Source organism: Pseudomonas sp. GW823-FHT05G12 (assembly GCF_058795575.1).
In genome coordinates this window covers 1,250,772-1,364,891 of sequence record NZ_CM179501.1, presented here as the reverse complement: position 1 = coordinate 1,364,891, position 114,120 = coordinate 1,250,772, and the positions used below count along the sequence as shown (strand labels likewise).

The window sequence follows — 114,120 nt, the reverse complement described above, 5'->3', positions numbered from 1 at the left end:
CGCAACTGGCTGGCATGCTCGCCGCCATCCTGCTGCTCGGCCCTGGCTTGCAATTGACCGCCACGCCCCTGCAGGTCTATGCGTGCCTGCCAATGCTGGCGCTGTACCCGCTGGCCTTGGGCTGGGTGTGCTACCAGCTTGCGATCAAGCTGGGCGACCACAAGCGCCGGCTGAGCGCCCTGAGCCTGACCGACAGCCTGACCGGGCTGTTCAACCACGGCGCCTGGAAGGACCTGCTGCAGCTCAAGTTCCAGGCGTGCAAGCAGCAACAGGGGCACGCGGTGATTGCCCTGATCGACATTGATCACTTCAAGACCATCAACGACACCTTTGGCCATGTGGTCGGCGACTGTGTACTGCGCCAGCTCAGTGCTGAGCTGCGGCGCAGTTTGCGCGAGGGCGACCAGGCCGGGCGTTACGGCGGCGACGAGTTCTGCGTGATCATGCCCGAAACCAGCGAAGCCCAGGCCTGCCAAGCCATGGAGCGTCTGCGCGAGCGGGTTTCCAGCTACCGCAACCCACAGTTACCGCACCTGCGCATCAGCCTGAGTATCGGCCTGTCGCCCTTCCAGGCCAGCCTGGAGTCCCCCGAGCACTGGCTCGAACAGGCGGACAAGGCGCTGTACATCGCCAAGCACGCTGGCCGCGATCAGGTCAATTTTGCCCGCGGTGAAGCTGCCGCGCTCAGGCTGGCCTATCCTGATTGAACCTCCTTCCTGACTGCCTGGCGGGAGGTTGCCTGAAGGAGTCGCTCGCGCATGGCCAGGACCGCCAAGCTTTCACCCGCTAGCCCCACACCGCGCTTTCAGGTACGCCACCTCATTGCCGGTTTCAGCGCAGTGTTCGGCCTGGCTTGCCTGGTCATTCTCGGCGCTCTGTTCAATATCGCCCGCACGCTCGACCAACAGGAGCGCGAGCGTAGCGCCTTCCATGCGACCCAGGCGCTGGAACAACGGCTGCTCGCCTCGCGCCAGTTTCTGTCCAGCTATGCCGTATGGGATGCAGCCTTCGAGCACCTGTCGGGCCAAGCCGACTGGCAATGGGCCTACGAGGAAAAGAACGTAGGCGAGTCGCTGTACAGCGCCAGCGGCTACGAAGGGGTGTTCGTAGTGGAAAACGACCGCACCACCTATGCCTTGTTCAAAGGCCAGCCCAGCCAGGCAGGCGCTGACAGCTATATAGACACACCACTGCAGCCGATCATCGAACAGGCCCGCGCGGCGGCGATTTCACGCGAGCAGGTCACCCGTTTCGTGCTGTTCAATGGCTGGCCGGCCGCACTCAGTGCAGCAGCCGTGCGCCCGGACCGGGAGGTTACCGACAGCGAGGTGAGCCAGGCGCCGGTCATGCTGTTCATTGACCAGCTCACCGAAAGCAAACTGGCGCAGTTGGGTAAAGGCGCCGGCCTGACCGGCATGCACGTGGAAAAGGAGGATATGCAGGATCACAACCACCTGCGCATCGACCTGGGCGACACCGGCTACCATCTGACCTGGAACAGCCCGCTGCCGGGGCAGCAGATGCTGTGGGCAGTGTTGCCCGCACTGTTGTGTGCACTACTGATACTTGGGCTGGTGATGCTGTACCTGTTCCGCCATGCCTTGCGCAGCTCCCGGGCAATCGGCCTCACGCTCGTGCATCTGCAACAAAGCAACCAGGCCCTGGAGGCCAGCGAGCAGCGCTTCCGGGCGGTGGCCGAGTCGGCATCCGACTGGATCTGGGAAACCGACCGGCAACAACGCCTGACCTACCTGTCGCAGCGCTTCGCCAACGTCACCGGCTACCCGGTAGACGGCTGGCTGGGCCACCCGCTCAACCAGTTGCTGGCCTGCGATACCACGCCGCTGTCACCCTGGCTGGACGCCCTGACTACGGCCGAGCCACAGCAATTGGCCAACCTGCGCTGCACTTACCGCGACCAGAATGGCCAGAACCGCTACTGCCGGATATCCGCCCGCGCTATCTGGCGCGATGGCAAGGCCATCGGTTTTCGGGGTACCGCCAGCGATATCACCGACGAAGTCGACGCCCATGCGCGCATCCAGCACCTTTCGCTGCACGACCCACTGACCGGGCTGGCCAACCGCAACAAGCTCGCCCGGCACCTGGAGCAGGCCTTGTTGCGCGGCAGTGACTCGCCGCCGCTGACCTTGTTGCTGCTGGACCTGGACAACTTCAAGCCGATCAACGACTCGCTCGGTCATGCTGCCGGAGATGCCGTGCTGCAAGAAGTGGCAACGCGCCTGCGCGACACCACCCGCGATGGCGACCTGGTCGCGCGCCTGGGCGGCGACGAGTTCATCCTGGTACTCAGCGGCATGGACAATAGCAGCGAGATCGACCGCTTCTGTGCGCGCCTGATCGGCCTGCTGCAGCAACCCATCGTCTTCGAAAACCAGCCGCTGCACATTGGTGCCAGTATTGGCGTTGCCCAGACGCGCAACCAGGGCTTCGATGCAGGTGAGCTGATCCGCTGCGCCGACATCGCCCTGTACCAGGCCAAGCCGATGGAAAGAACACATGGCGCTACTTCGTTGCCGAAATGAACCAGCAGATCCAGTACCGCCGCCAGCTGGAGAACGACCTGCGCCGGGCCCTGCGCAATGAGGAGTTCGAGCTGCATTACCAGCCGCGCTACCGCCTCGACGACCTGCGTATCGTCGCGGTCGAGGCCTTGGTGCGCTGGCGGCATCCTCAGGAAGGGTTGCTGGGGCCGGACACCTTCATCCCGTTGGCCGAGCAGAGCGACATCATTGTTGCGCTGGGCCGCTGGGTGCTTCGCGAAGCTTGCCGCACTGCCCATGACTGGCCGGCCGACGTGCTGGTTTCGGTCAACCTGTCGCCTGCCCAGTTCTTGCGCAGCGATGTGGTAGCGGACGTGCGCGAAACTTTGCTCGACACGGCCTTCCCCGCCCAACGCCTGGAACTGGAAATTACCGAGAACGTGATGCTCAACGATATCGAAGGCGCATTAGGCACCATGCTGTCGCTCAAGGAGCTAGGGGTGCGCCTGAACATGGATGATTTCGGCACCGGCTATTCGTCGTTGGGCTACCTGCGTACCTACCCGTTCGACAGCATCAAGATCGACAAGCGCTTCATCAGCGGCCTGAACAACAACGGCGGCAGCGACCGCGCTGTGGTCCAGGCCATCATCAACCTGGGCGAAGCGATGGGGCTGACAGTGACAGCCGAAGGCGTGGAAAGCGAACATCAACTCAAGGCGCTGGAAAAGGACCGCTGCCATGAAGTGCAAGGCTATTACCTGAGCAAGCCCCTGGACAGCGCCGGGTTGGCGGCGTTGTTGCACCAACCCTCCCAAAACACTGCACAGCCTTTGTAGACCCGGCCTTGCTCCTAAACAGACTGGGTGCGCTGCTGCAGGCTGCGCTGCGCCACGATTTCGGGCAGATCACAGCGGCGAAGGTAGGCGCGCAGCGGTTCACCAATGTTCAAGCGGTCATCCACATGCTGATCCAGCAAAAGCGACAGCCGTTCGCGGCACAACGCCATGCGCTGCCCTTGCTCGGGCCGCCAGACAAACTCGCTGCAGGGGGTGATACTGGCGTCGGCCACGTCCATGCCGAACGCGTCCTCGGAGAAACGCACGATATGAACACCGCGCTTGCCGTGAAAGCCGACAAAGCCCTTTAGCTGATCGGCGGCGTTGCAGATATCCTGGGAAGTGATGGCCATGACGTAACCTCGCAATGAAATCGGAAGATACGCACGCCAGGCGGGAAAAGGGTTGCCTCTGTCGGGCAACTCACAACGGCAGCCTAACGCAACTGGCGGGCCGCTCGCCAAGTTATTTCGTGTTTGCCCGACGTCGTCGGCGTACTGGAGCTGGACTGCCTTCACCACCCGACCCGGCTGTACCGCTTCGAACATTACATATCTGTCTATTGAGGCAGCACCATCACTGCGGGTCGCGGTCCTCGTGCACTTGCACACTCGCCGTCATCCCCGCACTCAAGGTCAGCCCTTCCGGCACCTGATCCAGGCGAATCCTCACCGGTATGCGCTGGGCCAGTCGCACCCAGTTGAAAGTCGGCTCTACCTCCGGCAGCAACTGGCTGTCCGGGTTGCTGTTGCGATCGGTGATGCCGCGGCTGATGCTCTCCACGTGCCCCTGCATCGGTTCACCCGTGCCCATCAGCCACACTTTCACAGTGTCCCCAACGCGAATGCGCGGCAACTTGGTTTCCTCGAAATAGGCCTGGATGTAGAACGTCGAATCATCCACCAGCGCCATCACCGACTCCCCGGTGTTCACATAATTGCCCTCGGCCAGACGCAGATTGGTGATATGCCCGCTGCGCGGGGCCCGCACTTCACTGCGCGCCAGGTTGATCCTGGCCACCTGCAACTGCGCCTCGGCTTCATGCAGCTCGCCACGCGCGATGGCGGCATTGATCTGGGCGTTTTCACGCAACTCGGCACTGATCGCCTCTGGCCCCAAAGCAGTACGCCGGGCTGCTTCACGCTCGCGCAAGCGCAGTTGCTGGGCGCGGGTCTCGGTCACCGCGCTGGCCTGATCGAACGCGGCCTGGAAGCGCTCGCGGTCAATGCTCATCAACAGGTCGCCAGCCTTGACCTGCTGGTTGTCATGGACCTTGAGTTCACGAACCCAGCCAGACACATCAGGTGCGATCACCACCACATCGGCGCGCACACGGGCATCGCGCGTCCATGGGGTGAGCATGTAGTACTGCCACAGCTGGTAGCCGGCCAACACGGCCAGGGCCACCACACACAGGGTCACCAGAATACGTACGGCCGCACGCATCGAAACACTCCTTTATAAAGTCCCAGACAGGCGTACCACCAGGAACAACACACAGACGAACAGCGCTGCGTCGAACAGCGCTTCATGCCAGATCCAGCGCCCCAACGGTGTGGCATGCACCACCAGGCGCAGCAGGCCGGTGAGCAGCAGCGCCAACAACACATAAAGCAAAAACGGGCTGAGCAGCACACCGCCCACTTCCCACTCACGCAAACCCATGGGTGTCCTCCTGCCAGCGGCACCATTTGCCCCAGCTTTTCTGCAATTGCAGTACTGCCCCCTCGGCCAGGCGAAGCGGGTCGCTGGCTGGCAGCCGACGCAAGGCTGCAATGAACTGCTCACTGGCAGCATCCAGCAGCTGCCCACGCCCGGCAGCAGGCCCTTTGGCCAGCACTGCCTCCACGTGTTGCAGGTACTCGCGCTCGGCCCGCCCCAAAGGGGCCTGGGCGACCGCCAGGCACATGCGCAGGTGCACCAGTTCGTCGCCGATATCCAGCCCGTGCAGGCCGTCATCCCAGCGTTTGCGTTCGCCTTCCGGTAATTCACTGGCATGCCGCGCCAGTTGCATCAGCCGGTCGGCCATGCGCCCGCCAAACCAGCTGTCAGCCCCGCGCAGGTCGCGCCGAGTCAGGCGCACCAGGTCGCTCTGCGTGGCAGCTCGCAAGCGCCGGCCCAGCCAGGCCGGATGGCGGAACACCAGTAAGCGAAAGGCCATGACCGCTGCCGACACCCCCACCAGCATGGCCAGGGCACTGTTCAGCATGGTCGCCACGCCGAACTGCATGGCGTTGAGCGGCGACACCAGCACAATGAAGTGCAGGCAATAGGAAGTGGCCGTAGCCCCGGTACGCGGATGGGCCATGCCCAGTGCACCAAGAAACAGTGGCACGCCCATGCCCAGGCAGAGCATGGCGAAGCTGCTCCATTGCGGCAGCATGATCTGCCCGACCACAAACGCCGCCGGTATCGCCAGGAATATCCCGCGCAGGAAACTCAGGCCGATCTGTGCGCCGTTCTCGCGACTGGCGAACAGGCTGCAGACCACGCAGGTCAGCACCAGGCCACCGGGGGCCGAAGGCCAGGCCGTGGCCAGCCAGAAACCACTCATTACCAGGAAGGCCAGCGCGCTGCGCGAGCCGAACAGCAAGGCCAGCGACCAGTCTCGGTGCGCGGCCAGCCCCTGGGACACGTCCTTGGGCGCCCTGCCCGCCTCCACATCCTCAAGTGCCTGGCTGGCGGCCATGGCATAGTCCAATAGCAGGGCCATGCGCGCCAGGCAGAAGTGCTCCGCTGAACTGATTTGCTCATCGTGGGCGGCATCCCAGATTCGCTGACGCAACAACAGCAGGCTGGGCTGATCGGGTTGAGCCAGCAGCGTGCGCACTTCCTGCAACCAGGGCGTCAGATGCTCGACCTCACCCTCATCCAGTTGCCGCCACTGGCGGCGCACCGAACGGGAAATACGCAACAGCACCATCAGTTTCTGGCTAAGGCCACGAATGGCACGGGCACGTTGGCGCCCGCGATTGCCCTCGAACCAGGCATGTTCACGTTGGCTGTCGATGGCAACGATGCGCCCCAGGCTTTCCAGCAGGCCTTTGCGCGCCTCGTCCTCTCCGCCCAGCATGGCGCTGGCGGCCTGCAGGCCGTTCTGCCAGGCCTGCCGCGCCTGCCCGCCCAGTTGCTGCTCGACCCGCATGGGCCAGAGCAAGGCACTGCTGGCTGTTGCACAGAAAATACCCAGGCAGATCTCGGTACAGCGAGCCACGGCCTGGTCGAATACTTGCAGGGGGTGGTCAATGGCCGGCAAGGCAATGATCGCTGCGGTGTAGCCGGCCAGCACGAAGGCATAGGCCCAGGCGCTGCGCAACTGGGTGGACGCTGCGGTACACAGCGCCAGCCAAAGCGCCAAGGTAAGCAGAAACAGGCCGGGGGTCTGGGCGAACAGGCCGATGAACAGCACCGACATGACTGTGCCGACCAACGTGCCGGCCAACCGCGCCAAGCCTTTCTGCACCACCATGCCCGATAGCGGCTGGGCGACGATGAAAGCAGTCATCAATGCCCAGGAGGGTTGCTCCAGCCCCCAGCGCATCGCCAGCCACAACGCCAGGCCGCCCCCGAGCAGGGTCTTGATGGCAAACTTGAGGGCGAGGCTGCTGGGCGCGAACAGGGCCTGAAAGGTGATGGGCACGAGGCGGACCTTGCGGGGAAAAGTCTTGCTGAAAAGATAGACAATGATGAGCAGGATAAAGCGGAAACGATTAATTAGCTAGCTAATCATGTATATTCGATTGGCCTGCATTGAAAGGGACAGCTCAGACAATAAAAAATGCAGGCAAAAAAAATGGGCGACCGAAGTCGCCCTAAATGCCTTGCGTGCTCGTGTACCCGGAAGGTCAGCGCGGCTTGCGCTTGTTCGAGTCCTTCCAGATGAAAATGCCCAGACCGGCAAAGAAGGCGACCATCAGCCCGACCGTTACCACACCGGCGATAACCACGTTGTCGAAGAACATGCTGGCCTCCCCATTCGTTTGCCGTTGTCCGATGGGTACACGTTAACCAATGTGGCGGCGGGGAAAATTGATCAGTGTCAATGGTGCCCGAGGCCGGGCACGCGAGGGGGGCGCAGGGTTGACCTGCGTCAAGTTTCAACGCTTCTTAGGCTTGCCCTTGGGCTTCTTTTTCTTGCTGGTACTCAATGGCAGGGCCTGCTCGAAAGCATTGCGCATTTCGTTCAGCCGCTTTTCCTTGAGGTCGTGGACGCGCTTGGCACGTTCGGCATCGAAATCGATGAGGTTGTCTTGGCTCATGGGGTGGGCTCGACGATCAACAGAGAATTGCATGATGAAGCCAGGCGCAGGCGCTGACCAGCCCCGTATCAGACTTCGATGTCCACCAGCAGTCCTTGGCGTACATGCTCGCCCATCAATGGCGCTACCGGCACGGTGTTGTCGGCATTGACCTCGTCACCCGGCACGGCCTCGTAGCGTTCCTGCTCGCCCTTGTTCCGGCGTTGCTGCTGGCGGCGCTGTTCATCGCGCAGCAACAATACCTGCTCCTGCGGGTCGCGCTGGCGCTTGAGGTCAATAGCACTTTCGCCGGACGCAGGCTGCGTCGGCACCACCGGCTTGACGTCGGGGGTTGGCTTGACCGGGTCCTGTTGCGAGGTGACCGGGGCGGCACTGAGCGGAATGATCGGCGGCAGCATGGACGTTCTCCTATGCCCCCTGTATCGGCAGGCGCAGCTTTACCTTGATGTCATGGACAACATTTACTCGGCTTCGTCACCCGGCTCGTCGTCGACTGGCGGGCTGGCCTCGCTCCAGGGCCGCTTGTACACCTGCTGCCAAACCGCATCCATATGATCGCGCAATACCTGCGGCGCGGCTTTCAGCGAAGCGCTGTCCTCGCGCTCACCGCCGATCGGTTCCTCGCCCGCCGGGGTGATCAGCGACTGGCCGGTAATGGTGTAACTGGCCTGCCCTTCACGCATCTCGATGGCGATGTCATGCGGGTCGATACCGCCGCCGCAGAATGCATGGCTGGCCACCGTTATCTCGGCCACCCCATTCTTGTTCAGGTCGCTGACGTCACTGACGTCATTATAGAAGTCCACGTCCAGGTCCAGCCCCGGGCAGGTCGTTTCCTGCTCGACCTGCCAACGCGCCTTGAAGGCGTCGCTCTCGGCCGTGCGCCCGTACAAGGTGGCCTTGAGCACCACCTTGTCCACTTCCTGTTCGCTTTCCAGGTCGCTGGCCTGGCCATCGCTGCGGCTCAGGACCAACAGCCCTTCGCCGTCACCGTCACGAAAGTGCACGCTCTTTATCGGCGTCTGCACGCCCAGTACCTCAAGCTGCTCCATCGGAATGGGGGGCAATGTCTCAAAGTTTTTCTGCTCGCAGGCGCTCAGCAGCACCAGGCTGCCCACGGCCATCGAAGCGCTGATCCAGCGGTGCTTGGCAGACATGTTGATCCGGGGCCCTCGTCGGCGGCGCTGTGCAGGGCGATGAAACGACTAGACTGTGCCTTTCGATACCTTTCGGTGCTATCGGCACTTTGGTCTGACCGGCCGATCCGTTAACATAATCGGCTTTTTCATCGCGGGAGTTCAGGCAGTATGGCGCAGCAGTATCAACCGGGGCAACGCTGGATCAGCGACAGCGAAGCAGAGCTCGGCCTGGGTACCATCCTGGCGCAGGATGGCCGCCTGTTGACCGTGCTCTACCCGGCCACTGGCGACACCCGCCAGTATTCCCTGCGCAATGCGCCGCTGACCCGCGTGCGCTTCTCGCCAGGTGACCAGATCACCCACTTCGAGGGCTGGAAGCTGACCGTCCGCGAGGTCGAGGACATCGACGGGCTGATGGTCTACCACGGCCTGGACGGGCAGAACCAGCCTCGCACCCTGCCTGAAACCCAGTTGTCGAACTTCATTCAGTTCCGCCTGGCCAGCGACCGCCTGTTCGCCGGGCAGATAGACCCACTGTCGTGGTTCAGCCTGCGCTACAACACCCTGCAGCACACCAGCAAGCAGATGCAGTCGGCACTGTGGGGGTTGGGCGGCTGCCGCGCACAGCCCATCGCCCACCAACTGCACATTGCCCGCGAAGTCGCCGACCGCAGCGCCCCGCGCGTTCTGCTGGCCGACGAAGTGGGCCTGGGCAAAACCATCGAAGCCGGCCTGGTCATCCACCGCCAGCTGCTGTCGGGTCGCGCCAGCCGCGTACTGATCCTGGTGCCGGAAAACCTCCAGCACCAGTGGCTGGTGGAAATGCGCCGGCGCTTCAATCTGCAAGTGGCGCTGTTCGACGCCGAGCGCTTCATCGAAAGCGACGCCAGCAACCCGTTCGAGGATGCCCAACTGGCGTTGGTTGCCCTGGAGTGGCTGGTCGATGACGAAAAGGCCCAGGACGCGCTGTTTGCCGCTGGCTGGGACCTGATGGTCGTCGACGAAGCCCACCACCTGGTCTGGCACGAAGACCAGGTCAGCGCCGAATACGGCCTGGTCGAGCAACTGGCCCAAGTGATCCCGGGCGTACTGTTGCTGACCGCCACCCCCGAGCAGCTTGGCCAGGACAGCCACTTCGCCCGCCTGCGCCTGCTCGACCCCAACCGTTTTCATGACCTGGCCGCTTTCCGCGCCGAGAGCGAGCACTACCGCCCGGTGGCCGAGGCGGTGCAGGAACTGCTCGACGAAGGCCGCCTCTCGCCCAAGGCCCACGCCACCATCCTGGGCTTCCTGGGTGCCGAAGGCGAAGCCCTGCTGGCGGCAGTCAGCGACGGCGATACCCAGGCCAGCGCGCGGCTGATTCGCGAGCTGCTGGATCGCCACGGCACCGGCCGCGTGCTGTTCCGTAACACCCGTGCGGCGATCCAGGGCTTCCCCGAGCGCCAGTTGCACCCCTACCCGCTGCCCACGCCCGAGCAATACCGCGACCTGCCAGCCGGCGAGCACGCCGAGCTGTACCCGGAAGTTGCCTTCCAGGCCCAGGGTGAAGTGGCCGATGACGAGCGCTGGTGGCGTTTCGACCCACGCGTCGACTGGCTGATCGACACCCTGAAGATGCTCAAGCGCACCAAAGTGCTGGTGATCTGCGCCCACGCCGAAACCGCCATGGACCTGGAAGACGCCCTGCGCGTGCGCTCCGGCATCCCGGCCTCGGTGTTCCATGAAGGCATGAGCATCCTCGAGCGCGACCGTGCCGCTGCCTACTTTGCCGATGAAGAGTTTGGCGCCCAGGTGCTGATCTGCTCGGAAATCGGCAGCGAAGGCCGCAACTTCCAGTTCGCTCATCACCTGGTGATGTTCGACCTGCCGGCGCACCCCGACCTGCTCGAACAGCGCATCGGCCGCCTTGACCGGATCGGCCAGAAGCACACTATCCAGCTGCACATCCCGTACCTGCAGGAAAGCCCGCAAGAGCGCCTGTTCCAGTGGTACCACGAAGGCCTCAACGCCTTCCTCAACACCTGCCCCACCGGCAATGCCCTGCAGCACCAGTTCGGCCCACGCCTGCTGCCGCTGCTCGAAGGCGGCGAAAACAAGGCCTGGGATACCCTGGTGGCCGACGCCCGCAGCGAACGCGAACGCCTGGAAGCCGAACTGCACACTGGCCGTGACCGCCTGCTGGAACTCAATTCCGGCGGCGCCGGCGAAGGTCAGGCGCTGGTCGAGGCCATTCTGGAACAGGACGACCAGTTCGCCCTGCCGATCTACATGGAAACCCTGTTCGACGCCTTCGGCATCGACAGCGAAGACCATTCCGAGAACGCACTGATCCTCAAGCCGAGCGAGAAGATGCTCGATGCCAGCTTCCCGCTGGGCGACGATGAAGGCGTGACCATCACCTACGACCGTGGCCAGGCGCTGTCACGCGAGGACATGCAGTTCCTCACCTGGGAGCACCCGATGGTTCAGGGCGGCATGGATCTGGTGCTGTCAGGCTCGATGGGCAACACCGCCGTGGCGTTGATCAAGAACAAAGCGCTCAAACCAGGCACTGTCCTGCTTGAACTGCTGTTCGTCAGCGAGGTGGTGGCACCCCGTAGCCTGCAACTGGGCCGCTACCTGCCGCCGGCGGCACTGCGCTGCCTGCTCGACGCCAATGGCAACGACCTGGCGTCACGCGTTGCTTTCGAAACCCTCAACGACCAGCTCGAGAGTGTACCGCGCGCCAGCGCCAACAAGTTCGTCCAGGCCCAGCGCGATGTGCTGGCCAAGCGTATCAGTGGCGGCGAGGAGAAGATCCTGCCGGCCCACAACGAGCGCGTGGCCGAAGCCCAGCGCCGCCTGACAGCCGAGGCCGACGAAGAGCTGGCGCGCCTGGTGGCATTGCAAGCGGTCAACCCAAGTGTGCGTGACAGCGAAATCGACGCCCTGCGCAAGCGGCGCGAAGATGGCCTGGCAATGCTGGAGAAGGCCGCCCTGCGCCTGGAAGCCATTCGCGTGCTGGTGGCTGGCTAACGCAGGCCCCGCGCCCCTTGTGGGAGCGGGCACGCCCGCGAACACCGGCGAAGCCGGTGGCATCCACCGCTGTGGATGCTTCGCGGGCTCGCCCGCTCCCACAGGAAGGCATTAGGTCCCCCAAATTTATTCCTCACTGCGATTGGAGTTATAACCAAATCGTAGAAATCATTGTGCCATTAGTCAGGAAGGCTTAAGTACTCCTTCCTATACTGCCTATGGACAGTCTGCACAGGGTTGTAGCGCAGACGAGTGAAAACTCGATCAAGAGGCATTCCATGGAATGGCTGGGGCTGCAACTGTTCGCCGATCTTCCCGCAACCGGGCGCATCGTCATCGACTGCCGTCATGAACCGCTCTTGGTTCTGCTCGCCTATTTCGTTGCTTGCGCAGCCTGTTTCGCCACGCTCGACATGGCCGAGCGTCAGTCCCACAGCGACGACCCCACCGCCCACCGGCAATGGAACATGCTTGGAGCCTGCTGCCTGGCCGGCGGCATATGGGCCATGCACTTCATCAGCATGCTGGCCTTTCGGGCCCCGGTGGACGTGCACTACGACGTATCCCTGACCATTCTTTCACTGCTCATCGCACTGGGCGTGGCCTGGTTGGCCATGCACAGCCTCGAACGCAGCAACATGCGCGCGCACCATTTCGTGCCGAGCGCAGGGCTGATCGGCCTGGGCATCATCCTCATGCATTTTGTCGGCATGGCCGCGATGGAAACGGGTGCCCGCCAGTACTACCAAACCGGCTTGCTACTTGCCTCTGCCGCCATTGCCCTGCTCACCGCCCTGACCGCGCTGTACCTGGCCCGCTACTTGCGCAATGGCAGCGGCACCCTGTACCAGGCCATGAAGTACGGCGCCAGCCTGCTGATGGCCGGCGGCATCGTCGCCACTCATTTCACCGCGATGTCGGCCATGACCTTGGTCATCCCTGCCGATACCGCACTGCGCCTGCCCTCGGGCGACAACAGCCTGCAACTGGGACTGGGCATCGGCTTCATCACCCTGCTGATCAGTGGCGCCAGCATCAGCGCCGCACTGGCCGACAAGAAGCTGCAAAGCAAGGAGCACGACCTGCGCCGGGTCAGCGTACTGCTCAGCCAACTGGACCAGGCCCGCGCTTCGCTGCAGCAGGCGGCGCACTATGATGCCCTGACCAACCTGCTCAACCGCCGTGGATTCAACCAGGTATTCGCCGAGCGCCTGGTCGAACATCAGGCCAGCGAAAACCGCCTGGCCGTCATGTTCCTCGACATCGACCATTTCAAGCGTATCAACGACAGCCTTGGCCACGATGCCGGTGACGAGCTGCTCAAGGTGATCGCCAACCACATCAAGGCCGCTACCCGCAACCACGACCTGGTTGCGCGCTTTGGTGGCGACGAGTTCTGTGTGGTCACCAGCCTGAACAGCCGCGACGAAGCCCGCCACCTGGCCCAGCGCATCATGCAACGGATGAAAGAACCCATCGACCTGGGCGGGCGGCGCATGGTCATGACCACCAGCATTGGTATAAGTATCTTCCCGGACGATGGCAGCACAGCCGAAGAGCTGCTCAAGCATGCCGACCTGGCCCTCTACCAATCCAAGGACAACGGGCGCAACAGCCTGAATTTCTTCAATGACAGCCTGAAGGCTCGCGCGTCGATCGCCTTGCAACTGGAAGAAGAGCTGCGCCTGGCGCTGCTCGAAGAGCGCGGGCTGTGTGTGCACTACCAGCCGATCTTCGACCTGCGCAGCGGGCAAATGGCCAAACTGGAAGCGCTGGTACGCTGGCAGCATCCTCAACACGGCCTGCTCGGGCCCGACCGTTTTGTCGGCATTGCCGAAGCCAACGGCCTGATCATCGACCTTGACCTGTGGGTGCTGCGCCATGCCTGTGCCGACCTGGCCCACTTGCAGCGCCACGGCTACGGCGAGGTCCAGGTCACGGTCAATTGCTCGGCAGTCACCCTCAGCCACGACGAACTGCCTAAGGAAGTAGAAAAGGCGCTGTTCCACGCCGCCCTTGCGCCGCGCCACCTGGAGCTGGAGGTGACCGAGAACGCCCTGGTGGGCGATATCCAGCGCACGGTCAGCCTGCTCAAACGCGTCAGGGCATTGGGGGTGGCACTTTCGATCGATGATTTTGGTACCGGCTACTCGTCACTGGCTTACCTCAAGCGCCTGCCGCTGGATGTGCTGAAGATCGACCGCACCTTCCTGCAGGATGTACCGGGCAGCCAGAAAGACCGGGAAATTGTCCAGGCGATCATCGCCATGGCGCATACCCTGCACCTGCGGGTAGTCAGCGAGGGCGTGGAAACCGCCGAACAGCAGGCGTTCCTCGAAAGCCATGGCTGCGACTACCTGCAGGGCTACCTGTTGGGGCGCCCCGTACCGCTGGCCGAGTTGCGCCCACTGCTGGAGCGGTTGCAGCGCCAGAACGGCCGGATCACACCTTGTTGCGGTACAGCTCTACCAGGGTCGCCGGATCTTTTTGCAGGTAACCCTGGCTACCGTGCAAGCGCATCAGTTGCGCGGCAAGGCCACTGAGCGGCGTCGCAGAGCCTTGCTCGCGGGAAAACTTGACCGCGCCATCGAGGTCCTTGAGCAGCGTGCGTACGTGCCACTTGATTGGCTCGAAGCGGCTCTCGGCCATTTGCGGTGCAAGAATCTGCAATGGCTTGGAATCGGCAAAGCCCCCCGCCAGCGCTTCAGCGATCAGCGTCGCGTCCACGCCCGACTGTTCGGCCAGTGCCACCACTTCTGCAATTACCAGGGCATTGCACGCTACGATCATCTGGTTGCAAGCCTTGGTCACCTGGCCCGCGCCTACCGCGCCCATATGCGTCACGCGCTGACCAAGCACCTGCAGCACCGGGCGTGCACGCTGCAGATCGGCCGCTTCACCACCAACCATGATCGCCAGCGTGCCCGCCTCGGCACCGGGCGTACCGCCAGATACCGGTGCATCCAGCCAGGCCATGCCGCACAGTGCTGCCAGTTCGGCAGCCATTTCACGGGTGGCGGTGGGTTCCAGGCTGGAGAAATCGATCAGCAACTGGCCGCTGCGCCCGCCCTGGGCAATGCCCTGCTCGCCGAACACCACTTCACGCACCACCGCCGTGTCGGCCAGGCACAGTAGCAACATGTCGCTGTCACGGCACAATTCGGCCGGGCTGCTGGCCAGGCGCGCGCCAGCAGCGACAAGTGCAACGCACTTGTCCGGGCTGCGGTTCCATACCGTCAGCGGATAACCCGCTGCCAGCAGGCGGCGGCACATGGGCAGGCCCATCAGGCCGATGCCGGCGAATCCAAGCGAAGGTAGTGCAGTGCTCATCGATAAACTCCTGACTGATTCGAACATTTCCCAGGCTGGCGGCGGTCCCGGTGGCGCCTGGCAGAACGATGGCCACATTACGCATCCCGTAAACTGTTACCGCCACGCCGAATTGTTACTTCCCTCTACCCGTCTTGATTGCTTTCAAGCACCAAAACGGCGCTGATGCGTATTTTTGCGCACTAAAAAAGATCACGCCTCTTCCTGGCCCTTCACCTGAATCACGATGAACGGTGAAACCACCACCGCCCAGATCTCTGGGTCGCGGCTTTGCAGGTCCAATGCCTGCTCGGCCGACACCGGCCCAACAGTGCCATCACTACGCCACTTGGCGAAGATCTCGCTGCGATTCTCGGCCATCGCCTCGGCAACGGCGATCAGGTCAAGGCTGGGGTCGACCCAAATCAGGTCACCCTTGGCCCAAAAACGCTCCAGCGCTTTCCACTCGATGATTGCCGTCTCGCCAAGCAATTTGGCATAGAGGGTGCTTGTTTGATCAGTCATGGGTGGTATCCGCAAAAAATCGGTCAATAAAAAGGCCGGCATTTTTGCAGAAAAACCCGGTTTCAAATATGTAATTTGGTCGATTGGCCCCGAAGTTGTGGGACGGGGTCGCAGATGCAGGCAGTTTGATGGCGCCTTTCTGTATCTTTCTGTCGATCAAGCGACAACGCAGGAAAGACGCACTTTTCGACCGCTTTTCAAGCGCTCGAACAGCGCTCTACACTGTACCGGTACAGTTCCGGGACATGTTCCGGGGGAAGGTGGGCTAGCGCGTTGGCATGGCCACGCCGCAAATCCCGCCCGGTCTGTAGCCCTGGCCGCCAGGACTATAAGAATTACAACAGAATGAGTGGAGCACTATGATCAAGATTTCCAAGCTGTTCGCCGCAATGGTACTGGCCGGGGTAGCCAGCCATTCGTTTGCCGCCGATACCATCAAGATCGGCATCGCCGGTCCCAAGACGGGTCCCGTGACCCAGTACGGCGACATGCAGTTCATCGGCGCCAAGCAAGCCATCAAGGATATCAACGCCGCGGGCGGCGTGGATGGCAAGATGCTCGAAGCCAAGGAATACGACGACGCCTGCGACCCTAAACAGGCCGTGGCAGTCGCCAACAAAGTGGTCAACGACGGCGTCAAGTTCGTGGTCGGCCACCTGTGCTCCAGCTCCACCCAGCCAGCGTCCGACATCTACGAGGACGAAGGCGTGATCATGATCACCCCGGCCGCCACCTCGCCGGAAATCACCGCCCGTGGCTACAAGCTGATCTTCCGCACCATCGGCCTGGACAGCGCCCAGGGCCCGGCTGCCGGCAACTACATCGCCGACCACGTCAAGCCGAAGGTCGTTGCCGTCCTGCACGACAAGCAGCAGTACGGTGAAGGCATCGCCACCGCCGTCAAGCAAACCCTGGAAAGCAAAGGCACCAAGGTTGCCGTGTTCGAAGGCCTGAACGCGGGTGACAAGGACTTCTCCTCGATCATCCAGAAGCTCAAGCAGAACAACGTCGACTTCGTCTACTACGGCGGCTACCACCCAGAGCTGGGCCTGATCCTGCGCCAGGCTCAGGAAAAAGGCCTGAAAGCCAAGTTCATGGGTCCGGAAGGCGTGGGTAACGACTCCATTTCGCAGATCGCCCAGAACGCCTCCGAAGGCCTGCTGGTTACCCTGCCGAAGTCGTTCGACGCAGACCCGGCGAACAAGAAGATCGTCGACGCCATCAAGGCTGACGGCAAGGACCCAAGTGGCCCGTTCGTATTCCCTGCCTACTCGGCTGTCGAGCTGATCGCTCAGGGCATCAAGAAAGCCGGTTCCGATGATACCGACAAGGTGGCCAAGGCCATCCACGAAGGCACCTTCAAGACCCCGACCGGCGACCTGTCGTTCGACGACAAAGGCGACCTGAAAGACTTCAAGTTCGTGGTCTACGAATGGCACTTCGGCAAGCCGAAGACCGAAGTCTCCCCTCAGTAACTGCGTGACTAATAGCTGACCTACGAGCCCACTGTGCGAGCAGTGGGCTTCGTTTTATGAGGTTCATGGGCCCGATCCCCGCGATCCGGGGGCCGGCTCACCTGAAAATCTTAAAACCGTCACCCGCGGTTTCCTGGCCGTACCCCTGCCAGTGAAATGCAAATCAGGTTTTTAGGAGCGCTGTAATGCCTGAGATCTACCATTTCTTCCAACAACTGGTTAATGGATTGACCATCGGCAGCACCTATGCCTTGATCGCCATCGGCTACACGATGGTGTACGGCATCATTGGCATGATCAACTTCGCCCACGGCGAGGTGTACATGATCGGTTCCTACGTGGCCTTCATCGCCCTCGCGGGCCTGGCTATGATGGGTATCCATTCGCTGCCGATCCTGATGACCGTCGCCTTCGTCGCGACGATCTTCGTCACCAGTGCCTATGGCTACAGCATCGAACGGGTTGCCTACCGCCCCCTGCGCAACAGCAACCGTCTGATCCCGCTGATTTCTGCCATCGGCATGTCGATCTTCCTGCAGAACACGGTCTTGCTTTCGCAGGACTCCAAGGACAAGTCCATCCCCAACCTGATCCCCGGGAGTTTCTCCTTCGGGCCAGGCGGTGCTGAAGAAGTACTGATCAGCTACATGCAAATCCTGGTGTTCGTCGTCACCCTGGTGGCCATGACCCTGCTCACCCTGTTCATCTCTCGTTCCCGCCTGGGCCGCGCCTGCCGTGCCTGCGCCGAGGACATCAAGATGGCCAACCTGCTGGGCATCAACACCAACAACATCATCGCCCTCACCTTCGTCATCGGTGCCGCCCTGGCTGCCGTGGCGGCCGTGCTGCTGAGCATGCAGTACGGGGTGATCAACCCCAACGCCGGTTTCCTGGTGGGCCTGAAGGCTTTCACCGCGGCGGTACTGGGTGGCATCGGCAGCATCCCGGGCGCCATGCTCGGTGGGCTGGTGCTGGGCGTGGCCGAAGCGTTCGGTGCCGATATCTTCGGCGACCAGTACAAGGACGTGGTGGCATTCGGCTTGTTGGTTCTTGTCCTGCTATTCCGGCCGACCGGCATCCTGGGCCGCCCGGAGGTTGAAAAAGTATGAACAGAAATCTCAAACAGGCGTTCTTCAGCGCCTTGCTGGTCTGGGCCGTGGCCTTCCCGGTACTGGGCCTGAAACTGAGCATCGACGGCATCAGCCTGGTCGTGCACAGTCAGGGCTCGTTCACCATCAGCATCATCGCCGTCTGTTCGGTGCTGATGTTCCTGCGCGTGCTGTTCGACAAGCAGTGGAGTTCGGTGATGGGCCGCCGATCGGATCGCAAGCTGATCCCCCCGGCAGTCAGCAACTACCTCACCCTGCCCAAGACCCAGCGCTATGTCATCATCGGGTTGATCGTGGTGGCACTGGTATGGCCGTTCTTTGGCTCTCGCGGTGCGGTCGACATCGCCACGCTGATCCTGATCTACGTGTTGCTGGGCCTGGGCCTGAACATCGTGGTCGGCCTGGCGGGCCTGCTCGACCTCGGCTACGTGGGCTTCTATGCCGTCGGTGCCTACAGCTACGCCATGCTCTCGCATTACCTGGGCTGGAGCTTCTGGGTGTGCCTGCCGATTGCCGGCCTGATGGCTGCCACGTTCGGCTTCCTGCTCGGCTTCCCGGTGCTGCGCCTGCGTGGTGACTACCTGGCGATCGTGACCCTCGGTTTCGGTGAGATCATCCGCCTGTTCCTGCGTAACCTCACCGATTGGACCGGCGGCCCCAACGGCATCAGCAACATCCCCAAGCCGGAGTTCTTCGGCCTGACCTTCGAACGCCGTGCGGCCGAGGGCATGCAGACCTTCCACGAGTTCTTCGGGCTGCAATACAACTCGATCAACAAGGTCATCTTCCTGTACCTGGTGGCCCTGCTGCTGGCCCTGCTGGCGTTGTTCGTGATCAACCGCCTGCTGCGCATGCCGATCGGCCGTGCCTGGGAAGCCCTGCGTGAAGACGAGATCGCCTGCCGTGCTCTGGGCCTGAACCCGACCGTGATCAAGCTCTCGGCATTCACCCTGGGTGCCTGCTTCGCCGGTTTCGCCGGCAGCTTCTTCGCCGCGCGCCAAGGTCTGGTGACGCCGGAGTCGTTCACCTTCATCGAGTCGGCGATCATCCTCGCCATCGTCGTGCTGGGTGGCATGGGCTCACAACTGGGCGTGATTCTCGCGGCCATCGTGATGATCCTGCTGCCTGAGCTGATGCGTGAGTTCAGCGAATACCGCATGCTGATGTTCGGTGCGCTGATGGTGTTGATGATGATCTGGCGTCCGCAAGGCCTGCTGCCTATGCAACGTCCACAGATGGAGCTGCCCCGATGAGCCGCGAAATTCTGCAAGTCAGCGGCCTGAGCATGCGCTTTGGCGGCTTGTTGGCGGTCAACGGCGTGGGCCTGACCGTCAAGGAGAAACAGGTAGTGGCGCTGATCGGCCCGAACGGCGCCGGCAAGACCACCGTGTTCAACTGCCTGACCGGCTTCTACAAGCCCAGCGACGGCACCATCCTGCTCGATGGCCAGCCGATCCAGGGCCTGGCCGGACACCAGATCGCCCGCAAGGGCGTGGTGCGGACCTTCCAGAACGTGCGCCTGTTCAAGGAAATGACCGCGCTGGAAAACCTGCTGATTGCCCAGCACCGCCACCTCAACACCAACTTCTTCGCCGGCCTGTTCAAGACCCCGAGTTTCCGCCGCAGCGAGAAGGAAGCCTTGGAGCGTGCGCAGTACTGGCTGGAGAAGGTCAACCTGACCGAGTTCGCCAACCGTACCGCCGGCACCCTCGCCTACGGGCAGCAACGCCGCCTGGAAATCGCCCGCTGCATGATGACCCAGCCACGCATCATCATGCTCGATGAACCGGCAGCCGGCCTGAACCCGAAGGAAACCGAAGACCTCAAGGCTCTGATCGCCTACCTGCGTGAGTCGCACAACGTCACCGTGCTGCTGATCGAGCACGACATGAAGCTGGTGATGAGCATTTCCGACCATATCGTGGTGATCAACCAGGGTACCCCCCTGGCCCATGGCACGCCGGAGGAGATCCGCGACAACCCTGACGTGATCAAAGCCTACCTGGGGGAAGCGTAAATGCTGAAGTTTGAAAACGTTTCCACTTTCTACGGCAAGATCCAGGCGCTGCACAGCGTCAACGTGGAGATCAACCAGGGCGAGATCGTCACCCTGATCGGCGCCAACGGTGCCGGCAAGTCGACCTTGCTGATGACCCTGTGCGGTTCGCCGCAGGCGCACAGCGGCAGCATCAAGTACATGGGTGAAGAGCTGGTCGGCCAGCCGTCCTCGCACATCATGCGCAAAAGCATCGCGGTAGTGCCGGAAGGCCGTCGCGTGTTCGCTCGCCTGACCGTCGAGGAAAACCTGGCCATGGGCGGTTTCTTCACCGACAAGGGCGACTATCAGGAACAACTGGACAAGGTCCTGCAACTGTTCCCGCGCCTGAAAGAGCGTTACATCCAGCGCGGCGGCACCATGTCCGGTGGCGAGCAGCAGATGCTGGCCATCGGCCGGGCGCTGATGAGCAAGCCCAAGCTGCTGCTGCTCGACGAGCCTTCGCTGGGCCTGGCGCCGATCATCATCCAGCAGATCTTCGACATCATCGAACAGCTGCGCCGCGATGGCGTGACGGTGTTCCTGGTGGAGCAGAACGCCAACCAGGCGTTGAAGATCGCTGACCGGGCGTACGTGCTGGAGAACGGTCGGGTGGTGATGCAGGGCACCGGTGAGGCACTGCTGACCGACCCGAAGGTACGCGATGCCTACCTCGGGGGTTGAATGAAAAAGGGCCTTCGGGCCCTTTTTTCTACCCGCAGGACGTGTATCGTGGCCAGCTCTTTGGCAAAGATTCCCCGGAGCCCGCTCATGCGTCTCACCCCTACCCTGCTGCTCAGTGCCCTGCTGCCCCTGTTCGCTGGCTGCCAGTTACTGGCCGAGCAGCCCCGTGACCCGAACATCGGCACCACGCGCATGCAGGGCGAACTGAGCGCCAACGGCGGCCGCCTGTTGTTCAAGCCCTGCAGCGAAGCACGCCGCTTCGTGATCAACGACGTCGCCGGCACCGGCATCCTGCAGGAGTCCGCCAACCTGGCCAAGGACGCCAACGCCAAGTTGTTCGCCGACGTGCGCGGTCGCCTCACTGGCGCCAAGCAGGCCGACAACGACGGCCAGCTGGAAGTCAGCCGCCTGTACCGCCTGGAGCCCTCCACCCGCGCTTGCGACGACCCCAACTTCAAGCAGCTGACCCTGCGCGCCAATGGCCATGAACCGGACTGGGACATCAAGGCCAGCGGCAAGGGCATGGTGCTTAACCGCATCGGCAAAGACCCGCTGCCCCTGCCATTCCTCGAAGAAGAAGTGCCCGGCGGCGGCCTGACCCTGACCAGCGAAGCCAACGGCCAGCACGTGGAACTGTGGGTCGCCCCGCAACGCTGCGTCGACAGCGCCACCGGCGCCGTACGCCACTTGCGCGCCGAACTGCGCATCGACGGCCAGACCCTGCGCGGCTGCGGTTACTACGGTGGTGCGCGCGACAACTGATCGCCGGGCGCTTTTATCCTGCCAGTCGGGGCGGCTAACAGCTTATACTTGGCGGTTTGTGTAAAGCCGCCGGCCGCCCATGGCCGGGATACTGGACCCTGCCATGCTACGAATCACCGAACTGAAGCTGCCCCTGGACCATCCCGACGAAGCGCTGCGCGAAGCCATCGTCCAGCGCCTGGGCATCCGCGACGAGCAACTGCTCAGCTTCAACCTGTTCAAGCGCAGCTACGATGCGCGCAAGAAGAACAGCGAACTGCTGTTCATCTACACCATCGATCTGGAAGCCAGCAACGAGGCCGAGCTGCTCAGCAAGTTCGCCGATGATCGCAACATCGGCCCGGCCCCAGACGTCACCTACAAGTTCGTCGGCCAGGCCCCGGCAGGCCTGCAGGAGCGCCCGATCGTGGTCGGTTTCGGCCCGTGCGGCATCTTTGCCGGCCTGTTGCTGGCACAAATGGGCTTCAAGCCGATCATCCTCGAACGTGGCAAGGAAGTGCGCCAGCGCACCAAGGACACCTGGGGCCTGTGGCGCAAGAGCGTGCTCAACCCCGAGTCCAACGTGCAGTTCGGCGAAGGCGGCGCCGGTACCTTCTCGGACGGCAAGCTGTATAGCCAGATCAAGGACCCGCAACACCACGGCCGCAAAGTGCTGGAAGAATTCGTCAAGGCCGGTGCGCCAGACGAAATCCTGTACATCAACAAGCCGCACATCGGCACCTTCCGCCTCACCGGCATGGTCGAACAGATGCGCCAGGACATGATCGCCCTGGGGGCCGAAGTGCGCTTCCAGGAGAAGGTCACCGACCTGTTGATCGAAGATGGCCAACTGACCGGTGTAGTGCTTGAAAGCGGCGAGCAGTTGCACTCGCGCCATGTGGTATTGGCCCTGGGCCACAGCGCCCGCGACACCTTCCGCATGCTGCACGCCAAAGGTGTCTACATGGAAGCCAAACCGTTCTCGGTGGGCTTCCGTATCGAGCACCCGCAAACGCTGATCGACAAGGCACGCCTGGGCAAGTACGCCGGCCACCCGAAACTGGGTGCCGCAGACTACAAGCTGGTGTACCACGCCAAGAATGGCCGCTCGGTATACAGCTTCTGCATGTGTCCGGGTGGCACCGTGGTCGCGGCCACCAGCGAACCAGGGCGAGTCGTCACCAACGGCATGAGCCAGTATTCGCGTAACGAGCGCAACGCCAACTCCGGCATCGTCGTCGGCATCGACCCCGAGCGCGACTACCCGGGTGGCCCGTTGGCCGGTATCGAACTGCAGGAGCGCCTGGAGGCGCACGCCTATGTAATGGGCGGCAGCAACTACCAGGCCCCGGCACAGCTGGTGGGTGATTTTGTCGCCGGCCGGCCCTCGACCGCACTGGGCAGTGTCGAGCCGTCCTACAAGCCGGGCGTGACCTTGGGTGACCTGGCGCCGAGCCTGCCGGACTTCGCCATCGAGGCGATCCGTGAGGCACTGCCGGCGTTCGACCGGCAGATCAAGGGCTATAACCTGCATGATGCGGTGTTGACCGGTATCGAGACGCGTACCTCTTCGCCACTGCGGATTACCCGCGGTGAGGATTACCAGAGCCTGAACCTCAAAGGGCTGTTCCCGGCGGGTGAAGGGGCCGGGTACGCGGGCGGGATCCTGTCAGCCGGTGTGGATGGCATTCGCATCGCCGAGGCAGTGGCGCGGGATATGCTCGGCCTCTGATGCTTTATCGACTGACAGGGCCTCTTCGCGGGTAAACCCGCTCCTACACGGAACAATGGCCCCCTGTAGGAGCGGGTTTACCCGCGAAAGGGCCCGGTCCGGCATCAGACTATTCCAGCACCTACTCCAGACTTCCCCTCCCCCATCCTTCCCCAAATCCATCTAGTCTTGCCCCAGGCCTGTCAGCAACAACATATAACAAAAACGAATATATCTTTTGTTTGAAAGCATATCTCTACAGGCTAGGGTGTACGCCCGCACCCTGCGTAAACTGCTCATGGAGGGCCTACAGCCCGTGCGTAGCCTGTTTACCCGTTTCTTCCAGCTCGAAGCCGCCAGCGGCCTGCTGCTGATCGCCGCCGCCGTTCTGGCCCTGATCATCAACAACTCGCCACTGTCCGACCTGTACGGCGGCTTGCTCGAGGTACCCGTCGCCGTCCAGGTCGGCGCGCTGAACATCGCCAAGCCATTGCTGCTGTGGATCAACGACGGCCTGATGGCCCTGTTCTTCCTGCTCATCGGCCTGGAGGTCAAACGCGAGGTGGTCGACGGTCACCTGTCCAAGCCCTCACAAGTGATTCTGCCTGCCACCGCAGCCGTGGGCGGCATGGTGGTGCCAGCGCTGATCTACTGGTTCATCAACCGTGACAATCCTGCGGCCGCGGCCGGTTGGGCGATCCCTACCGCCACCGACATCGCCTTCGCCCTCGGTGTCCTGGCCCTGCTCGGCAAACGCGTACCGGTGTCACTGAAGTTGTTCCTGATGACCCTGGCGATCATCGACGACCTGGGTGCGATCATTGTCATCGCCCTGTTCTACTCCGGCACCCTGTCGAGTGTGTCGCTGCTGCTGGCTGCGGCCTGTCTGCTGGTGCTGGTGGCGATGAACCGGCTTGGTGTGATCAAGCTTGGCCCGTATATGATCGTTGGCCTGATCCTGTGGGTCTGCGTGCTCAAGAGTGGCGTGCATGCCACCTTGGCTGGTGTCGCCCTGGCCTTTTGCATCCCGCTGCGTACACGCAATGCTGAATCGTCGCCGCTGCTGGCGCTGGAACACGCCCTGCAGCCCTGGGTGGCCTATGCCATCCTGCCAATTTTCGCCTTTGCCAATGCCGGCGTTTCGCTGGCAGGCATGACCGTAGACAGCTTCACCCACCCCGTGCCGATGGGCATCACGATCGGCCTGTTGCTGGGCAAGACAGTGGGGGTTTTCGGCCTGACCTGGGTGGCGGTCAAGCTGCGCCTGGCCGCGCTGCCTGCGGGCGCTGGTTGGGGGCAAATTCTGGGGGTGGCGATACTCTGCGGCATTGGCTTTACCATGAGCCTGTTCGTAGGCTCGCTCGCCTTCGCCCCGGGTAGCAGTGAGTACGCCGGCATGGACCGCATGGGCATTCTTACTGGTTCGTTCTTTGCCGCGGTGATCGGCTACGCCGTCACCGCAATGGCCAGCCGCAAAACCAGCATTGCCTGACTTGGCTGAGGCATGAAAAAACCCCGACTGGCATCAGCCATGTCGGGGTTTTGTTTGACTGCGCTACGGTCAGTGCGAAACGCGGCTGGTACCGTCAACTGTCATGATGCGCACGCGGTCGCCAACGCGGAAGATTTCGTTCTCCTGCACGGCCTGCACATAAGCGCGCATGCTGCCATCATCTTCACGAACGGTAATTTCGACACCTTGGGTACGGGTCAGGCCTTCTTCTGCTGCGGAGCCGGCCAAGCCACCGGCCACGGCACCGATCACGGCAGCCACGATGCTGCCACGGCCACCGCCCACGGCGCTGCCGGCTACGCCACCCACGATGGCACCGGCACCGCCGCCAATCGGGGTCTTGGTGCCCTCGATCTTGACCGGACGCAGGGATTCGATGGTACCCATACGCACGGTTTGCACGCGGCGGGCTTCGTCACGAGAGTAGCTGTCACCGGTCAGGCTCGAGGCACAGCCCCCCAGCAGCAGCGACATGGTGGTAAAGGTCGCCACCAGCAAAGCGGATTTACGCATGGGTAAAGTCTCCATAAGTCAGGTGCTCATTAGACGCTGCACATTGACGGCTGTCACGGTACAAACGTAATAAAATTGTTTTCATTCAGCCGGGGTACAGCCTGCCGGGCTGTGTCGAAGGCCTTTCAAGTGAGACCAAGAATAGCCATGGATTACTTCATCGTCGTGGTCACCACCGTTGCGGGACTGTATTTCCACTGGTGGCTGTATGTGCGCATGCGCCGCTGGATGGACCGCGACCTGGCGTTGTCGCTGGCAGGGGCCGATCCTGAAAAACGCGCGTTCATGCTGGAAAGGTTGGCGCAGGCGCGGCAGGAGAAGGTGGGGCGTAAGCAACTGGCGGGGTGGTTGGAGCGCGAGGCGGCAGGTTATCCGGGGTAGCTTGATCAATGGCTGGGGCCGCTTGGCGGCCCCGGTTGCTCAGGGCGCCAGCCGCTCTCGCAGCCACTGCCCATCCACCAGTCGATAGTTCAACCGGTCATGCAGACGGCTTGGCCGCCCCTGCCAGAACTCGATGCGCTCAGGCAACAACCGGTACCCCCCCCAATGCTCAGGGCAGTGCGGCTGGGTGTCGGAGAAACGCGCTTCGGTGGCCTTTACCAGGCTCTCCAACTCTTCGCGCCCGGCAATCACGCGGCTCTGTGGCGAAGCCCAGGCCCCCAGGCGACTGCCCAGCGGGCGCACCTGGTAGTAGGCATCCGACTCCTGCGCCGTGACCTTCTGCACCCGGCCCTCGATCCGCACCTGACGCTCCAGCGCAGGCCAGAAGAAGGTCATTGCCGCAAAGGGGTTGGCTTGCAGTTGCTGACCCTTGGCGCTGTCGTAGTTGGTGAAGAAGGTGAAACCCTGCTCGTCGAGCCCCTTCAACAGCAATACACGGCAATGCGGGCGACCTTCGCCGTCCACGGTGGCCAAGGTCATGGCGTTGGCTTCCACCGGTACCTGCTCGGTTTTCACCGCATCGGCGAACCACTGGTGGAACAGGGCGAACGGCTCCCCTGGTGCCTGGGCTTCGGCCAGGCCATCACGGGTGTAATCGCGGCGCATATCGGCCAGGGATTGGGTCATTACTGCGGTTCCTTGACGATCAGTTGGTCTTCGCAGGGCTGTTGGCAGCTACTTTCTTGTCAACGGCAGCTTTCTTGGCTGCAGGCTTGGCCGGCGCAGCTTTTTTCTTGGCTGCAGTCTTCGCAGGCGTTTTGGCCTTGGCTACCGGTTTCTTCGCCGCAGCCTTGACGGCCGGTTTGCTGCCAGCGGCCTTGGCGGCTGGTGCCTTGGCATCCTGCACCGCCACCATCGAGGCCGGGGCGGGTGCCGGGGCGGCCTGCTGGTACTTGGCCAGCAGCGCGACCATGGTGTTTTGCGGAGTCAGCAACATCTCCACGCGGCGGTTCAGGGCGCGCCCCTCGGCACTGTCGTTGGCAGCGCGCGGCATCACCGAACCCATGCCCTTGAGGGTCAGGCGGTCACGCTGCAGGCCGCTGAGGCGGAAGATGGCCGATACCGAAGCGGCGCGCTCCAGGCTGAGCTTCTGGTTGGCAACGGCGGCGCCGCTGCTGTCGGCATGGCCCAGTACCAGCACGGCAGTCTTGGGGTCGCCTTCGACAGTCTTGGCAACGCGGGTAATCGGGCCCAGGGACATGGGCAGCAACATGTTCGGACGATCAGGATTGTACGAGCTGTCCACCGGCAGGGTTACCGCCAGCACGTTGTCACGACGCTCCAGCTCCAGCTTGCTGTCCTTGATCGCTTCGCGCAGCTTGGGCTCGTATTCGTCCAGCCAGGCCTGCGTGGCCTTCTGATCGATCTTCGGTACCACCGGCCCCTTGGCTTGCTTGTCGTCACCGCCAAACGGCCACCACCAGCGGCTGGAGCTTTCCGATTTGGCATCGGCTTTGGCCACGTTTTCAGTGACGGCTGACTTCACTTCCTGCTCGGCAACCTTGTCCGAACCGAAAGGCCACCAGCTGGAGCCACCTTCCTTGGAGCCGTCCGGGGAGTGGCTGGCGCAGCCGGTAACGGCGGTCAGGCACAGGGCGAGTGCTAAGGTTTTATGTGAAGACATCAGCGATACACCATGAAATAGAAAGATATTTTGCCTACGAACTTCAGGCGTTGGCATTGAGAATAGTCAAAGGGGGGTGGCAATACCCGCATTACCCGATCAAAGGCAACTGGCAAGGACGCGTACCAGTTTCTGGGCGCGTGGGTCCATCAGCACATAAGGGCCGAGGGTATTGACCACAAAACCGAAGGCCACATCGTACTCCGGGTCGGCAAAACCGACCGAACCACCGGCACCAGGGTGGCCAAAGGCGCGGGCGCCGAGACCAAAGGTGGCATTGGCCACATCGGGCTGGTCGAGCATGCAGCCCAGGCCGAAACGGGTCTGGGTGAGCAAGGTACGGTCCTGGCCAAGGCTATGCTCGCGGGTCAGCTCATCGAGCAGTTCGGATTCAAGCAGGCTGCCGTCCAGCAGCCCGGCATAGAACCCCGCCAGGCTGCGTGCGTTGCCATGGCCATTGGCCGCTGGCTGCTGCATGCGACGCCATTCCGGTTTGTTGGTGCTGGTCAGTATCGCGGGCGGATTGGTAAAGGCACGGGTTGACAGTGCCTCAGGCTCGCGCATGGTCACCTGCAGCAAGCGTTGCGCTGCACTGTCTCCAGCATTGCCCTTGCCCCTGGCGATATGCGCCACGCGGTGGAACTCTTCGTCGGCCAGGCCAACATGGAAATCCAGGCCCAATGGGCGGGCGGTGCGGGCCACGATCGAGTCGCCAGGGCCACGGCCGTCGGCACGGCGAATCAGCTCGCCGATCAGCCAGCCAAAGGTGATGGCGGCATAGCCGTGTTCTGTGCCTGGCGTCCACCACGGAGTCTCGGCTGCCAGGGCATCGACCATGATCTGCCAGTCATACAAGGCTTCAGCCGGCAGCAGCTCACGAATGGCCGGCAAGCCGGCACGGTGGCTGAGTAGCTGACGCAAGGTGATCGACTGCTTACCCGCCTGGGCGAACTCGGGCCAGTAGTTGGCCACCGGGGCATCGAGGGCCAGCTTGCCCTCGCCGACCAGCTGCAGGGCGGTAACGGCCGCGAAGGTCTTGGTGCAGGAGAACAAGTTGGCGATGGTATCGCTGTGCCAGGCCTGCTGGCCGTCCTTGTCGGCACTGCCGGCCCACAGGTCAACGACGGTTTCGCCACCCACCTGGATGCACAGCGCGGCGCCACGCTCCTGGGGATCATCGAACAGTGCGGCAAAAGCTTCGCGCACAGCTTCGAACTTCAGCTCATAGTGACCCTGGATCTGCACCCGCTGCTCTCCGTACGACCATATCCAAAAAGGTGTGCATTGTTTCAGTAGTTGGGTGTTTTGCAAACAGGCTTGGGCCAAGTGGTCGCGACACAAGGCCGCTCTCACCTGGGTTGACTGCATCCGCCTGATCTCAGGGGGCCGGTTTTTCCAGCTCGGCACGCAGTTGGTTCATGGTCTGCAGATTGCTTTTGCGCACGGCATCGACAAACCCTGGATAGGGCATATCGGTAATCGCCACCAGCCCGAGGTGGCCGTTCTCACCATCTAGCAGGCGACCGCTGGCCGGTTGGTCGAGGTACTGGAACCAGTGCGCGCCAACGATCATCGGCTGCGCCATGGCGGCCTTGAGGAAGTTTGCATAGGCCGGGCCGCGATCCTCTTCCCGCGCCAGCTCCAATGGCCCCGGCCAGAACGGCCCGCGATCACGCGAGCCGAACTGGAACTCGGACACCAGCACCGGCTTGTCCAGCTCTGCCAGGCGAGCAAAGTCGTAGCCGTCCTGTGGCTTGAGGGTATAGAAGTTGAAGCTCAGTACATCGCAGAACTCGGCACAGGCCTTGACCGCTTCCGGCGTACTAACTGCATAGCGGCCACCCAGGAGCATGTGATTGGGCGCATGCCATTTCAACGAATCGGAAATGGTCTTGAAGTAGGTCTCGGCAAATACCCGCTGGAAGTGCTGGTAGTCACGTTCGATTTCCGGGTGCTCCGGGTCAGGCAACGGCGCCTCGAAGCCAGGATCTTCCATGAGTTCCCAGGCGGTCAGTTCGATGCCCCAGGCCTTGGACAACCCTTCCTGGTTGCGATACTTGTCGCGCAACTGCTTGAGGAATGCGCGTTTGGCTGGCACGTCGGTGGTCAGGCGCAAGGTGCCGTAGGCCAGGCCATAACGGCTCTTGGGGTCGCTTCCAGGGGCGGCCCAGGCCAGTTCGTTATCGGCGAAGTAGCCGATGAGCCAAGGGTCGTCACGGTGATCACGAGCGGCGATGGCCACGGCACGCTCGGTGGCCATGGCAAAGCGCGGGTCGAACGGGTCGGGCATGCGGCCCCACCAGTCCATGCCAGTGCTGATGCTGGCGTAGTCGCCTACGATCGACAGCGGCAAGGTATACGGCATGCGTCTGGCTTGGCCAAGCGCCGGCTCGCTCCAGTTGCCAACGGTGTTGAACCCCCAGGCCTGAAGGCGGTCAAGCGCATGCGCCTTCCAGCGGTCGGCATCCAGCACCGGCGGCGCGCAATCGGCTGGCTGGCCCTCCACTGCGGGCCGGCAGGGTTTGCCATAGGTACGCTGCAGGTTGGCGGCGTAGAAGTCGAACCAGCGCCCCTGCTTGAAATTGCGCCCTTGCGACGAGGCATTGCCATCGTCGTTGTTGCTTTCGCCATAGAACGCGGCCAGTGCATCGCCCTCAGCGGGCAACGCCTTGAACATGCCTTCGCGCCCGGCGACATAGGTACGCCCGCCGTCTGCCGCCACGGCGTTCACCCCCAGGGAATAGAACGGGTGCCCATCCGGCGTTACCAGGTACCAGCGGCCATCACGCTTTTCAGTGCGAAAGAAACCCTTGGCTGCAAAGGCCGGCCCGCCCACCAGGCCACCGTAAGCGTCCAGCTGCAGCTTGCCGCGCTCTGCCAACCAGCCCTTGAGCTGTTGCTGTTCACGGGTATCGGCCGCCTTGAGCTGCTCGTCACTGGATACCTTCTCGGGCCAGTTACCGCGAGTCGACTGGCCATAAGCATCAATCAGCTCGTGGTAGGCCGCCCTGTACGCCTGGTCGTCATCCTGGATACCGACACGCTCGATCAGCAGGCTCTGCGCCACCTTGGGGCTGGGGATGCTCAGGCTGACCGAGGTCACCTGCTTGAGGTCGACTGCACCGGCGCTGCTGGTCAAAAGGAGGCGCTGACCACCATGGTTCCAGGGCATCGGCGGGCCGGCGCGCATGCCCTGGTCCAGCGGCGAATTGGCCGTCAGGGGCACCATCACGGTTTGCGCGGGGCCAGCGGGCAGGTCGATACGGCTGGTCAAGACGCGGCCATCGCTGCCTTGCACTGTGACATCCACGGTCAATGCCCAATCCATGGCACTTTGCAGGCGCAAGGTCAGGAACTGCCCGGCGGACCAGTCCCACACCCCGGTCTGCGGGCTCAGGCGCAGGGTCGGCTGCTGGGCCGGGTTGAACACCACACGCCGCAACACCTCGCCCTCGGCCGTTTGTTCCGCGTTGTACTGCGGCATGCCGGCATCCACCGTCGCCACATTGACCACCGAAGCCGGGCGCACGAAGCTGAACAGCGTTTGCTGCCCGGCCAGCAAGGGCGAACTGCACAACAAGGCGAATACGGCGGGCAGGGTGCGGCGGATCATAAGGCTGGGGCTCTCCTTCAGGACCCTGATGGGCCCAAGACGAGTAATGGACAATGCGCCGGCGCAAGTGCTCCGGCGGTCAGGAAATTTCCCGCCGGAACGGCGGCAGCGCATTGAGAATAGCCTTGCCGTAGCGCTGCGTGACCAAGCGCCGGTCAAGCAAGGTGATAACGCCGCGATCCTGCTCGGTACGCAGAAGGCGGCCGCAGGCCTGGATCAGCTTCAACGAGGCGTCAGGCACGGCAATTTCCATGAAAGGGTTGCCGCCACGTGCCTCGATCCACTCGGCCAGCGCAGCTTCGACCGGGTCGTCGGGCACAGCAAAGGGAATCTTGGCGATGACCACGTGCTCGCAATACGCGCCCGGCAGGTCGACACCCTCGGCAAAGCTGGCCAGGCCGAACAGCACGCTGTGCTGGCCATCGTCGACCCGCGCCTTGTGCTTGTTCAGTGTTTCCTGCTTTGAAAGGTTGCCCTGGATGAGCACCAGCTTGCGCCAGTCACGGTCCAGACCGTCAAACACATCCTGCATCTGCTTGCGTGACGAGAACAACACCAGCGCGCCACGGGCATCTTCGACGATGTTCGGCAGTTCGCGGATGATCGCCGCGGTGTGCGCTGCTGCATCGCGTGGGTCGGCCTGCAGGTCGGGGACCCGCAACAGGCCGGCATCGCCATGCACGAACGGGCTGGGCACCACGCAGGTGACCGCGTCGCGCGGCAACCCCGAACGCATGCGGAAACGGTCGAACTTGCCCAGCGCGGTCAATGTCGCCGAGGTCACCAGCGCGCCGTGGGCCACGCTCCACAGGCTGCGCCGCAGCATATCGGCGGCGAGGATGGGGCTGGCGTTGACTTCGATGTCGAACAGCGCGCCACTTTCGGCCAAGGTCAGCCAGCGCGCCATGGGCGGGCTGTCTTCCGGGTCTTCGGCGGTGAAGGCCGTCCACAGCTCCCAGTTACCCTGGGCACGGGTGACCAGGCTGCCGAATAGCGGATACCACTCTTCAGCCTGATGGCTGGCGATGCCGATATTGACCTCGCCGTCCATGCCTTCCTTGAGCAGGTCAGCCAGGCGGGTGAACAGATCGTTGAGGCGGGCAAAGCCCTTTTTCAGTTCGATGCCCACTTCACGAATCTGCTCCGGCACCACCCCACCCTCGAAACGGTAACGCGGGCGCTCACGGCCTTCGGTGTCCTCGCTGGGACGGAAGTCAGCCACCTGTTCACAAAGGGTGAACATGAACTGCTGCTGGGTGCGTACTTCTCGCGCCAGCTCCGGCACCTGCTCGATGTACTTGCCCAGGTCGCCAGGCAGCGGATGCTGGGCCAGCAATTTGGTCAGGTTCTTGGCGGTCTGCTCCAGCCAGTCGGCGGTGGAACGCAGCCGCGAATAGTGGGCGAAATGGCCGATGGCCTTGTCTGGCAGATGATGGCCTTCGTCGAACACGTACATGGTATCGCGCGGGTCGGGTAACACCGCACCGCCACCCAGGGCGAGGTCGGCCAGGACCATGTCGTGGTTGGTGACGATCACATCGACCTTGCCCATGCCTTCGCGGGCCTTATAGAACACGCACTGCTGGAAGTTGGGGCAGTGGCGGCCGGTGCACTGGCTGTGGTCGGTGGTCAGGCGTGCCCAGTCCTGGTCTTCCAGGGCCTCTGGCCAGCTGTCACGGTCACCGTCCCAGCGGTTGCCGGCAAGCTTCTCGATCATGCTGTTGAACAGCTTCTGGCTGCGCTCGTCGACTTCGATGCGGAAGCCTTCTTCCTCGAACAACTGAGCTGTGGCTGACTGGGCGTGGCCTTCCTGCAACAGGATGTCGAGCTTGGACAGGCACAGATAGCGGCCACGGCCCTTGGCCAGGGCGAAGCTGAAGTTGAGGCCGCTGCTGCGCATCAGGTCGGGAAGGTCCTTGAAGACGATCTGTTCCTGCAGGGCCACGGTGGCCGTCGCGATCACCAGGCGTTTGCCGGCGGCCTTGGCCGCCGGGATGGCTGCCAGGCTGTAGGCTACCGTCTTGCCGGTACCGGTGCCCGCTTCCACGGCCACCACGGCAGGCTCGCCGGCGCGGCGGCCTTCATCGTCGCAGGCAATGTCGCCAAGCACCTTGGCCACTTCGGCGATCATCAGGCGCTGGCCATAGCGCGGCTTGAGGCTCTTGGCTTCGAGAAAACGCGAATAGGCGCCCTGGATAGTGGCTTTGAGTTCGTTGCTGATCATGGTCTGCAGGCGCCCGAAGGGCTGGATATATTTTCAGTGTTTCACATGGGGCGGCTATCATACCCCGCTATTGCCCTTTCTGCCGCATGGAGATCCGAATGCTCGCCTTTGCCCTGCCCTACACACTGCATGTTCTGGCCGCACTCGTATGGGTCGGCGGCATGTTCTTCGCCTGGCTGGTGCTGCGCCCGGCAACGGTTGCAGCCCTTGAAGGGCCTGCCCGCCTGCGCTTGTGGGTGGAAGTTTTCCGACGCTTCTTCGGCTGGGTCTGGCTGGCGGTGGCGATTTTGGCGATAAGTGGTATCGGCATGTTGCACATGCGCTTCAGCGGTTTCGAGACGGCGCCCAGGTACGTGCACGTGATGATCGGTGGCGGGATCGCCATGTTTGCCTTGTTCATGCGCATTCAGGCGTTGCTGCTGCCGGAATTGAAGGCAGCGGTGCAGGCCGAGGACTGGCCGACGGGGGCGGCGGTACTGGGGCGCATTCGGCGGATGGTGGGGGTCAATCTGCTGCTGGGGCTGGCCGTCGTTGCGGTGGCCAGTTCGCGACTGGTGATCTGACAGGCGCTGCGTGCAAACAGCAGTGAAGCAGGTGCCACGATGGATGGCACCGGCGTTGCCAGTGTTCGCGGGCAAGCCCACTCCTGCAAGGGATCGCAGCGAGAATTAGTACGCGGCAAGATCAGTTCACCCGCGGCGCCTCCCGCGGACGGGGAATGGACATGACATGAAAGATTCCCGTCAACAGGATTTGCAAACGGTCAAACCAACGGTGACTGCGCCCGCGCAGGCTGCGATTGAAGAACAGCATTTCAAGCAGGTGCAGGCCAAACAAGACGATGCCTGCGGCATTGATCAGCAGATTGAAGGGCAAGGGTTGTGGCATCAGCTGATTGAACAGCACCACCCCCCAGAAAGCGACCGTCAGGACCTTGCCCAGGCCCAGGATGAACTTCATACCACGCCCCTATAGATGGTTGTCATGTCGAGGTGGCCTGATCGAGCAAACCGTGCGAACAACATTAACGGCAATGCCCAGGCAAGCGCCAGCAACACTCAGTTGAGGTGCAGCTCCACCCGTCGGTTGCGCGCGCGGCCCTCCTCGGTTTCGTTGTCGGTAACCGGTTCGCTTTCCCCACGGCCCTGGCTGGTGACCTTGCCCATCTCCAGGCCCTGGCCGATCAGGTACTCGGCAACGCTGCTGGCGCGGCGTTCGGAAAGTGCCTGGTTGTAGCTGTCGGAGCCCACACTGTCGGTGTGTCCGATCACACGAACCTTGGCCACCGTCGGTGAATTGAGCTTCTCCACCAGGCCTTGCAGGCGTTGCTGGGCCGCCGGCGTCAGTTCGGCGGAGTCGAAGGCGAACATCACCGCGCCGTTGTCATCGAGGGTGATCACCTCTGGCGAGGGTTCGGGTGCACTGGCAGGTGGCGCGGCCGGGTACTGTTTCAGTGGGCAACCCATGTGGTCGACCGCCGTGTTGGCCGGGGTCTCGGGGCAGTGATCGCGCCGGTCGAAAATGCCGTCACCATCTTCGTCACCGTCCTGGGCGTAACAAATCAGCCCGCCGGCGATGGCGCCCAAGGCGCCACCACCGGCAGCCCAGGAAGAACTCTCGATGGCACCAAGGCCACCACCGACCAAGCCGCCCAGCAGGCTGCAGATGGGCCAGGTCCTTTGATTGAGGGGCGCGCTGCCATCGCTGTGCGTAGCGCAGCCCGTGAGCAGGCTGGCAGCCACCAACAGCGGCAAAGCCGCCTTCGACGTCACACTCATGCTGAATGCTCCTGTGTCATTGGCCACAAACGGCTGGCCGGCATGAAGACGCGCCCGTGCCACTGCTCGAGGCACGGGCGCCTGCCGTCTTACCGCTGGATCTTGATCTCGGTACGACGGTTCATGGCACGCCCTTCGCCCGTGGCGTTGTCTGCCACCGGCTGGGTTTCACCCGCGCCGACCACCGAAACGAAGCTGCTGCGCGGTACACCGCTCTCGACCAGGTAATCGGTCACCGAATGGGCACGGCGCTCGGACAGTTTCTGGTTGTAGCTGTCGGAACCGACGCTGTCGGTATGGCCGCTGACGCTAAGGCGGGCAGAGGGCGCTTCCTGCTTCAGGCGCGTGGCAATGGTATTGAGGCGCTCTTTGTCACTGGCCGTCAGGCGCGCAGAATCGAACTCGAAGTGCACGTCGCGGATGACAATGACTTCTTCCTTCTGCACCACCACTTCTTCGACCACCGCAACCGGCTCAGGCGGGCATCCGTTGGCATCGACCTGCACACCACGCGGGGTGCCAGGGCACTTGTCACGGCTGTCTGGCACGCCGTCGCCATCCTCGTCGCCATCGCCATGGGCCCAGCAATAGCCCGCCGCCAGGCCACCGCCCAGCAACGCACCCCAGCCAGCCCAGCTGGAGCTTTCGATGGCGCCCAGGGCGGCGCCGCCTACACCCCCGACGGCGGCACATTTCGGCCAGTCGGTTTTTTGCAAACCTGCACAACCAGTCAACACACTGGTGAGCAGTACCAGGGGTAACGCTGTGCGTACTATGCTCATTTCATTGCTTCTCCTAGGGGGAATCGGCATAAGGCCGATCTCTGGGAGTAAAGACCGCGCATTCCAACCCTGCCAGCAATAAGCTACGACACGGTCACATGCCTCTTTGCCCGCACGCCGCAGCCCGCTAGTCTTGGATGACTTGAACGAGGAATGGCAATGACCGAAGGTTTCTCCAAACGCACCCCGCAACAGGCCCTGGCAGCCCTGCTCGAGCGCTTCACTCCACAACGGCTGCTGCTGGTAGGTACGCGCTTTCCGGCGCTGGACGCCTTCGCCCAGGCACACCCCCAGGTCACCATCGACACCGCCGCCCCTGGCCTGCTGCCAGCCGAACTGGCCGCCAAGCGCTTTGACCTGGCGGTACTGGTGGACTGCCTGGAACACTTGCCCAAGCGCACCGGCCTGGAGCTGCTCGGCGGTATTCGCAACCTCAATGCCAGCCGGGTTGCAGTGCTGGCCGACCTGGCTGCCTGCGGCTGGCAGGACACCGACTTTTTCGCCCTGGCCATGTCGGCCAGCGAGAAATTCTGCCGTGACCAACAGGTTTTGAGCCTGTTCACCTATGATCTACATGACTATAAGCAGGTCCCGGACTGGCTCAACGCCAGGTTCTGGGCCAACCCTGAAAACTTCGGCAAGTACTGGTGGTGATGATGAGTGTCTCGGTCTGCCCTTGTGGCAGTGGCAACCTGCTTGACGCCTGCTGCGGGCATTACCATGCCGGTACCCCGGCACCGGATGCCCAGGCCCTGATGCGCTCACGCTACAGTGCCTACGTGCTGGGCCTGGTCGACTACCTGGTAGCCACCACCCTACCGGCCCAGCAAGCCGGCCTGGACCGTGCTGCCATGGCCGACTGGAGTGCACAGAGCACCTGGCTGGGCCTGGAGGTGGAAAGCGCAGAAGTGCTGGGCGGACAACCCGAGCACAGCTTCGTCACCTTCACCGCGCGCTGGCACGACCAAGACGGCGATCATCAGCACCGCGAACGCTCGGCCTTCGTCCAGCATGCCGGTCGCTGGTACTTCATCGACCCAACGGTCGGGCTGAAGGCCGGGCGCAACGACCCCTGCCCCTGCGCCAGTGGGCACAAATTCAAGAAATGCTGCGCCAGCTACGTAGGGAGCTGAACATGATCAAGCGCACCCGTCTGCTACTGCTCGGTGCGCTGCTGGCATGGCTGACGGGCTGTGCCAGTTGGGGCGAGGACTGGCGCGAGCCCGAAGTGCATCTGGTCGAGGTCGAAACGGTCAAGGCCAGGTTGCTGGAACAGGAGTTCGTCTTGCACCTGCGGGTCGACAACCCCAATGACAGCCGCCTGTTCATTCGCAACGTGTCGTATGCAATACGCCTCAATGACCTGCTACTGGTGCAGGATGAAGCCAGCGTATGGCGCAGCGTGGGCGGGCATGCACGGCGCACTTTCAAGATCACCGCACGAACCAACCTGTGGCAGCACCTGAAGCCACTGGCCAAGCTGCTCAGAAGCAAGCAGCCGCTGCGTTACTCCCTGCAGGGCGAACTGGCGACCGGGTTGCTCATCCATCGGGACCTGCACATCTCGCGCAGTGGTGAGATAATCCCCGACGATTACATACCGGAGTAACCCTGCAATGTCCCAACAACCCCACGTTCATGGCCCTGACTGCAACCATGGCCATGATCACCATCACGACCACGGCCATGTACACGGCCCGCACTGCAACCACGGCCACCAGGAGCCGGTACGCAACGCCCTGAAGGACGTTGGCCGTAACGACCCGTGCCCGTGCGGTAGCGAGAAGAAGTACAAGAAGTGCCACGGCGCCTGATCGACTGACGCGATAAAAATCTGAGAGATGGCTCGAACACTGTGGGAGCCGGCGCGCCCGCGAACACGGGCGAAGCCCGTGCCATCCACCGCGTCGCCTGCTTCGCGGGCTCGCCCGCTCCCACAGTTTCCGTGCCAGCCTCTGGATCATGAGCCTGACACAGGTGGCTACGCGGCCTTTCGCCGGTTTGCCCCCAACAGGTCCTGGTACCAGAGGCCGGCATCATAGGCGATGGTCACCAGGGTGGTCTCGACATACCGCGGATGCTGGGCCATGCGCTGGGCAACCGCCAGGCAGGCAGCGGCTGTATTACCGACGAAAATGCCACTCTGCATGTAGAACCAGCGCTGTGCGGCCAGCATTTCTGCATGTTGCACCTGGGCCCGCTCGTCCACCAGCGACCAGTCCATGAACGGCGGGCAAACGCCCACGGCCATGCCTTCAAAACGATGGTCGGCGAACACGCCAGCCCTCGAATCGCAGCCATTGGGATCGACCAGTACCGTCGACACATCGAAGCCATGGTCCTTCAGCCCCAGGGTGATACCCGTGAAACTGGCGCCAGTACCCGCACAGCCCACGAACAGGATCTGCCGCCCTGCCCCGGCGTTGGTCAGTTGCACGGCCAGTTCACTGGCGGTCTGATAACGATGGGCTTCGATGCCCACCGGGTTGTTGAACTGGTCGGTGTAGAAGTATGACTTGCCCAGCGCGGCCTGGTTATCCAGGTGATGCATCACCACGTCCTTGGGTGTGGCACCGGCCATCAGCATTTCCTTGCCGATCAGTCGGGCACCGAAACACTCCAGCAGATCCCGCTTGGTCTGGCTGAAGCTCAGCCCGACCGCCAGCTCTACGGCGACCTGGTACTTGTGGCAGGCCGCCAGTAAGCCAAAGCCGAAGCTGCCACCGGTTTTTTCGATGACGGTCGTCACCCCGGGAATGATCTCACCCTTGCGCACGGCATGTTCGACGATCCGCCGCGCCGCCCGATATTTGTGGCTACCGCCCGGGTTGTTCATTTCCAGCTTGGTGTAGATACGATCGCTGACACTGATGAGCTCGCTCATTTGCGGCTACCTTCCATTGAAGTTTGCAGGCCGACCTTGTTCTGCAGCAGGCCGGCAGTGGCAACCAGCAGCCCCAGGCAGAGGACCATGCAGATGGCGTTGGTACCGTCCCAGCCGACCGAGCTCAGCAACAGCGAAGGGCTGAATGCGCCGAGGGTGGCAAAAATGGCAATGGCCAGGTCGTTCTTACCCTGCATCTGCATCGCTGCCGGGCTGTTCTGCAGTGACTGGGCCAGCAAGGCGCCTCCGCCTACGTAAGTGAGGTTCCAGCCCAGCCCGAGGGCAATCAGTGCCAGGGTCATCATGGCGTAGCTGTGCGACCAGATATTCATCGCCGAGCAACCGATCAACAGGGCCAGGCCCGCGCAAATGGTGGTCTTGATACCCAGTCGCTGGATGATGGCGCCGGTGAAGAACGACGGGGCAAACATGGCAATCACATGCCACTGGATCGCCAGGCGGACGTCAGTGAAGTCCTCGTGCATGTGTTTCATGTGCATCGAGGCCTGGATCATCAGCAGGTTCATGATCCCGTAGCCCAACGCAGCGACAGCCATTGCCACAACCACGCTCGGGCCTGCCGGCTCGGCACGGACACTGGCCGGCTTTGCTGCGCTGTTGACCGCGCTGGCCATACCGGCATCGTTGGGCAGGCACAGCGCAATCAACAATGAAAGCAACGCCAGGCCGACAAACGCGGCATAACACAGCGAAAACAGTGGGTAGCCACCCACGTCACGCAGCCACTCGGTAAGCGTCGGCCCGACGACAGCCGCGATGACCCCGCCCGCCACGACCAGCGAAAGCGCCTTGGGCTTCAAGGCCTGGGAAAGATTGTCGGTTGCCGCGAACCGGTTGAAGTTGGCGAACGCGATGTACACACCCAATGCAGAGTGGCTGAGTACCAGCGTTGGAAAATGCTGGTGCTCCACCGCCAGAAAGCCGCTGACGCCAGACAGCGCCAGGGGAATCGCGCCCAGCATGAACGCCTTTTTACGGCCGATACGGCTCATCAGCCTGGAGACTGGATAAGTTGCCAGCATCAGGCACAGAAACTGGAACCCGTACGGCACCGTGGACCATGCGGCATCAGGCGCCAGCGCAGCCCCGACAATGGCGGCCATCGTCACCGACATCACGGCAGTCGTCAGGTTGATCGACTGTGCCGTGAAGTACAGGTACGTGCGCCGCGGTAACGTGCTGTTCATAATGCGTGCTCGTGATAAGTGGACAGGTCGATTTCGGCCTCGGGGAACACGCAGATCAGCCGTTCCTTGCCTTTACCCAGGCGTTTGCGCTTGACGCCAAGGCGCCCGATGCGCCGAGGCGAATCGAGGTGCGTGCCACCGCACGGGATTTCGATGCCGTTGTAGGTCCACAAACGCGCGTCTTCCAGGCCTTGAACCGCGTAGTGCTCGATGGGCGCATCGCAGCCGATCAGTTCATTCGCCCGTCGTTCTATTTCAAGTACGTCTTCAGCCGTGAACGCGTCCTCGACCAGGAAGTCGAAACGTGCCGTGTCCTCCTTGATATGGCAGCCGATAGTCCATTGCTTCAATTCTTCACGCAGCCCGATGGCGGCGGCATACAGGAAGTGGCTGGCACTGTGAGACAACGTCAGCCGTTCGCGCCGTTCGATATCGATAGTGACGCGGGCCGGCATGCCTACCGTGACTTCATCCAGCAAGTGCAAATCATCAGGGTGCAGGCTGTGAATAATGATGCCGCCCAGTTTTCCACCTTTGAAACCTTCCAGGCGAATAGGGCTACCGTAGAGTTTTTTAACCCAGACGAATCGCACGGTACCCACCGGTAATTCAATGGTGCCGAAGTCCGCTTCCTGGCCGCCCCCTTCTGGATAGGCCACCGTACTCAGCAACTCGATGCCGTCACTGTGCACCCGCGCTACTTGCGTATTCGCGCCCGCCAAATACTGGTCTTTGTAATACAGTTTCTCGGTATTTCTTAAAACTTCATAGTTCAGAGCGTTCATGATTCCAATACCACCTGCAATGATGTTTTAACCTGTACCCGGGCAGCGGCCGGGACGTCTTTGGTAACAATGCAGCCCGGCCCGATAAACGCACCGTCACCGACATGAATTGCGCCCAGCACACTGGCGAAAGCGCCGATCTGCACCCGGTTACCCAACGTCGGATGCCTGGGGCTCGAGGGGTTGTCACTGATACCGCGGGCGCCCAGGGTTACGCCGCCAAGCACGTAGCAATCGTCACCAATGGTCGACGTTTCACCAATGACGGTGCCCATGCCGTGATCGATGATGAAGCGCGCACCAATGCGGCTGCGGAAATGGATCTCCGCCCCCGAAAGCATTTTTCCGCGCCTGGAGATCATGGCGGCCAGGCATTGACCGCCGGCGCCGTAGGTCGCGGCGCTATTGTTGTAAATCCAATGGGCAAGCCGATAATGCAAAACCGCAGAATAAGAGGTGTAGGTTTTTGCAATGAATACCAGGTCGCGGCCGGCAGCCGGATCCTTCATGGCAAATGCCTGTAAATCGGCATGCGCCTGTTCAGTCACATGCTCTATGACCATTGTTTCTTTCAGTGCTTCGAACTCGACGACTGAACAACACTCCAATAACGCCGAGGTCACAAGATTCTTTACAACTTTGAATGACTCCAGTTCGTCAGGGACAGGAAGCCTGGCAATGACGGCTGATTGCATGTCCATAGGGTGCATGGGCTTGATATCCAGTTGTCTGGTCTGCACAGACGCTAAAAGTGCCGCCTTTGTTGGCAGCCGAAAGTTCCGACACAGGGATATTGGCATGTGCTGGCCATTTGCAAACGAACAGTCGACAAGCATTTCCGTTAACTGTTAGGCTTTTTTTTCTAACGGTTTCGGACCTGCCATGATCCCCTGCAGCCTTCATCACCTTTTGAAACAACGCCTGGATGCAGGCGAGTGGTTGCCCGGGCAACGCATGCCCTCCATCCGCAAGCTGACCGCTGCAGTGGACTTCAGTTACCACGACGTCGTGTCGGCCTACGCCCAGCTGGTCAGCGAAGGTGTGTTGACGGCATCACCCGGGCGAGGCTACTTCGTGGCAAACCGCGCCCGGCAAACCAGCGTGATCCACGAACCCGAATGCATGGCCGGCGACCCGCTGTTCCGGCTGCTGCAGGGCGGCCAGCACTTCACCAAGCTGGGCAGCGGCTGGCTGCCCCCAGCGTGGCGCGACACCGAACTGCTGGCCAAGGCGATTCGTCGCACGGCGCGGCTGGAGCAGAGCTCGCTGGCAGAGTACGGCGACATCCAGGGGTACCTGCCCATGCGCAAACAGCTCTGCGTGCACATGAAACGGCTAACCCGTGTCGAAGTCCGCCCCAACCAGTTGCTGACCACACTGGGGGCCACGCAAGGCCTGGACCTGGTTGCACGGTTGCTGATCAAACCGGGCGACCACGTGTTCGTCGACGAGCCGGGCAACGGCAACCTGATCAAGCTGATCCAACTGGCTGGCGGACACGTCGTCGGCATTCGGCGGACCCAGGACGGGCCGGACGTGGAAGAAATGAGAAGCCACCTGGCCAGGCACAAGGTCAAGGCGTTTTTCTGCAACAGCACCTTCCACAACCCGACCGGCAGCAACATCAGCCCGCACAACGCCTTCAGCGTCCTGCGCCTGGCGGTGGAGCACGAGTTCTTCGTGGTCGAGGACGACGTTTACGGGGACTTCAGCCCTGCTGTGCGCCAGACCTTTGCCGAGCTGGACAACCTTGACCGGGTTATCTACATCGGCAGCTTCTCCAAATGCCTGTCGGCCTCGCTGCGCGTAGGGTTCATTGCCTGCTCGCAAGACCTGATCGAGCCGCTCACACGCCTTAAACTGCTGACCTGCGTCGCTGTCCCCGCGTTTTGCGAACGCTTCGTCAACACCATATTGTCGGATGGCACGTATGCCCGGCACATGAAAGACGTGCAGCAGCGCCTGATCCGCCAGCAGGTGCAAACCCAACGCTTGCTGCTCGAGCGCGGCTGGCAATTCGACATTGCACCGCAAGGGGGTATGTTCCTCTGGGTCTACCACCCGGACCTGCCCGACCTGCAACCTTTCGTGCGTAAACTGGAGCAACACAAGATCCTGCTGATGCCCGGCTCTGCATTCGCGGTGAGCCGTGACTACCAACGCTACACGCGCATCAATTGCACGCATTTTTCCGACGCCTTGGCCGAGCACTTCGACGTTGGACCCGGCGCGATCAAATAAACCGACCTGGGACCTTGCATGGCGCCTGCGCGCTTACTACCTTAGCGCCTTTCCAAACCAGCCTCGCCTTGCAGGAGCCCTTGCCATGGCCGCCCCCGCCTTTCCTCCTTTCCGCCTGCGGTTCGCAACCGCTGCCACCCTGCTCGGCATGCTCGGGCTGGCCGGCTGCCAGACGGGCGGCTACCAGGACAGCGTGCCACCGACCAGCGGCGTGCAGCCGCTCAAAGGCCTGGCACAGAATGTTTCGGTACGGCGCAATGCCATGGGTGCGCCGCTGATCGAAAGCAGCAGCTTCCATGATGCGCTGTTCAGCCTGGGCTATGTGCACGCCGGTGACCGCATCGAACAGATGGTCGCCATGCGCCTGCTCGCCCAAGGCCGCCTGGCCGAACTGGCCGGCAGCGAGGCGCTGGATATCGACCGCCTCATGCGCGCCGCCAACCTCAAGCAGAGTGCCGCCCAGCAATACGCCGACGCATCGCCACGGCTCAAGCGCTTCTTCGAAGTGTACGCGCGCGGGGTCAACGCCTACCTGTTCCGCTACCGCGACAAGCTGCCAGCAGGCCTGGCCAGTAGTGGCTATCGCCCCGAATACTGGAAGCCTGAAGACTCGGCGCTGATCTTCTGCCTGTACGCGTTCAGTCAGTCGGTCAACCTGCAAGAGGAACTCAGCGCCCTGACCCTGGCGCAGAAAGCCGGTAGCGACAAGCTGGCCTGGTTGCTGCCCGGGGCCCCGGACGAGCCGTTGGCCGAAATGGAAGTGGACAAGCTCAAGGGCCTGAACCTGGCCAGCCAATTGCCGGGGCTGGCAGCCCTGGCGGCTGCCAGCCAGAAGCTGGCCGACCTCGACCTGCTCGGTAGCCCGGGGTCGGCCAACCTGGCCCTGGGCCCGCAGCGCAGCCGCAGCGGCAAGAGCCTGCTGGCCAGCGACAACCGCGCCGCCTGGGCCTTGAGCCCGGTACAAATCAATACCAGCAAGTACCAGGTTGCCGGCCTGTCCTTGCCGGGCCTGCCAATTGTGCTGGCCGGCTACAATGGCAAGCTGGCCTGGAGCAGCAGCGCGGTCATGGCCGACAATCAGGACCTGTTCCTCGAGCAGCTGCGCCGCCAAGGCAATCAGCTGAGCTACCTGGCCGATGGTAAATGGCTGCCGGCCCGCGCCCGCAGCGAAACCTACTTTGTACGTGGCCAACGCCCCGTGCGCGAAGTGATGTACGACACCCGCCACGGCACCCTGCTGGCCCAGCCAGAAAATGCCAGCCTGGGCCTTGCGCTGAACCTGCCACAGTTCAAAGGTGATCGCAGCCTGGATGCCCTGTTCGACCTGACGCGGGCCAAGAACGTGGAGCGGGCCTTCGACAGCACACGTGAGGTGAATGCTGCTGCCGTCAACTTCGTTTTCGCCGAGCCTGAGCACATCGGCTGGCAAGTCAGTGGCCGCTACCCCAATCGCCGCGAAGGCCAGGGCCTGCTGCCCTCGCCGGGCTGGGACGGGCGTTACGACTGGGACGGCTATGCCGACCCGATGCTGCACCCGTACGACCAGGACCCACCCGCGGGCTGGATCGGCCATGCCAACCAGCGCAGCCTGCCGCGCGGCTATGGCATGCAGCTGTCCAGCACCTGGTACTACCCCGAGCGTGCCGAACGACTGGCACAGCTGGCCGGCAACGGTCGCCACGACAGTCGCAGCCTGATGGCCCTGCAGAACGACCAGGTGACCTTGCTGGCCAACAAGCTCAAGCAGATGTTCGACGCACCCGGCATGGCCCAGCCACTGAAGCAGGCAATCGACGCCCTCCCCGCCGGGCAGCGCGACAAGGCCCGCGACACGCTGGCCCGGCTCAAGGCCTTCGATGGCCGCCTGAGCCCGGTGTCGGCCGATGCCGCGCTGTACGAGTTGTTCCTGCAGGAGGTCGCTCGACAGACCTTCCTCGATGACCTGGGCCCGGAGTCCGGCCCGGCCTGGCAGGCATTCGTCAGCAATGCACGTTTGTCGTTCTCGGCGCAGGCCGATCATCTGCTGGGCCGCGATGACAGCCCCTTCTGGGATGACCGCAACACGCCGCAGAAAGAAGACAAGCCCGCCATCCTCGCCCGCAGCCTGGCGGGCGCAATGGAGGCCGGTATCGCACAGCTGGGGGCCGACCGACGCACCTGGCAGTGGGGCAAGCTGCACCAGTACCGCTGGCCGGCACCGGCCTACCATGGCCTGGGTGATGCGATCAGCCGTTCGCCGCTTGCCGCAGGCGGCGACTTCACTACCCTGGCCCTCACACCATTCGCCTGGGGCAGCGACTTCGACACGCGTCTGCCAGCCTCGGCACGGATGATCGTCGACTTCGGCCAGGCCGAACCGTTGCAGATACTGACCAGCAGCGGCCAGTCCGGCAACCCGGCCAGCGCGCATTACCGCGATGGGCTGGATGCCTGGTTCAAAGGGCGCTTCATGAGCCTGCCACTGCAACAGCAGAACTTCGGCAGGGCGTATGGCAACCAGCGGCTTACGTTGGTGCCGGGGCGGTAACGGCGTTCTTCAGGGGCGCATGAGGGGGCTTGATGAACTTTTTTCAGCAGCTCCCTCCCAAATCCATCCGAACTAACGTCCAGCACCATGCCTCTTAACGGGTAACCCCAGAACCAGTGCCCGTGCCATGGACCTCGTCATCGCCCGCCCCGAAGGCCTGTACTGCCCGCCCGGAGATTTCTACATCGACCCCTGGCGGCCCGTGGACCGGGCTGTCATTACCCATGGCCACGGCGACCACGCACGCACCGGCAATGGCCATTATCTGACCGCCAGCCCCGGTGCCGGCATTCTGCGCAGCCGCCTGGGCCAGGACATCAATCTGCAGACCCTGCCCTACGGTGAGCGCCTGCTGCACCACGGCGTGACGTTGAGCCTGCACCCGGCCGGGCACGTGCTGGGTTCGGCACAGGTGCGTCTGGAGTATCGAGGTGAAGTCTGGGTTGCATCCGGTGACTACAAGGTAGAACCCGATGACACCTGTACGCCCTTCGAACCGGTGGCGTGCCACACCTTCATCACCGAGTCGACCTTCGGCCTGCCGATCTACCGCTGGCCAAGCCAAAGCGAGATCTTCGCCAGCATCAATGCCTGGTGGCGGGCCAACAGTGAACAGGGCAAGGCCAGCGTGCTGTTCTGCTATGCCTTCGGAAAGGCCCAGCGGATTCTGCATGGGCTGGATGCCAGCATCGGCCCGATCCTCGTGCATGGCGCCATGGAGCCGCTCAACCGGGTGTACCGGGATGCCGGCATCCGCCTGCCGGAAACCCGCTACGCAGGCGATATTCCGCGCAACGATCCACTGCTGCGCCAGGCACTGGTCCTGGCGCCCCCGTCAGCCGGCGGCAGTAGCTGGATGCGCCGCTTTGGCGATTACAGTGATGCCTTCGCCAGCGGCTGGATGCTGCTACGCGGCGCCCGCCGGCGGCGCGGCGTGGACCGGGGCTTTGTGCTGTCCGACCACGCCGACTGGCCTGGCCTGCTCTGGGCCATTGGCCAGACCGGTGCCCAACGGGTGATGGTCACCCACGGCTCGGTCGAGGTACTGGTGCGCTACCTCACCGAACAAGGCCTGGATGCCCGCGCCTTCGTCACCGAGTATGGCGACGAAGACGATGTGCCCAACACCGCCCCCTCGCCATGAAAGCCTTCGCTACGCTGTTCCTGCGCCTGGACGCGACCACCTCCAGCAATGCCAAGCTCGAGGCACTGCGCGACTACTTCGACATGGCGCCCGCCGACGATGCTGCCTGGGCGGTGTATTTCCTGGCCGGCGGGCGCCCACGCCAGCTGGTACCCACCCGCCTTCTACGCGAACTGGCGACGACGCTGGCTGGCCTGCCGGACTGGCTTTTCGAAGAAAGCTATCAGGCCGTGGGCGACCTGGCCGAGACCATTTCGCTGCTGCTGCCGCTGCACGCCGATGGCAACGAGGAAGGCCTGGCCACCTGGGTGGAACAGCACTTGCTGCCCCTGCGCGGGCTGGCGCCTGAGCAAGTCCGCCAGCGCCTCCCGCCGCTCTGGGCCCGGTTGGACCGTGCCAGCCTGATGCTATGCCTGAAGCTGATCACTGGCAGCTTTCGCGTGGGCGTGTCAAAGCTGTTGGTCACCCGCGCCCTGGCGCAACTGGCCGGGCTGGACGCCAAACGCGTGGCCCAGCGCCTGGTCGGCTACACCGATATAGGCCATCGCCCGACTGCAGCCAGTTACCAGAGGCTGATCGCCCCAGAGTCCGCCGATGAACACAACCAGCGTGGCGGCCAGCCCTACCCATTCTTCCTGGCCCATCCGCTGCAAGTGTCCAGCGATCAGTTCGATACCCTGCTCGGACCACCAAGCGATTGGCAAATCGAATGGAAGTGGGACGGCATTCGGGCGCAAGTGGTGAAGCGCGATGGCCAGCTGTGGGTGTGGTCACGCGGCGAAGAACTGGTTACCGAGCGTTTCCCCGAACTGCATGGTCTGGCACAGACGTTGCCCGATGGCGTGGTGCTCGACGGCGAGATCCTGGTCTGGAAACCTGGTGAAACCGAGGCTGAACTGGCCGTGCAGCCGTTTGCCTTGCTGCAACAGCGTATCGGTCGCAAAACGCTGGGCAAAAAACTGCTGAACGATGCGCCGGTGGTGCTGCAAGCCTACGACCTGCTGGAGTGGCAGGGCGAGGACTGGCGCAGCCGACCGCAACACGAACGCCGAAGCCAGCTGGAACACCTGGTGGATGAACACCCACTTGCCCCCGTGCTGTTGTCGCCTCTGCTGCAAGGCCCGGACTGGGCCGACCTTGCCCGCCAGCGCGAACAGTCACGCAGCCTGGGCGTGGAAGGGCTGATGCTGAAGCAGCGCGAGGCACTGTACGGCGTGGGGCGCACCAAGGACATGGGCATCTGGTGGAAGTGGAAGATCGACCCTTTCAGCGTCGATGCGGTGCTGATCTATGCCCAACGCGGCCACGGTCGCAGGGCCAGTCTGTACAGCGACTACACCTTTGCCGTATGGGATGCACCGGCAGGTACCCCTGGTCGGGCGTTGGTGCCCTTTGCCAAGGCCTATTCAGGGCTCAGCGACGAAGAAATGCGCAAGGTCGACGCCATCATCCGCAAGACCACGGTGGAAACGTTCGGCCCGGTGCGCAGTGTCACTCCAACGTTGGTGTTCGAGCTGGGCTTCGAAGGCATCGCCCTGTCCCGGCGCCACAAAAGCGGTATTGCCGTGCGCTTTCCGCGCATGCTGCGCTGGCGGCTGGACAAGCCAGTGGAAGAAGCAGATGACCTGGCCACCTTGCAGGCACTACTGGCCTGAAAAAGTTTGCGATGCCCGACTGCTGCAGGATGAGGCGCATTCGCTGAAACTATGCTTCTATTTTTGAGCCGACCCGTGTCGCAGACCGTTTTCGCCACGCAGCCAGGACCAACATGCACCATTCAACCCACGACCTGCTCTCCCCCGTACCGGGGATCACCCGCCAACTGCACAGCTTCCACTTCGGCCCCCGCAGTGGTGGCAAAGTCTATATCCAGGCCTCACTGCACGCCGACGAGCTGCCGGGCATGCTGGTAGCCTGGCACCTCAAGCGCCGCTTGGCCGAGCTGGAACAGCAAGGCCGACTGCAGCGCGAGATCATACTGGTGCCGGTGGCCAACCCGGTGGGTTTGGAGCAAGTGCTGCTGGATGCACCATTGGGGCGTTTTGAACTGCAAAGCGGCGAGAACTTCAATCGCAACTTCGTCGACCTGTCGGACAGCATCGGCGACCAGATCGAAGAACACCTTACCCAGGACCCGACGCACAACCTTGCACTGATCCGCGAATACCTGCGCCGTGGCCTGGACGCACACCCGGTCCGCACACCCCTGCAAGCCCAGCGCCTGATACTGCAGCGCCTGGCCTGCGATGCCGATATGGTGCTGGACCTGCACTGCGACTTCGAAGCAGTCGAGCACCTGTACACCACACCCGATGCCTGGCCCCAGATCGAACCCTTGGCCCGTTACCTGGGCGCCCAGGCCAGCCTGCTGGCAACCGACTCGGGCGGGCAGTCGTTCGATGAATGTTTCAGCCTGGTCTGGTGGCAATTGCAGCAACGTTTCGGCAAACGCTTCCCGATTCCGCTGGGCTGCTGCTCGGTTACCGTGGAGCTTCGTGGCCAGGCGGATGTCAGCCATGATCTGGCCAGCAAGGACTGCCAGGCGATCCTCGACTTCCTGACCCACGCAGGTGTCATCGAAGGCACCAGCGCCCCCCTGCCCGCGCTGTTACGCCACGCCACGCCGTTGGCCGCGGTGGAACCTGTGGCAACGCCACTGGGTGGGTTGCTGGTTTACCACGCCAAACCGGGCCAGCACCTGGAGGCCGGCCAACTGATCGCCGAAGTCATCGACCCACTCAGTGACCGAGTCACCCCCCTTCGCAACAGCCAGCCGGGGCTGCTGTATGCGCGTAGCGTCCGGCGCATGGCCACCGCTGGCATGGTCATCGCCCATGTGGCCGGCGAACAGGTATGCCGCAGCGGCTACCTGTTGGCCAATTGATCCGGTAAAACCATTGCAGCCGGCAAGTGGTCTGTAGAAGCACAGCCTTCGAAGGACCGCCTGCCTCATGCCTGCTGCTACCGACCTCGCCAATGCCTGGTTTGCCAAGCGCGGCTGGAAGCCCTTCGCCTTCCAGCGGCGCGTATGGGCTGCCGTCGAACGGGGCGAGTCCGGTTTGCTGCATGCCAGTACCGGTGCCGGCAAGACCTACGCGGTCTGGCTCGCGGCGCTGCGTGCGTTCAAGCCCAGGCCCCAGGGCCGCCACTTGGCCCCCATACAGGTGCTGTGGGTGACGCCCATGCGTGCCCTTGCCGCCGACACCGCACGTGCGTTGCAAGCGCCGCTTGATGAGCTCCAGCTGCCTTGGAGCGTAGGGGTGCGCAGCGGCGACACCAACAGTGCCGAGCGCGCCCGACAGGCCCGGCGGCTACCCAGTGTGCTGATCACCACCCCCGAAAGCCTGACCCTGCTGCTGACCCGGGCACAGGCACGTGAGGATTTCGCCACGCTGCAACTGGTGGTGGTGGATGAATGGCACGAGCTGCTTGGCAACAAGCGCGGGGTACAACTGCAGCTGGCCTTGGCGCGCCTGCGGCATTGGCACCCGGGCCTACCGACCTGGGGCTTGTCGGCAACCCTCGGCAACCTGCAACACGCACGGGATGTCTTGCTGCCCCAGGGCGGCCTGCTGGTGCAAGGCCGGCAAGACAAGGCACTGCAAGTCGACACCCTGCTGCCAACAGCGATCGAGCGCTTCCCTTGGGCTGGACACATGGGCCTGAAGATGCTCGACCAGGTCTGTCACGAGATCGATGTCAGTGCCAGTAGCCTGGTGTTCACCAACACCCGCGCCCAGGCAGAAATCTGGTATCAGGCCCTGCTTGAGGCCCGCCCGGACTGGGCCGGGCTGATCGCCCTGCACCACGCCTCGCTGGCCCGTGATACGCGCGACTGGGTCGAGCGCAGCCTCAAGCAAGGCAGCCTCAAGGCGGTGATCTGCACGTCCAGCCTGGACCTGGGCGTGGACTTTCTGCCCGTGGAACGGGTGCTGCAAATCGGCTCGGCCAAGGGCATCGCCCGCCTGATGCAGCGGGCGGGTCGCTCAGGACACGCGCCCGGGCGGCACTCCAGGGTCACCCTGGTGCCCACCCATAGCCTGGAACTGGTGGAAGCGGCGGCGGCCCGGCAGGCGCTGATAGCCGGCCACATGGAAGCCCGCTTTTCACCGCGCCTGTGCATGGACGTGCTGGTACAGCATCTGGTCAGCATGGCCTTGGGCAGCGGTTTTCGCCCGGAGCAACTGCTCGCCGAAGTGCGCAGCACCTGGGCTTTTCGCCAGTTGCGCGACAGCCAATGGCAATGGGCGCTGGACTTCGTCTGCCACGGCGGCAGCTCACTGACCGCCTACCCGGACTACCAGCGCGTCGAGCGCCAGGCCGACGGTGTTTACCGGGTTACCAGCGAACGCCTGGCGCGGCGCCACCGCATGGGCATCGGCACCATCGTCAGCGATGCCAACCTGCAACTGAAATACTGGAGCAAGGGCGGCGGCGGGAAAACGCTGGGCAGTGTTGAAGAAGCGTTCATCGCCCGCCTGCGCCCCGGCGATACGCTGGTGTTTGCCGGGCGGGTACTGGAGCTGGTGCGCGTGGAAAACATGACGGCCTATGTGCGTCGCAGCACGGCGCGCAAGGCTGCGGTAGCGCGCTGGAACGGCGGGCGCATGCCGCTCTCGAGCGAACTGGCCGAGGCGCTGGTCGAGCAGCTCGATGCTGCCGCCCATGAACGCTTTGACGGGCCGGAAATGCGCGCAGTACGCCCGCTGCTTGCGCTCCAGGCGCAGTGGTCAGCCTTGCCCACCACAGGCACACTGCTGGCCGAGACCTTCAAGTCCCGCCAGGGCTGGCACCTGTTCCTGTATCCCTTTGCCGGGCGCATGGCCAACCTGGGCTTGGCCAATCTGATTGCCTGGCGGGTCAGCCGCGCACAGCCGCTGTCGGTGTCGATTGCCGTCAACGATTACGGATTCGAACTCCTCAGCCCTGCCCAGGTGGACTGGGCCAGTCACCTGCCGCAAGCACTCGACACCGCGGACCTGCTGGAAGATGTGCTGGCCAGCCTGAATGCCGGGGAAATGGCACTGCGGCGCTTTCGTGAAATTGCCCAGATTGCCGGGCTGGTGTTTGGCGGTTATCCCGCCGCGCAGAAGAGCACGCGGCAAATCCAGGCCTCCAGCGGGCTGTTCTATGAGGTGTTTCGCAAGCACGACGCGGGGAATTTGCTGCTTGGCCAGGCGCGGGATGAAGTATTGAGCGAAGAGCTGGAAATCGAACGGCTGCATCGGCAACTGCTAAAAATGAGTGAGTTGCAACTGGACCTGCGGGCGTTGAAGCGGCCAGGGCCACTGGCGTTTGCCTTGTTGGTGGAAGGCATGCGCGAGACATTGAGCACCGAGAAGCTAGCAGACCGCATTGCGCGGATGGTGGCGGAACTGGAACAAGCGGCGAACGCGGGATGAATTACCAACCCATCGAACACCGGGGGCAGGCGCTCTGGCTGCTTGCCGACAAAGCCATCTACTGGCCCGCCCGCCGCGCCTTGCTGGTGGCCGACGTGCACATCGGAAAGGCCGCCAGCTACCGCGCCCTGCATCAACCAGTGCCACGCGGAACGACTGAGGCGACACTCGACAGGCTCGATCGCCTGCTGGCCGAGCATGACTGCGAACAACTGATCATCCTGGGCGACTTTCTGCATGCCCGCACGGCCCGCGCCCCGGCAACGCTGGCCAAGGTGGAGGATTGGCGCAAGCGGCACAAAAATCTGAAAGTGGTGCTCATACGCGGCAATCATGATCGCAACGCCGGCGATCCACCTGCCTCGCTCGATATTCAGGTCGTGGACGAGCCTTGGGTTCTGGAGCCCTTTGCCCTGCAGCACGAGCCGCAGCCCCACCGCACACACCCGGTACTGGCGGGCCATGTACACCCGGTCTTCGTCCTGCGCGGCAAGGCCCGTCAGCGCTTGCGCCTGCCTTGCTTCGTGATCGATGAGCAAGTCAGCCTGCTACCTGCATTCGGTGAGTTCACCGGGGGGTGGGAAATCACCCCCGCCAGCGCCAGCCGGCTGTACCTGGCTGGCGCTGAACGCGTCTGGCCGCTTTAGCGACGCTCAGGCCACAGGGGCGGGAGGCGGCTCGTCCGGCAAGGTCGGCTCACCCGGCTCCATGGGAGGCGTCTCACCGGGTTCCGGCGGTTGCGGGGTATCGGGGTCAGGCTGATGGGGCACGCCCCCCGCCTGCATGGGCAGCGGGTGCGCCAGCAGTGACCAGGGCAACAACCCTACGTGATTGGGCTGCAGGCCTGCCAGCTTGGCACTGATTGCGGGATGGAGTTTCATTGGCTGCTCCTGACGAAAGCCGATGCACATCATGCACACCGGCGTTACTTCGTTGGAGTGCCAAAGGCGCGGGTAATTCCCCGCGCTTGTCGGCTCAGGTACGCGGCAGAGTGACGCCGCGTTGGCCCTGGTATTTGCCGCCACGGTCCTTGTACGACACTTCGCACTCTTCGTCGGACTGCAAGAACAGCATCTGCGCCACGCCTTCGTTGGCGTAGATCTTCGCCGGCAGCGTGGTGGTGTTGGAGAACTCCAACGTCACGTGGCCTTCCCATTCGGGCTCGAGCGGCGTGACGTTGACGATGATGCCGCAACGGGCGTAGGTGCTCTTGCCCAGGCAAATGGTCAGCACGTCACGAGGAATGCGGAAATATTCGACAGTGCGCGCCAGGGCGAAAGAGTTTGGCGGGATGATGCACACGTCGCTCTTGATATCGACGAAGCTGCCAGCATCGAAATTTTTCGGGTCGACGGTGGCCGAGTTGATGTTGGTGAACACCTTGAATTCGTCGGCGCAGCGTACGTCGTACCCATAGCTGGAGACGCCGAAGGAGATCACGCGGTTGTCCTGCTCGCCGCGCACCTGGCGCTCGACGAACGGCTCGATCATGCCGTGTTCCTGCGCCATGCGGCGAATCCACTTGTCCGATTTGATGCTCATGGCGGGGTGTCCTGAAGAGTTGCGAGGTGAAAATCGTGACGCGCATATTACCGGTCCCGGCGCCCAGGTTAAAGTTCCATCCCTCATCCCGCGCCGGGTGGGGGCTGCAGCCGCCGCCGATCCGAATTTGCCTAAAGCGTCTTCTGACCATTGGCAGGTTGCGGAAAGTGGGGTAAGGTGTTGCCACTGTGCTGCACGTGACACCGAGAATCTCTAGTTTGATGCACGATCCTGATCGGCCCATCGCTGAATTTTCTGCTCTCTTTGCGCTCAGTCCCGGGCAGGGTTTTTCCTGACCGTTATCAAATTGTCCAAGGAGACAGAAAAATGTCCAACCGTCAATCCGGTGTTGTTAAGTGGTTCAACGATGAGAAAGGCTACGGCTTCATCACCCCTCAGTCGGGCGACGACCTGTTCGTGCACTTCAAAGCCATCCAAGCTGACGGCTTCAAAACCCTGAAAGAAGGCCAGGCTGTTACTTTCGTCGCTACCCGCGGCCAGAAAGGCATGCAGGCTGAAGAAGTTCAGATCGCCTAAGTCGATCTAGCTTCCTAGCTTTCAAAAAAACCCGCCTTCTGGCGGGTTTTTTTATGCCTGCTCGAAATAGGCGCTGGCCTCTTCGCGGGCTCGCCCGCTCCCACAGGGACTGCACAGGCTTCAAGTACGGCGCAGTCGCTGTGTGCGGGCAAACTCGGTATGGCAGGTCAGTCTTCGCTGATGGTAATGCTGGGCATTGCCGGCGCCGCAGCTTCCTGCAGCACGATCCGCGCGCCTACCTGGCGAGCCAGCTCCTGGTAAACCATGGCAATCTGGCTTTCCGGCTCGGCGATCGCCGTGGGCTTGCCGCTGTCGGCCTGCTCACGTATCAGCATCGACAACGGCAGCGACGCCAGCAGGTCGACGCCATACTGGCTGGCCAGCTTCTCGCCGCCACCTTCACCGAACAGGTGTTCGGCATGGCCGCAATTCGAGCAGATATGCACGGCCATGTTCTCGACCACGCCCAGCACCGGAATGTTGACCTTGCGGAACATTTCCACGCCCTTCTTGGCATCCAGCAGCGCCAGGTCCTGTGGCGTGGTGACGATCACCGAACCGACCACAGGTACCTTTTGTGCCAGGGTCAGCTGGATGTCACCGGTACCCGGTGGCATATCGATCACCAGGTAATCCAGGTCATCCCAGGCGGTCTGGGTGACCAGTTGCAGCAGCGCGCCAGACACCATTGGGCCACGCCATACCATCGGCGTGTTGTCGTCGGTGAGGAAGGCCATGGACATGACTTCCACGCCGTGGGCCTTGATCGGCACAAACCACTTCTGCTCGCGAATCTGTGGACGAGTGCCCTCGGCGATGCCGAACATCACCCCCTGACTGGGGCCGTAGATATCGGCATCGAGAATACCTACCCGTGCGCCTTCGCGTGCGAGGGCCAAGGCCAGGTTGGCCGCGGTGGTCGACTTGCCAACACCGCCCTTGCCCGAGGCCACGGCGATGATGTTCTTGACGTTGGCCATGGCTGGCACCTGGGCCTGGGCCTTGTGCGCGGCCACCACGCAATCGATCGAAACCTGGGCGCCAGTGACCCCCTCGAGGCTGCCAATGGCGGTCTGCAGCACCTGGGCCCAGCCGTTCTTGAACAGCCCTGCGGCATAACCCAACTGCAACTGCACGCTGACCTGCCCGCCCTGGATATCGATGGCGCGCACGCAGCCGGCGCTGACCGGGTCCTGGTTCAGGTAGGGGTCGGTGTACTGGCGAAGCACGCCTTCAACGGCGGCACGGGTGACGGCACTCATGGAGACTCCCATTGGCAAACTGAATGTAAAACAGCCGCCTATCCTAACCCGTCAATCGTCAGCAGATGCGCTTGCGGGGTGAAATATCTTCGCCAGCCCTTTATAGTGGCCGATCATCCTCATTTTTACCCCGTAGCCAGATAAGTAGCCGAGCCACCATGTCCGAGCCACGCCAGATTCTCGTCACCAGCGCCCTGCCCTATGCCAATGGATCGATCCATCTCGGCCATATGCTGGAGTACATCCAGACGGACATGTGGGTGCGCTTCCAGAAGCTGCGCGGCAACCAGTGCATCTATGTCTGCGCCGACGACGCCCACGGTTCGGCCATCATGCTGCGCGCCGAAAAGGAAGGCATCACCCCGGAACAGCTGATCGCCAACGTCCAGGCCGAGCACAGCAGCGATTTCGCCGACTTCCTGGTGGACTTCGACAACTTCCACTCCACCCACAGCGACGAGAACCGCGAGCTGTCGAGCCTGATCTACTCGCGCCTGCGTGAAGCCGGGCACATCGCCACCCGTTCGGTGACCCAGTACTTCGACCCGGAAAAAGGCATGTTCCTCGCCGACCGCTTCATCAAGGGCACCTGCCCGAAGTGCGCGGCCGAAGACCAGTACGGCGACAACTGCGAAAAATGCGGCGCCACCTACGCACCCACCGAGCTGAAGAACCCCAAGTCGGCGATCTCCGGTGCCACCCCGGTACTGCGTGATTCCCAGCATTTCTTCTTCAAGCTGCCCGACTTCCAGGCCATGCTGCAGCAGTGGACCCGAAGCGGCACCCTGCAGGACGCGGTAGCCAACAAACTGGCGGAATGGCTGGACTCCGGCCTGCAGGAGTGGGATATCTCCCGCGACGCGCCGTACTTCGGCTTCGAGATCCCGGGTGAGCCTGGCAAATACTTCTACGTATGGCTGGATGCGCCAATCGGCTACATGGCCAGCTTCAAGAACCTCTGCGCACGCCGCCCGGAGCTGGACTTCGACGCCTTCTGGAACGAAGGCTCCAAGGCCGAGCTGTACCACTTCATCGGCAAGGACATCGTCAACTTCCACGCCCTGTTCTGGCCAGCCATGCTCGAAGGCGCCGGCTTCCGCAAGCCGACCGCGGTCAACGTGCACGGCTACCTGACGGTCAACGGCGCCAAGATGTCCAAGTCGCGCGGCACCTTCATCAAGGCCCGCACCTACCTGGACCACCTGCAGCCGGAATACCTGCGTTACTACTATGCGGCCAAGCTGGGCCGTGGCGTCGACGACCTGGACCTGAACCTGGAAGACTTCGTGCAAAAGGTCAACTCCGACCTGGTCGGCAAGGTCGTCAACATTGCCAGCCGCTGCGCCGGTTTCATCCACAAGGGCAACGAGGGTGTGATGGTAAGCGGTGATGCCGCGCCTGAGCTGACCGAAGCCTTCCTGGCTGCCGCACCTTCCATCGCCGAAGCCTATGAGGCCCGTGATTTTGGCCGCGCCATGCGCGAAATCATGGCACTGGCCGACCGCGCCAACGCCTGGATCGCCGACAAGGCACCGTGGTCACTGGCCAAGCAGGAAGGCAAGCAGGATGAAGTCCAGGCCATCTGCGCCCAAGGCATCAACCTGTTCCGCCAGCTGGTGATCTTCCTCAAACCGGTGCTGCCGGTGCTGGCCGCTGATGCCGAGGCTTTCCTCAACGTGGCCCCGCTGACCTGGAACGACCACCTGACACGCCTGGAAAACCACGCGCTTAACCCGTTCAAGGCCTTGATGAGCCGTATCGAGCCGGCCAAGGTCGAAGCCATGGTCGCTGCCAGCAAGGAAGACCTGCTGGCTGCCGAAGCCAAGGCCCCGGCGGGCAATGGCGAGCTGGCCAAGGACCCGCTGTCGGCAGAGATCGAGTTCGATACCTTCGCAGCTGTAGACCTGCGTGTGGCGCTGATCGTCAAGGCTGAAGCCGTGGCGGGTGCCGACAAGTTGCTGCAACTGACCCTGGACATTGGTGACGAGCGTCGCAACGTGTTCTCCGGCATCAAGTCAGCCTACCCAGACCCGTCCAAGCTGGAAGGCCGCCTGACCATGATGGTCGCCAACCTCAAACCCCGGAAGATGCGCTTTGGCGTGTCCGAAGGCATGGTCATGGCTGCCGGCCCTGGCGGTGAAGAAATCTACCTGCTGAGCCCGGACAGCGGCGCCAAGCCAGGCCAGCGCATCAAGTAACCGCCCTGCGGGCCATTGTGGGAGCGGGCTGCCCGCTCCCACAATTACGCAGGCCCCTTCATGTCAAACCCGGACAATCGCCCCGATTCCCGGCTATCGTCATCTCATGAATGACTACATCCTGGTCCTGATCAGCGCCGCACTGATCAATCACCTGTGCCTGCTCCGACAGCCACTCTCCGGGCTGCAACTTCAGGTGCACGGCCTGGCCTGCGCCCTGTGCATCGCCCTGGGCGTAATCGGCGCGCAGCTGCTGGTGCACGCGGTACTTGCCCCGTTGCACATCCACGATCTTGCCCTGTTTCTGCTATTGCCCTGGCTGGCTTTGCTCGCCTGGGGCCTGCCCTGGCTTTTGGCCAAGTGGCGCCCGGCCTGGCCTGTAGTGGGGTTGCCAGCGCTGCTGTTGAGCAATGCAGCAGCGCTTGGGCTGGCCCTGCAGCAGACAAGCGACGGCAGCACCTGGCCAACCATGCTGCTCCAAGGCTTGCTGACGGGTGGCGGCTTCTGGCTGGCGCTGATGGTGTTCGCCGACCTGCGCCAGCGCAGCGCCCACGCCGATATCCCCAACGCGCTGCGCGGCCTGCCCATCGAGTTGATCGGGGCCGGGGTGATGGCCATGGCGTTTTCCGGTTTCAACGGAATGTTTGGCCAATGAGCAGTCCCGATCCGCGCCTACGCACCAGCATGGGCCTGGTCTTGCTCGCTTGCACGCCTGGGCTGCTGGCGCTGTTGTGGCTGCATGGCTGGGGCATGATGCTGAACCTGTTGCTGTGCGCCAGTGCCGCGCTGCTGTGCGAGGCATCGCTGCTGGCAGTGCGCAGCCAATCACTGAGCCAGGCGCTAACCGACGGCAGCGCCCTGGTGACCGCCGTGCTGCTGGCGGCCGCCCTGCCCACCTTGGCGCCATGGTGGCTGCCGGTCATCGCGGCAAGTGTCGCGATCGGTATCGGCAAGCAGGCCTACGGTGGGGTCGGGCGAAATCTGTTCAATCCGGCCATGGTGGGTTATGCCTTCGTGCTGCTCAGCTTCCCGTTGCAGATGAACCATTGGCCTGGGCAGGCCCCAGGCCTGCTCGACAGCGTGCAGCAGGTGTTCGCTGGGGGCGAACAGATCGATGCCTGGGCCCGTCCGACATTGCTCGACGGCTTGCGCCACAACCGCAGCCTGACCATCGACGAGCTGTTTGCCAGCCATCCGGGCTTTGGCAACATTGGCGGGGCAGGCAGCGAATGGGTCAACCTGGCATTCCTGCTTGGCGGCCTGTTCTTGCTGCAGCGCAAGGTGATCAGTTGGCATGCGCCGGCAGGTTTGCTGGCAGGGCTATTGGTATTCAGCTTGTTGGGCTGGAACGGTTCGGGGTCGGACTCCAATGGCTCGCCTTTGCTGCACCTGTTTTCCGGCTCAACCATGCTGGCAGCCTTCTTCATTGCGACCGAGCCAGTGTCCGGCCCCAGAGACGACTGGGCCAAGCTGTGCTTCGGCGTGGGAACAGGGGTGCTCATCTACCTGATTCGTACCTGGGGCAGCTATCCGGATGGCACCGCGTTCGCCATCCTGCTGATGAACCTTTTCGCACCGGCACTCGAGCGCATGGCTGCGCAGCGTCAGCAGGCAGCCCGATGAAGCGCGGGGTTCGGGATGTGGGCCTGTTGCTACTGACGGGAGTATTGGCAGTGTCAGCCACCCTGGCCTGGCGGCAGTCGACCGGCCCGGCCATCGCCGGCGCTGAAAAGCAGCTGCAAAGCCGCCAGCGGCTGGCCGTGCTGCCCGACGGTAGTTATGACAACCAGCCCCTGGAAAGCCCGCTGCCAAGGCCCGCCGCACAGAGGCCCAACAGCCGTATCCTGGCGGCTTACCGCGCCACTGTGGCAGGTAAGCCAAGCGCCATTATCCTGATCACACAGGCCCAGGGGTATGCCGGGCCGATCGTGCTGAGCGTCGCCATCACCACGGACGGCCGGCTGATCGGCAGCCAGGTTGTCGAACAACAGGAAAGCCCCGGGCTGGGCGATCGCCTGGGGGATCCGCGATTGCACTGGCTGAGTCAGTTCAACAACCGCGATCAGGGCGATCACTGGGCGCTGAAGCGGGACCAGGGTGACTTTGACCAATTGGCCGGCGCAACCGTGACCTCGCGCGCGGTGATCGCCGCATTGCAGGATGCGCTGAGCTATTTCGACGAGCAGCGTAGTGTATTGCTGGAGGGCGCCACCCATGAATAGGTTCTGCCTGCTGGCCATGAGCCTGGCGCCACTGCTGGGTGCCACCCGAACGCTGGCTGAAGGCGCGGCCATCGGCCTGTGCGCAGTACTGATGGGGTGCCTGCACCAACTGTTGCTGGCGCCACTGCGTAAACACATGGCCAGCTGGGCCTATGTAATGGCTAGCCTGCTGCTGCTGGCAGCCTTGGCCAGTTGCCTGCAGTTGGCCCTGCGGGCCTGGCTGCTACCGCTGGCCATTGCCCTGGGCCACTATCCCGCATTGTTGTGCCTGCAATGCCTGGCCAGTGACCACCTGCTACCTGACCAACGCCGCTGGCGCCTGCTCGCAAGGCACCTCGGCGCTGTCTTTGCCATTTGCCTGCTGCTGGGCACCAGCCGCCAATGGCTGGCTGACCATGCCGAGCTGCACCTGGCCAGCCTCGCACCCGGTGCGCTACTGCTGCTGGGTCTGCTGTTGGCCTTGTACAATCGCCTGCTTCCGGGCCCTGCCCACCCACCTCGTCAAGGAAAGCCCTGATTTCATGAATGCTGCCAAACGCCTGGAGATTTTTCGCAGGCTGCACGAAGACAACCCCGACCCAAAGACCGAACTGGCCTACACGACCCCGTTTGAACTGCTGGTCGCCGTGACACTGTCCGCGCAATCCACCGACGTCGGCGTCAACAAGGCCACTGCCCGCCTGTTCCCCGTCGCCAACACCCCCGAGGCCATCTATGCCCTGGGCGTTGAAGGCCTCAGCGAATACATCAAGACCATCGGGCTTTACAACAGCAAGGCCAAGAATGTCATAGAAACATGTCGGCTACTGATCGAGCGCCACGACAGCCAGGTACCGCAAACCCGCGAAGCGCTGGAGGCGCTACCCGGCGTCGGCCGCAAAACCGCCAACGTGGTGCTAAACACGGCGTTTCGCCAACCGGCCATGGCCGTGGATACCCATATCTTCCGGGTGAGTAACCGCACAGGCATCGCGCCAGGCAAAACGGTGCTGGAAGTGGAAAAGAAACTGCTCAAGTTTGTACCCAAGGACTACCTGCTCGACGCCCACCACTGGCTGATCCTGCACGGGCGCTACGTGTGCCAGGCGCGCAAGCCAAGGTGCGGAAGCTGCAGGATCGAAGATTTGTGCGAGTACAAGCACAAAACCTCCGACGATTGAGCCGATAGCCAAAAACCACTCACATCGATTGAAAAAATCTTTTTTACCAGCGTCTGCTTTCTGGTTATAAGGACGGCCAATGGCCCCTTGGCTTGGAGCGACTCATGAGTACCGATAAAGACGACCTGTCGATCGATGATGATTTTGTTGCCGCAGACGATGACGCGGAGCCACAGGTTGAAATCGCAAAGACCAACCTGAGCAAACGTCGCACCATCGACAACATGCTGGAAGAACGGCGCCTGCAAAAGCAGTTGGCCGATTTCGATTACGACCTGTAGTGCGGGTCCCGTAGTCAGGGACCGATAGCCTTGGCAAAGCCTCCTGGCTGGAGGCTTCAAGGCTTGGCGATCAGTTCAGACCTTGCCGTTGCGCCAGCTCGATCAGGTCAACCAGTGACCGTGCATTGAGCTTTAGCAACAGCCGCGACTTGTAGGTACTGACCGTCTTGTTACTGAGGTACATGCTGTCGGCAATCTCCTTGTTCGAACGCCCTCGCGCCAGTTGTTGCAGCACCGTCATTTCTCGCGCAGAAAGGCGATTCACCATATCCGTCTCGCTGCCCGCCCCCCTGCCACGTGACGCATGCAAGGCCTGGTTGGGGAAGTAGCTGTAACCCGACAACACAGCCTTGATAGCGCTGAGCAGTTCGGTAAGCTCCTGCTGCTTGCACACGTAACCCGCCGCCCCTGCCTGCATGCAGCGCATCGAAAAGTTGCCGGGGGCCTGTGACGTCAGCACCAGTACCTTGCTACCCGGGCTGAATGTCGCCATGCGGGCGATCACCTCCAGGCCATCCAGTTTCGGGATACCGATATCCAGCACCACAATATCCGGCAGGTGTTGCCGTGTCAGCTGCAACGCAGCTACCCCATTGTCAGTCTCCGCCACAACGTCATACCCATGCCGCTCCATCAGCATGCGTACGGCCAGGCGTATGACCGGATGATCATCCACGATAAGCACTTTATTCATGCGATATCCATACATTGTTGTTGCTTTGGCACGCCACGATAACCGACAGGACGCTTGCTGGCGCGGCGATTTACCAGCGAAAGCCATGGACAGACAAAGCCTACAGAACTTACAGAAACTTCCTACACACAATGACTATGGTTGTAACAAATAAATTACTTATTACCGAAAAAAAGGTACCACCCACTGACATAAACGTACCAGTTGAATACTGATCTTCAGCAAAGGAAAACTTCCGACTCAAACACGTCGAAAAAGCAACACAACGAGGTTCTCTGACGATCATTCCTCCCCCGGGAAACAATCCAGCCTTTAGTTGAGTACAGCAGTAAGGTAAAGATGGACAAAACCGCTGGAGACGGCCTATATGACCCAAGCACAACCTGTCGCCCCGCTGACGATCATTGCCATCTTCGCGGGGATCATCGAAGCCTCCGCCCTTGCTACACTGCCATTTCTCGGCGAGTCCAGCCAAAAGCTCTACACCTGGTTCCTGGTAGGCTTTCCATTCTTTCTGACGGCACTGTTTTTTCTGACACTCAACTTCAATTACAAGTCGTTCTATAGCCCGCTTCCCAACAACACAGCACACGACAACACGCCAGCACTGAGCAGTGTGGCCACACCCGCAATTGCCAATGATGCCCCCGAGGCGGTACAGGGCGAACCTGTCACTTTCATGTTCTCCGGCCCCGACGCCTGTCGCATGATGGAACAACAACTCTTGCACGCACTTGCCCAACCGCCCGAGCCAGCGCGCGTCTGGCGCTTTTGTAATCTGGACAGACGTCAATGTGCGCAGCTTTCGATCAGCGCACTCGAGGGCGATGATGTGAGCCATCGAAGTTGAACGACCCGCCTTTGCGCGGGCATAAAAAAACCCCGGACCGAGCCGGGGTTTTCGCACACGCCAGCAATCAGAGCAGCGAACGGCCCTTGTTGGCGGCAATGCGCATACGCAGTGCATTGAGCTTGATGAAGCCAGCAGCATCTGCCTGGTTGTAGGCACCACCATCTTCTTCAAAGGTGGCGATGTTGGCATCGAACAGCGAATCGTCCGACTTGCGGCCAACCACGGTCACATTGCCCTTGTACAGTTTCAGGCGCACCACACCATTCACGTTGACCTGCGAAGCATCGATCATCTGTTGCAGCATCAGACGCTCCGGGCTCCACCAGTAGCCGGTGTAGATCAGGCTGGCATACTTTGGCATCAGCTCATCTTTCAGGTGAGCGACTTCGCGGTCCAGGGTAATCGACTCGATGGCACGGTGTGCCTTGAGCATGATGGTACCGCCAGGCGTTTCGTAGCAACCGCGCGACTTCATGCCGACGTAACGGTTTTCGACGATGTCCAGACGGCCGATGCCGTTGGCACCACCGATACGGTTCAGGTCTGCCAGGACGGTGGCCGGGGATTTCTCGACGCCGTCGATGGCAACGATGTCACCATTGCGGTAGGTCAGCTCGATGTAGGTAGCCTGGTCCGGGGCGTTCTCAGGCGAGACACTCCAGCGCCACATGTCTTCTTCGTGCTCGGTCCAGGTATCTTCCAGGACACCGCCTTCATAGGAGATGTGCAGCAGGTTGGCGTCCATCGAGTACGGCGACTTCTTCTTGCCGTGGCGCTCGATCGGGATGCCGTGCTTCTCGGCGTAGTCCATCAGCTTTTCGCGGGACAGCAGGTCCCACTCGCGCCATGGAGCGATGACCTTGACGCCTGGCTTCAGGGCATAGGCACCCAGCTCGAAGCGCACCTGGTCGTTACCCTTGCCGGTGGCGCCATGGGAAATGGCGTCAGCGCCGGTTTCGTTGGCGATTTCGATCAGGCGCTTGGCGATCAGCGGACGGGCGATGGAAGTACCCAGCAGGTACTCGCCTTCGTAGACGGTGTTGGCGCGGAACATCGGGAACACGAAATCACGCACGAATTCTTCGCGCAGGTCGTCGATGTAGATCTCTTTAACGCCCATTGCCTGGGCCTTGGCACGGGCCGGTTCGACCTCTTCGCCCTGCCCCAGGTCAGCAGTGAAGGTCACCACTTCGCAGTTGTAGGTATCCTGCAGCCACTTGAGAATCACCGAAGTATCAAGGCCGCCGGAATACGCCAGTACGACCTTTTTTACGTCCGCCATGCCATCACTCCACGGGGTTGTACGGAAAGGGATCGATTCTACCGGCGTTGCGGATAAATTTACAGTGGGGCGACAGCTTCTGACGACAAAGCGACAGGAACTTTCGTAGGGGCGACGGGCGGTCGGTTGAGGGATGTGGCATGAGGACCTTGGAGGGGCGTCGAGCCGCAGCATGCATGCCTTGAGGAGTTCAGCGCCTGTGAGATCGAGCGCCGCCAGGTGTCCGCCTCAAGACATTCTGCGCCTGTGAGATCGAGCGCCGCAGGTGTCCGCCTTAAGATATTCAGCGCCTATGAGATCGAGCGCCGCCCGCGCGGCGCTCGATCTCACAGGCGCTGAATGTGTCGAGGCGGACACCTGGCGGCGCTCGGTCTCACAGGCGCTGAAAATGTTGTGACGAACCCCTGGTGGCCTTGATGCGAGCCCATGACATGCACCGACCAGATCTCAGGGCGCCTTCGCCCCCGGGACGCCCGAGGCAGGTGCAACAGCCGGCGCCGCTTGCTCAACCGGCTTTTCCACGGCTTTTTCAACCACCGCCACCCGATCCAGCTCGATATTCACCCGCCGATTACGCGCCCGATTCGACGCACTGTTGTTCTTCGCGAGCGGATAACGCTCGCCATGGAAGCGCACAGTGATCTGCTCTTCCGGCACACCGTTAGCCTTGAAATAATCGGCCACGGCCAATGCGCGGCGGCGCGACAGGTCGCGGTTGGCCAGGCGGTTGCCACTGTTGTCGGAATGCCCATTGAGCTCGACATGGTTCACCGTCGGGTCGGCTTTCATGTAATCGAGGATCACGTCCAGCCGCGCCTTGGCTGCTGCGTCCAGCTCGATACCGCCCCCGGGGAAACCCACCTGTGTCTGGCGCACCTGGTCGTAGTTCATCGGCAACAGCTTGCCAGCACAGACCTGATAGTCATTGTAGGCTTTGGCGAAGCTGACCGGCAGCACACGCACCTCCATCGGCCTGCCCGCCTCACCGGTGTAGTTGCGCACAACGGTGCTACGCCCGTCGAGCAAACCGTTGATCAGCCGGCTGGCCTGCCCTTGGGAGGAGCTGAACAGCACGCCACTGCGGGCCATTCGCACATTGCCCAGGTTGATATCGCCACGCCCAGGTTGCCACGGCGCTGCCGCAGCCAGCAGGCTGGCGGTGCCGGCACCGAGTACGTTGCTGTCCGACCGCAGCTGAAACACCGGCTGCTCGCCTGCCCGACGCACGAACGTACCGCTGCCGAAACCTTCGATCGGCTGGCTCAGACGGCACTCGAACTGGTCACCCTCGACCTTCCAGGCAATGTTCTCCATGCGCGTCTGGAAAGTCAGTGCGCCGGCCGGCAGGCTGGCGAACAGGGTCAACAGGGCTAGGTAACGCTGGCGCACGGGCGGCTCCACAAATTCTGACGGCTTACCAGCAGGCTATCGGACGCTGTCCGGAAAACTTGATAGCCGTGCTCGCCCCGGGGTTTTCCGGTAGGATTGGGGCTTGAGTTCGACCCGCCTGGAATCCCCAATGTCCGATCGCCTGACCCTCCTGCGCCCCGACGACTGGCACATCCATCTGCGCGATGGTGCCGTCCTGCCCCACACCGTTGGCGACGTGGCGCGTACCTTCGCCCGTGCCATCATCATGCCCAACCTCGTGCCGCCGGTGCGCAATGCCACCGAGGCCGGCGCCTACCGTGAGCGCATTCTGGCTGCCCGCCCGGCCGGCAGCCGCTTCGAGCCGCTGATGGTGCTGTACCTCACCGACAACATCAGCCCCGAGGACATCCGCGCGGCCAAGGCCAGCGGTTTCGTGTACGCCGCCAAGTTGTACCCGGCCGGCGCCACCACCAACTCCGATTCGGGCGTGACCAGCATCGACAACATCTTCCCGGCCATAGAGGCAATGGCGGAAGTGGGCATGCCGCTGCTGGTGCATGGCGAAGTGACCCGCAGCGAGATCGACGTGTTCGACCGCGAGAAGCGCTTCATCGACGAGCACATGCGCCGTGTGGTCGAGCGCTTCCCGACGCTGAAAGTGGTGTTCGAACACATCACCACCAGCGACGCCGCGCAGTTCGTCACCGAGGCCCCGGCCAACGTGGGTGCGACCATCACCGCCCAGCACCTGCTGTACAACCGCAACCACATGCTGGTTGGCGGCATTCGCCCGCACTTTTACTGCCTGCCGATCCTCAAGCGCAACACTCACCAGGTGGCCTTGCTGGACGCTGCCACCAGCGGCAATCCGAAGTTCTTCCTCGGCACCGACTCGGCACCTCATGCCCGTCACGCCAAGGAAGCAGCCTGTGGTTGCGCGGGTTGCTACACCGCTTATGCGGCGATCGAGATGTACGCCGAAGCGTTCGAACAGCGTAACGCGCTGGACAAGCTGGAAGGCTTCGCCAGCCTGCACGGCCCGGCCTTCTATGGCCTGCCGGCGAACACCGACACCATTACCCTGGTCCGCGAAGAATGGACCGCTCCGGAAAGCCTGCCATTTGGCGAGCAAACCGTAGTCCCGCTGCGCGCTGGCGAAAAACTGCGCTGGCGCCTGCTGGAGAAAAACGCGTGAGCGAAGACCTTTACGAAGACGACCTGGACACCCAAGGCAGCAGCGGTCCTCGTCACCCGATGGCCGAGCGCTTCCGCGGCTATCTGCCGGTCGTGGTGGATGTTGAAACCGGTGGTTTCAACAGCGCTACCGATGCATTGCTGGAAATTGCCGCCGTCACCATTGGCATGGACGAGAAAGGTTTCCTGTTCCCCGAACATACCTACTTCCACCGAGTGGAGCCGTTCGAGGGCGCCAACATCGAGCCGGCCGCACTTGAGTTCACCGGGATCAAGCTGGACCACCCGCTGCGCATGGCGGTCAGCGAGGAAAGCGCGATGACCGACATCTTCCGCGGCGTGCGCAAGGCACTCAAGGCCAACGGCTGCAAGCGGGCGATTCTGGTCGGCCACAACAGCAGCTTCGACCTGGGTTTCCTCAATGCAGCAGTGGCGCGCAATGACCTGAAGCGCAACCCGTTCCACCCGTTCTCCAGCTTCGACACCGCCACCCTGGCGGGCCTGGCGTATGGCCAGACCGTGCTGGCGCGGGCCTGCCAAAGCGCCGACATCGACTTCGACGGGCGTGAGGCGCACTCGGCACGTTATGACACCGAGAAAACCGCTGAGCTGTTCTGCGGCATCGTCAACCGCTGGAAAGAAATGGGCGGCTGGCGCGATTTCAACGATTGATCTGCTAAAGGCATTCGCGGGCACGCCCGCTCCCACAGGTTCACCTTTGCCTTCAGGCATGCAGAGAATCTGTGGGAGCGGGCGCGCCCGCGAAGAGGCCGGCACAGGAAGGCAAAAAAACCGGCCACGAAGGCCGGTTTTTTCATGCACGCAGCAATTACAGCTTGCCAGCGTTCTCGCTCAGGTAGGCAGCAACGCCTTCAGGCGAAGCGTTCATGCCCTTGTCGCCTTTTTTCCAGTTGGCAGGGCACACTTCGCCGTGCTCTTCGTGGAACTGCAGAGCGTCAACCAGACGCAGCAGCTCGTCCATGTTACGACCCAGTGGCAGGTCGTTGACGATCTGCGAACGGACAACACCGTTGGTATCGATCAGGAAGGCACCACGGAAGGCCACGCCGCCTTCGGACTCGACGTCGTAGGCTTTGCAGATTTCGTGGGTCATGTCGGCAGCCAGGGTGTACTTCACCTGACCGATGCCGCCGTTGTTGACCGGGGTGTTACGCCAGGCGTTGTGGGTGAAGTGCGAGTCGATCGACACGCCGATCACTTCCACGTTGCGCGCCTGGAAGTCAGGGATGCGGTTGTCCAGGGCGATCAGCTCGGACGGGCAGACGAAGGTGAAGTCCAGCGGGTAGAAGAACACCAGGCCGTACTTGCCCTTGATGGCCGAGGCCAGGTTGAAGCTATCGACGATCTCGCCATTGCCCAGCACGGCCGGAACGGTGAAATCGGGGGCTTTCTTACCAACGAGTACGCTCATTGTAATCTCCTGATGAGGGTGAAAAACCGTTTGCCGGGCCAGACGGGCTTGCCCGACATCCAACAAAGGCCGACCATCATACACGGCTTCTCATGACAGGCCGACTCCGTCGACAAAGCAACCACCGGTCGCTCAAGCACAGCCCTCTCAGAAAGATCTTTGACAAGCATTCTCATTACCATTAAGCTCCAACCCATCGACCCAACCAGCGATGGTCAGCCCTTATGTATGTGTGTCTTTGTGTCGGCGTTACCGACGGACAGATCCGCGATGCGATCTATGAAGGATGCTGCAGTTACAAGGAAGTGCGAGCCGCCACCAATGTCGCCAGCCAGTGTGGGAAATGCGCCTGCGTGGCCAAGCAGGTGGTCCGCGAGACCCTGACCGAGCTTCAGGTCAGCCAGGCAGCCCTGCCCTACCCCGTCGAATTTACCGCTGCCTGAACGCAGAATTTCAAGAACCGGACCTAGTGTCCGGTTTTTTTATGCCCGAAATTCAACAAGTTAGCGTTGCAACGCGGTTCACAAACATTCTTATTCCTATTAATTTTCACTTAGTATTCAAGAACTTAGGTTTGACACACCTAAGTATCGGGCTCAAACTTCAGTGGATTGACACACTTCTACAGGGCAGGAACCCGACATGAAAGGCGACGTAAGCGTCATCCAGCATCTCAACAAGATCCTCGGAAACGAGCTGGTCGCGATCAACCAGTACTTCCTGCACGCACGCATGTACGAAGATTGGGGGCTGAACAAACTCGGCAAGCACGAGTACAAAGAATCCATCGATGAAATGAAGCACGCTGACAAATTGATCAAGCGTATTTTGTTCCTCGAAGGTATTCCTAACGTTCAGGACCTGGGCAAACTGCTGATCGGCGAGCACACCAAGGAAATGCTCGAGTGCGACCTGAAGATTGAACAGCAAGGCCTGGTCGACCTGAAGGCCGCCATCGCCCATTGTGAAACCGCTGGCGACTTCGGCTCGCGTGACGTGCTCGAAGATATCCTCGAGTCCGAGGAAGAACACATCGACTGGCTGGAAACCCAACTGGGGCTGATCGACAAGATCGGTATCGAGAACTACCTGCAGTCGCAGATGGGCGAAGAGTAACTATTCGCCCCATGAAAAAACCCGCGATCAGCGGGTTTTTTCATGCTTGCCGGAAGATCAGGCTTCAGAAGCCTTGGCCTTGGCAGCCGCTTCCTTGATCAGGGTTTGCAGCTCACCCTTCTCGAACATTTCCAGCATGATGTCGCTGCCGCCAACCAGCTCACCGGCTACCCACAATTGCGGGAAGGTCGGCCAGTTGGCGTATTTTGGCAGGTTGGCGCGAATTTCCGGGTTCTGCAGGATGTCGACGTAGGCGAACTTTTCGCCACAACCCATCACGGCCTGCGATGCACGCGCAGAGAAGCCGCACTGCGGGGCATTCGGCGAGCCTTTCATGTAAAGCAGAATGGTGTTGTTGGCAATCTGCTCTTTGATCGTTTCGATGATATCCATGTAGCACCTCGGCTGAACTATCCGACACAGTCGTCGGCACGGTGTCGCATTGTATCGGAAAGCCGAGCGCTGTGCTCGGCCTTGCCGTTCCTCAAGCGGCCTCGACCTGCACGGGTACGCCATTGAGCGCAGCGTTTCCGGAAACCTGGTCCCTAAAGCGCTCATCGGTCAGGTCATTGGCACTCACGCCGGGTTGCGCCTGGGCGATCTGCAGGTGCACGCCCTGACGCCCATGACCATAACCATGGGGCAAGCTGACCACACCGGGCATCATGTCCTCGCAGGCCTGCACCTCGACCTCCAGGGAGCCGGTACGCGAACGGATGCGCACACGCTGGCCATCCTGCAGTTGCCGCTGCTGCAAATCTTGCGGGTGCATCAACAACTGATGCCGTGGCTTGCCTTTCACCAGACGATGGAAGTTGTGCATCCACGAGTTGTTGCTGCGCACATGGCGCCGCCCGATCAGCAGCAGCTCGCCCGGCACCGGCGGCGTCATTTGCGCCAGGCGGTGCAGGTCGTCCAGCAAAACCTGGGGGGCGGCTTCGACAGCCTTGCTGGCAGTCGCCAGGCGCCCAGCGAGGTTGCTGCGTAACGGCCCCAGGTCAAGCCCGTGCGGGTGATCGTCCAGTGTTGCCAGGGAGAGCCGCCAAGGCGTTGCTTCACCGTAGGGCCCTTTGCGCAGGGCTTGATCAATCATCTGCGCAGGCGACCAGGTCGGCTTCAACGCCAACTCGGCACGCTTGGCAAACGCTTGGGCCAGGCCGACGAAGATCTCCCAGTCATGCAGTGCTCCCTCCGGCTTGGGCAGGATCGCCCGGTTGAAGCGCGTGACATTGCGCACTGCCAGCAGGTTGAAGGTGCTGTCGTAATGGTCGTTTTCCAGCGCGGAGGTAGAGGGCAGGATCAGGTCGGCATGGCGGGTGGTTTCGTTGATGTAGAGGTCGATACTGAGCATGAACTCCAACCCCTCCAGCGCCGCATCCAGCTGGCGGCCGTTCGGCGTGGACAACACGGGGTTGCCGGCAACTGTCACCAGGGCGCGCACCTGCCCTTCGCCCGGCGTTTGCATTTCCTCGGCCAGGGCAGCCACCGGCAGCTCGCCGCCGTACTCGGGCAAGCCCGACACACGGCTCTGCCAGGCGTTGAAGTGGCCGCCCGAGGTGGTTGCCACCAGGTCGACGGCAGGCTCCGTGCACAACGCGCCGCCTGTACGGTCGAGGTTGCCGGTCACCAGGTTCACAAGTTGCACCAGCCAGTGGCAAAGGGTACCGAATGCTTGGGTCGAGACACCCATGCGGCCGTAGCACACGGCCTGCCCGGCAGCGGCGAAGTCGCGTGCCAGCTGGCGAATATCCGCTGCAGCAATACCACATTGGGCGCTCATGGCCTCGGCACTGAACGGCGCAATGGCCTCGCGCACCTGCTCCAAGCCGCTGACCGGCAAGTGCGAGCCCCGTGCCAGGCCTTCTTCGAACAATGTGTTGAGCAAGCCGCACAACAGGGCTGCATCACCGCCAGGGCGTATGAACAAATGGCGGTCAGCCATTGCCGCCGTTTCGCTACGCCGCGGGTCAACCACCACCAGGCGCCCACCACGCGCCCGCAGGGCCTTAAGGCGCTTCTCCACGTCCGGGACGGTCATGATGCTGCCATTGGAGGCCAGCGGGTTGCCGCCAAGAATCAGCATGAACCCCGTGTGATCGATGTCCGGAATCGGCAGCAGCAGCCCATGCCCATACATCAAGTGGCTGACCAGGTGTTGGGGCAACTGGTCTACGGACGTGGCAGAGAAACGGTTACGGGTCTTGAGCAGGCCCAGGAAATAGTTGCTGTGGGTCATCAAGCCGTAATTGTGCACACTCGGGTTGCCTTGGTAGACCGCCACGGCATTGCGCCCATGGGCTTGCTGGACCGCCCACAGCTTTTCGGCAGCCAGTGCGAAAGCCTCATCCCAGCCAATGGCCTGCCAATGCTCGCCGACTCGCTTGTGGGGCTGGCGCAGGCGGTCCGGGTCGTTCTGGATGTCCTGCAACGCCACGGCCTTGGGGCAGACATGGCCACGGCTGAACGGGTCCAGGGGGTCGCCCTTGATCGAGCTGATCAGCGCCCGCCCGTCCTCCTCATGGCTGACTTCGATGTTGAGCCCGCAGATCGCTTCGCACAGGTGACAGGCACGGTGATGCAGGGTCTTGGTCATGGCCGCCTCTGCCTTGTTGTTGTCGAACAGTGACTATGCGCCCGCCCCCGCCCCGCGGCCAGTGCGCTTCGCCGCGTGAATCCACCGACATCATGCGCACGATTTACGACAGCCATTTGCCAAATTGCCAGCAAGCCGTGTACAACCGTCTGTAGCAAATAAAGAACAGCACGGCCAACGGGTAAAGACACCCTTTGCAACACCCTTTGCAATCACGCCGCTTTTCCCCCCCTTGGCTTCAGGCGACATTTACTTATAGTATTGCGCCTTTCCCTATTTCGTCCGCCCCGTGCGGCTTACGCCGCAGGTCACCCCCGTTGTCAAAAAAAACCATACGGTCGACCTGCATACCGTTGCAGATAAGGTAGTCACTCATGAGCGCTAGGCACTTTCTCTCCCTGCTGGACTTCACCACCGACGAATTGCTCGGGGTGATCCGCCGCGGCATCGAGCTGAAGGACCTGCGTAAGCGAGGCGTGCTGTTCGAACCGCTGAAGAACCGTGTGCTGGGCATGATCTTCGAAAAGTCCTCGACCCGTACCCGTGTGTCGTTCGAGGCCGGCATGATCCAGCTCGGCGGCCAGGCCATCTTCCTCTCGCCCCGCGACACCCAGCTGGGCCGCGGCGAGCCGATTGGTGACAGCGCCATCGTGCTGTCGAGCATGGTTGATGCGGTGATGATCCGTACCCACGCCCACAGCACCCTGACCGAGTTCGCCGCCAAGTCGCGTGTGCCCGTGATCAACGGCCTGTCCGACGAATCGCACCCGTGCCAACTGCTGGCCGACATGCAGACGTTCGTTGAACACCGCGGCTCGATTCAGGGCAAGACCGTGACCTGGATCGGCGATGGCTTCAACATGTGCAACTCCTATATCGAAGCCGCCAGGCAGTTCGATTTCCAGCTGCGCATCGCCTGCCCCGAAGGCTATGAGCCGGATCAACGCTTCATGGCACTGGGCGGTGACCGCGTGCAGATCATCCGGGATGCCAGGGAAGCTGTGCGTGATGCACACCTGGTGGTCACCGATGTCTGGACTTCCATGGGTCAGGAGGAGGAAACTGCACGGCGCCTGGCGCATTTTGCGCCTTACCAGGTCACCCGCGAACTGCTCGACCTGGCTGCACCCGATGTCCTCTTCATGCACTGCCTGCCCGCCCACCGTGGCGAGGAAATCAGCCAGGACCTGCTCGACGACCCACGCTCGGTCGCCTGGGACGAGGCTGAAAACCGCCTGCATGCACAGAAGGCGCTTCTCGAATTCCTTGTAGAACCGGCTTACCACCACGCATGAGTCAACCCCTACTGCTCAACCTGCGCAACCTCGCCTGCGGCTATGGCGACCAGCGCATCGTCCAGAACCTCAACCTGCACCTGAACGCAGGCGACATCGGTTGCCTGCTGGGTTCATCCGGTTGTGGCAAGACCACCACCCTGCGCGCCATCGCCGGTTTCGAGCCGGTGCACGAAGGTGAAATCCACCTGGCTGGCGAAGTCATTTCCCGGGCTGGCTTCACCCTGGCACCGGAAAAGCGCCGCATCGGCATGGTATTTCAGGACTACGCGCTATTCCCGCACCTGACCGTGGCGCAGAACATTGCCTTTGGTATCGCCAAACACCCACGCCAGGCCGCCGTCATCGAAGAGATGCTGGAGCTGGTCAAACTCGGCGGGCTGGGCGGGCGTTACCCGCATGAGCTGTCTGGCGGCCAGCAGCAACGTGTCGCCCTGGCCCGGGCGCTGGCGCCCGAGCCGCAACTGCTGCTGCTTGACGAGCCATTCTCCAACCTCGACGTGGAGCTGCGCCGGCGCCTGAGCCATGAGGTTCGCGACATTCTCAAAAGCCGCGGTACCAGCGCCATTCTGGTCACCCATGACCAGGAAGAAGCCTTTGCCGTCAGCGACCAGGTCGGCGTCTTCAAGGAAGGCCGCCTGGAACAGTGGGACACGCCCTATAACCTTTACCACGAACCGCAGACGCCATTCGTGGCGAGTTTCATCGGCCAGGGGTACTTCATCCGTGGGCAAATGAGCAGCCACGAGGCGGTCAATACCGAAGTGGGTGAGCTGCGCGGTAACCGCGCCTACATCATGGCGCCGGGCAGCTCGGTGGATGTACTGCTGCGCCCGGATGATATCGTGCATGCACCTGGCAGCGCGCTCCTGGCGAACATCGTGGGCAAGAGTTTCCTTGGGGCATCCACGCTCTACCGCCTGCAGTTGCCCACCGGTAGCCAGCTCGAAGCGATCTTCCCTAGCCATGATGACCACGAGGTCGGTGAGAATGTGGAGATTGCAGTGAAGGCCGATCACCTTGTGCTATTCCCGGTACCGGGTAGCGTTGCGGCACAGTTGCCACGCCAGGAGAACGGCGTGCGTCGATACAGTTCGGCGACTTGACTCAAGCGCCAGGGGGCCGCTTGGCGGCCCCCTGTTCTCAGCCTCGACCAATCCCGGCAAATGTGCCCTTCGTATACTCCGCCAGCACCGCCGCGGCCAACTCCACTTCCAGGCCACGCCTGCCGGCGCTGACATGGATAGTTGCAAAATTCTGCGCCGAATCATCAATGAAGGTCCGCAGGCGCTTCTTCTGCCCGAGCGGGCTGATGCCGCCCACCAGGTAACCGGTCGCCCGCTGCGCCGCCGCCGGGTCGGCCATCTCGCACTTCTTCACCCCGGCAGCATGGGCCAGGGCCTTGAGGTCCAGGGTACCCACCACAGGCACAACCGCTACCAGCAATTCCCCTTTCTCGCTGCTTGCCAGCAACGTCTTGAACACCTGTTGCGGGTCGAGCCCGAGCTTTTCTACCGCCTCCAGGCCGTACGACGCCGACTTCGGGTCATGTTCATAACTGTGCACACGATGCTCGGCACGGTGCTTCTTCAACAGGTCTAGGGCGGGGGTCATGCAAGGGCTCCAGTCAGGGACGACTCGGCGGCTACTTTAGGACAATTCCCACATCCCAGCCACCGCACCGCAATCGCGCGCGTCTAGTACAGGGATCAGCAGCTGATTCTAGCGACCTTATCGTGACTGACCGTTCACTTTCGACCTTTGACATCAGCGTTTCTTGTCTATATTTTTTCGTTTCTGAATAAACGATGCCCTTTTAAGGTGCATTTCCTACATCACCCGGGGTCAATGGGGATAGACACCGGGTTTTGCTGTCGAGCGCCACGCGCCTCACAACAAAAAAAACGAGGTCATACATGACGACTGCTCTGCGCCAACCCACACTGTCCAGCCAATGCCTGGCCGAGTTTCTCGGCACCGCCCTGCTCATCTTCTTCGGCACCGGCTGCGTCGCCGCGCTCAAGGTTGCCGGCGCCAGCTTCGGGCTTTGGGAAATCAGTATCATCTGGGGCGTGGGCGTCAGCATGGCCATCTACCTCACCGCCGGTATTTCCGGTGCGCACCTGAACCCAGCCGTGAGTATCGCCCTCACACTGTTCGCAGGGTTCGACAAGCGCAAGCTGCCCTTCTACATGCTGGCCCAGGTATGCGGCGCATTCTGTGGCGCGGCCCTGGTCTACACGCTGTACAGCAACCTGTTCTTCGATTTCGAACAAGCCCACGCCATGCTGCGCGGTAGCGAAGGCAGCCTGGAGCTGGCCTCGGTGTTCTCCACCTATCCACACCCGTCGCTGTCCACCAGCCAGGCGTTTCTGGTCGAAGTGGTGATTACTGCCATTCTGATGGCCGTGATCATGGCCCTGACCGACGACAACAACGGCCTGCCGCGCGGCGCCATGGCCCCGCTGCTGATCGGCCTGCTGATTGCAGTGATTGGCAGCGCCATGGGCCCATTGACGGGTTTTGCGATGAACCCGGCCCGCGATTTCGGGCCAAAACTCATGACCTTCCTGGCCGGTTGGGGCGAAATCGCCTTCACTGGCGGGCGGGATATTCCCTATTTCCTGGTTCCGGTATTTGCACCGATCCTTGGCGCCTGCTTGGGTGCAGCGAGCTATCGCGGCCTGATTGCACGCAACCTGCCAATGGCGCCCGCCGCGACCCCTGAGACAAATGACATTCGCCAGGGCGATACTCAAGCCAATTGATGCCACCATCACGCACAGCCCTGACCCCCTATTCTTGCAAGGCCTACGACCATGACAGACACCCAGGATAAGAACTACATCATCGCCCTGGACCAGGGTACCACCAGTTCGCGGGCGATCATTTTCGACCGTGACGCCAATGTTGTGGGTACCTCCCAGCGCGAGTTCGCACAGCATTACCCGCAGGCGGGCTGGGTCGAGCATGACCCGATGGAGATTTTCGCCACACAAAGCGCGACCATGGTCGAGGCCCTGGCCCAGGCAGGTATCAGCCACGCCCAGGTCGCCGCGCTGGGCATTACCAACCAGCGCGAAACCACGGTGGTATGGGACAAGGAAACCGGGCGTCCGGTGTACAACGCCATTGTCTGGCAGTGCCGCCGCAGCACCGAGATCTGTGCTCAGCTCAAGCGTGACGGCCATGAAGGCTACATTCGTGAAACCACCGGCCTGGTCACCGACCCGTATTTCTCCGGCACCAAGCTGAAATGGATCCTCGACAATGTCGACGGCGCCCGTGAACGCGCCGAGCGTGGCGAACTGCTGTTCGGCACCATCGACACCTGGCTGATCTGGAAGTTTACGGGTGGCAAGGTTCACGTCACCGACTACACCAACGCCTCGCGCACGCTGATGTTCAACATCCACAGCCTGCAGTGGGACGACAAGCTGCTGGAAATCCTGGGCATCCCGCGGCAGATGCTGCCTGAGGTGCGCCCATCCTCGGAAGTTTACGGCCACACCAAGAGCGGCATAGCCATCGCCGGTATCGCCGGCGACCAGCAATCGGCACTGTTCGGCCAGATGTGCGTGGAGCCGGGCCAAGCCAAGAATACCTACGGCACTGGCTGCTTCCTGTTGATGAACACGGGCGACCAGGCGGTGAAGTCGTCCCACGGCCTGCTCACGACCATTGCCTGCGGCCCGCGTGGTGAGGTGGCCTATGCACTGGAAGGCGCGGTATTCAATGGTGGCTCTACCGTGCAATGGCTGCGTGACGAACTGAAGATCGTCAACGACGCCCTGGATACCGAGTATTTCGCCAGCAAGGTCAAGGACAGCAATGGCGTGTACCTGGTGCCCGCCTTTACCGGCCTGGGTGCCCCGTACTGGGACCCGTATGCCCGTGGTGCGTTGTTCGGCCTGACACGTGGCGTGAAGGTGGACCACATCATCCGCGCCGCACTGGAGTCCATCGCCTTCCAGACCCGCGATGTCCTCGACGCCATGCAGCAGGACTGTGGCCAGCGCTTGTCCGAGCTGCGCGTGGACGGTGGTGCCGTGGCCAACAACTTCCTCATGCAGTTCCAGGCCGACATCCTCGGCACCTGCGTGGAGCGGCCGCAGATGCGCGAAACCACGGCGCTGGGCGCCGCCTATCTGGCAGGCCTGGCCTGTGGCTTCTGGAGTGGCCTGGACGAGCTGCGCGACAAGGCGATCATCGAGCGTGAGTTCAGCCCGCAACTGGACGAAACGCAGAAAGAAAAGCTGTATGCCGGCTGGAAGAAGGCGGTCGAGCGTACCCGTGACTGGGAAGATCACGAGGCATGATCGCTGTTGGGGCCGCCATGCGGCCCCAATCGTCTACTGGCCGTCATCCCCTTCCTACGGCATCATTGCAGAATTTGTCCGGCAGCCCCAAAGGACCGCCCATGAATCTGCCCCCCCGCCAACAACAAATCCTCGAACTGGTACGCGAACGCGGCTATGTCAGTATCGAGGAAATGGCGCAGCTGTTCGTTGTCACTCCCCAGACCATTCGACGCGACATCAACCAGCTTGCCGAGCTCAACCTGCTGCGCCGTTACCACGGCGGCGCAGCTTACGACTCGAGCATCGAGAACACCGCCTACGCCATGCGTGCCGACCAGATGCGTGACGAAAAGCAGCGCATTGCCGACGCCGTAGCCCGGCAGATTCCCGACCATGCGTCGCTGTTCATCAACATCGGCACCACCACCGAATCGATCGCACGGGCGCTGCTCAACCACAGCCACCTGAAAGTCATCACCAATAACTTGCATGTGGCGGCGATCCTGGCCGCCAAGGACGATTTCGAAGTGCTGGTGGCGGGTGGCACGGTGCGCCGAGATGGTGGTGTTGTCGGCCAGGCCAGTGTCGATTTCATCAACCAGTTCAAGGTCGACTTCGCCCTGGTGGGCATCAGCGGTATCGACGAGGACGGCAGCCTGCTCGATTTCGACTATCAGGAAGTGCGGGTATCGCAAGCCATCATTGCCAATGCCCGGCAAGTGATCCTCGCCGCCGATTCCAGCAAGTTCGGGCGCAATGCCATGGTGCGCCTGGGCTCGATCGACTTGGTCGACTGCCTGGTGACCGACCGGACACCGACCCCGGCCCTTACCCAATTGTTGAACCAGAACAAGATCAGGCTTGAGGTGGTGTGAGGGCTGGTGGGTGCATGCCGCCAGACTTTTGGTGTCTGCGTGAGCAAGCGCCCCCTCACCCAAGCCGTACCCCCTGAATTTTCGTAAATGTTCACTTCATTGTCATTTGATCAGTTTTTTCTATAGAGACTGACTGGCGACCGGCGTTCTGTTGCGCTAATATTTTCGCAAACGAACATCAATGTTCACATTCGATGTGAATAGCCTCAGGAGGCCTTGCCCGTGTCCCAGCCAGTTTCGTCCCAGCCCCCAACAGCCAACTGCTATGACCTTGCCGTAATCGGCGGTGGCATCAATGGCGTGGGCATCGCTGCCGACGCCGCTGGTCGCGGCTTGAAGGTCTTCCTTTGCGAAAAAGACGACCTGGCCCAACACACGTCGTCAGCCAGCAGCAAACTGATTCACGGTGGCCTGCGCTACCTGGAGCACTACGAATTTCGCCTCGTGCGCGAGGCCCTGGCTGAACGCGAAGTGCTGCTGGCCAAGGCGCCGCACATCGTCAAACCTATGCGCTTCGTGCTTCCGCACCGCCCGCACCTGCGCCCTGCATGGATGATCCGCGCCGGCCTGTTCCTCTACGACCACCTGGGCAAGCGCAAGCGCCTGGGCGCCTCGCGCAGCCTGCGCTTTGGCCCGGGCTACCCGCTGAAGCCGGCAATCACCCGCGGCTTCGAATACGCCGACTGCGCTGTCGATGACGCCCGCCTGGTAGTACTCAACGCCATGGCGGCCCGTGAGCTTGGCGCCCATATCCGCACCCGCACCCGCTGCTTGCGCGCCGAACGTGTAGAGGGCTTGTGGCAGGTAGAGCTACAGCACGCCGATGGCAGCCTCCAGACGATCCATGCCCGCGCGCTGGTCAACGCCGCCGGCCCGTGGGTGGCCAGCTTCATCAAGGACGACCTCAAGCTCGATGCACCTTACGGCATCCGCCTGATCCAGGGCAGCCACATTATCGTGCCGCGCCTGTATGAAGGCGAACATGCCTACATTCTGCAGAATGAAGACCAGCGCATCGTCTTCTGCATCCCGTACCTGGACCGCTTTACCCTGATCGGCACCACTGACCGGGAATACAGCGGCGACCCGGCCGCGGTCGCCATTACCGAGCAGGAAACACATTACCTGTTGAAGGTCGTCAACGAGCACTTCAACCACCAACTGAGCCAAGCCGACATCCTGCATACCTACTCCGGCGTTCGGCCGCTGTGCAACGACGAGTCGGACAACCCTTCGGCGGTGACCCGGGACTACACACTCGCCCTTTCGGCAGAGGTTGGCCAGGCACCGCTGCTGTCGGTGTTCGGCGGCAAGCTCACCACTTACCGCAAGCTGGCCGAATCGGCCATGGCTGAACTCAAGCCCTTCTTCACCCAGATGCGCGCCCCCTGGACCGCCAGTGCGCCACTACCGGGCGCAGAGGGCATGACAACGGTACAGGCGCTGATCGATGCCGTACTTGCGCGTTGCGGCTGGTTGCCTGTCGACCTGGCCAAACGCTGGGCGCTCACCTATGGCAGCCGTGTGTGGCGACTGCTCGATGGCGTTCACGGCCCCGAAGACCTCGGGCAGGCTATCGGGGCCGGGCTGTTCACCCGTGAGGTGGACTACCTGCTGGAGGAGGAATGGGCTGAGCAAACCGCTGACATTATCTGGCGCCGCACCAAGCTGGGCCTGTCGCTGACCGCACAGGAGCAGATGGCCCTGGAGGCGTATCTGCAGCAAGCCCGCAAGGTGCGCGCGAATAGCCGCGCAGCCTGATACCGACGGTGAAGCCCTCTTGATCCGTCAAGGGGGCGTACTCGCCCAGCGCTCATAGGCTTCACGCGCCAAACGCGCGAGCAATGCCCGCTCGCTGCGATCGAAATCAGCCTTCAGTGCTTCACAGCGTTGCAGAAACTCGTTTTCGCTGATCACTTGCTCATCTACCTGAGCCTGCAGGGCCTCCATACGCTGGTGCAGTGGCTGTACCAGGTCTTCAAATCGCTGCGCATGAAACTCGCGCGCGTATTGCTCCCAGAAAGGCCGCTGTGCCAACGAGGCAATCAGGGCATCTGTCGACTCATTTTGCAAAACCGCGTCCTGGACCCGCAGCAGGTCGCTGGTGGTCACGTTTGCAAAACTTGGGTAGTGCATTTCGTCGAGCTCGATCGGCAAGCCCAATGGACGCGCAAGCCGCTGTCGGTAAAACAGCCTTGTCTCGATTTCATCGATATGTGGGGCGTGCTCGGCATGCATGCGTTGCACGTGCAACGTCGCGTGGCGGTCGACCTCGTCCAGGCGAAACAAACCACGCGCCAGGCTTAGCAAACGAGCTTCCATCCGGCTGCCATGAGCATCTTCGACGGCGCGCAGCACCAGAACCCCAAGCTCCATCTGCTCCAGCAACAGCAGCAGCCGGTCTTCACAACTGCGGGGACCAGATGCCTCGAGAAACAACTGATGACGCAACTGCTCGTGCTGCTCACACGTTTCCAGAATTCGCCAGATTCGGCTGCGGTAATGCCCAGGGTGCTGCTCAAAGTCCTCGCCGTGAACGAAGTCTGCCAGAAAGCGGAACATTCCATCTGAGTGCGGTTCCTCAAGCAGCGCTGTCCATATGGCCTGCTGGCGATCACGTTCAGCGTCGGCTGTGCTGTTGGCCCAGGTATTGAACAGGTCACTGTCAATGGCGCGATGGCGTGCGGACGCTGACCCCCACTGCCCTGGGGTTACACCTCGTGCCTCATCAAGCAGTAATGCGTCAGCTTCGCCAAGTGGATTATCGTGCAAGGACAACTGGTGCACCTGCAGGCGCAGCTGCTGCAACTCTCGGCGCAGCGTGCGAATGTTGTTGTTTCGCAAGTCTATGTGGGCACGAAATGAAATCCGCTCAGGCAACGCCTCAAGGCCAGCAGAGCGCAAGTTGACTTCACGCAAATTGCCCAGGCGCGTCAGTACCGGCGCCCTTCCCAACGGGTTGTGGCTGAGGTCCAGGTACCGCAGCGCACTCATCCCGGCAAGACGCAATTCACCGGCCTCATCCATTATCACGCTGTTGCGGCGCAGGTTTAGCTGCCGCAGGCGGGGCATATGTTCAATGCCGTGAGGGATCGCAGTCAGGCGATTGCCGGACAGGTCGAGCTCAATCAGGTTGGGAAAGCGTCGAAGAAAGTCCCCATTGATTTCACCAAGGCCCAGGTCACTGAGGATCAGCCGTCGCACATGATCAAAGCTCACCCCCTCCGGTAATTCGGGCAGACTCCCGATACGCTCTCCGCTGATGATCAGCGCGTAGTCCCCGGCCTCGTCGGTTATCTTGCGCCGCCAGCTTCGCCGTACGGCAGTAGCGACCCGACGGCGGCGTAGGGCGTCCAGTGGGTTACTGGCATCCCTGCGCCACTGGCGCAGGCTCTGACGCAAGCGCGCCAACTGCCCCGTCAGCTGGCTGTAGTGCTCCCACAACCCTACTCGCCGCTCCATGAGGTCAAGCAGATAGGCTTGTAGCTCCCCGTCTGTCATCGTCGGAAACACTTGGTGAATACCACGTCCTATGGCACGCCGACTGCTCTCGCCTCGCCCACTCAAGGCATACCCGATACGCCCATCCCCGAAACGGGTCGGGGGTCGCAGGCCAACGCCCAGACGCGGCATGCCACAGAGCTCAGCCGCTTGGGTGCGATCACCGGCAGCGGCCTCGATCAGCAACGAGCCCAGGGCGCCAGGACTGACAGCGGCATCGCCGAGATCGGCTGTCTGCGTCTCGTCCAGCGCCGCCAACAGTGCCGCCAGGTAGGGGCCGGATGTGCCTTGACCGGCGTAGCGGTAGCCGTCGCCGCGGCGCACGATACACCGTACATCCTGCGCAGACTCGGCGCCGATACCGGCCAGATACCGGCCACTCGGGCTACCTTCGCGCAGTTCGATGCGCAGGGTGTCCGGCCATTTCAGCTGACGCTCGAGCAAGCCCAAAGCCAGGCGTTCGGTGTCCGGATTGACGCAACGCGGCAGGCGCAAACCGGCACAGGCCCTGTCCAGACGGCTTTCGCGCAGCGACCATCGTGCACGCTCGGCCACTGCCAAAGGGATCCGCTGCGCGTTGCTGAGCGTATCGAGCTGCGCACCGCTGCATTGCTGAAGCAGCTCACGGGTACAGCGAGCCGACAGGCCGGGGAAAGTGCGCCGCAATATCCGCTCGATGCCATTGGGCTGCACTTGCCGATCAGCAACGTACTGCGCCAGTCGCGGCGCGCTGAAGTCCGGGTGTAATTCATGTGCCTGATAAAGCTCCAGGGCATCGAGCAACCGTGCAGGTGCGCCCATGTGCTCGACGTGCAAACGGCGAATCTGCGCTTCACTCAGCCCTGTCACCTGGAGCAGGTAGTCACATGTCGGTTCCGGTAGCTCTGCCAGGGGCGTACTCAAACGGCGTACCAGATTGGCCCGCCCTTCCCAGTACTGTGGAGCTTCGAGTTCATGGCGCCAGCCACCGGCGCCATTCTGCTCGATCACAGGGCGATAGGCACTGGGACGACCAGGGTGCAGGATCCTGGCGCGACCATCCTGCGGATCCTCCATCACCCGATAACGGCCCTCATCGAGGTGCCATAACCATTCCTGTGCGCCAGCACCACGCAATGGTTGGGCATCGTAACCGGGTAGATCCGTGGCCATGAGCTTGACCTTGCCGGCGGAGGTGCACACCGGTGCCAAGTCATCCACGAAGGCCAGACGCTCAAGAGCACGCACGGCCACTTGGCTGCCGGCTGCGATCATCCCGCCGACCACAACGTTTTCAGCAACGTTGAACAGGTGGTTCAACGCCCCTTCGCGGTCCCCCATGCGCCAATCTTCATACCCTTCATAAACTTCGTCAGCAATCTGAACCGCGTTTGCCACCAGCAGCACTTCGCCAAGCACAGGCACGAACGCCCCCGCCACGTTCAGCACATTCAAACCCAGCTCTTTGTAGCCCTGCATGCGCGCTTCACGGTCTTCGTCATCTTCGACATCGGTGGGCACGGCGAGCACCCTGGCGTCATCCCTGATCTTGGCGAGGCATTGCCGACGCAGGTGTACGAACGGTGCGTCAGTGATCGGTGCAGAACGGGCGTCGAGTTCCACCCCCGCTGTCGATGCCTGTGCGACCCGCTCGTTCAATACGCGATAGAAATTGATGCGCTCACGCTCGGTAATGAAGCGTGCGAAAAAGCGCCGATAGGCCGGCGCACGGAAGCGCTTTCCAAGGTAGTTGTCGAGTGCATCCCAGCTGGCATGACGGGAGACGGGCTGATGAGGGTCATCGGGTATCCAGAGCACCACCGACTCCACTGCGCCATCAGCGGAGGAACGCACTTCCAGCGTCAGCACGCCCTGAACCGGGCGGCCCAGCAGGTACAACTGCCGGGGCACCACAGTGCCCACCAGCGCAGGTACCACCGGCTTTTCGGCAATAAGTGGCAACAGAAAAAAATACGTGCGCTCGTCAATGTCCTGTTTCAACGCAGCGACCCGCATCGCCACCTCGAAATGGGCCTTGAAACTCGCTTCGAACAGCCCGTGCAAGCGGGAAACGGCCTGGCCCGGCTCATCCTCCGGGCCATCTTCAGGCTGTAGATGGTGGGTGAGCAACGCCTGGTACTTGCCCCCTGCGTCGACCTCGCGACATGCGGAGGCAAACGCGTGGAAGCTCATCGGCAGGCGGTTACCGTTGCCATCGACCAGTTCACCTTTGAGAGTGAGCCCGGGGCGTGTCTCCCTGCGATGATAGTTATGCAGCGCCGCCTCCAGCAATGACCGCCTGGAGCGACGAACATAGGTGGGCCGCAGCAGCACAGGCGAAGCGCTGGGCAGCAACAGCCGCTGCGAGACCCGTACCCTCCAGCCCGTCACGTCCGGGTTGCTGAAGCCGCTCTTGCGCAGTTTCGTTTTGAGCAACGCTGCTGCGTAGGCCTGCAAAGAAGGGATGGCCTGGAGGATCGGGCCAAGCCGCGCATTGCAGTGCGCCTGGCGACTCAGGGCATTACGTAACGCATCGAGCCTTTCCGGTTGGGCGTGGTCGACTAGCCATCCAGGCAAATTCTGGGCGATCAGGCTATCGATGGAATCGTTCGGGAGCCGGTGCAGTGACATCTGTGGAACTCTCCAGGCAAAGAGCAAAGCTCACTACGTCTGCGCCCTTGCCGCGCACTGCATAGTTACCGCAAGCGATACCGGGATAGGTGGCTGCCCATGCGTTCGGATAACCGAACGAGCAATCGCTGTTTATTCGGCCTGGCGAACCCCGAAGAGAGATCGAGACTGTCAAGCACGAGCAATACCAGTGGTTTAAGGTCGACAGCAGGGCTTGGCACGAGTCATGCTCTACACTTGGTAGCCGAATGCACCCGCTTCTTGCTGTATTCGTTGAACGAAGAGTCCGCCAACGGCTCCATAAAAAAAACAAACACGTCGAGGAAAATTTGATGCGTATCGTTCGTCAATTGCTGGGCGCAGCCATCGCGGCTGCAGTCATCGCTTCGCCGGCCATGGCCGAGGAGCTCACCGGCACCCTGAAGAAGATCAAGGAATCGGGCACCATCACGCTGGGGCACCGCGACTCCTCCATTCCATTTTCCTACCTGGCCGGCAAACCCGAGCCCGTCGGTTACTCGCATGACATCCAGCTGGCCGTCGTCGACGCGCTGAAAAAGCAACTGGGCACGGACATCAAGGTCCGCTACAACCTGGTCACCTCGCAAACCCGTATTCCGCTGGTGCAGAACGGCACCGTCGACCTGGAGTGCGGCTCCACCACCAACAACGTCGAGCGCCAGCAACAAGTCGGCTTCTCGGTCGGCATCTTCGAAGTCGGTACCCGCCTGTTGACCAAGGTCAAGGATGGTCAGCCGGCATACAAAGACTTCCCGGACCTGGCCGGCAAGAACGTGGTGACCACCGCCGGTACCACCTCCGAGCGCATCCTCAAGGCGATGAACGCCGACAAGCAGATGAAGATGAACGTGATTTCCGCCAAGGACCACGGTGAAGCCTTCAACATGCTCGAAAGCGGCCGCGCCGTGGCCTTCATGATGGACGACGCCCTGCTCGCCGGTGAAATGGCCAAGGCGCGCAAGCCAGCGGACTGGGTCATCACCGGTACCCCTCAGTCGTACGAAATCTACGGCTGCATGGTGCGCAAGGATGACGCTGCGTTCAAGAAAGCGGTCGACGACGCCATCGTTGCCTACTTCAAGTCGGGCGAAGTCAACAAGAGCTATGACAAGTGGTTCATGCAGCCGATCCCGCCTAAAGGTCTGAACCTCAACTTCCAGATGAGCGACGAGCTGAAAAAACTGATCGCCGAGCCGACCGACAAGGCTGCGGACGAGAAGAAGTCCTGATCCTCAGTAAATAGTGGCCTGGTGCTCACGAGCACGAATCAATTCTGCAGGCCACTCATTAGTGTCTAACCTTTCATCCGTGGGCGCCTTGCGCCCCCGGATGCTCGAAGGTGCCCGTGAAACAACCGTCTGAGGGGAAATCCCGATGAATTACAACTGGGACTGGGGCGTGTTCTTCAAGTCCACCGGCGTGGGCAGCGAAACCTATCTGGACTGGTACATCACCGGCCTGGGCTGGACCATCGCCATCGCCATCACCGCCTGGATCATCGCGCTGCTGCTGGGGTCGCTCCTCGGTGTCATGCGTACTGTACCGAACCGCCTGGTATCGGGTATCGCCACCGCCTACGTGGAACTGTTCCGCAACGTGCCACTGCTGGTGCAACTGTTCATCTGGTACTTCCTGGTACCGGACCTGCTGCCAGAAGGCTTGCAGGAATGGTTCAAGCAGGACCTCAACCCGACCACTTCGGCGCTGATCAGCGTGGTCATCTGCCTGGGCCTGTTCACCGCCGCGCGCGTCTGTGAGCAAGTGCGTACCGGTATCCAGGCGCTGCCCAAAGGCCAGGAAGCTGCCGCCCGCGCCATGGGCTTCAGCCTCCCGCAGATCTACAACAATGTGCTGCTGCCGCAAGCCTACCGGATCATCATTCCGCCGCTCACCTCCGAGTTCCTCAACGTATTCAAGAACTCCTCGGTGGCGTCGCTGATCGGCCTGATGGAGCTGCTGGCGCAGACCAAACAGACCGCAGAGTTTTCCGCCAACCTGTTCGAGGCGTTCACTTTGGCCACGCTGATCTACTTCACCCTGAACATGGGCCTGATGCTGCTCATGCGCATGGTCGAGAAGAAAGTCGCCGTGCCTGGCCTGATTTCCGTGGGGGGCAAGTAAATGGAAATGGATTTCAGCGAAATCATCCCCGCCCTGCCTGCCCTCTGGGAGGGCATGGTCATGACCCTCAAACTGATGGTCATGGGAGTCATCGGCGGTATCGTGCTGGGCACCATCCTGGCCCTGATGCGCCTGTCGTCGAGCAAACTGCTGTCGAACGTGGCCGGCGCCTACGTCAACTACTTCCGCTCGATCCCGCTGCTGCTGGTGATCACCTGGTTCTACCTGGCGGTACCGTTCGTGCTGCGCTGGATCACCGGCGAGGATACCCCGGTGGGTGCCTTCACCTCCTGCGTGGTCGCCTTCATGATGTTCGAGGCCGCGTATTTCTGCGAAATCGTCCGCGCCGGTGTGCAGTCGATCTCCAAGGGCCAGATGGGCGCCGCACAAGCGCTGGGCATGAACTACGCGCAGACCATGCGCCTGATCATCCTGCCCCAGGCCTTCCGCAAGATGACCCCGCTGCTGCTGCAGCAGAGCATCATCCTGTTCCAGGACACCTCGCTGGTATACACCGTGGGCCTGGTCGACTTCCTCAACTCGGCACGCTCCAACGGCGACATCATCGGGCGCTCCCATGAGTTCCTGATCTTCGCCGGCGTCGTCTATTTCCTCATCAGCTTCTCCGCTTCGTGGCTGGTCAAGCGCCTGCAAAAAAGGATCACCGTATGATTTCCATCAAGAACGTCAACAAGTGGTACGGCGACTTCCAGGTACTGACCGACTGCAGCACCGAGGTCAAGAAAGGTGAGGTGGTGGTGGTCTGTGGCCCGTCGGGCTCGGGCAAGTCCACCCTGATCAAGTGCGTCAACGCGCTGGAGCCGTTCCAGAAGGGCGACATCGTGGTCGATGGCACTTCGATTGCCGACCCGAAGACCAACCTGCCCAAGCTGCGCTCGCGCGTGGGCATGGTGTTCCAGCACTTCGAGCTGTTCCCGCACCTGACCATCACCGAGAACCTGACCATTGCCCAGCGCAAGGTACTGGGCCGCAGCGAGGCGGAAGCCACCAAGAAGGGCCTGGCCCTGCTCGAGCGTGTAGGCCTCAGTGCCCATGCCAAGAAACACCCCGGCCAGCTCTCCGGTGGCCAACAGCAGCGCGTGGCAATCGCCCGCGCCCTGGCGATGGACCCGATCGTCATGCTGTTCGACGAACCCACCTCCGCACTGGACCCGGAAATGGTCAGCGAGGTACTGGACGTGATGGTGCAACTGGCCCACGAAGGCATGACCATGATGTGCGTAACCCACGAGATGGGCTTTGCCCGCAAAGTCGCCAACCGGGTCATCTTCATGGACAAGGGCAGCATCATCGAAGACTGCACCAAGGAAGAGTTCTTCGGTGACCAGAGCGCCCGCGACCAGCGCACCCAGCACTTCCTCAGCAAGATCCTGCAGCACTGACCCGGCCACAGCTTCCGCTGCCAGGGACCCACCAGGCAGCGGAAGCTGGTCGTAACAAGGCCACTGTGATGAAATGCGATCCCTCGCTACTTCGCCCTGCCAAGCCTGCCGTGAATTCCCGCCTGATCCGTCAATTGCTGTTACCACCACTGATCATCCTGCTGATGGTCGGCCTGGGAATGGCTGGCTACCTGATCAGCGAGAGCAATGGTATCCGCACCCTCAGCGAAAACGGCGAACGCCAGCTGGAGCTGCACGCACGCACGGTCGAAAGCGAAATCAGCAAGTACACCTACTTGCCGAGCCTGCTGGAGCTGGAAGACAGCGTCTCGCACCTGCTCACCGACCCGGACGGCGCCTCACGCCAGACGGTCAACGAATACCTTGAAGGCCTGAACCGTCGCAGTCGCAGTCGGGCCATCTTCGTCCTCGACACCAATGGCCGGGTACAGGCCACCAGCAACTGGCGCGATGCCGACTCGTTCCTGGGTGAAGACCTGTCGTTCCGCGCCTACTTCCAGACTGCCGTGCGCGGCGAGCCAGGGCGGTTCTACGGCATCGGCAGTACCACGGGCGAGGCCGGCTATTACCTGGCCCATGGGCTTGAGGAGCACGGCAAGATCATAGGCGTTGCGGTGATCAAGGTGCGCCTGGACACCCTCGAGGAGCGCTGGCAGCGTGCCCGCCTGGAGGCGTTCGTCAGTGACGAGAATGGCATCATCATTCTCTCCAGCGACCCGGCCCGGCGCCTCAAGTCGGTGCGCCCGCTGACCCCGCAAATCAAGGAGCGCCTGGCGCGAAGTCTGCAGTACTACTGGTGGCCGCTGAACGAATTGCAGCCCCTGGCCCGGGAGACCCTGGCCGATGGTGTGGAAAAACTGACCTTCCCGGCCAACACCGAAACCGCTCATGGCAAACCGCACGAAGTGGCCTACCTGGCGCAAACCAGACGCCTGGTCGACACGCCCTGGCATTTCACCCTGCTGACCCCACTGCAGGACCTGCGTCGCGAATCCATGGTGCAGGGCATTCTGGTGGGCGTTGCCTTTGCCTTGCTGGCGATCCTCGGCATTGCCTGGAACGAGCGGCGCAAAGTGATCGCCACCCGCCTGGCGGCGCGCGAAGCCCTTGAAGAGGCCAACAGCCAGCTGGAGCGGCGGATTGCCGAACGCACCGCCGACCTGCGCGCCAGCAACGAACGCCTCAAGGGCCAGATTCGCGAGCGCCGGCATGCCGAGCAGACCTTGCGCCACGCCCAGGATGAGCTGGTGCAGGCAGGTAAGCTGGCCGCCATCGGGCAGATGTCCACCAGCATTGCCCACGAGCTGAACCAGCCACTGGCTGCGCTGCGCACCCTGTCTGGCAATACAGTGCGCTTCCTCGAGCGCGGGGCGCTGGAAACCGCCAGCACCAACCTGCGCACCATGAATGACCTGATCGACCGCATGGGCCGCATCACCGCCAGCCTGCGCTCGTTCGCCCGGCGCGGCGATGACAGCGGCCAGGCTTCACTGGCCAAGGCAGTAGAGGCCACCCTGCAGGTGCTGGCCAACCGCATCAGTGCCTGTCATTTGCAATTGCACCACCAGTTCGAGGACCAGCAACTGGCCATCGACCAGACCCGCCTGGAGCAGATTCTGGTCAACCTGATCGGGAATGCCCTTGACGCCATGGCCGCGCAACCGCAGCCTGAGCTATGGCTGGAAGGCGAGTTGCAGGGTGACAAGTACCGTTTGCAGGTGCGCGACAACGGCCACGGTATCGACCCCGAAGCGCGCAAGCACCTGTTCGAACCTTTCTTTACCACCAAACCGGGCGAGCATGGCCTGGGCCTGGGCCTGACCCTGTCGGCGAGCCTTGCCGCCGCCGCCAAGGGAAGCCTGAACGTCGAGCATCCCGTCACCGGCGGCACGGCCTTCGTCCTGGCCCTGCCTCTGGTTTCACCCCCTAGCGAATCGGCAGAGCATCCATGAACCAAGCGCCTCTTACCGTCCTGATCGTCGAAGACGACCCGCATGTGCTGCTCGGCTGCCAGCAGGCGCTGGCCCTGGAGGATATCGCCTGCGAGGGCGTAGGCAGCGCCGAACAGGCGTTGGAACGCATCGGCGACGATTTCGCCGGCATTGTCGTCAGCGACATCCGCCTGCCGGGTATTGATGGCCTGGAGCTGCTCAATCGCCTCAAGGCCCGTGACCGCAGCCTGCCGGTGGTGCTGATCACTGGCCATGGCGATATCGACATGGCCGTTGGCGCCATGCGTAACGGCGCCTACGACTTCATGGAAAAACCGTTCTCCCCCGAACGCCTGGTCGACGTGGTACGCCGCGCGCTGGAACAGCGCGGGCTGTCACGCGAAGTGGTGGCCCTGCGCCGCCAACTGGCCGAACAGAGCAGCCTGGAGGGACGCATCATTGGTCGCTCACCGGCCATGGAACACTTGCGCGAACTGATCGCCAACGTCGCCGACACCTCAGCCAACGTGCTGATCGAAGGCGAGACCGGCACCGGCAAAGAGCTGGTCGCACGCTGCCTGCACGACTTCAGCCGCCGCCATAGCCACCCGTTCGTGGCGCTGAACTGTGGAGGCCTGCCGGAAAACCTGTTTGAAAGCGAGATATTCGGCCACGAGGCCAACGCCTTCACCGGTGCCGGCAAACGCCGCATCGGCAAGATCGAACACGCCAATGGCGGCACGCTGTTCCTCGATGAAGTGGAGAGCATGCCGATCAACCTGCAGATCAAGCTGCTGCGCGTGCTGCAGGAGCGCACCCTGGAACGATTGGGCTCGAACCAGAGCATCCCGGTGGATTGCCGGGTGATCGCCGCGACAAAGGCGGACCTTGATGCGTTGGGCCAGAGCGGCCAGTTCCGCAGCGACCTGTATTACCGGCTGAACGTGGTCACCCTGGAGCTGCCGCCGCTGCGTGAGCGCCGTGAAGACATCCTGCAGTTGTTCGAACATTTCCTGCAGCAGTCGGCCCTGCGCTTCGATCGGGAAACACCGACACTGGACAGCCAGACCCTGTCGCGCCTGATGGCCCACGACTGGCCAGGTAACGTGCGCGAGTTGCGCAACGTGGCCGAACGCTATGCCCTCGGCCTGCCAGCGTTCAAGAAAGGCCCCAGCGGTGGTGCCAACCAAGGCCTGCTTTTTGCCGAGGCGGTGGAAGCATTCGAACGCAACCTGCTCACTGATGCCCTGCAACGCACGGGTGGCAACCTGAGCCAGGCCAGCCAGGAGCTGGGCATGGCCAAGACCACGCTGTTCGACAAAGTGAAAAAATACGGCCTCGCCTGACTGAACCCAAACTGGAAAACAACGTGGACCTGGTATTCAAAGCGGCCCTGGGCGCAGGCGTGGTGCTGTTGCTGGCAGTGCTGTCGAAAACGCGCAACTACTACATCGCAGGGCTGGTGCCGCTGTTCCCCACCTTCGCCCTGATTGCCCACTACATCGTCGGCAAGGGGCGCAGCATTGCCGACCTGAAGACCACCATCCTGTTTGGCATGTGGTCGATCATTCCGTATTTCGTGTACCTGGCAACCCTGTATGTACTGGTCGACCGCTTGCGCCTCGAGGCTTCGATGGCGCTGGCCGCGGTGGCCTGGCTGATCGCTGCGACCGTGCTGGTGACTGTGTGGGTGCGGATGCACTGATCGAAATCGGCGCCGATTCAGAGCCCTGCGATGTGCGTGACCTCTTGCCTGTGAGCCTGCAAATAAGGCAACACCGCCCCCAGTAACGGCGCCTTGAACGGCTCCTGGAAACGGTGCGCCAGCCCCGGGATCAAGCGCAACTGGCTGCCCCGGATATGCGCCGCCAGGTGCACGCCATGCATCACCGGCAATAACGGATCAGCCGTGCCGTGTACTACCAGGGTCGGCACTCGCAACTGGTTGAGCAACTCGACGCGGCTCGGCTCGGCCAGTATCGCCATGATCTGGCGCTTGGCCCCGTCAGGGTTGAACGCCCTGTCGTAGGCCTGCGCCGCCTGGTGCAGCAACACCTCGCGGTCGTCCCGTACCTCAGGGCTGCCCAAGGCCGCCAGCAGGTCGGCCTGCTGCTCGATTGCCACTTCACGGTTCGGTGCGCTGCGCCGGGCCAGCAACTGCACCAGCGCCGGGTCCGGCGCCGGCAGCCCCGCCGCCCCTGAACTGGACATGACCAGCGTCAGGCTGCGCACACGCTCGGGCGCCATCGCCGCCAGGTGCTGGGCAATCATGCCGCCCATGCTCACCCCCAATACATGAAACTGGCGCACGCCCAACGCGTCCATCAGGTGCAAGCCGTCATCGGCCATATCAGTCAGCGTGTAGGGCGCCGACACGGGCAGGCCCAGCTTGTAACGCAACAGTTCGAGCGTCAGGTTGGCGTGCGGTGGCACCTGGTTCCAGCGTGACAGGCCGACATCGCGGTTGTCATAACGGATCACCCGAAAACCCTGGCGGCACAATGCTTCGACCACGTCGTCTGGCCAATGAATCAGCTGCCCGCCCAAGCCCATGACCAGCAGCAAGGCCGGGTCGCGTGGCGCACCGACGCTCTGGTACACCAGGCTGACGGCACCGAGTTCGGCACGCTGCACCGGCACATGGGCGTCACAGCGCTGTTCGGCGAAACTCGCCGGTGCGCTGAACAGAAAGAAAAGGAAAAACCAAAAAGCCCGCATGAAAGAAACACCAGAATGCAGATCCCCAGTAGAGCGCGAGTCTGATGAATTCTGTTCGGGCGCGCTGCCACAGTTCGGTGACAGTTTCATGACTCCCGCCAGGCGGTGCGACGATCGCCCAGTCGACAGATGTAGCATCATGAGAGAAACTCAACTCATTACCTGGTTCCTCTATTCCATACCCCGGAGTTATCTGTGCTGGAGATCCGTCACCTGAAAACCCTTCATGCCCTGCGCGAGGCCGACAGCCTGGTGGAGGCCGCCGAACGCCTGCACCTGACCCAGTCGGCGTTGTCGCACCAGTTCAAGGAGCTTGAAGAGCGCCTGGGCCTCCCGATTTTCGTGCGCAAGACCAAGCCGATCCGCTTCACCAGCGCCGGGCTGCGTCTGCTGCAACTGGCTGATGCCACCCTGCCATTGCTGCGCAGTGCCGAACGTGACATCGCACGCCTGGCCGGAGGCACTGCCGGACGCCTGCACATGGCTATCGAATGCCACAGTTGCTTCCAGTGGCTGATGCCGACCATCGACCAGTTCCGTGATGCCTGGCCGGAAGTGGAACTGGACCTGGCCTCGGGCTTTGCCTTCGCCCCGCTGCCGGCCCTGGCCCGCGGCGACCTTGACCTGGTGGTGACCTCCGACCCGGTGGACCTGGCAGGCATCACTTATGTGCCGCTGTTCACCTACGAGGCAATGCTGGCAGTGGCCAACCAGCACCCGCTGGCCAGCAAGCCTTACATCGTGCCGCAAGACTTGCTCGACCAGACGCTTATCACCTACCCGGTGGAGCGCGATCGCCTGGACATCTTCACCCGCTTCCTGGAGCCGGCCGATATCGAGCCAGCCGCCGTGCGTACCTCGGAGCTGACGGTGATGATGATGCAACTGGTGGCCAGCGGCCGTGGTGTATGCGGCATGCCGCATTGGGCGCTGCACGAGTACAGCTCGCGCGGCTATGTGAAGGGCAAACGCCTGGGTGAGAAAGGCCTGTTTGCCACGCTTTATGCCGCCGTACGCACCGACATGCTCGATGCCCCCTACATGCGCGATTTTTTGCTGACAGCCAAGGACACCTCGTTCGCCACCCTCGACGGCGTCAGCGCGGTGCGTTGAGCGCCTGGCGATACAGCGGCAGGATCAAGTCGCGGGTCAGGGGAGCCAGTGGCATGGCGGGTGCCTGATCTGCTGCCAGCCAGACCACCTCCTCGATCTCTGCGGCCGGTACCACGGCAGCGGCGCTGTCGACACGGAACAGCTCGGCTTGCACTTCGAAGCCTGGCTCGTTGGCGGCGGGGGCACTGAACTGGCCCAGGTGCATGGCTTGAGCCGGGTCGATGCGCAGGCCCAGTTCCTCCTGCAACTCGCGCACCAGCGCCTGCACCGGCGTTTCACCGGCATCGATCTTGCCGCCTGGCTGCATGAAAGCCTCGGTGCCACGCTTGCGCACCAGCAGCGTGCGGCCCTGAGGGTCGATCAGCAGGGCGGCGGCGATGCGGATGATGTTGGGCATGGGGTGGGCTCGCTGAATAAAATGACCCGCGAGGATCCCATGGGGTCATTGGCCTGACAAGGCCGGTTATTCCTGTACCGGCCTGGCAGACGAGCGGCCCCTTGCCAACCTGTTGCACACCCTCCATAAACAACACATGAACCTGCCCGCCAAACACCACCCGGTGCTCGAGCTGTTCCACCCTGCCGTCAGCACCTGGTTCCGCCGCCACTTCGCCACGGTCACCGATGCCCAGGCTCAGGCCTGGCCGTTGATCCACGCCGGGCAATCCATGCTGCTGGCCGCGCCGACCGGTTCAGGCAAGACCCTGAGCGCTTTTCTGGCCGTGCTAGATGAGCTGCTGCGTGAAGGCATGAAGCACCAGGGCGAACTGCCTGCACAGACCCTGGTGATCTACGTTTCACCTCTGAAGGCCCTGTCCAATGACATTCGTCTGAACCTGCAGGCCCCGCTCGAAGGCATCAGCCAAGCCATTGCAGAGCAAGGCCTGAACGCCCCACGCATCACCACGGCGGTACGCACCGGCGATACACCGCAGAAGGAACGCGCCGCCATGCGCAAGCTGGCCCCGCACATTCTGGTGACGACCCCCGAATCGCTTTACGTGCTGATGGGCTCGGCCTCTGGCCGTGAAGGCCTGGCCCATGTGCACACGGTAATCGTCGACGAAATCCATGCCTTGGCCGGGAACAAGCGTGGCGCCCATCTGGCCCTGACCTTGGAACGCCTGCAAGCCTTGTGCAAAAAGCCGCTGCGGCGGATCGGCCTGTCCGCTACACAACGCCCGGTCGAACGGGTGGCACAGTTTCTGGTGGGTAGCGGGCGCCCCTGCGCCATTGTCGATATCGGCCATGCCCGCAAGCGTGACCTGGCCATCGAAGTGCCGCCGGTACCGCTGGGGGCGGTGATGGCCACTGATGTCTGGGGCCTGGTGTATGACCGCTTGGCCACCCTTGCCCGTGAACACCGCACCACGCTGGTATTCGTCAACACCCGGCGCCTGGCCGAACGTATCACCCGCCACCTCAGCGACCGGCTGGGCAAGGAGGCGGTTGCCGCACACCATGGCAGCCTGTCCAAAGCGCTGCGCCTGGATGCGGAGCAGCGGCTCAAGAGCGGCCAGCTCCAGGTGCTGGTAGCGACCGCATCGCTGGAGCTTGGCATTGATATCGGCGATATTGACCTGGTCTGCCAGATCGCCTCGCCCGGCTCGATTGCCGCCTTCCTGCAACGGGTTGGCCGCGCTGGACACCAGGTCGATGGTGTGCCGAAGGGGCGCCTGCTCCCCACCTCACGCGATGACCTGATCGAATGCGTTGCCTTGCTTGACTGCGTTCGACAGGGCGAACTGGACGCACTGCACATCCCCCGGGCACCGCTGGATGTGCTGGCCCAGCAGATCGTCGCAGAAGCCAGCAACCAGGCCTGGCACGAACAGGATCTGCTGGATTGCCTGCGCCAGGCCACACCTTACGCCGAGCTTGACCAGCACCATTACCAGGCCCTGCTGCGCATGCTCGCCGAGGGCTACAACGGCCGCCAGGGTGTGCGCAGTGCCTACTTGCACCGTGACGCAGTGAGCGGCACGCTGCGTGGCCGACGTGGCAGCCAGCTGACCGCGCTGACCAGCGGCGGCACCATCCCCGACAACGCCGACTACGCCGTGTTGCTGGAACCGCAGGCGCTGAACATCGGCAGCGTCAATGAAGACTTTGCCGTGGAAAGCATTGCTGGCGATATTTTCCAGCTGGGCAACGCCTCCTATCGCATTCTGCGCGTCGAGCCGGGCCGGGTGCGGGTAGAGGATGCTCATGGCCTGCCACCGACCATTCCGTTCTGGCTGGGTGAAGCGCCGGGGCGCAGTGACGAGCTGTCTGCCGCCGTGGCCCGGCTGCAGGCGCGAATCGACCAGCAACTGGCGCTGGCAGGCGGCGACATGGTGGAGGTACTGGCCTGGTTGCAGGCGACCTTCGAACTGGACGAAGCTTGTGCGGGCCAGTTGCTCGACTACCTGGCCCGCACCCGTGAAGTGCTTGGCGCCCTGCCCTCGCAGGATACGCTGGTGATGGAACGTTTTTTCGATGAGTCCGGCGGGACCCAACTGATCATTCATTCACCCTACGGTAGCCGCATCAACCGCGCCTGGGGCCTGGCCCTGCGCAAGCGCTTCTGCCGCACCTTCAACTTCGAATTGCAGGCTGCCGCCAGCGAGGACGCCATCGTGCTGTCACTGTCGACCAGCCACAGTTTCGAGCTGGACGAAGTATGGCGTTACCTGAACAGCCGCAGCGCCGAGCCGATTCTCATCCAGGCCCTGCTCGATGCACCGCTGTTTGGCGTGCGCTGGCGCTGGAATGCAGGCGTGGCCATGGCACTGCCGCGCTTTGTGGGCGGACGCAAGGTGGCGCCACAAATCCAGCGCATGAAGAGTGAGGACCTGGTTGCCGCCGTGTTCCCCGACCAGATCGCCTGCCTGGAGAACATCGCCGGCGAGCGGCAGATTCCCGACCATCCGCTGGTCGAGCAAACCCTCGACGACTGCCTGCACGAGGCGATGGACAGCGAAGGCTGGCTGGCCCTGCTGCGGCGCATGGAAAGCGGTGCAGTGCGCTTGCTGTGCCGGGATTTGCCCGCCCCCTCGCCGCTGGCATCAGCGATTCTCAACGCCCGGCCTTATGCCTTTCTGGACGATGCGCCACTGGAAGAACGACGTACCCAGGCGGTGCTCAACCGGCGCTGGAACGACGTGCACAGTAGCGACGACCTGGGCGCGCTGGACGCTGATGCCATTGCTGCCGTCGCGGCCGAGGCCTGGCCACAGCCGGCCAATCCCGACGAAATGCACGAGGCATTGATGAGCCTGGGTGCCATCGGTCAGGCCGAGGTAGATGCCAACCCCTGCTGGGATTTGCTGCTAAGGCAGCTGGCCAAGGCTGGGCGTGCCTTGCGCCTGCCCGATTACAAGCTCTGGTTGGCCCGCGAACGCCTGAACCTGCTGCTGGCACTGTACCCCACAGCGCACAGGGAGCCACCGCTCGAACGGCTCGCTGGCTTCGACCAGCCCATTGAGCCCGACCACGCACTGAGCGAACTGCTGCGCGCCCGCCTGAGCGGCCATGGCCCACAGACCCTGGCGCAGATCGCTGCGCCATTGGGCAAACCGGTAACCGATATCGAGCAGGCTCTGGCCCGCCTGGAAGCCGAAGGCTATGTGCTGCGCGGGCACTTCAGCCCAGGTGCAACTGACCTGCAATGGTGCGAACGCCACTTGCTGGCGCGCATCCACCGCTACACGGTCAAACGCCTGCGCCGCGAGATCGAACCGGTCAGCCTGCAAGACTTCATGCGCTTTCTGTTCGATTGGCAGCACCTGGCGCCAGACGAGCGCCTGCGTGGTCCGCAGGCGGTGGCCGAAGTGCTGGGCCAGTTACAAGGGTTCCCCAGCGCCGCAGCGGCCTGGGAGGCGGAACTGCTGCCGGCGCGTATCAAAGACTACAGTCCGCACTGGCTCGACGAAGCCTGCCGAAGCGGCCAGTTTGCCTGGAGCCGGCTGGCGGCAACAGTGGCGAGCAGCACGTTGACCAGTACCCCACTGGTGTTGCTGCCGCGGGACCAGTTGAACACGTGGCGCAGCCTGGCGCCCGCACCTGCTGTCGACGCCCTTGGCCTACGTGCGCAACGTGTGCACGAAGCGCTGAAAACCCAGGGTGCGCTGTTCTTCGATGAACTGGCACATGAGGCACACCTGCTGCCCAGTGAACTGGAAACTGCACTGCAGGAGCTGGTGGGCTCGGGCCTGGCCGGGGCGGACAGTTTCACTGGCTTGCGCAGCCTGATCACGCCTGCAACCAAGCGCAGCTCACGTAACAGCCGCCGAGGGCACCCGCCGCTTTCCAGCAGCATGGCGCATGCCGGACGTTGGGCCCTGCTGCGCCGCAGCGATGCGCCCCCGGATCACGACCAGCGCCTGGAGCACATTGCCCGCACGCTGCTGCGCCGCTATGGCGTGATCTGCTGGCGGCTGTTGGCGCGCGAGAGTGATGTACTGCCGCCCTGGCGTGAGCTGCTGCGCTGCTATCACCGATTGGAAGCGCGTGGCGAGATCCGGGGCGGGCGCTTCATTGCCGGGCTGGCCGGTGAACAGTTCGCCTTGCCTGAGGCAGTAGTATTGCTGCGGCAAGTGAGACGACGTGAACCGGACGGAACGCTGCAGGTGGTGAGCGCCGGTGACCCGCTGAACCTGATCGGCTCGTTGCTGCCTGGGGCGAAAGTGCCGGCAGTGATTGGCAACCGGCTTCTGTATCGCGACGGGATACCGGTGGCGGTGCGGATGGCCGGGCGTTACGCGTATCTGGTCGAGGCGTCCGCACAGGAGCAGGAAAGCTGGCGGCAAAAACTGCTGCGCGCCCCCCTGTAGGAGCGGGTTTACCCGCGAATACGGTAGCGGCGGCAACGGTGAACGGCGGTTGAAATTGGCCAGCAGGACCGGCCCTTTCGCGGGTGAACCCGCTCCTACGCTCGAGAATGATTTTCGCTACCCCGATTTTATTTTGCAGCGCCCGGCAACTTGGCTATGGTCGGGGTTTGCCCCCAGGCCCTGAGCCTGACCGCGCCATCGCAAGGACCCTGTATGAGCCTGTCACTTCTCAGTCGCTATGCCTTCTTCGCCGCCTGTGTGCTGTTCACCCTGGCGAGCATCCCCTTCAGCCACCACGAATGGCTGTGGCCGTTCACCCTGACCACAGGCATTCTCAGCCTGATCGGCCTGTTCGACCTGCTGCAGCACCGCCACGCCGTACGCCGCAACTACCCAATTCTCGGCAACATCCGCTATCTGGTCGAGGCCATTCGCCCGGAAATCCGCCAGTACCTGCTGGAGTCCGACAGCGATGCCCTGCCCTTCTCCCGCGCCCAGCGCTCGCTGGTGTATGCCCGGGCGAAGAACGAAGCCTCGGACAAACCTTTCGGCACCCTGATCGACGTATATGAATCCGGTTTCGAGTTCATCGGCCACTCCATGCGCCCGGCACCGCTGGCTGACCCGGCCAGCTTCCGTGTCATCGTCGGTGGGCCGCAGTGCAGCCAGCCGTATTCCGCGTCGATCTTCAACATTTCGGCCATGAGTTTCGGCTCGCTCAGCGCCAATGCCATCCGTGCGCTCAACCAGGGCGCCAAGCTGGGCAATTTCCACCATGACACCGGCGAGGGCAGCATCAGCCCCTACCATCGCGAGCACGGTGGTGACCTGGTGTGGGAACTGGGCAGCGGCTACTTCGGGTGCCGCACGCCAGATGGGCGCTTCGATCCCGAACGCTTCGCCGCCCAGGCGCGCAGCCCTCAGGTGCGCATGATCGAGATCAAGATGAGCCAGGGCGCCAAACCCGGCCATGGCGGCATATTGCCCAAACACAAGGTCACCCAGGAAATTGCCGAAACCCGTGGCGTGCTGATGGGCGAGGATTGCATCTCACCGTCGCGCCACAGCGCCTTCTCGACACCGATCGAAATGATGGAGTTCGTCGCCCAGTTGCGTGAGCTGTCCGGCGGCAAGCCAGTGGGGTTCAAGTTCTGCCTGGGCCACCCGTGGGAATTCATGGGCATCGCCAAGGCCATGCTGGAAACCGGCATCCTGCCCGACTTCATCGTCGTCGATGGCAAGGAAGGCGGCACCGGCGCAGCGCCCGTGGAGTTCACCGACCATATCGGCGTGCCACTGCGTGAAGGCCTGCTGTTCGTGCACAACACCCTGGTCGGCCTGAACCTGCGCGACAAGATCAAGCTGGGCGCCAGCGGCAAGATTGTCAGCGCCTTCGACATCGCCAGCGTGCTGGCCATTGGCGCCGACTGGGCCAACTCGGCACGCGGCTTCATGTTCGCCATCGGCTGCATCCAATCGCAAAGCTGCCACACCAACAAATGCCCGACCGGCGTGGCCACGCAAGATCCGCTGCGCCAGCGCGCGCTGGTGGTGCCCGACAAAGCCCAGCGGGTGCTGAACTTCCATCACAACACGTTGCGTGCCTTGGCAGAAATGCTGGCGGCGGCAGGCCTGGAGCATCCGGCACAACTGGAGGCCAAGCACCTGGTGCGGCGCATTTCGGCCACCGAAATCAAGCTGTTCTCGCAGATGCATGTGTTCTTGAAGCCAGGCGAGCTGCTGACCGGCGAGGTGAACGGGCAGTTCTATTCGCGGATGTGGCAACTGGCCCGGGCGGACAGTTTCGAGCCGCACAGCGAAGTGGCGGCCTGAGAGAACGCTGGGGCCGCGAAGCGGCCCCACGTCAGGTCAGGAGGCTGTACTCGTCACACCTTGCGCGTCTTTCGGCGCCAGGCGGAACGTGTAATACAGCACTGTCAGCAACACCAGGAACGCCGGGCCGATGTACAGGGCCACACGCGTATCCTCGAAGTACGCCATCAGCCCCACCACCAGCACCAGGAAGGCCAGTGCCAGATACGAGCTCAGCGGCCACAGCCACATGCGGTACTTCAGTGCCTTGCGCTCGGCAGTGGTAAGGCCGGCACGGAACTTCAACTGCGCCAGCAAGATCATCACCCAGGTCCAGATCGCACCGAAGGTGGCGATCGAGGTCACCCAGACGAAGACTTTTTCTGGCACCAGGTAGTTGGCCAGCACGCCCAGCAGCAACGCGCCGATCGACAGCAGCAGCGCATTGCGTGGCACGCCGTTCTTCGAGGTGCGGGCGAAGGCCGCCGGGGCCTGGCCGTTCTGTGCCAGGCTATAGAGCATGCGCCCGGTGCTGAAGATGCCGCCGTTGCACGACGAAAGCGCCGCCGTGATGACCACGAAGTTGATGATGCCGGCAGCGGTCTTGATGCCGAGGCGCTCGAAGGTCATGACGAACGGGCTGCCCTGGCTACCGATTTCGTTCCACGGGTAAATCGACAGGATCACGAACAACGCACCGACGTAGAACAGCAGGATGCGCCAGAATACCGAGCCGATGGCCTGCGGAATGGTCTTTTGCGGGTTGCGTGCTTCACCGGCGGTGAGGCCGATCATTTCCACACCCAGATAGGCGAACATCACCATCTGCAGCGACATCAGCACGCCGGTCACACCATTGGGCATGAAACCGCCGTTGCTCCACAGGTTGGAGATCCCCACTGCCACACCGTCATTGCCAAAGCCGAAGGCAATGATGCCGATGCCGCCAAGAACCATGGCGATGATGGTGACGATCTTGATCAGCGCGAACCAGAACTCGAACTCACCGAAAGCCTTCACCGCCACCAGGTTGACCGCGCCCATGCTGCCCAGCGCCGCCAGGGCCCAGATCCAGCGCGGAACGTCGGGGAACCAGATGCCCATGTAGATGGCCACTGCCGTGATTTCGGCAACACAGGTCACCAGCCACAGGAACCAGTAGTTCCAGCCCGTCAGGAAGCCCGCCAATGGGCCGAGGTAATCCTGGGCATAACGGCTGAACGAGCCGGCGACAGGGTTGTGCACGGCCATTTCACCAAGGGCGCGCATGATCACCAGGATGGCCAGGCCGCCGATGATGTAGGACAACATGATGGCCGGGCCGGCCATTTCGATCGCCTTGGCCGAACCGAGGAAAAGACCGACACCGATACAGGCGCCCAGCGCCATCAGGCGGATGTGCCGTTCGCCCAGTTCACGCTTGAGCGGGCCGCCTTCTGTGGCCTGGCCGTGGGCAGAGTGGTTGCCGACTGGCATAGCAATACAACCTCATTTTGTTATTGGATTTGACCTTCGTGCAGCCGCGACCATGCCGATAGGCGTGGCGTTGGCTTGCTAGGCTGGCCTTGTGGGCCGGCCCATGTGCCGGACTAGAGCGCCCGGCAGGGCGAAGGGGGCGAGCAGTATAGGAAGACCGTTGTAGGTGTTTTCACTGTATATATGCAGAAATTTGGCTAGAACTCTGGGGCCGCTACACGCCCCAAAAATCGCCAGGGCACCATAACAACATCATCCGTTGAAGGAACCCACACCAAAGCCGCATAGCCCCACATGACTTTTTCCTTCTTCTTACAAATTTTTCACCCTATCCACTCAACGTCTAAGCTTCAGACAAGCAAGACGAAAATACTTGGCCGGATAGAAGACTATGGGCGCACTGTGGCAATCGGAACCAAGCAGAACGGAAGCACCCGAGATACCTCCGGCCGAGACGCCACAACCCAAGTCCCCCCGTCAGCGTCGGCTATGGTGGCGGCTGATCATCCTCATCCTGCTGGTGGCGCTGGTTGCCATCGGTGTTGCCGCGTATGACGAATTCCGTACCTCTGAACTGCAATCGCGCGAGTTCAGCAAACTGGCCAGTACACTGACCTATTCGCTGCAACCCGGTCCCAGCGATGCCATCATCTACCCCGGTGACGGGCCGTTCGACAAACGCCTGGGCTATAGCGCCCTGGGTGAATTCCTGCCACGCCTGCTCAAGCGCGACTACCTCATCAGCGAACAGGTGAAGTTCTCACCCGCATTGATGAACTACGTCGATCATGGGCTGTTCGCGCCCTATATCGAGAAAATCCAGGCCGGCCTGTCGATCACCGACTGCCGCGGCGACACGCTGTACCAGTACAACTACCCCCAGCACCTGTACCCGGACTTTGCAGCGATCCCTCCCGTGATGGTCAACAGCTTGCTGTTCATCGAAAACCGCGACCTGCTGGATACCCAGGACCCACGTAACAACCCGGCAGTGGACTGGCCACGCTTTGCCAAGGCCGCCTACAGCCAGGTCGCCAAGTACCTGGCCCTGCCCGGCCAGTCTGCCGGCGGCAGCACCCTGGCCACGCAGCTGGAGAAATATCGCCACTCACCCGACGGCCTGACGGTGTCGGGCGCGGAGAAAATCCGGCAGATGATTTCTGCCAGCGTGCGTGCCTACCAGGGCGGTCCCGACACCACCGAGGCACGCCAGCGCATCGTGCGTGACTACCTCAACAGCGTACCGCTGTCGGCTGTGCCTGGGCATGGTGAGGTACATGGCATGGCCGAGGGCCTGCGGGTGTGGTACGGCGCCGACTTCGACCAGGTCAACCAGGCCCTGAACGCCACCGCCACCGACCCCGAGAGCATGGCCGCACGCGGCCTGGCCCTGCGCCAGGTGCTGTCGCTGATGATTGCCCAGCGCCGCCCCTCGCATTACTTGTCCAAGGGCCGGGTCGAGCTGGCCGAACTGACCGACGCGCACATCCGCGTGCTCGCCGCCAACAAGGTCATCGATCAGCCGCTGGCCGATGCCGCGCTGGCCAGCAAGGCGGTGTACCGCGACTGGGTCGCGCAGCCGACCATCGTACCGATCATTACCAACAAGGGCATCAGCCTGGCACGCAACCGCCTGTCGGCCATGCTCAATCGCCCGCTGTACGACCTCGACCGCCTCGACCTGTCAGCCACCAGTACCTTGCAGGCCGACCTGCAGCTGCAGGTTAGCCAGTACCTGAAAAACCTTGCCGACCCGGAGTTTGCCGCTCAGATAGGCCTGATCGGCGAGCGGCTGCTCACTGCCAAGACCACCGACCAGGTGAGCTACAGCTTCACCTTGTTCGAACGCACCGCCGATGGCTCGCGGGTACGGGTGCAGACCGACAGCACCAACCAGCCCTTCGACATCAACGAAGGCAGCAAGCTGGAGCTGGGCTCAACCGCCAAGCTGCGGGTGCTGACCACCTACCTTGAAATTATCGCCGAGCTGCACGACAAGTACGCTGGCAAACCTGCCGCCGAGCTGAAGAAGGTCGAAGTGGCTGAACTCGACCGCATCACGCAATGGTCGCTGGAATGGCTGGCGCAGAACAGCAAGAACCAGAGCCTTGACGCCATGCTCGACGCCGCGCTCGAGCGCAAGTACTCGGCCAACACCGGTGAAGCGTTTTTCACCGGTGGCGGGATGCATGTGTTCAACAACTTCCGCAAGGAAGACAACAACCGCAACCCGACACTCAAGGATGCACTGCGCGAGTCGATCAACCTGCCGTTCATCCGCCTGATGCGCGACCTGGTGCGCTACGTGACTTACCAGCAGCCGTACAATCGCGTGCCGCTGCTCAAGGACGATGCCGACCCGCGCCGCCAGGAGTACCTTGCGCGCTTTGCCGACAAGGAAGGCACCAACTACCTGATGCGCTTCTGGAAGAAGTACCAGCGTAAAACCTCGCAACAACGCCTGGACACCTTCCTCGACAGCATGCGCGTGACCCCACAACGGTTGGCGGCGGTACACCGCTACCTGTTCCCCGAGGCAAGCCAGGAAACCTTCAACGCGTTCGTGCGTGCCCACCTCAAGGGTGACAAGGTCGTGCTGGGCAAACTGACCGATGGCCGTCTGTCCGAGATGTACGTAGCTTACGGCCCCGGCAAGTACGACCTGCCCGACCAGGGTTACATCGCCAAGGTCCACCCGCTGGACCTGTGGCTGCTTGGCTACCTGCTGAAGAACCCAAGCTCGACACTGACCGAGATGATCAACGCCAGTCGTTTCGAACGCCAGGAGGTATACGGCTGGCTGTTCAAGAGCCGCCACCAGGGCGCCCGTGACAGCCGCATCCGCACCATGGTTGAAATCGAAGCCTTCCTCGATATCCACCAACGCTGGAAACGCGTGGGCTATCCATTCGACCACCTGGTGCCCTCATTGGCCACCGCCATCGGCAGCTCCGGCGACCGCCCCGCTGCCCTCTCAGAACTGGTCGGGATCATCCAGAACGACGGTGTTCGCCTGCCTACCCTGCGCATCGACACCCTGCACTTTGCAGCCAACACACCCTACGAGACCAAGTTGATCACAGACCCGGACCGGGGCGTGCGAATTCTGCCAGTCGAAGTGGCGCGTGCACTCAAAGGCGCCATGTCGCAAGTGGTCGATGCAGGTACCGCGCGGCGTATTTCCGGCAGTTTCAAGCTGCAGGACGGCACGCCGCTGGTGATGGGCGGCAAGACCGGTACCGGTGACAACCGAATCGAGAGTTTCGGCGCCGGCGGCCGGCTGATCGGCTCACGCTCGCTGAACCGCACCGCCACCTTCGTGTTCTTCCTCGGCGACAACCATTTCGGCACGCTGACCGCCTTCGTGCCGGGCCGCACGGCAGAAGCGTTCAAATTTACTTCGGCGCTGCCAGTGCAGGTGCTCAAGGGCATGGCACCGATCCTCATGCCTTACCTGCAGCCGGGCAACCCGAATGAGTGCAAGCCGCCACAGGTTGCCCTGCACACACCGCCACCGGCAGGGAACACATCGACGCAGTAGATGATAATCATCAGCATTGAAGGGCTTGTCTTTAGATATATCTTGAGTAATATCTTACGATATATCGCAAACGACGGAGCCCTGTTCCTATGCGCGAACATCCCCCTCATGATCCCTTCGAGCGGCGCCCCGCCCGTGGCGAGCGCGGCCCGCGTGTCTTCGCCCCGGGTGACCTCAAGCTGCTGATGCTGGACTTGCTGGCCGAGCAGCCCGGCCACGGTTACGACCTGATCCGCCAGATCGAAAATCTGTTCGACGGCAGCTACAGCCCAAGCCCAGGGGTGATCTACCCCACGCTGAACTTCCTTGAAGAGGCCGAACTGATCAGCGGCCAGGTACAAGGCAGCAAGCGCCTCTACGCCATCACCGATGCCGGCCGCAGCGCCTTGGCGGATCAGGCAGTGGCCCTGGATGGCGTGCGCATGCGCATCGAGGTCAGCAAACGCGCCCTGCGCGGCCACGACCGCCCGCCAGAGATTCATGAAGCGGTCGGCAACCTGCGCCATGCACTGCACATGCACAGCGGCCGCTGGACAGCGGAAGAAATCGAACGGGTCCGTGACCTGCTCAACCATACCGCCAAGGCCATCGCCTCCGGGCCCACCGAACCTTTCAGGGAGACGCCCCATGAGTGACACCATTCACCGCGTAAACCACGAGATCCGCCAGCGCCGTCTGCAGGTGCTGCGGGTCACCGAGCTGACCCCGCGCATGCGCCGCATCACCCTGGGGGGTGCCGAGCTGCAAGGCTTTACCAGCGTGGGCAGCGACGACCATATCAAGCTGCTGTTCGCCGAAACGCCGGAGCAACGACAGGCCATCGAGGCCCGTAACCTGGGCAAGGACGGTGGCGCGCGGCCCACCATGCGCGAGTACACACCACGGCGCATCGACCTGGTGGCACATGAGCTGGACATCGACTTCGTGCTGCACGGCGACGGCCCTGCCTCTACCTGGGCCGCGCAAGCCGCGCCTGGGCAAACCCTGGATATCGCAGGGCCACGGGCCTCGCTGGTGGTGCCGGACATTTTCGACAGCTACCTGCTGATCGGTGATGAAACTGCCATCCCGGCCATTGGCCGTCGGCTGGAGGAGTTGCCGGCGGGCCGCCAGGTGCTGGCAGTGATCCAGATCGAAGACGAGCACGAGCGCCAGCCGCTGCCAAGCAAGGCGCAGGTGGAAGTGATCTGGGTACGTCGCCAAAGGGAAGACTTGTTGGAACTGGTGCGTAACCTGAGCTTGCCGCAAGGCCGGCTGTATGCCTGGGTGGCGCTGGAAAAAGCCCTGACTCGCCAGGCCAAGGCGTTGTTGCTGGAGAAAGGGGTAAAGGAAGACGCGCTAAAGGCTGCAGCCTACTGGCGGGCCAACGGGACTGCGGACGACGAGTGATCGTGATTGCCTGATCTGCCGTCTTCGCGGGCAAGCCCGCTCCTACACTGATCGGGGATGGACACAAATCGGCGGTTGGGCACAAATCGGTGGTTGGGCACAGGCCGTTGTAGGAGCGGGTTCACCCGCGAACACCGGCGCAGCCGGTGCCACGCAAAGCGCAGCCTGCTTCGCGGTTTAAACCATTTGATAAGACCAAGCGGTTCAGCTCCAAGCACCTCAGAAAAGCTCGACCGCCAACAGCCTATCTACAGGGGGCCGCGCCACGTTGTTACTTACCAACGAAGGTCTCGCTGCCCCGCCAGGGCCTGCGGCCCGAGCCATTGAGCCCCACGCAACAATGGCGTCAACTGCGCTTCAGGCTGCAGCTGGAACACCACCTGCGCCCGGCGTCCTGGCAGGTCGGCGTCCACGGTCAGTTGATGTTGCCCTTGCTGCGCCAACTGCCCGCGCAGATGCCAGCCACTGCGGCAATCCATTTCCAGCCAGCCGTGCCCAAGGCCCAGGGACCAAGGGTCGCTGAGGGCTAGGTCGGTTACGATCACGCGGCCTTCACTGGCCTGGCATTGGCGCCCTGCCCCCTGCATCCTCACCCCCCCCTGCCACTGGCCGGCCAGGCGATAATCCGTCGAGACCGTCGCCAAAGCCCCCTTGGCTGATGCCTCCAGCCGCCACTGCCAAGGCCAGCCTTCTGCGCGCAACTGCCAGGCCTGGCCCTGGAACCCCACTTGCGCATTGGCCTGCAAGCGCCAGGGCTGCACCGTCCAGCGCAAAGGCCCGACCGGCCCCCATTGTTGGGCCTGCCCTTGCCAGAGGCTTCCACCAACATCGCGTACCGGCAGGCCGAACGCACGCACCACCCAATTGGCCGGAAGCTCGATAAACAGCGTGAGCACGAATACCAATAGCACCCAGGCCATTGCTGCACTGCGGCTCATGGCTGCACCACCAGGTCGAATCGCAAAGCCTTGCCCTGCTGCTCCAGCCCCCATTGCAACGGCAATGCGCCTTCTGCACGCAGGCTCTGCACCCAGCCTTGCAGCATGCGCTCATCGGCCACCTGCCCGCGCAGTTGCCAGGCCTTGCCTTGCGTATCGACTTCGATCAGTTCGACCCCACGGGCCTGAGCCGACTGACGTAGCCGCTCCAGGTTCAAACCGGGCCCGCCTTGCAGGCTGGCCGCCTGTTCGGCCAGCACACGCCACTGGCCAAGCACGCGCCATTGCGCAACGCCTTCGCGCAGGGCCAGGAAGGCCAGCAGCAGGGCGATCAGTCCCCAGGCGAACGTGATGCGATGACGCTGCAGCCAGTCGCGGTTCATGAGGCTGCTCCCAGGTCGAAGATCACTTGGCCATCTTGAACCTGCACTGTGGCGCCAGCGGCAGCCGCCATATCAGGCCATGGCGGCGCACTGCCCTCGCCCTCCAGGCGCAGGTGCCAACGCTGACCATCGAAGCGCACCGCTTGCAGGCGCAAGCCGGGGTTATCACGCAGCCAGGTCTGCAAGCGAGCCTGCAGGTCGTCGAGCTGACGTGTACGCAGTTGCTGCTGCAGTACGCTCTCGCGCAGGCGCTTGAGGGCCTGTGCCGCGTGCCGAGGGCTGGCCTGCTCCCCGGTCACGGCAATGACCTGGCTACGCCAGAGTTGTGCCTGACGCCATTGCTGACTCAACCACAGGCCACCCCAAACGGTGGCCAACACCAGGCAAGCTGCCAGCAGACGCTGCTGCTGGCGGGACGCCGCCGGCAACGAGCGCACCTTGCGGGCGCGGTCGAACAGGCCGGGCATTGTGTCGAGCGGCGCAAATACGGTTGGCCACTTGCCGCTCAGCGACGTCTTGTGCAGCCCTGCCCACGGTGGCTGCGGCACGCCACCCAAGGCATCAGGCCACGCCAGCCAGTGCTCCTGTCCATCTTCGGCCAAGCCTTTGTAGAGCGACATGCCGGGGGTACGTTGCCATTGCCAGGCGTATCCTGGCTCGGGTGATGGCAGCAGCTGTAGCTCCGTCCAGCAACGTACCGTCTGCAAGCCCCATTCGGCACATTGGCCACGCCAGTCATCCAGCTGCTGACGCGCCACTACCAAGAGACGAAGGTACCCGGGTTCACGGGCCAGGCAAGCACAGGCCACCTCATGCGGGGCCTGCAGCAAGCGATCCTCAAGCAGCAAAGGCCACTCTTCGCGCTTGAGCCCGGGCGGGGCCGGCACGCGAAAATGGCTGCACGCCTCGGCAGGCAGAACCAGCGCAACATGGGCCTGCGGGTTGGCCGGTGGCTCGCCCTGCCCCTCGCTTTGCAAAATACCGTCCTGAACCAGTGCCCAGTGCCAGACAGCACCCGGGCGCAGCAGCAGCCACGCCTGGGCCGGCGTACGCCGCCGCCATTCAAGTTTCATGAGCGCCCCCATGGAAGGGCGAAGGTGCAGACATAGGGGGCTCCATCACGCAGCAGTTCCAGACGCACACCACGGCCTGGGTGCACCGGTTGGTCAGAAGGCCAGGCCAGCCAGCGGCCGCCCTGGTAGTACAGAACGTTCATGGCACTGACCTGGTCGAGTCGTTCGCGCTGTACCCAGCGCGGGGCGACGGCGGCGTACAAGTCCGCCGAACTTTCCAGCAGCAGGCGTTGCTCGCGGGCCTCGAACCGCAGGCGCTGGCGTTGCAGGCGCGAGCCACCTTCGGCTGCCGGCAGGCCGGTGCTGGCGACCCACAGCAACTGGTTGCTGGCGGGCTGCCAGTCCAGCCAACGGCTGGCCAGCGGCAGACGCTGGTCGTAGACACGGCGCAGCACCGGGCTGTCGAAGCGCCGCTCCAGGGCCAGGCAAAAGTCCAGCACCGAGGTTTGCCGAGTGGTGTCCTGCAGGCGTTCGCGAACCTTCAGCCAGCCATTGACCAGCGCGGCGAGCATGATGCCGAGCACGGCAGTCAGGGCCAGGGCGACCATCAGTTCGATCAGGGTCAGGCCGGTTTGGCGGTGTTTCATGGGCGCTCCAGAAACACGGTGTACTGGCCCAGTGGCAGGCGCTGGTCACGGTCGGCGAACAATTGCAGTTCGCCACGGCGCAGGTCTCGCACGCCGGTGCGGCGCAGTTGCAATTGCCAGTGACACAGTTGGCCACCTTGGCCGAGCTCGCCGGCTACCTGGTTTTCGGCGGGCCAGTACTGCTCGACGGCAAAGCGGGCTTGCAGCTCACGCGCGCACAACAGGCCAAGGCGGTGCTGTTGCAGGTTGTCCTGCACTGCCAGCCGCTGGCGCAGCACCTGGCTGGTGATCACCGCCAGCACGGCAGCGATTGCCAGGGCTACGGTCACCTCCAGCAGAGTGAAACCACGCTGTGCTTGCTTCATGGCACTACCCACATGCCATCGGTGCGGCTCCAGGCCCATTGCTGACTGCCATCGGCCCAGCGCCAGCGCACACTACCCGCCTGCGCCCAGCCATGCGGCGTGAACAGCACGCGCGGTTGCGGGCTGGCCGGCCAGTCCGGGTGCAGGCCCTTGGGCCAGTCGCCGAGCGGGACCGCTTCGACCACCCAGGCATTGCCCTCGCGGCGGACGAACTCCGGGCGCTGGCCATTCCAGCGCAGCCCGCGCAGTTGCCCCGCATGCCGGGCCAGCGCGGCCTGGCCGCGGACCTCGACCGCCAGCCGTTGCAGGGCCTGCTCGACACTGGCCTGGCCGTTGCCAAGGCCGGCCACCGCCAGCCCGGTCATCAGCCCGGCAATGGCCAGTACCACCAACAGTTCGATCAGGCTGAAGCCGCGCTGATGACGCACCGTTACAGCGCCCAGTTACCCAGGTCGGCATCCTGGCCTTCGCCGCCCGGCAGGCCATCGGCGCCCAGCGAGTACACATCGACCCGGCCATGCTCGCCGGGCATGCGGTACTGGTACGGGGTGCCCCACGGGTCTTCCGGCAGGCGACGCACGTAGCCATCACTGCGCCAGGCCCGAGGCAGCGGCTCCTGAGCCGGCTTTTTGACCAGCGCGGCCAGGCCCTGTTCGTTGCTGGGGAAGCGCAGGTTGTCCAGGCGATACATGTCCAGCGCCTGCTCCAGGGTGGCCAGGTCGGCCATCACCTTCTGCTTCATGGCCTTGTCCTGGTTGCCCAGCACGCTGGGCGCCACCACGGCAATCAGCAGGCCGATGATGAAGATCACCACCATGATTTCCATGAGGGTGAAGCCGCGTTGGCGGTTACGTCGATGCTGCATGGCTATACTCCTTGTCGTCACAATTGCAGGCCCTGGTTGAGTTGCATGATCGGCAGCAGCACCGCCAGCACGATGAACAGCACCACGGCGCCCATCACCAGGATCATCAGGGGTTCGAACAGCGCCATGGCGGTATCGACCTGGCGGGCAAAGCCGCGCTCCTGGTCGTCGGCCACGCGCTCGAGCATGTCGGCCAGGGTGCCGCTGGCCTCGCCGCTGCCAACCATGTTCACCAGCAGCGGCGGGAATTGCTGGCTGGCATCCAGCGCACGGTGCAGGCTGGTGCCGCCCTGCACGTGCTGGCGCACCTGCTCCATGGCCAGGCGGATACGCCGGTTGCCGATGGTTTCGGTGGCCACTTGCAAGGCTTCGAGCAGGGCCACGCCACTGCCACAGAGAATCGCCAGGCTGCGCGCCAGACGCGCGCTCTCCAGCACCTGCAGCAGGCTGCCAATACGCGGCAGGCGCAGCAGCAGCTGGTCGCGACGCAGGCACCAGTGCGGTTTGCGCAGCAGCCAGCCGCCCAGCCCCCCGAGCAACAGCGCCAACCCTAACAACCACGGCCCGGCGTGCACCAGCCCCTGGCTCAGGCCGATCAGCAACGAGGTGATCAGCGGCAGGCTTTGCCCGGCATGGGCGAATTGCTCGGTGAGTTTGGGCACGACGAACGTCATCAGGCCAATCACCACGGCCAGCGACACACCCATCAGCACAGCGGGGTAGATCAGCGCTGTGCGGGCCTTGTGTTGCTGGCGTTGCACCTGCTCCAGGTGGTCGGCCAAGCGGGTCAGCACCTGGGCCAGGTGCCCGGAACGTTCGCCGGCCTCGACCAGCGCGCAGTACAGGCCAGTAAACGGTGCGCCCTGCCGGGCCAGGCTGCGGGCCAGGCCCAGGCCTTCGGCCAGTGAGCCGCGCAAGGCCACCAGCACACTGTGCAACGCGGGCTGACGCAGTTGCCGTTCAAGGGTGGCAAGGGCATCGACCAAGGGAATGCCGGCCCCAGTCAAGGTGGCCAGCTGACGGGTCAGCTCACACAACTGGGCGCGGCTCAAGCGCTGGCGTCGGGGTTGTCGGCTGCCGGCTTCATGGCGCTGCAACTGGCGGGCGAACAGGCCCTGCTCGCGCAACAGCTGGCGGGCGTGGCGTTCACTGTCAGCCTGCAGGCTGGCCTTGTGCGATTTGCCGGCGAGGTCAACGGCCTGGTAGCGATAGGTCGGCATGCCTTAGCCCTGCACCACGCGCAGCACTTCGGCCAGGCTGGTCTCACCGCGAGCCAGGCAATCGCTGGCCATCGCCACCAGGCTTTGGCGCCGGTCAGCCAGATAGTCCTGCATGGCCAGCTCACTGGCGCCGTCGTACAACAGGCCGATGAGCCCAGCGTCCAGCTCGATGAATTCGTACAGCCCCAGTCGCCCGATATAACCGCTGCCCTGGCACTGCTCGCAACCCACGGCGTGATAAGTGCTGCCCAACGCCGCAAGCTCAGGCCATAGCTCGCGCTCGGCAGCCTGTAGCGGGTGCGCCACGGCACAGTTGCACAAACGCCGCACCAGGCGCTGGGCCAGGACGCCGCGCAGGCACGAGGCGATCAGGAAGGGCTCGATGCCCATGTCGCGCAGGCGGGTCACTGCGCCTACCGCGCTGTTGGTGTGCAAGGTCGACAGCACCAGGTGGCCGGTGAGGCTGGCCTGCACGGCGATCTGTGCAGTCTCCTGATCGCGGATTTCGCCGAGCATGATCACGTCAGGGTCCTGACGCAGGATGGCGCGCAGGCCACTGGCAAACGTCAGCCCGGCACGCGGGTTGATGGCGGTCTGGCCAATGCCGGCGATGGCGTACTCCACCGGGTCCTCGACGGTGAGGATGTTGCGGCTGCCATCGTTGAGGCTGTTCAGGCTGGCGTACAAGGTCGTGGTCTTGCCCGAACCGGTCGGCCCGGTGGACAGCACAATGCCGTTGGGCCGCGCCAGGCAACTGCGCAGGCCCTGCAATACCGCTGCCGGCATGCCCAGGTTATCCAGCGCCAGCAGGCTGGCCTGCTTGTCGAGCACGCGCATCACCACCCGTTCGCCGTGGATGCCGGGCAAGGTCGAGACTCGTACGTCCACTTCGCGCCCCGCCGCGCGCAAGGTGATGCGGCCGTCCTGGGGCTGACGCTTTTCAGCGATGTCCAGGCGGGCCATGACCTTGATCCGTGATACCAGCATGGCCGACAACGCACGTGGAGGACGCAGCACCTCACGCAGGTGGCCATCGACCCGCAGACGCACCACCAGACTCTGCTCGAAGGTCTCGATATGGATATCCGAGGCGCGCAGCCGCAGCGCCTGGCCGAACAGGCCGTTGATCAGGCGGATCACCGGGGCTTCGTCGTCGCTTTCAAGCAGGTCTTCGATGCGCGGCATCTCGCTCATCAGGCTATCCAGGTCGACCTGGTCGCCGATGCCTTCGATCAGCGCTTCGGTGGCGGCATCGCCGGCCTGGTACAGCTGGCCAAGGCGCTCGTCGAACAGCGCAGGTTCCAGGTATTCGAGCAGGCTTGGCTGGCCATGCACACGCAGCAACTCCTGCAACTGGGCATTGTCGGCGTCGGGCCGCAGCCATAGCTGCCAGCCCTGCTCTGCCGGGGCCATGGCCACTCCGCTCTGCCGTGCCTGGCGATAGGGCAGCATCACCAGTCACCGCCTTCCAGGCGTGCGCGGCTGGCAGGGAATACCTGCAACAGCCGCGTGCCCTCTGCAAGGTCCGGCAACTGCAGCGGTGTGGTCTGCTGCAAGGTGCGGTACTTGTCTTCACTGAGGCCCGCCAGGCTCGGCCCGTCGCGCAGGATACGCGGGCGGATGAACACCATCAGGTTCTGCTTGGTATTGCGGGTGGCATCGGAGCGGAACAACCGGCCAAGATAAGGAATGTCGCCGAGCAGTGGCACACGCTGGTCGCTGGTACTCAACTCGTCACTGATCAGCCCGCCAAGTATCACCAGGCCGTTGTCCTCGACCATGACCTTGGTCTTGATCTCGCGCTTGTTGGTGATCACGTCGCTGGCCGAGCTGGTGTCGGCAATCGACGACACCTCCTGAACGATGTCCAGGCGCACGCTGTTGTCGATATTGATCTGCGGCTTGATGCGCAGCTTCACCCCGACTTCCTTGCGCTCGATGGTCTGGTACGGGTTGGCGTTGTTCTGCGTCACGGAGCCGGTAACG

Annotated in this window: 103 protein-coding genes and 1 pseudogene (2 of these 104 running past the window's edge); 57 read left to right on the top strand and 47 right to left on the bottom strand. The window is 62.6% G+C overall.

Annotated features, from left to right (window positions below; translation table 11 throughout):
- On the top strand, positions 1-707 hold the 3' portion of the coding sequence (locus AC3RCM_RS06225; protein ID WP_064492939.1) for a diguanylate cyclase. It extends 367 nt beyond the left edge of the window; only the last 707 of its 1,074 coding nucleotides appear in the window; the start codon falls outside the window, past its left edge; the stop codon is at positions 705-707.
- Positions 708-758: 51 nt separating this feature from the next.
- Positions 759-3,343, top strand: a pseudogene (locus tag AC3RCM_RS06220) (bifunctional diguanylate cyclase/phosphodiesterase).
- A gap of 14 nt (positions 3,344-3,357) precedes the next feature.
- Here the strand turns inward: AC3RCM_RS06220 and AC3RCM_RS06215 are convergent.
- The 8 genes from AC3RCM_RS06215 to AC3RCM_RS06180 form a co-directional block, all read right to left on the bottom strand.
- Complete coding sequence (locus AC3RCM_RS06215) at positions 3,358-3,696, bottom strand: DUF2025 family protein (RefSeq protein ID WP_020191710.1); 339 nt, start codon at positions 3,694-3,696, stop codon at positions 3,358-3,360.
- 223 nt (positions 3,697-3,919) lie between these two features.
- On the bottom strand, positions 3,920-4,789 hold the full coding sequence (locus tag AC3RCM_RS06210; RefSeq protein ID WP_003254857.1) for an efflux RND transporter periplasmic adaptor subunit: 870 nt from the start codon (positions 4,787-4,789) through the stop codon (positions 3,920-3,922).
- 12 nt (positions 4,790-4,801) lie between these two features.
- Positions 4,802-5,008: a DUF1656 domain-containing protein gene (locus AC3RCM_RS06205; protein WP_010952308.1), complete on the bottom strand. Its 207-nt coding sequence runs from the start codon at positions 5,006-5,008 to the stop codon at positions 4,802-4,804.
- Positions 4,995-6,983: an FUSC family protein gene (locus tag AC3RCM_RS06200; protein ID WP_064492942.1), complete on the bottom strand. Its 1,989-nt coding sequence runs from the start codon at positions 6,981-6,983 to the stop codon at positions 4,995-4,997. The genes AC3RCM_RS06205 and AC3RCM_RS06200 overlap by 14 nt, the downstream gene beginning before the upstream one ends.
- A 205-nt stretch (positions 6,984-7,188) precedes the next feature.
- Positions 7,189-7,305, bottom strand: a complete 117-nt coding sequence (ccoM, locus tag AC3RCM_RS06195; RefSeq protein ID WP_003254862.1) for a cytochrome c oxidase subunit CcoM — start codon at positions 7,303-7,305, stop codon at positions 7,189-7,191.
- A 135-nt stretch (positions 7,306-7,440) separates the two neighbouring features.
- Positions 7,441-7,602, bottom strand: a complete 162-nt coding sequence (locus AC3RCM_RS06190) for a hypothetical protein (RefSeq protein WP_003254864.1) — start codon at positions 7,600-7,602, stop codon at positions 7,441-7,443.
- Positions 7,603-7,670: 68 nt separating this feature from the next.
- Positions 7,671-8,000 carry a hypothetical protein gene (locus AC3RCM_RS06185; RefSeq protein WP_010952305.1) on the bottom strand — a complete coding sequence of 110 codons (330 nt, stop codon included), beginning with the start codon at positions 7,998-8,000 and terminating at the stop codon, positions 7,671-7,673.
- 63 nt (positions 8,001-8,063) lie between these two features.
- Positions 8,064-8,759: a M949_RS01915 family surface polysaccharide biosynthesis protein gene (locus AC3RCM_RS06180; RefSeq protein ID WP_064492943.1), complete on the bottom strand. Its 696-nt coding sequence runs from the start codon at positions 8,757-8,759 to the stop codon at positions 8,064-8,066.
- Between the two features lie 150 nt (positions 8,760-8,909).
- On the opposite strand from AC3RCM_RS06180, the gene rapA reads away from it, so the two are divergent.
- Complete coding sequence (gene rapA / locus AC3RCM_RS06175; protein WP_104886595.1) at positions 8,910-11,756, top strand: RNA polymerase-associated protein RapA; 2,847 nt, start codon at positions 8,910-8,912, stop codon at positions 11,754-11,756.
- A 278-nt stretch (positions 11,757-12,034) separates the two neighbouring features.
- A complete protein-coding gene (locus AC3RCM_RS06170) occupies positions 12,035-14,299 on the top strand; it encodes a putative bifunctional diguanylate cyclase/phosphodiesterase (protein ID WP_336088529.1) in 2,265 nt (754 codons plus the stop codon).
- On the opposite strand, the gene AC3RCM_RS06165 is transcribed toward AC3RCM_RS06170, so the two are convergent.
- A complete protein-coding gene (locus tag AC3RCM_RS06165) occupies positions 14,199-15,086 on the bottom strand; it encodes an NAD(P)-dependent oxidoreductase (RefSeq protein WP_492629432.1) in 888 nt (295 codons plus the stop codon). The two genes, AC3RCM_RS06170 and AC3RCM_RS06165, sit on opposite strands and share 101 nt — an antisense overlap.
- Before the next feature lie 192 nt (positions 15,087-15,278).
- Positions 15,279-15,590 (bottom strand): DUF2288 domain-containing protein, encoded by a 312-nt coding sequence (locus tag AC3RCM_RS06160; protein WP_012051427.1) that lies wholly within the window; start codon positions 15,588-15,590, stop codon positions 15,279-15,281.
- A 359-nt stretch (positions 15,591-15,949) separates the two neighbouring features.
- Between AC3RCM_RS06160 and AC3RCM_RS06155 the strand changes: the two genes are divergently transcribed.
- From AC3RCM_RS06155 to nhaA, 8 genes are all read left to right on the top strand, one after another.
- Entirely contained in the window at positions 15,950-17,065 is a 1,116-nt protein-coding gene (locus AC3RCM_RS06155) for a branched-chain amino acid ABC transporter substrate-binding protein (RefSeq protein ID WP_014755540.1), read from the top strand.
- A 185-nt stretch (positions 17,066-17,250) separates the two neighbouring features.
- Complete coding sequence (gene livH / locus AC3RCM_RS06150) at positions 17,251-18,174, top strand: high-affinity branched-chain amino acid ABC transporter permease LivH (RefSeq protein WP_008097482.1); 924 nt, start codon at positions 17,251-17,253, stop codon at positions 18,172-18,174.
- Positions 18,171-19,427 carry a high-affinity branched-chain amino acid ABC transporter permease LivM gene (locus AC3RCM_RS06145; protein WP_020192375.1) on the top strand — a complete coding sequence of 419 codons (1,257 nt, stop codon included), beginning with the start codon at positions 18,171-18,173 and terminating at the stop codon, positions 19,425-19,427. The genes livH and AC3RCM_RS06145 overlap by 4 nt, the downstream gene beginning before the upstream one ends.
- Positions 19,424-20,191, top strand: coding sequence for a high-affinity branched-chain amino acid ABC transporter ATP-binding protein LivG (gene livG / locus AC3RCM_RS06140; RefSeq protein WP_047605048.1), 768 nt, complete (start codon positions 19,424-19,426; stop codon positions 20,189-20,191). The genes AC3RCM_RS06145 and livG overlap by 4 nt, the downstream gene beginning before the upstream one ends.
- Positions 20,192-20,893 carry an ABC transporter ATP-binding protein gene (locus AC3RCM_RS06135; RefSeq protein ID WP_064492947.1) on the top strand — a complete coding sequence of 234 codons (702 nt, stop codon included), beginning with the start codon at positions 20,192-20,194 and terminating at the stop codon, positions 20,891-20,893. It begins immediately after the preceding gene.
- Positions 20,894-20,980: 87 nt separating this feature from the next.
- Positions 20,981-21,655 (top strand): COG3650 family protein, encoded by a 675-nt coding sequence (locus tag AC3RCM_RS06130; RefSeq protein ID WP_014589946.1) that lies wholly within the window; start codon positions 20,981-20,983, stop codon positions 21,653-21,655.
- Between the two features lie 103 nt (positions 21,656-21,758).
- Positions 21,759-23,366: an NAD(P)/FAD-dependent oxidoreductase gene (locus AC3RCM_RS06125; protein ID WP_019750617.1), complete on the top strand. Its 1,608-nt coding sequence runs from the start codon at positions 21,759-21,761 to the stop codon at positions 23,364-23,366.
- A gap of 277 nt (positions 23,367-23,643) precedes the next feature.
- Positions 23,644-24,837, top strand: a complete 1,194-nt coding sequence (gene nhaA, locus AC3RCM_RS06120) for a Na+/H+ antiporter NhaA (protein ID WP_492629431.1) — start codon at positions 23,644-23,646, stop codon at positions 24,835-24,837.
- 69 nt (positions 24,838-24,906) lie between these two features.
- Here nhaA and AC3RCM_RS06115 read toward each other — a convergent pair whose 3' ends face one another.
- The gene (locus AC3RCM_RS06115) at positions 24,907-25,371 is read right to left on the bottom strand and encodes an outer membrane lipoprotein (protein ID WP_009684613.1); all 465 of its coding nucleotides are present in this window, start codon (positions 25,369-25,371) and stop codon (positions 24,907-24,909) included.
- A gap of 147 nt (positions 25,372-25,518) precedes the next feature.
- On the opposite strand from AC3RCM_RS06115, the gene AC3RCM_RS06110 reads away from it, so the two are divergent.
- Positions 25,519-25,752, top strand: a complete 234-nt coding sequence (locus tag AC3RCM_RS06110; protein ID WP_014860076.1) for a hypothetical protein — start codon at positions 25,519-25,521, stop codon at positions 25,750-25,752.
- Between the two features lie 39 nt (positions 25,753-25,791).
- Here the strand turns inward: AC3RCM_RS06110 and pdxH are convergent, their stop codons facing one another.
- From pdxH to dinG, 5 genes are all read right to left on the bottom strand, one after another.
- Complete coding sequence (gene pdxH / locus AC3RCM_RS06105) at positions 25,792-26,439, bottom strand: pyridoxamine 5'-phosphate oxidase (RefSeq protein ID WP_064492950.1); 648 nt, start codon at positions 26,437-26,439, stop codon at positions 25,792-25,794.
- Positions 26,440-26,458: 19 nt separating this feature from the next.
- Positions 26,459-27,436: an OmpA family protein gene (locus AC3RCM_RS06100; RefSeq protein ID WP_064492951.1), complete on the bottom strand. Its 978-nt coding sequence runs from the start codon at positions 27,434-27,436 to the stop codon at positions 26,459-26,461.
- Between the two features lie 99 nt (positions 27,437-27,535).
- On the bottom strand, positions 27,536-28,681 hold the full coding sequence (locus tag AC3RCM_RS06095) for an EstA family serine hydrolase (protein ID WP_010952288.1): 1,146 nt from the start codon (positions 28,679-28,681) through the stop codon (positions 27,536-27,538).
- A gap of 133 nt (positions 28,682-28,814) precedes the next feature.
- Positions 28,815-31,049, bottom strand: a complete 2,235-nt coding sequence (locus AC3RCM_RS06090) for a beta-galactosidase (protein WP_492629430.1) — start codon at positions 31,047-31,049, stop codon at positions 28,815-28,817.
- 79 nt (positions 31,050-31,128) lie between these two features.
- Positions 31,129-33,273, bottom strand: a complete 2,145-nt coding sequence (gene dinG / locus AC3RCM_RS06085; RefSeq protein ID WP_003254889.1) for an ATP-dependent DNA helicase DinG — start codon at positions 33,271-33,273, stop codon at positions 31,129-31,131.
- A 98-nt stretch (positions 33,274-33,371) separates the two neighbouring features.
- Between dinG and AC3RCM_RS06080 the strand changes: the two genes are divergently transcribed.
- On the top strand, positions 33,372-33,836 hold the full coding sequence (locus AC3RCM_RS06080; protein WP_010952286.1) for a CopD family protein: 465 nt from the start codon (positions 33,372-33,374) through the stop codon (positions 33,834-33,836).
- A 121-nt stretch (positions 33,837-33,957) separates the two neighbouring features.
- Here the strand turns inward: AC3RCM_RS06080 and AC3RCM_RS06075 are convergent, their stop codons facing one another.
- The 3 genes from AC3RCM_RS06075 to AC3RCM_RS06065 form a co-directional block, all read right to left on the bottom strand.
- Entirely contained in the window at positions 33,958-34,233 is a 276-nt protein-coding gene (locus AC3RCM_RS06075; protein WP_064492953.1) for a DUF1145 domain-containing protein, read from the bottom strand.
- Positions 34,234-34,331: 98 nt separating this feature from the next.
- Positions 34,332-35,051, bottom strand: a complete 720-nt coding sequence (locus AC3RCM_RS06070; RefSeq protein ID WP_049588526.1) for a PA1041 family peptidoglycan-binding anchor lipoprotein — start codon at positions 35,049-35,051, stop codon at positions 34,332-34,334.
- Between the two features lie 89 nt (positions 35,052-35,140).
- On the bottom strand, positions 35,141-35,833 hold the full coding sequence (locus AC3RCM_RS06065; RefSeq protein ID WP_064492954.1) for a PA1041 family peptidoglycan-binding anchor lipoprotein: 693 nt from the start codon (positions 35,831-35,833) through the stop codon (positions 35,141-35,143).
- Between the two features lie 159 nt (positions 35,834-35,992).
- On the opposite strand from AC3RCM_RS06065, the gene AC3RCM_RS06060 reads away from it, so the two are divergent.
- The 4 genes from AC3RCM_RS06060 to AC3RCM_RS06045 are packed head-to-tail and all read left to right on the top strand — an operon-like array spanning position 35,993 to position 37,647.
- Entirely contained in the window at positions 35,993-36,487 is a 495-nt protein-coding gene (locus AC3RCM_RS06060) for a DUF6231 family protein (protein ID WP_492629429.1), read from the top strand.
- A 2-nt stretch (positions 36,488-36,489) separates the two neighbouring features.
- A complete protein-coding gene (locus AC3RCM_RS06055) occupies positions 36,490-36,966 on the top strand; it encodes a YchJ family protein (RefSeq protein WP_029615445.1) in 477 nt (158 codons plus the stop codon).
- 2 nt (positions 36,967-36,968) lie between these two features.
- Positions 36,969-37,442, top strand: a complete 474-nt coding sequence (locus AC3RCM_RS06050; RefSeq protein ID WP_020191309.1) for an LEA/WHy family protein — start codon at positions 36,969-36,971, stop codon at positions 37,440-37,442.
- A 7-nt stretch (positions 37,443-37,449) separates the two neighbouring features.
- Positions 37,450-37,647 carry an SEC-C metal-binding domain-containing protein gene (locus AC3RCM_RS06045; protein WP_060489328.1) on the top strand — a complete coding sequence of 66 codons (198 nt, stop codon included), beginning with the start codon at positions 37,450-37,452 and terminating at the stop codon, positions 37,645-37,647.
- A gap of 167 nt (positions 37,648-37,814) precedes the next feature.
- Here AC3RCM_RS06045 and AC3RCM_RS06040 read toward each other — a convergent pair whose 3' ends face one another.
- From AC3RCM_RS06040 to AC3RCM_RS06025, 4 genes are read right to left on the bottom strand one after another with little or no spacing between them, the layout of a single operon-like run.
- Complete coding sequence (locus tag AC3RCM_RS06040; RefSeq protein ID WP_010952276.1) at positions 37,815-38,717, bottom strand: pyridoxal-phosphate dependent enzyme; 903 nt, start codon at positions 38,715-38,717, stop codon at positions 37,815-37,817.
- Positions 38,714-39,925, bottom strand: a complete 1,212-nt coding sequence (locus AC3RCM_RS06035) for an MFS transporter (protein WP_014589932.1) — start codon at positions 39,923-39,925, stop codon at positions 38,714-38,716. The genes AC3RCM_RS06040 and AC3RCM_RS06035 overlap by 4 nt, the downstream gene beginning before the upstream one ends.
- Positions 39,922-40,710: an alanyl-tRNA editing protein gene (locus tag AC3RCM_RS06030; protein ID WP_010952274.1), complete on the bottom strand. Its 789-nt coding sequence runs from the start codon at positions 40,708-40,710 to the stop codon at positions 39,922-39,924. The genes AC3RCM_RS06035 and AC3RCM_RS06030 overlap by 4 nt, the downstream gene beginning before the upstream one ends.
- The gene (locus AC3RCM_RS06025) at positions 40,707-41,420 is read right to left on the bottom strand and encodes a serine O-acetyltransferase (RefSeq protein WP_177409993.1); all 714 of its coding nucleotides are present in this window, start codon (positions 41,418-41,420) and stop codon (positions 40,707-40,709) included. The genes AC3RCM_RS06030 and AC3RCM_RS06025 overlap by 4 nt, the downstream gene beginning before the upstream one ends.
- A gap of 172 nt (positions 41,421-41,592) precedes the next feature.
- On the opposite strand from AC3RCM_RS06025, the gene AC3RCM_RS06020 reads away from it, so the two are divergent.
- The 7 genes from AC3RCM_RS06020 to pdeM all read left to right on the top strand — a co-directional run bounded on the left by AC3RCM_RS06020 (position 41,593) and on the right by pdeM (position 52,671).
- Complete coding sequence (locus AC3RCM_RS06020) at positions 41,593-42,951, top strand: aminotransferase-like domain-containing protein (protein ID WP_064492956.1); 1,359 nt, start codon at positions 41,593-41,595, stop codon at positions 42,949-42,951.
- Positions 42,952-43,036: 85 nt separating this feature from the next.
- The gene (locus tag AC3RCM_RS06015; protein WP_492629428.1) at positions 43,037-45,478 is read left to right on the top strand and encodes a penicillin acylase family protein; all 2,442 of its coding nucleotides are present in this window, start codon (positions 43,037-43,039) and stop codon (positions 45,476-45,478) included.
- 127 nt (positions 45,479-45,605) lie between these two features.
- Positions 45,606-46,622, top strand: a complete 1,017-nt coding sequence (locus AC3RCM_RS06010) for a ligase-associated DNA damage response exonuclease (protein WP_492629427.1) — start codon at positions 45,606-45,608, stop codon at positions 46,620-46,622.
- Positions 46,619-48,277 (top strand): ATP-dependent DNA ligase, encoded by a 1,659-nt coding sequence (locus AC3RCM_RS06005; RefSeq protein ID WP_492629426.1) that lies wholly within the window; start codon positions 46,619-46,621, stop codon positions 48,275-48,277. Before AC3RCM_RS06010 ends, AC3RCM_RS06005 begins: the two co-directional genes overlap by 4 nt.
- Before the next feature lie 113 nt (positions 48,278-48,390).
- The gene (locus AC3RCM_RS06000; RefSeq protein WP_020191303.1) at positions 48,391-49,506 is read left to right on the top strand and encodes a succinylglutamate desuccinylase/aspartoacylase family protein; all 1,116 of its coding nucleotides are present in this window, start codon (positions 48,391-48,393) and stop codon (positions 49,504-49,506) included.
- 67 nt (positions 49,507-49,573) lie between these two features.
- Positions 49,574-52,024, top strand: coding sequence for a ligase-associated DNA damage response DEXH box helicase (locus AC3RCM_RS05995; protein ID WP_104886603.1), 2,451 nt, complete (start codon positions 49,574-49,576; stop codon positions 52,022-52,024).
- Positions 52,021-52,671 (top strand): ligase-associated DNA damage response endonuclease PdeM, encoded by a 651-nt coding sequence (gene pdeM, locus AC3RCM_RS05990; protein WP_104886604.1) that lies wholly within the window; start codon positions 52,021-52,023, stop codon positions 52,669-52,671. The genes AC3RCM_RS05995 and pdeM overlap by 4 nt, the downstream gene beginning before the upstream one ends.
- Positions 52,672-52,677: 6 nt before the next feature.
- Here the strand turns inward: pdeM and AC3RCM_RS05985 are convergent, their stop codons facing one another.
- A complete protein-coding gene (locus AC3RCM_RS05985) occupies positions 52,678-52,905 on the bottom strand; it encodes a hypothetical protein (protein ID WP_003254918.1) in 228 nt (75 codons plus the stop codon).
- A 94-nt stretch (positions 52,906-52,999) separates the two neighbouring features.
- A complete protein-coding gene (gene dcd, locus AC3RCM_RS05980; RefSeq protein ID WP_003254920.1) occupies positions 53,000-53,566 on the bottom strand; it encodes a dCTP deaminase in 567 nt (188 codons plus the stop codon).
- A gap of 327 nt (positions 53,567-53,893) precedes the next feature.
- Between dcd and AC3RCM_RS05975 the strand changes: the two genes are divergently transcribed.
- Positions 53,894-54,103, top strand: coding sequence for a cold-shock protein (locus AC3RCM_RS05975; protein ID WP_003254922.1), 210 nt, complete (start codon positions 53,894-53,896; stop codon positions 54,101-54,103).
- A gap of 167 nt (positions 54,104-54,270) precedes the next feature.
- Here AC3RCM_RS05975 and apbC read toward each other — a convergent pair whose 3' ends face one another.
- A complete protein-coding gene (gene apbC / locus AC3RCM_RS05970) occupies positions 54,271-55,365 on the bottom strand; it encodes an iron-sulfur cluster carrier protein ApbC (protein ID WP_003254924.1) in 1,095 nt (364 codons plus the stop codon).
- Between the two features lie 158 nt (positions 55,366-55,523).
- Here apbC and metG point away from each other — a divergent pair, with 158 nt between their 5' ends.
- The 7 genes from metG (at position 55,524) to AC3RCM_RS05935 (ending at position 61,226) form a co-directional block, all read left to right on the top strand.
- Positions 55,524-57,563: a methionine--tRNA ligase gene (metG, locus tag AC3RCM_RS05965; protein WP_064492961.1), complete on the top strand. Its 2,040-nt coding sequence runs from the start codon at positions 55,524-55,526 to the stop codon at positions 57,561-57,563.
- A gap of 106 nt (positions 57,564-57,669) precedes the next feature.
- Positions 57,670-58,218, top strand: a complete 549-nt coding sequence (locus AC3RCM_RS05960; protein ID WP_064492962.1) for an Rnf-Nqr domain containing protein — start codon at positions 57,670-57,672, stop codon at positions 58,216-58,218.
- Positions 58,215-59,186: an RnfABCDGE type electron transport complex subunit D gene (locus tag AC3RCM_RS05955; protein WP_492629425.1), complete on the top strand. Its 972-nt coding sequence runs from the start codon at positions 58,215-58,217 to the stop codon at positions 59,184-59,186. Before AC3RCM_RS05960 ends, AC3RCM_RS05955 begins: the two co-directional genes overlap by 4 nt.
- A complete protein-coding gene (locus AC3RCM_RS05950; RefSeq protein ID WP_064492964.1) occupies positions 59,183-59,785 on the top strand; it encodes an RnfABCDGE type electron transport complex subunit G in 603 nt (200 codons plus the stop codon). Before AC3RCM_RS05955 ends, AC3RCM_RS05950 begins: the two co-directional genes overlap by 4 nt.
- Positions 59,778-60,302 carry a hypothetical protein gene (locus tag AC3RCM_RS05945; protein WP_064492965.1) on the top strand — a complete coding sequence of 175 codons (525 nt, stop codon included), beginning with the start codon at positions 59,778-59,780 and terminating at the stop codon, positions 60,300-60,302. Before AC3RCM_RS05950 ends, AC3RCM_RS05945 begins: the two co-directional genes overlap by 8 nt.
- 4 nt (positions 60,303-60,306) lie before the next feature.
- The gene (gene nth, locus AC3RCM_RS05940; protein WP_020193232.1) at positions 60,307-60,945 is read left to right on the top strand and encodes an endonuclease III; all 639 of its coding nucleotides are present in this window, start codon (positions 60,307-60,309) and stop codon (positions 60,943-60,945) included.
- A gap of 104 nt (positions 60,946-61,049) precedes the next feature.
- Complete coding sequence (locus AC3RCM_RS05935) at positions 61,050-61,226, top strand: PA3496 family putative envelope integrity protein (RefSeq protein WP_010952256.1); 177 nt, start codon at positions 61,050-61,052, stop codon at positions 61,224-61,226.
- A gap of 70 nt (positions 61,227-61,296) precedes the next feature.
- Here the strand turns inward: AC3RCM_RS05935 and AC3RCM_RS05930 are convergent, their stop codons facing one another.
- Positions 61,297-61,920, bottom strand: coding sequence for a response regulator transcription factor (locus AC3RCM_RS05930; RefSeq protein WP_003254939.1), 624 nt, complete (start codon positions 61,918-61,920; stop codon positions 61,297-61,299).
- A 367-nt stretch (positions 61,921-62,287) separates the two neighbouring features.
- On the opposite strand from AC3RCM_RS05930, the gene AC3RCM_RS05925 reads away from it, so the two are divergent.
- Positions 62,288-62,770 carry a hypothetical protein gene (locus tag AC3RCM_RS05925; RefSeq protein ID WP_064492967.1) on the top strand — a complete coding sequence of 161 codons (483 nt, stop codon included), beginning with the start codon at positions 62,288-62,290 and terminating at the stop codon, positions 62,768-62,770.
- A gap of 67 nt (positions 62,771-62,837) precedes the next feature.
- Here AC3RCM_RS05925 and AC3RCM_RS05920 read toward each other — a convergent pair whose 3' ends face one another.
- Both AC3RCM_RS05920 and AC3RCM_RS05915 read right to left on the bottom strand, forming a co-directional pair.
- Positions 62,838-64,055, bottom strand: a complete 1,218-nt coding sequence (locus AC3RCM_RS05920) for an argininosuccinate synthase (protein WP_003254941.1) — start codon at positions 64,053-64,055, stop codon at positions 62,838-62,840.
- 447 nt (positions 64,056-64,502) lie between these two features.
- Complete coding sequence (locus AC3RCM_RS05915; RefSeq protein WP_064492326.1) at positions 64,503-65,444, bottom strand: flagellar protein MotY; 942 nt, start codon at positions 65,442-65,444, stop codon at positions 64,503-64,505.
- Between the two features lie 130 nt (positions 65,445-65,574).
- On the opposite strand from AC3RCM_RS05915, the gene pyrC reads away from it, so the two are divergent.
- Together pyrC and rnt are read left to right on the top strand one after the other, a co-directional pair.
- The gene (gene pyrC, locus AC3RCM_RS05910; protein ID WP_003254943.1) at positions 65,575-66,621 is read left to right on the top strand and encodes a dihydroorotase; all 1,047 of its coding nucleotides are present in this window, start codon (positions 65,575-65,577) and stop codon (positions 66,619-66,621) included.
- A gap of 59 nt (positions 66,622-66,680) precedes the next feature.
- Complete coding sequence (gene rnt / locus AC3RCM_RS05905; protein ID WP_010952252.1) at positions 66,681-67,292, top strand: ribonuclease T; 612 nt, start codon at positions 66,681-66,683, stop codon at positions 67,290-67,292.
- A 157-nt stretch (positions 67,293-67,449) separates the two neighbouring features.
- Here rnt and AC3RCM_RS05900 read toward each other — a convergent pair whose 3' ends face one another.
- Positions 67,450-68,052 (bottom strand): peroxiredoxin, encoded by a 603-nt coding sequence (locus AC3RCM_RS05900; RefSeq protein WP_003254945.1) that lies wholly within the window; start codon positions 68,050-68,052, stop codon positions 67,450-67,452.
- Positions 68,053-68,276: 224 nt separating this feature from the next.
- On the opposite strand from AC3RCM_RS05900, the gene AC3RCM_RS05895 reads away from it, so the two are divergent.
- Positions 68,277-68,495, top strand: coding sequence for a bacterioferritin-associated ferredoxin (locus AC3RCM_RS05895; protein WP_003254947.1), 219 nt, complete (start codon positions 68,277-68,279; stop codon positions 68,493-68,495).
- A gap of 199 nt (positions 68,496-68,694) precedes the next feature.
- A complete protein-coding gene (gene bfr, locus AC3RCM_RS05890) occupies positions 68,695-69,168 on the top strand; it encodes a bacterioferritin (protein ID WP_003254948.1) in 474 nt (157 codons plus the stop codon).
- A gap of 57 nt (positions 69,169-69,225) precedes the next feature.
- Here the strand turns inward: bfr and grxD are convergent, their stop codons facing one another.
- Both grxD and AC3RCM_RS05880 read right to left on the bottom strand, forming a co-directional pair.
- Positions 69,226-69,561 (bottom strand): Grx4 family monothiol glutaredoxin, encoded by a 336-nt coding sequence (grxD, locus tag AC3RCM_RS05885; protein ID WP_003254949.1) that lies wholly within the window; start codon positions 69,559-69,561, stop codon positions 69,226-69,228.
- Positions 69,562-69,652: 91 nt separating this feature from the next.
- Positions 69,653-71,761 carry a molybdopterin-dependent oxidoreductase gene (locus AC3RCM_RS05880; RefSeq protein ID WP_104886606.1) on the bottom strand — a complete coding sequence of 703 codons (2,109 nt, stop codon included), beginning with the start codon at positions 71,759-71,761 and terminating at the stop codon, positions 69,653-69,655.
- A gap of 374 nt (positions 71,762-72,135) precedes the next feature.
- Here AC3RCM_RS05880 and argF point away from each other — a divergent pair, with 374 nt between their 5' ends.
- Complete coding sequence (argF, locus tag AC3RCM_RS05875) at positions 72,136-73,056, top strand: ornithine carbamoyltransferase (RefSeq protein WP_014589911.1); 921 nt, start codon at positions 72,136-72,138, stop codon at positions 73,054-73,056.
- The gene (locus AC3RCM_RS05870) at positions 73,053-74,162 is read left to right on the top strand and encodes an ABC transporter ATP-binding protein (RefSeq protein ID WP_020190705.1); all 1,110 of its coding nucleotides are present in this window, start codon (positions 73,053-73,055) and stop codon (positions 74,160-74,162) included. Before argF ends, AC3RCM_RS05870 begins: the two co-directional genes overlap by 4 nt.
- Before the next feature lie 37 nt (positions 74,163-74,199).
- Here AC3RCM_RS05870 and ybaK read toward each other — a convergent pair whose 3' ends face one another.
- Entirely contained in the window at positions 74,200-74,670 is a 471-nt protein-coding gene (ybaK, locus tag AC3RCM_RS05865) for a Cys-tRNA(Pro) deacylase (protein ID WP_492629424.1), read from the bottom strand.
- A 302-nt stretch (positions 74,671-74,972) separates the two neighbouring features.
- Between ybaK and AC3RCM_RS05860 the strand changes: the two genes are divergently transcribed.
- The 4 genes from AC3RCM_RS05860 to glpD all read left to right on the top strand — a co-directional run bounded on the left by AC3RCM_RS05860 (position 74,973) and on the right by glpD (position 79,993).
- Positions 74,973-75,824, top strand: a complete 852-nt coding sequence (locus AC3RCM_RS05860) for an MIP/aquaporin family protein (protein ID WP_003254959.1) — start codon at positions 74,973-74,975, stop codon at positions 75,822-75,824.
- Positions 75,825-75,875: 51 nt separating this feature from the next.
- On the top strand, positions 75,876-77,375 hold the full coding sequence (gene glpK, locus AC3RCM_RS05855) for a glycerol kinase GlpK (RefSeq protein ID WP_409262185.1): 1,500 nt from the start codon (positions 75,876-75,878) through the stop codon (positions 77,373-77,375).
- 101 nt (positions 77,376-77,476) lie between these two features.
- Complete coding sequence (gene glpR, locus AC3RCM_RS05850; RefSeq protein WP_010952246.1) at positions 77,477-78,232, top strand: DNA-binding transcriptional repressor GlpR; 756 nt, start codon at positions 77,477-77,479, stop codon at positions 78,230-78,232.
- Between the two features lie 222 nt (positions 78,233-78,454).
- The gene (gene glpD, locus AC3RCM_RS05845; protein ID WP_064492329.1) at positions 78,455-79,993 is read left to right on the top strand and encodes a glycerol-3-phosphate dehydrogenase; all 1,539 of its coding nucleotides are present in this window, start codon (positions 78,455-78,457) and stop codon (positions 79,991-79,993) included.
- Between the two features lie 27 nt (positions 79,994-80,020).
- Here glpD and AC3RCM_RS05840 read toward each other — a convergent pair whose 3' ends face one another.
- The gene (locus tag AC3RCM_RS05840) at positions 80,021-84,343 is read right to left on the bottom strand and encodes an NEL-type E3 ubiquitin ligase domain-containing protein (protein WP_409319974.1); all 4,323 of its coding nucleotides are present in this window, start codon (positions 84,341-84,343) and stop codon (positions 80,021-80,023) included.
- Between the two features lie 332 nt (positions 84,344-84,675).
- Between AC3RCM_RS05840 and AC3RCM_RS05835 the strand changes: the two genes are divergently transcribed.
- The 7 genes from AC3RCM_RS05835 to AC3RCM_RS05805 all read left to right on the top strand — a co-directional run bounded on the left by AC3RCM_RS05835 (position 84,676) and on the right by AC3RCM_RS05805 (position 91,545).
- Positions 84,676-85,593: a glutamate/aspartate ABC transporter substrate-binding protein gene (locus tag AC3RCM_RS05835; protein WP_064492331.1), complete on the top strand. Its 918-nt coding sequence runs from the start codon at positions 84,676-84,678 to the stop codon at positions 85,591-85,593.
- 145 nt (positions 85,594-85,738) lie between these two features.
- A complete protein-coding gene (locus AC3RCM_RS05830) occupies positions 85,739-86,485 on the top strand; it encodes an amino acid ABC transporter permease (RefSeq protein WP_010952242.1) in 747 nt (248 codons plus the stop codon).
- The gene (locus tag AC3RCM_RS05825) at positions 86,486-87,157 is read left to right on the top strand and encodes an amino acid ABC transporter permease (RefSeq protein ID WP_003254970.1); all 672 of its coding nucleotides are present in this window, start codon (positions 86,486-86,488) and stop codon (positions 87,155-87,157) included.
- Positions 87,154-87,888, top strand: coding sequence for an amino acid ABC transporter ATP-binding protein (locus AC3RCM_RS05820; RefSeq protein ID WP_020190711.1), 735 nt, complete (start codon positions 87,154-87,156; stop codon positions 87,886-87,888). Before AC3RCM_RS05825 ends, AC3RCM_RS05820 begins: the two co-directional genes overlap by 4 nt.
- Before the next feature lie 68 nt (positions 87,889-87,956).
- A complete protein-coding gene (aauS, locus tag AC3RCM_RS05815) occupies positions 87,957-89,861 on the top strand; it encodes a two-component sensor histidine kinase AauS (RefSeq protein ID WP_019438135.1) in 1,905 nt (634 codons plus the stop codon).
- Between the two features lie 47 nt (positions 89,862-89,908).
- Positions 89,909-91,186: a two-component response regulator AauR gene (gene aauR, locus AC3RCM_RS05810; protein WP_231114292.1), complete on the top strand. Its 1,278-nt coding sequence runs from the start codon at positions 89,909-89,911 to the stop codon at positions 91,184-91,186.
- Positions 91,187-91,209: 23 nt separating this feature from the next.
- Positions 91,210-91,545 carry a GlpM family protein gene (locus AC3RCM_RS05805; protein ID WP_064492333.1) on the top strand — a complete coding sequence of 112 codons (336 nt, stop codon included), beginning with the start codon at positions 91,210-91,212 and terminating at the stop codon, positions 91,543-91,545.
- Positions 91,546-91,562: 17 nt separating this feature from the next.
- Here the strand turns inward: AC3RCM_RS05805 and AC3RCM_RS05800 are convergent, their stop codons facing one another.
- A complete protein-coding gene (locus AC3RCM_RS05800; RefSeq protein ID WP_064492334.1) occupies positions 91,563-92,558 on the bottom strand; it encodes an alpha/beta fold hydrolase in 996 nt (331 codons plus the stop codon).
- 195 nt (positions 92,559-92,753) lie between these two features.
- Here AC3RCM_RS05800 and metR point away from each other — a divergent pair, with 195 nt between their 5' ends.
- Complete coding sequence (gene metR, locus AC3RCM_RS05795; protein WP_003254981.1) at positions 92,754-93,671, top strand: transcriptional regulator MetR; 918 nt, start codon at positions 92,754-92,756, stop codon at positions 93,669-93,671.
- Here the strand turns inward: metR and AC3RCM_RS05790 are convergent.
- Positions 93,655-94,068 (bottom strand): NUDIX hydrolase, encoded by a 414-nt coding sequence (locus AC3RCM_RS05790; RefSeq protein ID WP_064492335.1) that lies wholly within the window; start codon positions 94,066-94,068, stop codon positions 93,655-93,657. The two genes, metR and AC3RCM_RS05790, sit on opposite strands and share 17 nt — an antisense overlap.
- Before the next feature lie 136 nt (positions 94,069-94,204).
- Here AC3RCM_RS05790 and AC3RCM_RS05785 point away from each other — a divergent pair, with 136 nt between their 5' ends.
- Together AC3RCM_RS05785 and AC3RCM_RS05780 are read left to right on the top strand one after the other, a co-directional pair.
- Positions 94,205-98,485 carry a DEAD/DEAH box helicase gene (locus AC3RCM_RS05785; RefSeq protein ID WP_492629423.1) on the top strand — a complete coding sequence of 1,427 codons (4,281 nt, stop codon included), beginning with the start codon at positions 94,205-94,207 and terminating at the stop codon, positions 98,483-98,485.
- A 213-nt stretch (positions 98,486-98,698) separates the two neighbouring features.
- Positions 98,699-100,318, top strand: a complete 1,620-nt coding sequence (locus tag AC3RCM_RS05780) for an FMN-binding glutamate synthase family protein (RefSeq protein WP_198748068.1) — start codon at positions 98,699-98,701, stop codon at positions 100,316-100,318.
- Between the two features lie 36 nt (positions 100,319-100,354).
- Here AC3RCM_RS05780 and AC3RCM_RS05775 read toward each other — a convergent pair whose 3' ends face one another.
- Positions 100,355-101,773: an amino acid permease gene (locus tag AC3RCM_RS05775; protein WP_003254987.1), complete on the bottom strand. Its 1,419-nt coding sequence runs from the start codon at positions 101,771-101,773 to the stop codon at positions 100,355-100,357.
- Between the two features lie 391 nt (positions 101,774-102,164).
- Between AC3RCM_RS05775 and AC3RCM_RS05770 the strand changes: the two genes are divergently transcribed.
- From AC3RCM_RS05770 to AC3RCM_RS05760, 3 genes are all read left to right on the top strand, one after another.
- A complete protein-coding gene (locus AC3RCM_RS05770) occupies positions 102,165-105,314 on the top strand; it encodes a transglycosylase domain-containing protein (protein WP_409319971.1) in 3,150 nt (1,049 codons plus the stop codon).
- 89 nt (positions 105,315-105,403) lie between these two features.
- On the top strand, positions 105,404-105,949 hold the full coding sequence (locus AC3RCM_RS05765; RefSeq protein WP_064492339.1) for a PadR family transcriptional regulator: 546 nt from the start codon (positions 105,404-105,406) through the stop codon (positions 105,947-105,949).
- Positions 105,942-106,703, top strand: coding sequence for a siderophore-interacting protein (locus AC3RCM_RS05760; protein ID WP_492629422.1), 762 nt, complete (start codon positions 105,942-105,944; stop codon positions 106,701-106,703). Before AC3RCM_RS05765 ends, AC3RCM_RS05760 begins: the two co-directional genes overlap by 8 nt.
- Positions 106,704-106,978: 275 nt before the next feature.
- Here AC3RCM_RS05760 and AC3RCM_RS05755 read toward each other — a convergent pair whose 3' ends face one another.
- The 10 genes in view from AC3RCM_RS05755 to gspD are tightly spaced (at most 17 nt apart) and all read right to left on the bottom strand, a layout consistent with a single transcriptional unit that may run on beyond the window.
- Positions 106,979-107,641 carry a general secretion pathway protein GspN gene (locus tag AC3RCM_RS05755; RefSeq protein ID WP_104886612.1) on the bottom strand — a complete coding sequence of 221 codons (663 nt, stop codon included), beginning with the start codon at positions 107,639-107,641 and terminating at the stop codon, positions 106,979-106,981.
- Complete coding sequence (gene gspM / locus AC3RCM_RS05750) at positions 107,638-108,024, bottom strand: type II secretion system protein GspM (RefSeq protein WP_064493215.1); 387 nt, start codon at positions 108,022-108,024, stop codon at positions 107,638-107,640. Before gspM ends, AC3RCM_RS05755 begins: the two co-directional genes overlap by 4 nt.
- Positions 108,021-109,097 (bottom strand): type II secretion system protein GspL, encoded by a 1,077-nt coding sequence (locus tag AC3RCM_RS05745; RefSeq protein ID WP_409322722.1) that lies wholly within the window; start codon positions 109,095-109,097, stop codon positions 108,021-108,023. The genes gspM and AC3RCM_RS05745 overlap by 4 nt, the downstream gene beginning before the upstream one ends.
- Positions 109,094-109,684, bottom strand: coding sequence for a type II secretion system protein (locus AC3RCM_RS05740; protein WP_014589891.1), 591 nt, complete (start codon positions 109,682-109,684; stop codon positions 109,094-109,096). Before AC3RCM_RS05740 ends, AC3RCM_RS05745 begins: the two co-directional genes overlap by 4 nt.
- Entirely contained in the window at positions 109,681-110,049 is a 369-nt protein-coding gene (locus tag AC3RCM_RS05735) for a type II secretion system protein GspI (protein ID WP_014589890.1), read from the bottom strand. The genes AC3RCM_RS05740 and AC3RCM_RS05735 overlap by 4 nt, the downstream gene beginning before the upstream one ends.
- On the bottom strand, positions 110,046-110,477 hold the full coding sequence (gene gspH, locus AC3RCM_RS05730; protein ID WP_003254996.1) for a type II secretion system minor pseudopilin GspH: 432 nt from the start codon (positions 110,475-110,477) through the stop codon (positions 110,046-110,048). Before gspH ends, AC3RCM_RS05735 begins: the two co-directional genes overlap by 4 nt.
- Positions 110,478-110,479: 2 nt before the next feature.
- Positions 110,480-110,914: a type II secretion system major pseudopilin GspG gene (gspG, locus tag AC3RCM_RS05725; RefSeq protein ID WP_003254997.1), complete on the bottom strand. Its 435-nt coding sequence runs from the start codon at positions 110,912-110,914 to the stop codon at positions 110,480-110,482.
- 17 nt (positions 110,915-110,931) lie between these two features.
- The gene (gene gspF / locus AC3RCM_RS05720; RefSeq protein WP_198748063.1) at positions 110,932-112,134 is read right to left on the bottom strand and encodes a type II secretion system inner membrane protein GspF; all 1,203 of its coding nucleotides are present in this window, start codon (positions 112,132-112,134) and stop codon (positions 110,932-110,934) included.
- 3 nt (positions 112,135-112,137) lie between these two features.
- Complete coding sequence (locus tag AC3RCM_RS05715) at positions 112,138-113,586, bottom strand: GspE/PulE family protein (protein ID WP_129932364.1); 1,449 nt, start codon at positions 113,584-113,586, stop codon at positions 112,138-112,140.
- On the bottom strand, positions 113,586-114,120 hold the 3' end of the coding sequence (gene gspD, locus AC3RCM_RS05710) for a type II secretion system secretin GspD (RefSeq protein WP_064493208.1). It continues 1,202 nt past the right edge of the window; the window shows 535 of its 1,737 coding nt (coding positions 1,203-1,737); the start codon falls outside the window, past its right edge — the gene reads right to left on this strand; the stop codon is at positions 113,586-113,588. The genes AC3RCM_RS05715 and gspD overlap by 1 nt, the downstream gene beginning before the upstream one ends.

Coding starts and splice junctions, on each gene's coding strand:
- AC3RCM_RS05920 (WP_003254941.1), bottom strand. CDS start 64,055: ATGGCGGACGTAAAAAAGGTCGTACTGGCGTATTCCGGCGGCCTTGAT.
- AC3RCM_RS05925 (WP_064492967.1), top strand. CDS start 62,288: ATGACCCAAGCACAACCTGTCGCCCCGCTGACGATCATTGCCATCTTC.
- AC3RCM_RS06110 (WP_014860076.1), top strand. CDS start 25,519: ATGGATTACTTCATCGTCGTGGTCACCACCGTTGCGGGACTGTATTTC.
- AC3RCM_RS06145 (WP_020192375.1), top strand. CDS start 18,171: ATGAACAGAAATCTCAAACAGGCGTTCTTCAGCGCCTTGCTGGTCTGG.
- AC3RCM_RS06115 (WP_009684613.1), bottom strand. CDS start 25,371: ATGCGTAAATCCGCTTTGCTGGTGGCGACCTTTACCACCATGTCGCTG.
- AC3RCM_RS06155 (WP_014755540.1), top strand. CDS start 15,950: ATGATCAAGATTTCCAAGCTGTTCGCCGCAATGGTACTGGCCGGGGTA.
- AC3RCM_RS05785 (WP_492629423.1), top strand. CDS start 94,205: ATGAACCTGCCCGCCAAACACCACCCGGTGCTCGAGCTGTTCCACCCT.
- AC3RCM_RS06070 (WP_049588526.1), bottom strand. CDS start 35,051: ATGAGTGTGACGTCGAAGGCGGCTTTGCCGCTGTTGGTGGCTGCCAGC.
- rapA (WP_104886595.1), top strand. CDS start 8,910: ATGGCGCAGCAGTATCAACCGGGGCAACGCTGGATCAGCGACAGCGAA.
- bfr (WP_003254948.1), top strand. CDS start 68,695: ATGAAAGGCGACGTAAGCGTCATCCAGCATCTCAACAAGATCCTCGGA.
- AC3RCM_RS06125 (WP_019750617.1), top strand. CDS start 21,759: ATGCTACGAATCACCGAACTGAAGCTGCCCCTGGACCATCCCGACGAA.
- AC3RCM_RS06075 (WP_064492953.1), bottom strand. CDS start 34,233: ATGAAGTTCATCCTGGGCCTGGGCAAGGTCCTGACGGTCGCTTTCTGG.
- rnt (WP_010952252.1), top strand. CDS start 66,681: ATGGCCGAGCGCTTCCGCGGCTATCTGCCGGTCGTGGTGGATGTTGAA.
- AC3RCM_RS05760 (WP_492629422.1), top strand. CDS start 105,942: ATGAGTGACACCATTCACCGCGTAAACCACGAGATCCGCCAGCGCCGT.
- AC3RCM_RS06000 (WP_020191303.1), top strand. CDS start 48,391: ATGCACCATTCAACCCACGACCTGCTCTCCCCCGTACCGGGGATCACC.
- pdeM (WP_104886604.1), top strand. CDS start 52,021: ATGAATTACCAACCCATCGAACACCGGGGGCAGGCGCTCTGGCTGCTT.
- AC3RCM_RS05775 (WP_003254987.1), bottom strand. CDS start 101,773: ATGCCAGTCGGCAACCACTCTGCCCACGGCCAGGCCACAGAAGGCGGC.
- AC3RCM_RS06050 (WP_020191309.1), top strand. CDS start 36,969: ATGATCAAGCGCACCCGTCTGCTACTGCTCGGTGCGCTGCTGGCATGG.
- AC3RCM_RS06170 (WP_336088529.1), top strand. CDS start 12,035: ATGGAATGGCTGGGGCTGCAACTGTTCGCCGATCTTCCCGCAACCGGG.
- AC3RCM_RS05955 (WP_492629425.1), top strand. CDS start 58,215: ATGAGCAGTCCCGATCCGCGCCTACGCACCAGCATGGGCCTGGTCTTG.
- AC3RCM_RS05825 (WP_003254970.1), top strand. CDS start 86,486: ATGGAAATGGATTTCAGCGAAATCATCCCCGCCCTGCCTGCCCTCTGG.
- gspG (WP_003254997.1), bottom strand. CDS start 110,914: ATGCAGCATCGACGTAACCGCCAACGCGGCTTCACCCTCATGGAAATC.
- pdxH (WP_064492950.1), bottom strand. CDS start 26,439: ATGACCCAATCCCTGGCCGATATGCGCCGCGATTACACCCGTGATGGC.
- AC3RCM_RS06185 (WP_010952305.1), bottom strand. CDS start 8,000: ATGCTGCCGCCGATCATTCCGCTCAGTGCCGCCCCGGTCACCTCGCAA.
- AC3RCM_RS05870 (WP_020190705.1), top strand. CDS start 73,053: ATGAGTCAACCCCTACTGCTCAACCTGCGCAACCTCGCCTGCGGCTAT.
- AC3RCM_RS05960 (WP_064492962.1), top strand. CDS start 57,670: ATGAATGACTACATCCTGGTCCTGATCAGCGCCGCACTGATCAATCAC.
- glpK (WP_409262185.1), top strand. CDS start 75,876: ATGACAGACACCCAGGATAAGAACTACATCATCGCCCTGGACCAGGGT.
- AC3RCM_RS05735 (WP_014589890.1), bottom strand. CDS start 110,049: ATGAAGCAAGCACAGCGTGGTTTCACTCTGCTGGAGGTGACCGTAGCC.
- AC3RCM_RS06035 (WP_014589932.1), bottom strand. CDS start 39,925: ATGAACAGCACGTTACCGCGGCGCACGTACCTGTACTTCACGGCACAG.
- AC3RCM_RS06055 (WP_029615445.1), top strand. CDS start 36,490: ATGAGTGTCTCGGTCTGCCCTTGTGGCAGTGGCAACCTGCTTGACGCC.
- grxD (WP_003254949.1), bottom strand. CDS start 69,561: ATGGATATCATCGAAACGATCAAAGAGCAGATTGCCAACAACACCATT.
- ybaK (WP_492629424.1), bottom strand. CDS start 74,670: ATGACCCCCGCCCTAGACCTGTTGAAGAAGCACCGTGCCGAGCATCGT.
- AC3RCM_RS05995 (WP_104886603.1), top strand. CDS start 49,574: ATGCCTGCTGCTACCGACCTCGCCAATGCCTGGTTTGCCAAGCGCGGC.
- AC3RCM_RS06020 (WP_064492956.1), top strand. CDS start 41,593: ATGATCCCCTGCAGCCTTCATCACCTTTTGAAACAACGCCTGGATGCA.
- AC3RCM_RS06060 (WP_492629429.1), top strand. CDS start 35,993: ATGACCGAAGGTTTCTCCAAACGCACCCCGCAACAGGCCCTGGCAGCC.
- AC3RCM_RS06015 (WP_492629428.1), top strand. CDS start 43,037: ATGGCCGCCCCCGCCTTTCCTCCTTTCCGCCTGCGGTTCGCAACCGCT.
- metG (WP_064492961.1), top strand. CDS start 55,524: ATGTCCGAGCCACGCCAGATTCTCGTCACCAGCGCCCTGCCCTATGCC.
- AC3RCM_RS05930 (WP_003254939.1), bottom strand. CDS start 61,920: ATGAATAAAGTGCTTATCGTGGATGATCATCCGGTCATACGCCTGGCC.
- AC3RCM_RS06205 (WP_010952308.1), bottom strand. CDS start 5,008: ATGGGTTTGCGTGAGTGGGAAGTGGGCGGTGTGCTGCTCAGCCCGTTT.
- AC3RCM_RS05895 (WP_003254947.1), top strand. CDS start 68,277: ATGTATGTGTGTCTTTGTGTCGGCGTTACCGACGGACAGATCCGCGAT.
- AC3RCM_RS06045 (WP_060489328.1), top strand. CDS start 37,450: ATGTCCCAACAACCCCACGTTCATGGCCCTGACTGCAACCATGGCCAT.
- AC3RCM_RS06025 (WP_177409993.1), bottom strand. CDS start 41,420: ATGCACCCTATGGACATGCAATCAGCCGTCATTGCCAGGCTTCCTGTC.
- AC3RCM_RS05740 (WP_014589891.1), bottom strand. CDS start 109,684: ATGAAACACCGCCAAACCGGCCTGACCCTGATCGAACTGATGGTCGCC.
- AC3RCM_RS06135 (WP_064492947.1), top strand. CDS start 20,192: ATGCTGAAGTTTGAAAACGTTTCCACTTTCTACGGCAAGATCCAGGCG.
- AC3RCM_RS05945 (WP_064492965.1), top strand. CDS start 59,778: ATGAATAGGTTCTGCCTGCTGGCCATGAGCCTGGCGCCACTGCTGGGT.
- AC3RCM_RS06130 (WP_014589946.1), top strand. CDS start 20,981: ATGCGTCTCACCCCTACCCTGCTGCTCAGTGCCCTGCTGCCCCTGTTC.
- AC3RCM_RS06005 (WP_492629426.1), top strand. CDS start 46,619: ATGAAAGCCTTCGCTACGCTGTTCCTGCGCCTGGACGCGACCACCTCC.
- AC3RCM_RS05715 (WP_129932364.1), bottom strand. CDS start 113,586: ATGCTGCCCTATCGCCAGGCACGGCAGAGCGGAGTGGCCATGGCCCCG.
- AC3RCM_RS05900 (WP_003254945.1), bottom strand. CDS start 68,052: ATGAGCGTACTCGTTGGTAAGAAAGCCCCCGATTTCACCGTTCCGGCC.
- AC3RCM_RS05800 (WP_064492334.1), bottom strand. CDS start 92,558: ATGCGGGCTTTTTGGTTTTTCCTTTTCTTTCTGTTCAGCGCACCGGCG.
- AC3RCM_RS06190 (WP_003254864.1), bottom strand. CDS start 7,602: ATGAGCCAAGACAACCTCATCGATTTCGATGCCGAACGTGCCAAGCGC.
- AC3RCM_RS05840 (WP_409319974.1), bottom strand. CDS start 84,343: ATGTCACTGCACCGGCTCCCGAACGATTCCATCGATAGCCTGATCGCC.
- aauS (WP_019438135.1), top strand. CDS start 87,957: ATGAAATGCGATCCCTCGCTACTTCGCCCTGCCAAGCCTGCCGTGAAT.
- AC3RCM_RS05950 (WP_064492964.1), top strand. CDS start 59,183: ATGAAGCGCGGGGTTCGGGATGTGGGCCTGTTGCTACTGACGGGAGTA.
- AC3RCM_RS05770 (WP_409319971.1), top strand. CDS start 102,165: ATGGGCGCACTGTGGCAATCGGAACCAAGCAGAACGGAAGCACCCGAG.
- AC3RCM_RS05935 (WP_010952256.1), top strand. CDS start 61,050: ATGAGTACCGATAAAGACGACCTGTCGATCGATGATGATTTTGTTGCC.
- AC3RCM_RS05880 (WP_104886606.1), bottom strand. CDS start 71,761: ATGACCAAGACCCTGCATCACCGTGCCTGTCACCTGTGCGAAGCGATC.
- AC3RCM_RS05755 (WP_104886612.1), bottom strand. CDS start 107,641: ATGAGCCGCAGTGCAGCAATGGCCTGGGTGCTATTGGTATTCGTGCTC.
- ccoM (WP_003254862.1), bottom strand. CDS start 7,305: ATGTTCTTCGACAACGTGGTTATCGCCGGTGTGGTAACGGTCGGGCTG.
- AC3RCM_RS06080 (WP_010952286.1), top strand. CDS start 33,372: ATGCTCGCCTTTGCCCTGCCCTACACACTGCATGTTCTGGCCGCACTC.
- AC3RCM_RS05765 (WP_064492339.1), top strand. CDS start 105,404: ATGCGCGAACATCCCCCTCATGATCCCTTCGAGCGGCGCCCCGCCCGT.
- AC3RCM_RS06010 (WP_492629427.1), top strand. CDS start 45,606: ATGGACCTCGTCATCGCCCGCCCCGAAGGCCTGTACTGCCCGCCCGGA.
- livG (WP_047605048.1), top strand. CDS start 19,424: ATGAGCCGCGAAATTCTGCAAGTCAGCGGCCTGAGCATGCGCTTTGGC.
- AC3RCM_RS05790 (WP_064492335.1), bottom strand. CDS start 94,068: ATGCCCAACATCATCCGCATCGCCGCCGCCCTGCTGATCGACCCTCAG.
- AC3RCM_RS06165 (WP_492629432.1), bottom strand. CDS start 15,086: ATGAGCACTGCACTACCTTCGCTTGGATTCGCCGGCATCGGCCTGATG.
- glpR (WP_010952246.1), top strand. CDS start 77,477: ATGAATCTGCCCCCCCGCCAACAACAAATCCTCGAACTGGTACGCGAA.
- AC3RCM_RS06065 (WP_064492954.1), bottom strand. CDS start 35,833: ATGAGCATAGTACGCACAGCGTTACCCCTGGTACTGCTCACCAGTGTG.
- pyrC (WP_003254943.1), top strand. CDS start 65,575: ATGTCCGATCGCCTGACCCTCCTGCGCCCCGACGACTGGCACATCCAT.
- AC3RCM_RS06160 (WP_012051427.1), bottom strand. CDS start 15,590: ATGACTGATCAAACAAGCACCCTCTATGCCAAATTGCTTGGCGAGACG.
- dcd (WP_003254920.1), bottom strand. CDS start 53,566: ATGAGCATCAAATCGGACAAGTGGATTCGCCGCATGGCGCAGGAACAC.
- AC3RCM_RS06030 (WP_010952274.1), bottom strand. CDS start 40,710: ATGAACGCTCTGAACTATGAAGTTTTAAGAAATACCGAGAAACTGTAT.
- AC3RCM_RS06215 (WP_020191710.1), bottom strand. CDS start 3,696: ATGGCCATCACTTCCCAGGATATCTGCAACGCCGCCGATCAGCTAAAG.
- AC3RCM_RS05985 (WP_003254918.1), bottom strand. CDS start 52,905: ATGAAACTCCATCCCGCAATCAGTGCCAAGCTGGCAGGCCTGCAGCCC.
- apbC (WP_003254924.1), bottom strand. CDS start 55,365: ATGAGTGCCGTCACCCGTGCCGCCGTTGAAGGCGTGCTTCGCCAGTAC.
- AC3RCM_RS06180 (WP_064492943.1), bottom strand. CDS start 8,759: ATGTCTGCCAAGCACCGCTGGATCAGCGCTTCGATGGCCGTGGGCAGC.
- AC3RCM_RS06090 (WP_492629430.1), bottom strand. CDS start 31,049: ATGATCCGCCGCACCCTGCCCGCCGTATTCGCCTTGTTGTGCAGTTCG.
- AC3RCM_RS05780 (WP_198748068.1), top strand. CDS start 98,699: ATGAGCCTGTCACTTCTCAGTCGCTATGCCTTCTTCGCCGCCTGTGTG.
- AC3RCM_RS06100 (WP_064492951.1), bottom strand. CDS start 27,436: ATGTCTTCACATAAAACCTTAGCACTCGCCCTGTGCCTGACCGCCGTT.
- AC3RCM_RS06210 (WP_003254857.1), bottom strand. CDS start 4,789: ATGCGTGCGGCCGTACGTATTCTGGTGACCCTGTGTGTGGTGGCCCTG.
- argF (WP_014589911.1), top strand. CDS start 72,136: ATGAGCGCTAGGCACTTTCTCTCCCTGCTGGACTTCACCACCGACGAA.
- AC3RCM_RS05745 (WP_409322722.1), bottom strand. CDS start 109,097: ATGAAACTTGAATGGCGGCGGCGTACGCCGGCCCAGGCGTGGCTGCTG.
- nth (WP_020193232.1), top strand. CDS start 60,307: ATGAATGCTGCCAAACGCCTGGAGATTTTTCGCAGGCTGCACGAAGAC.
- AC3RCM_RS05820 (WP_020190711.1), top strand. CDS start 87,154: ATGATTTCCATCAAGAACGTCAACAAGTGGTACGGCGACTTCCAGGTA.
- gspM (WP_064493215.1), bottom strand. CDS start 108,024: ATGAACCGCGACTGGCTGCAGCGTCATCGCATCACGTTCGCCTGGGGA.
- gspF (WP_198748063.1), bottom strand. CDS start 112,134: ATGCCGACCTATCGCTACCAGGCCGTTGACCTCGCCGGCAAATCGCAC.
- AC3RCM_RS05975 (WP_003254922.1), top strand. CDS start 53,894: ATGTCCAACCGTCAATCCGGTGTTGTTAAGTGGTTCAACGATGAGAAA.
- livH (WP_008097482.1), top strand. CDS start 17,251: ATGCCTGAGATCTACCATTTCTTCCAACAACTGGTTAATGGATTGACC.
- AC3RCM_RS05860 (WP_003254959.1), top strand. CDS start 74,973: ATGACGACTGCTCTGCGCCAACCCACACTGTCCAGCCAATGCCTGGCC.
- AC3RCM_RS06040 (WP_010952276.1), bottom strand. CDS start 38,717: ATGAGCGAGCTCATCAGTGTCAGCGATCGTATCTACACCAAGCTGGAA.
- dinG (WP_003254889.1), bottom strand. CDS start 33,273: ATGATCAGCAACGAACTCAAAGCCACTATCCAGGGCGCCTATTCGCGT.
- AC3RCM_RS05835 (WP_064492331.1), top strand. CDS start 84,676: ATGCGTATCGTTCGTCAATTGCTGGGCGCAGCCATCGCGGCTGCAGTC.
- nhaA (WP_492629431.1), top strand. CDS start 23,644: ATGGAGGGCCTACAGCCCGTGCGTAGCCTGTTTACCCGTTTCTTCCAG.
- AC3RCM_RS05830 (WP_010952242.1), top strand. CDS start 85,739: ATGAATTACAACTGGGACTGGGGCGTGTTCTTCAAGTCCACCGGCGTG.